The organism is Streptomyces sp. NPDC088354, from assembly GCF_044753585.1.
Taxonomy (GTDB): domain Bacteria; phylum Actinomycetota; class Actinomycetes; order Streptomycetales; family Streptomycetaceae; genus Actinacidiphila.
The window spans coordinates 1-110,851 of sequence record NZ_JBIVNJ010000027.1 but is presented as its reverse complement, the minus strand read 5'-3'; the positions used below and the strand labels follow the sequence as shown (position 1 = coordinate 110,851).

The window sequence follows — 110,851 nt, the reverse complement described above, 5'->3', positions numbered from 1 at the left end:
GCGCCCCCCCCCCCCCGCGGGCCGGCCGGGTTGGGGTGCGGGTAAACCGGGCACGGGGCCCCGCCGGGGGTTTCCCGGGGGGGGGGGGGGGGGGGGGGGGGGGGGCGCCCCCCCCCCCCCCCCGGCGGCAGCCCAGGCCAGCACCCGCGGCAGCACCGACAGGGCGGCGAAGTGCGCGGCCCCCGGCTGGACCACCATGGTCGCGCCCGGGATGTGCTCCGCCAGCCAGCGGGAGTGCGCCACAGGCGAGAACACGTCGGCCTCGCCGTGCCACAGCAGCACCGGCACCGCGATCCGGTCCAGGCCGAACCCCCAGCTCCGGTTGAACGCCAGGGTGTCGTCGATCCAGCCGTCGGCCGATGTGCGCAGCGCCTCCGCGTAGGTGCGCAGCAGCATGGTGCGCAGGCCCGCGTCCGCGATCACCCGCTGGTCCGGCTCCGGCATCTCCGGCCGGAGCAGGGCGAGCAGACTGGCCGGGTCGTCGCGGATGGTCCGCGAGCGCAGTTCCAGCCGGGCGGCGAGCCGCCGCTGCGCCGCGTCGGCGGTGGAGTGGTCACGGACGTTGGAGCGGGTCATCCCCGCGTACCAGGCCAGGCCCCGGGCGTCCCGGGGCGCGAGCCCCACCAGCACCGCCACCCGGGTCACCCGGTCCGGCAGCAGTGCGGCGCAGGCGAGCGTGTGCGGCCCGCCGCCCGAGCGGCCGACCACCGCGAACTCCTCCAGGCCCAGGGCGTCGGCGATCGCCGCGACGTCGGCGGCGGCGTCCGCGACCCGGCGGCCGGGCTGCCGCTCGGAACCGCCGTAGCCGGGCCGGTCGAACGAGATCATCCGCACCCCCAGCCGGTACAGCACCGCGCTGCGCGGCACCGGCCCGAGCCTGCTGCCGGGAGTGCCGTGCAGCAGGAACACCGGTCTGCCCCGGGGATCGCCGAGGGTCTCCACCGCCAGTGCCCGCCCGTCCCCCGCACGTACCAACAGCACTCCGAGGGGCCCCCTTTCGTGTGTTCCGCGCCCGGACGCCCGTCCTCACACGCGCATCTCGCGCCTGGCCTGCCAGGTGGTGTGCTCCCGGGACACCGCGTCCTCGGCGTCGCGGGTCAGCTGGGACCACAGGTGCTCGGCGTTCGGGTCGTTCAGGTCCAGTGCCGACAACTGGACGCGGATCAACTCCAGTTCGTCCGCGGCCACCCGGTACGCCGCGGCCAGCGGGCTGTACTGGCGCAGCTGCGACCAGGCCGCGACGGACGCCGTGATGGCCGACACGAAGCCCAGCGTGTCAAAGGGGGACCAGCCGCCCGCCCGCAGGATTAGGAAAAGGACGCCGAACAGCGGGAACGCCATCGCGAGGTGTCCGGCCCGGCGTCCGTTCACCTCGCAGCGGGCCGCCTTCACGGTGTACCACTCGTGCTGGATCCGGATGCGCTCACGCAGGTACACGTCGTGCCGCACGCCGAGCGGGGCGTCCCGCAGACGCCGCATCGCCGGGGTGATGCCGGAGTCCACGTGGGAGGGCAGGGCCCTGCTGCGGCGGAAGGTGTGCAGGACGTCGCCGAGCTGCAGCCGGTACAGGGCGTCGGGGTCCCGTTGGTTGCCGGGCGGGGTGAAGGGGTCGGCCCGTATCGAGTACTTCCAGGCGAGTGTCTTCATGGACTCGGCCAGCGCCCTGCCCTCGTACCAGAGGGCCTGCGGGTCCTGGCGGTGGATCACCCAGGTGGTCCACGCGGCGAGCGCGAACAGGACGGCCGCGAGCCACGAGGCCCAGTGCAGACGGCCCGCGGTGGGGTCGAACGAGCTGAAGACGGAGGCCGCCGTGAGCAGACCGAGCTGCTGCCGCGACAGCCGTACGGTCTGAAACTGGCCCCGTAAGGACGCCCGGTCCGCCGCCCGGAACAAGTCCGGGAGCAACTCGCGTTCGGTCACCATCGGCAGCGGCCCCCCGCACTCGCTGAATTCCCGCGTCATCCCAGTATGGGGGCACCGGAGGCGGCGGCCCAGTAGGCGTTCGGCCGAACTGCCGTCGCCCGTACGGGGCTTGGACATCCCGGGCCGCGGGTGTACGGGCGGCGGGGAGAGGGGCCGGCCCCGAAGGGCGTCCGGTCCCTCTCCCCGCGAGAGTTCCGGTCAGGCCGGCCGCAGCCAGACCGTGGCCAGCGGCGGCAGCGTGAGCTGCACGCTCTGCCGGCGGCCGTTCCAGCCGACGGGCTCGGACTTCAGCGGCTCGGGGTTGACGACGTCACCGCCGCCGTACACCGCGGCGTCGGTGTTGAGCACCTCGCGCAGCGCCTCCACGCCGTCCGGCACGCCGATCCGGTACCCCTGGCGGACCACCGGCGAGAAGTTGCTGACGGCGATCAGCGGGTCCCCGGCCGCGTCGAGGCGGACGAAGGAGAACACGTTGTCCTCGGCCGCGCCGCCGTCGATCCAGGCGAACCCCTCCGGCGAGGTGTCGCGCTGCCACAGCGAGGGCGTACCCCGGTACACCGTGTTGAGGTCGCGCACCAGGTCGCGCACGCCCCGGTGGTCGCCGGCCGCCGAGTAGGTCTCGTCGAGCAGCCACCAGTCCGGGCCGTGGTCGTGCGACCACTCGGCGCCCTGCGCGAACTCCTGCCCCATGAAAAGCAGTTGCTTGCCCGGATGGGCCCACATGAAGCCCAGGTACGCGCGGTGGGTGGCGCGCTGCTGCCACCAGTCGCCGGGCATCCGGTTCACCAGCGATCCCTTGCCGTGCACGACCTCGTCGTGCGAGATCGGCAGCACGTAGTTCTCGCTGTAGGCGTACACCATCGAGAACGTCATCTCGTTGTGGTGGTACTTGCGGTGCACGGGCTCGTGCTTGATGTACTCCAGCGAGTCGTGCATCCAGCCCATGTTCCACTTCAGGCCGAAGCCCAGTCCGCCGAAGCCGGTGGGGCCGACCTCGTGGGTGGCGCGGGTGACGCCGTCCCAGGCGGTGGACTCCTCGGCGATGGTGACCACGCCGGGGCAGCGGCGGTAGACGGTGGCGTTCATCTCCTGGAGGAAGGCGACGGCGTCCAGGTCCTCCCGGCCGCCGTACACGTTCGGCGCCCAGTCGCCGTCCTCGCGCGAGTAGTCCAGGTAGAGCATCGAGGCGACGGCGTCCACGCGCAGCCCGTCGATGTGGAACTCCTCGCACCAGTAGACCGCGTTGGCGACGAGGAAGTTGCGGACCTCGGTGCGGCCGAAGTCGAACTCCAGCGTCCCCCAGTCCGGGTGCTCGCCGCGCCAGGCGTGCTCGTAGACGTTCGCGCCGTCGAAGTGCGCCAGCGCCCACTCGTCCTTGGGGAAGTGGGCCGGCACCCAGTCCATGATCACGCCGATGCCCGCCCGGTGCAGGGCGTCCACCAGGTACTTGAAGTCGTCCGGGGTGCCCATCCGCGCGGTGGGGGCGTAGTACGAGGTGACCTGGTAGCCCCAGGAACCGCCGAAGGGGTGCTCGGCGACCGGCATCAGCTCCACGTGCGTGAAGCCGAGGTCGCGCACGTAGGCCGGCAGCTGCTCGGCGAGCTCGCGGTACGACAGCCCCGGCCGCCAGGAGCCCAGGTGCACCTCGTACACCGAGAGCGGCGCCTCGTGCACGGGCACGTCGCCGCGCCGGGCCATCCACTCGGTGTCCTGCCACTCGTGGTGGGAGGCGGTGACGACGGAGGCCGTCGCGGGGGGCGTCTCGGTGCGGCGCGCCATCGGGTCGGCCTTGAGCCGGTGCGCGCCGTCCGGGCCGCAGATGTCGAACTTGTAGCGCTGCCCCTCGCCGACCCCGGGCAGGAACAGCTCCCACACCCCGGTGGAACCCAGCGAGCGCATGGGGAAGGCCGTGCCGTCCCAGTAGTCGAAGTCGCCGACGACGCGCACGCCGCGGGCGTTCGGCGCCCACACGGTGAAGCGGGTGCCCTGCACCCCGTCGTGGGTCATCGGCTCGGCGCCGAGCGCCTTCCACAGCTGCTCGTGCCGGCCCTCGCCGATCAGGTGCAGGTCGAACTCGCCCAGCGTGGGCAGGAAGCGGTAGGGGTCGTGGACCTCCTGCTCCTGGCCGTCGTACGTCACGAGCAGCCGGTGGACCGGCAGCTCCGGCAGCGGCAGCACGCCGGCGAACAGCCCGTCGCCCTCGTCCCGCAGCGCCGCCCGCGTGCCGTCCCCGGTGAGGACCGCCACCGCCTGCGCGTACGGGCGCAGGACGCGCACCAGCACGCCGTCCGCCACCGGGTGCGCGCCCAGCAGGGCGTGCGGGTCGTGGTGGGACCCGTCGAGCAGCCGCCACCGCTCACCGGCGTCGAGTGCCGGGGCGGGACGCACGTCCGAGGGGGCGGCGGCCGGTGCCGGGCGGGTCACCTCGGGCCCGGGCGGCGGCGCCTGGTGGCCGACCGCGACGGTGCCGGGCACCGCGGCGGGGACGGTGCGGGGCGCGCTGCCGGAGGCCGGCGGCCGGTCGGAGCCGGCGGGGTCGTAACCGCGCGCGACGGCCTCGGAGGTACGGGCGTCGGAGGCGGACGCCTCGGACGGACGCTCGGCCCTGCGACGGGAGTTCGCCGCCCCGGCGGCGTCCGCGGACCGGGCCGTGCGGCCGGACGGACCGGACGGCCGGGACGGCGCGGCCTTCGGGGAGTTCGCCCCGCGGGCCTGCTTGGCTCCCGCGGGCCTCGGCGGACGCGCGGACGGGGCCGGCGTCGCCGCGGGGGGCGGTGGCACTGAACCCTCGGGCCCGCCGCCGGGTGCGGAACGCGCGGCGCGGGACGGCCCGTTCCCGCCGGGGCCGGGGGTGCCGGGGTCGGCGTCGGGGAACGGCTGACGATCGGTCACGATCAGGTCCTCCTCGGTAGGGCGCGGGGGTGCCCGGTCACGGGGTGGCGCCGCGGAGCGGCTGCGAGAGGCGCCGCACGGCCGCCATGGGGATGGGGAGCCAGGCGGGCCGGTGCCTGGCCTCGTAGAGCACTTCGTAGACGGCCTTGTCGGTCTCGTAGGCGCGTATCACGACGGGCTCGTCCCGGGGATCGGTCCCGGCGGCCTCCGCGTATCCCGCGCAGAACGCGGCCCGCTGGGTCTCGGCCCACTCGGGAGCGCCGGGGGCGGCGGGATCGTGGTGCCGGGCGGCGTAGTCGAACGACCGCAGCATTCCCGCCACGTCTTGCACCGGCGGCGCGGGGCGGCGGCGTTCGGGGAGCGGCCGGGCCGGCTCCCCCTCGAAGTCGATGAGCACCCAGCCCTGCGCCTGGGTCAACAGGGCCTGGCCCAGGTGCAGGTCGCCGTGGATGCGCTGGGCCGCCAGTTCCGTGCCCTGCTCGCCGAGCACCGCGAGGTCCTCGAAGGCGGCGTGCAGCCGGGCGCGGTACGGCCGCAGCGCGGGCACCGCGGCCGCCGCGGCGTCCAGCCGGTCGGCCATCGCGCGGGCGATCAGCTCGATCTGCGGACGGCGCAGGGTGCTGGTGGGCAGGGCACGCGCCAGCGCGAGATGCACCTCGGCGGTCGCGCGCCCCAGCGCGTGCGCGTCGCCGGAGAAGTCGGTGTCCTTCTCGACCGCTTCCAGGGCCAGTTCCCAGGCACCGGCCGAGTCGGGCAGGTAGCGCTGCAGCACACCCAGGGTGGCGGGCTCGTCGTACAGGCCCACCGCCTCGAACCAGGCGGCGGGCGCGGCGATGCGCCGCGACCCGGCGCGGGCCAGGGCGAGCGACAGTTCCAGGTCCGGGTTGGGACCGGGCGCGACCCGCCGGAAGAACTTGAGGATGTGGCTGTCGCCGTAGATGACCGAGCTGTTGGACTGCTCGGCGGTGGACAGCCGCGGTGCCGGGCCGGCCGGGATCGCCGCGTCCGGCTCCGCGCCGAACAGCAGGTGCCCGGTGCGCCCGGGGGCGCGCAGCCGCTCCAGCAACAGGGAGGTCAGCCGGGGGTCGTGCAGCGCCTCGTAGATGGTGAGGCCGTCCAGCGGGCCGCCGATCGCGTGCCCGATGAGGGCGGGCGCGAGCGCCGGCGGCAGCAGGGCCCGGGAGCCCAGCAGCAACTGGTAGGTGTCGGGCTGCCCGTGGCCGCGGCCTGGCCGCGGTACCTCGTGCGGGCCGTCCTGATGGACGTCGAGCAGCAGATGGAGCAGCCCAGGGGTGCCGAGCCGGCCGTCGGCCGGCAGCAGCTCGGTCGCCGAGACCAGGCCGAACGCGGTGATCGGCCGCCCCTTCCCGGCGAACCACCGCTGCCGGGGCAGCCATTCGCGCAGCATGGGGCCGAGAGTGGAGAGCAGTCCTGGGGCCGGGGGCACGGTGGTGCCGGCGGGGGCTGCGGAGGAGCGAAGCCACGAGGTGTCCGACATGACGTCCTTTCCTCGGGTGCCGGGCCTGCTGGTTCCCTAAGTGAAGGGGTGCGCTGCGGCGACTGTCCGACTCACGGGACGTGTCGGACGAATATCATCCGAGCTGGTGGTGCAATTGGCGTACTGGCCTACAAGGGGCCAAGCGCCCGACAAGCATCCGATGTGACGCTGGATTCGGCAGGGGGAGCCTGCCCCGGCGGTCCGGTACGAAACCGCACCGGACCACCGGGTCGCCGTCCTCCGGCGGGCCGGCTAGGCCGCGTCGCGACGCAGCCGGAACCAGTAGAAGCCGTGACCGGCGAGAGTGAGCAGGTAGGGCAGCTCCCCGATGGCCGGGAAGCGGACCCCACCGATGAGCTCGACCGGGTGACGGCCGGCGAACGACCGCAGATCGAGCTCGGTGGGCTGGGCGAAGCGCGAGAAGTTGTTCACGCACAGGACGAGGTCGTCGCCCTTGCCGTCCATCGAGGGCGCCTCGCGCAGGAAGGCCAGGACGGCCGGGTTGCTGGAGGGCAGCTCGGTGTACGAGCCCAGGCCGAAGGCCGGGTTCTGCTTGCGGATCTCGACCATCCGGCGGGTCCAGTGCAGCAGTGAGCTCGGCGAGCTCATCTGCGCCTCGACGTTGGTGACTTGGTAGCCGTAGACCGGGTCCATGATGGTCGGCAGGTACAGCCGCCCCGGATCGCACGAGGAGAAGCCCGCGTTGCGGTCCGGCGTCCACTGCATCGGGGTGCGCACCGCGTCGCGGTCACCGAGCCAGATGTTGTCGCCCATGCCGATCTCGTCGCCGTAGTAGAGGATCGGCGAGCCGGGCAGGGAGAGCAGCAGCGCGGTGAAGAGCTCGATCTGGTTGCGGTCGTTGTCCAGCAGCGGGGAGAGCCGCCGCCGGATGCCGATGTTGGCCCGCATGCGCGGGTCCTTGGCGTACTCCGCGTACATGTAGTCGCGCTCTTCGTCCGTCACCATCTCGAGCGTCAGCTCGTCGTGATTGCGCAGGAAGATGCCCCACTGGCAGTTCTTGGGGATGGCCGGGGTCTTGGCCAGGATCTCCGAGACCGGGTAGCGCGACTCCCGGCGCACCGCCATGAAGATGCGCGGCATGACCGGGAAGTGGAACGCCATGTGGCACTCGTCGCCGCCCTTGGCGTAGTCGCCGAAGTAGTCGACGACGTCCTCGGGCCACTGGTTGGCCTCGGCGAGCAGCACGGTGTCCGGGTAGTGGGCGTCGATCTCCTCGCGGACCCTGCGCAGGAAGCCGTGGGTTCGCGGCAGGTTCTCGCAGTTGGTGCCCTCCTCCTGGTAGAGGTACGGCACCGCGTCCAGCCGGAACCCGTCGATGCCGAGGTCGAGCCAGAAGCGCAGGGCGGCCAGGATCTCCTCCTGGACCTTCGGGTTCTCGTAGTTGAGATCCGGCTGGTGGGAGAAGAAGCGGTGCCAGTAGTACTGCTTGCGCACCGGGTCGAACGTCCAGTTGGAGCTCTCGGTGTCCACGAAGATGATCCGGGCTTCCGGGTACTGCTTGTCGTCGTCCGCCCAGACGTAGTAGTCGCCGTAGGGTCCGTCGGGATCGCTGCGGGACTGCTGGAACCATTCGTGCTGGTCGCTGGTGTGGTTCACGACGAAGTCGATGATCACCCGCATCCCGCGCTGGTGCGCGGCGTCCACGAACTCCACGAAGTCGGCCAGGTCGCCGAACTCCGGTAGTACCGCCGTGTAGTCGGAGACGTCGTAGCCGCCGTCACGCAGCGGTGACGCGAAGAACGGCGGCAGCCACAGGCAGTCGACGCCCAGCCACTGCAAATAGTCCAGCTTGGCGGTGAGCCCCTTGAGGTCGCCGACCCCGTCGCCGTTGCTGTCCTGGAATGACCGTACGAGTACCTCGTAGAAGACCGCCCGTTTGAACCAATCGGGATCCCGGTCTTTCGCCGGGGTGTCTTCGAACGTGTCAGGTACGGGTTCGTTGACGATCAAGTGGGTGACCCTCCTGTCGATGGAGTAGGTCGCAGGGTGAAGATGTGCGCGGGCACGCGGCCCGGCTCGAGGCGCACATAGTTGTTCCTGCCCCAGTGGTAGGTCTCGCCGGTGAGCTCGTCGCGCACCGGGGTGGACTCGTGCCATGCGAGGCCGAGTTCCGGCATGTTCAACGAGACGGTCGCCTCCTGGGTGTGGTGCGGGTCCAGGTTGACGACCACCAGTACGACGTCACCGCGATCGCCCGAGCGCTTCGAGTACGCCAGCACCGCGTCGTTGTTCACGTGGTGGAAGCGCAGGTCTCGCAGCTGCTGGAGCGCGGGGTGGCGGCGCCGCAGCCGGTTGAGCGCGGTGAGCAGCGGCGCGAGGGAACGGCCCTCGGCCTCGGCTGCCGCCCAGTCACGGGGCCTCAGCTCGTACTTCTCCGAGTGTAGGTACTCTTCACTGCCCTCGCGCACCGGCACGTTCTCGCAGAGCTCGTATCCGGCGTACACCCCCCATGTGGGCGAAAGGGTCGCCGCCAGCACCGCGCGCACCTCGAAGGCCGCGCGTCCCCCCTGTTGCAGGTACGCATGCAGGATGTCGGGGGTGTTGACGAAGAAGTTCGGGCGCATGTAGCTCGCCGCGTCCCCACTGAGCTCCGTCAGATAGTCGACCAGTTCCTGTTTCTCGTTACGCCAGGTGAAGTACGTGTACGACTGCTGGAAGCCGATCCGGGCCAGCGTGTGCATCATCGCCGGACGGGTGAACGCCTCGGCCAGGAAGATGACGTCGGGGTCGGTGCGGTTGATGTGCGCGATGACCTTCTCCCAGAAGACCACCGGCTTGGTGTGCGGGTTGTCCACCCGGAAGATCCGCACCCCGTGGTCCATCCAGTGCCGCAGCACCCGTTCGGTCTCCCGGACCAGCCCGGCCATGTCGGAGTCGAAGGCGATCGGGTAGATGTCCTGGTACTTCTTCGGCGGGTTCTCGGCGTACGCGATCGAGCCGTCCGGCCGGCGGGCGAACCACTCCGGGTACTTCTCCACCCACGGGTGCTCGGGGGAGCACTGCAGGGCGAAGTCCAGGGCGATTTCCAGCCGCAGTTCCCGGGCCCGTTCGACGAAGAAGTCGAAGTCCTCCAGGGTGCCGAGGTCCGGATGGACCGCGTCGTGGCCGCCCTCGGGGGAGCCGATCGCCCAGGGCGAGCCCACGTCGTGCGGACCCGCCGTCAGGGAGTTGTTCGGCCCCTTCCGGAAGGCCGACCCGATCGGGTGAACGGGCGGCAGATAGACCACGTCGAAGCCCATGGCGGCGATCGCCGGCAGCCGGTCGGCCGCCGTGCGGAAGGTGCCGGACCGCGGGGGGTGCTTCCCGGACGGGTCCACCACCGCGCCCTCGGAGCGGGGGAACATCTCGTACCAGGAGCCGAACAGCGCCCGCCGGCGCTCGACCTGGAGCGCCGCCGGGCGCGAGGCGCTGACCAGTTCGCGCAGCGGGTGGCGGTCCAGCACGGCCACCACGTCGGGGGCCAGCGCCGCGGCGTGCCGGGCCGCGGGGGGCCGGCTCTCGTCGCGCAGCGCGTCGGCGGCGGCGAGCACGACGGCTCTGCCGTCCTTCTTGGGGACCTTGGCCGCGGCGCGCTCGTGCAGTGCGGCGCCGTCGGCGAGGACCAGTTCGGTGTCGATGCCGGCGGGGATCTTGATGCCCGCGTGGTGCCGCCAGGTGGCCACCGGATCGCTCCAGGCCTCCACCGTGTACGTCCAGCGGCCCTCGGCGGTCGGGGTCACTTCGGCGCCCCACCGGTCGGTGCCGGGGGCGAGTTCGCGCATCGGGGTCCACGGGCCGCTGCGGCCCGAGGGGTCCTTCAGGACCACATTGGCCCCGACGGCGTCATGTCCTTCACGGAACACCGTCGCCGTCACCTGAAAGGTCTCGCCGGCCACCGCCTTCGCGGGGCGGCGGCCGCAGTCGACCAGCGGGCGGACGTCCAGGACGGGGATACGACCGATCATTGCGCCTCACCTGTTCGAGCTGGTGGCCGGGCGGGTGACGTGCACTCTTTTTATCTGCTCCTTCGGTTGGCTGCCTGGGGGCATGACCGCTCCTGTCCGCGTTCACTCGGGTGGGCGGATGTGAGTTGGGGTGTGAGGAGGAGAAGTGGCGCCGCGTCGCGCAAGGGTGAGCCTGCCCATTGGATGCCGACCGAATACCCCTCGGAAAGGGGTACTGGCGCGTAGCTTGCAAAGCCTCCGGAAAGGCGGCGGACTCCGCGGACACCGTGGAACTGGCCGATTGTCGACGGGTGCGACCGGCTGCCGGGAGGGTCCGCACGGGTGGCGCGGGAGGCCGGGGGAGCGGTCCCGGCGCCACCGCCGGCGCGCGTTCGCGCCCCCCGGTGGTGCGCCCCCGGCGTGCACCGGCGCGGAACGCATCCGGTCGTCGGTTGCCACCACCGGGCCGGGGGATGCCGCTACCGTCGAAGAGTGAAGGCTATTCGTCGATTCACCGTGCGAACTGTCCTGCCCGAACCACTACGTCCGCTCGGGGAGCTCGCGCAGAATCTGCGCTGGTCCTGGCACCCCGAGACCCGCGAGCTGTTCCAGGCGGTCGACCCGGAGGGCTGGCGGGCGGCGGCCAGCGACCCGGTGCGCCTGCTCGGCGCCGTCTCCAAGGACCGGCTGAACGCGCTCGCCAGGGACCGCCGCTTCCTGCGCCGGCTCGGTACCGCCGTCGAGGACCTCCACGACTACCTCGCCAATCCCCGCTGGTACCAGGGTGCCGGCGGCACCGGGGAACTCCCGGCCGCCATCGCCTACTTCTCTCCCGAGTTCGGCATCACCGCCGCGCTGCCCCAGTACTCCGGCGGCCTGGGCATCCTGGCCGGCGACCACCTCAAGGCCGCCAGCGACCTCGGCGTCCCCCTGATCGGCGTCGGCCTGCTCTACCGGCACGGCTACTTCCGGCAGTCCCTGTCCCGCGACGGCTGGCAGCAGGAGCACTACCCGGTGCTCGACCCGAACGAGCTGCCGCTGTCCCTGCTGCGCGACGACGGCGGCACCCCCGTCCTGATCGTGCTCGACCTGCCCGGCGGCCGCAGCCTGCGCGCCCACGTCTGGCTCGCCAGGGTCGGCCGGGTGCCGCTGCTGCTCCTGGACTCCGACGTCGAGGAGAACAACCCCAGCGAACGCGACGTCACCGACCGGCTCTACGGCGGCGGCAGCGAGCACCGGCTGCTCCAGGAGATGCTGCTCGGCATCGGCGGCGTCCGCGCGGTGCGTACGTACTGCTCGCTGACCGGCCACCCCGCGCCCGAGGTCTTCCACACCAACGAGGGGCACGCCGGCTTCCTCGGCCTGGAGCGGATCCGCGAGCTCACGGCCGAGGACGCCGGGACGGACTTCGACTCCGCGCTGGAGGCGGTCCGGGCCGGGACCGTCTTCACCACGCACACCCCGGTGCCCGCGGGCATCGACCGCTTCGACCGCGAGCTGGTCGCCCGCCACCTCGGCGACGACGGCGAACTGCACGGCGTGGACGTGCAGCGGGTGCTGGAGCTGGGCATGGAGACGTACTCCGGGGGCGACCCCAATGTCTTCAACATGGCGGTGATGGGCCTGCGGCTGGCCCAGCGCGCCAACGGCGTCTCCACCCTGCACGGCCAGGTCAGCCGGGAGATGTTCGCCGGGCTGTGGCCCGGCTTCGACCCGGAGGAGGTGCCGATCACCTCCGTCACCAACGGCGTGCACGCCCCCACCTGGGTGGCGCCCGAGGTGTTCCGGCTCGGCGCCAAGCAGGCCGGCTCGCAGATGGCCGAGGACGCGATGACAGTCGGTCTGGCCGACACCTGGGAGAGCGTCGGCGCCATCCCCGACGCGGACATCTGGGAGCTCCGCCGCGAGCTGCGCGACCAACTGGTGTGGGAGGTGCGCCGCCGGGTGCGCGCGTCCTGGCGGCAGCGCGGCGCCGGCTCGGCCGAGCTGGGCTGGGCCGACGACGTGCTCGACCCCGATGTGCTCACCATCGGCTTCGCCCGCCGGGTCCCCTCGTACAAGCGGCTCACGCTCATGCTGCGCGACCAGGACCGGCTGATGGACCTGCTGCTGCACCCGACCCGGCCGGTCCAGATCGTGGTCGCGGGCAAGGCCCACCCGGCCGACGACAGCGGCAAGCGCCTGGTGCAGGAACTCGTGCGGTTCGCCGACGACCCCCGGGTACGGCACCGGATCGTCTTCCTGCCCGACTACGACATGGCCATGGCGCAGCACCTGTACCACGGGTGCGACGTCTGGCTGAACAACCCGCTGCGCCCGCTGGAGGCCTGCGGCACCTCCGGGATGAAGGCCGCGCTGAACGGCTGCCTCAACCTCTCCGTCCTCGACGGGTGGTGGGAGGAGTGGTTCGACGGCAACAACGGCTGGGCCATCCCGACCGCCGACGGTTTCGGCGCCCAGGGCGACCCGGACCGGCGCGACGACATCGAGGCGGCCGCGCTGTACGACCTGATCGAGAACCAGGTCGCCCCGCGCTTCTACGACCACGGCACGCACGGGCTGCCCGCGCGCTGGATCGAGATGGTCCGGCACACCCTCACCACCCTGGGGCCCAAGGTGCTGGCCGGCCGCATGGTCCGTGAGTACGTCCAGCGGCTGTACGCCCCGGCCGCCGCGGCGCACCGCCTCGCCGCCGGCGGCGACGCGGCCGAACTGGCGGCGTGGAAGCGGCGGGTGCGCGAGCAGTGGCCGCGGATCGCCGTGGACCACGTGGAGACCGGCGCCGCGGTCGGCGGCTCGCCGGAACTCGGGACGACGCTCACCCTGCGGGTCCAGGTCGCCCTCGGTGATCTGGAGCCGGGCGATGTCGACGTCCAGGTGGTGTCCGGCCGGGTCGACGACTCCGACCGCATCGCCGACCCCACGGTGGTCTCCCTCAAGCCGGGCGGCCGGCCCGACCTGGAGGGCCGCTGGCTCTACGAGGGGCCGCTGGCGCTGGACCGCACGGGGCCCTTCGGCTACACCGTGCGGGTGCTGCCCACCCACCGGCTGCTGGCCTCGGCCGCCGAGCTGGGGCTGATCGCGGTGCCCGCCGAGGCCGCGGGCATGACGGCGGGCGTGCTGCGCTGACCCCGCGCACCGTACCCCGCACATGACCGGGCCCCGGCCGTCGAGGACGGCCGGGGCCCGGCGCATGTGCCACCCGGTGGGGCGGGCGGCGGTCAGTTGCTGGTGGTGACGGCCGTGTCGTCGACCACGAAGCTCGTCTGCAGCGAGGAGTCCTCGGTGCCGGTGAACTTCAGGCTGACGGTGGAGCCGGCGAAGCCGTTCAGGCTGAAGGACTTCTGGGTGTAGCCCGTGGCCTTGTTGAGGTTGGAGTAGGTGGCCAGGGTGGTCGAACCGGCCGTGACGGTCAGCTTGTCGTACTGGGTGCTGGTGGTCGTCTCGGCGGAGTCGACGTGCAGCCAGAAGGTGAAGGTCGCCTTGCAGCCGGCCGGGATGGTCACCGACTGGGACAGGGTGTCGGTGTGGGTCGAGCCGTAGCCGTCCAGCCAGGCCTTGTACGAACCGCCGTGGGCGGCCTGGCCGCTGTCATTGGTGATCACACCGCTGGTCGCCGTCCAGGAGGCGCTGCCGGACTCGAAGCCCGCGTTGCCGAGCAGCTGCCCCGAGGTGCAGGTGCCGCCGCCACCGGTGGTGACGGTCCAGGTGAAGGCGGTGGTACCGGTCTTGGACGCGGAGTCGGTGACCGTGACCGTGGTGTTGTACGTGCCCGCGGTGGTCGGGGTGCCGCTGATCAGGCCGGTGGAGGCGTTGATCGACAGCCCGGACGGCAGACCGCTCGCCGCGTAGCCGAGCGCCCCGGAGTTGGTGCTGCTCGCCGAGATCTGCAGGCTGACGGCGGTGCCGACGCTGCTGTTCTGGTTGCCCGGGTTGGTGACCGTGACGCCTGAGGCCGGGGCGTGGCTGCCGACGCCGATGCCCGCGAAGGCGTTCTGCACGCCCGCGTACTGGGCGGAGGAGGCGCCGTACAGCGCGGAGGCGGCGTTGAGGGCGGCGGTGCGGGCGGCCGCGTAGTTGGTGCTGCTGGTCATGTAGGTGGTCAGCGCCTTGTACCAGATCTGGAGCGCGGCGGCGCGGCCGATGCCGGCGACGGCGATGCCGTCGGCGGTCGGGCTGTTGTAGCTGACCCCGTTGATGACCTTGGCGCCGCTGCCCTCGGAGAGCAGGTAGAACATGTGGTTCGCCGGGCCCGAGGAGTAGTGGACGTCCAGGTTGCCGATGCCGGAGTACCAGCTGTCGGGTGACGTGCCGTCACGGGACGGCTTGTCCTGGTAGCGCAGCGGGGTGCCGTCGCCGTTGATGTTGATCTTCTCGCCGATGAGGTAGTCACCGACGTCGCTGCTGTTGTTGGCGTAGAACTCGACGCCCGTTCCGAAGATGTCGGAGGTCGCCTCGTTCAGGCCGCCTGACTCACCGGTGTAGTTGAGCCCCGCGGTGTTGGACGTGACGCCGTGGCTCATCTCGTGGCCCGCCACGTCCAGCGAGGTCAGGGCGTGGGTGTTGCCCGAGCCGTCGCCGTAGGTCATGCAGAAGCAGCTGTCGTCCCAGAACGCGTTGACGTAGCCGCTGCTGTAGTGCACCCGCGAGTACGCCGCGGCACCGTCGTTGCGGATGCCGCTGCGGCCGAAGGTGGTCTTGTAGAAGTCCCAGGTCTCCTGGGCGCCGTAGGCGGCGTCGGCGCCGGCGGTCTGGGTGTTGGAGCCCGTCCCGTCGCCCCAGACGTCGTCGGCGTCGGTGAACAGCGTCCCGGTGCCGGACGTCGCCCGGTTGAGGTTGTACGTCTTGTGGCCGCCGCGGGTGTTGTCGGTCAGCTGGTACGTCGAGCCCGACAGCGTGGTGCCGAGGGTCACCGATCCGCTGTACTGGGTGTTGCCGGTGCCGGTCTTGATGTCCTGGAACCGGTACAGCTCCTTGCCGGTCATGGCGTCGGTGACGACGTGCAGCCGGCTCGGCGTGCCGTCGTCCTGCAGACCGCCGACCACGGTCTCCCAGGCGAGCTTCGGGGTGCCCTGCCCGGCCCAGATCACCTTGCGGGCGCCGTCCGCGGCGGGCGCCTTCGCGTCGAGGGACTTGGCGGCCTGGAGGGCCGTGCCGGTGGCGGCGGACTCGGCGACCTTCGGCGTCGTCGAGGCGACCGTGATCGTCTTGTTCGTGTTGAACGTGGTGCCCAGCGTGCCGGTGCCCGTGGCGGGCGTGTGCACCACGAGGTCACCGCCGAGCACGGGGAGGCCGGCGTAGGTGCGCTCGTAGCGCGTGTGCAGGGTGCCGTCCACGTCCTTGACGACGTCCCGGACGACCAGCTTCTCCTTGCTGCCCAGGCCCAGGGACTCGGCCGTCACGGCGGTCCGGGCGCTCGCGCTCTTGATCAGCGAGCTGTGCTGGGCGGGGGTGAGCGTGGCCTCGAGCGCTCCGGCGCGGACCTGGCTCGTGTGGGGGGCGGGCTTCGCCGCGGCGGTGGTCGACGGTATGCCGACGGCGAGGAAGGCGGCGGTGGCGACCAGGCTGGTGGCCGCGACTGCCTTGCGGGGGGATCGTCTCACTCGGACTCCTACTGCGTCGGCCGCGGTTGGCGGCCGGGGACAGCCGGGCAGACAGGGTGTGCTGCCCGGGCGGAACTAGCCGTGCAAGCCGTGCGGGTGGGACGTGCGGAGCTGTGGCCGGCGCGACAGCGCGCGGAGGTGCCCCGGGCGCGGGCGCGTTCTGTGCCGACCGGGGGAAGAGTGCCACTACTCACGGGTTGATGTCATGTACGTGTCGAGAAGTTGGCCGAATACGTCCTTTCAGGAGGACAGTCGATCCGCATAACGGACGACGGGCTCCGCAGGACGTGACAGCGCGCGCCGCGGCCTCACCCCGAGCAGTGCGCGACGTCTCCCGGCGCGGGCTGTCGCTGTCGGAGACGGGGTCGGCGGGGTGCCGTCCTGCACGGTCCGGGCCGGTCCGTGGCGGGGACGCGGTTGTCCGGTGGGACGTGAACGGGACGGGCCGCGGGGTCGGGTGCGGGGCGAGCCCGGACGCGGTACCGATCGGCCGGGTCCGGCCCGCGGGCACAACGCGACGCCCCCCGGCGCGGAGCCGGGGGGCGGGGGAGGCGGGTGTCAGACGAGGCTGTCGCGCCAGGCCTGGTGGAGGTCGGCGAAGCGGCCGCTGCCGGAGATGAGGTCGGCGGGGGTGCCGTCCTCCACGATCCGGCCCTGGTCCATGACGAGGACGCGGTCGGCGATCTCGACCGTCGACAGACGGTGGGCGATGATCACCGCCGTGCGGCCGCGCAGCACCTCGCTCATCGCGCGCTGCACCGCGCGTTCGCCGGGCACGTCCAGCGAGGAGGTGGCCTCGTCGAGGATGAGCACGGCGGGGTCGGCGAGCAGCGCCCGCGCGAAGGCGACCAACTGCCGCTGGCCGGCCGAGATCCGGCCGCCGCGCTTGCGGACGTCGGTGTCGTAGCCGTCCGGGAGGGCGGCGATGAACTCGTGGGCGCCGATGGCGCGGGCGGCGTCCTCGACCTCCTCGCGGGTCGCCTCCGGGCGGCCGATCGCGATGTTCTCGGCGACCGTGCCGGAGAAGAGGAACGCCTCCTGGGTGACCATGACCACACCGCGGCGCAGGTCCGGCAGCGCCAGGTCGCGCAGGTCCACCCCGTCGAGGGTGACACGGCCCGAGGTCGGGTCGTAGAAGCGGGCCAGCAGCTTGGCGAGCGTCGACTTGCCGGCGCCGGTCGCCCCGACCACCGCCACCGTCTGGCCCGCGGGCAGCCGCAGGTCGAAGCGGGGCAGCACCTCGCCGCCGGTGCGGTAGGCGAAGCGGACGTCGTCGAAGACGACCTCGCGGCCCGGGATCTCCACCTCCGTGGGCGGCAGGGCGCGCGGTGCCTCCGGCTCGGGGACCGAGGGCCGCTGGGCGAGCAGGCCGGCGATCTTCTCCAGCGAGGCGGCGGCCGACTGGTAGGAGTTGAGGAACATGCCGAGCGGGTCGATCGGCGCGTACAGCCGGCGCAGGTAGAGCACGAAGGCCGCGAGCACGCCCAGTTCCAGCGAGCCGGAGGCCACCCGGTACGCGCCCCACAGGACCACCAGCGCCACCGAGGTGTTGGCGATCAGCCAGGAGGAGACGGTGAACCGGCCCATCTCCAGGATCGCGTCGCCGTTGGCCTTGCGGTGCGCGGCGTTCAGCTCGCCGAAGGCCTCGTCGTTGGCGTGCTCGCGGCGGAACGCCTGCACGGGCCGGATGCCGTTCATCGTCTCGGTGAAGCGCACGATGACCGCGGCGGTCGCGGCCGAGCGCCGCGTGTACACCCGGGCGGAGCGGCGGCGGAACGCGCGGATGGTGAACACCAGCGGCACCCCGCTCGCCAGCGTGAACAGGCCGAGCGGCCAGTCCAGCCAGAGCAGCACCGCGGAGATGTAGAGCACCGACAGCCCGACGTTGAGCAGTTCCTGCAGGCCCTCGGTCAGCAGTTCGCGGATCGACTCCACGTCGGAGGTCGCGCGCGCGATGATCCGGCCCGAGGTGTAGCGCTCGTGGAAGTCCAGGCCCAGCGCCTGGGCGTGCCGGAAGATCCGGCTGCGCAGCTCCACCAGGACGTCCTGGCAGATCACCCCGGCCCTGCGGATGAACGTGCGCTGCAGCAGGCCGCCCGCGACGGCGCACCCGATGTAGCCCACCGCCACCGCGATCAGCGGCCCGTGGTCGCCCCGGCGCAGCGCCGGGATCGCCCGGTCGATGGCCACCGCCACGATCAGCGGGCCCGCCTGCACGGCGGCCTGCTGCAGGAGCAGCATCACGGCCGCGAACCAGACCCGCCCGCGGTGCGGGCCGACGAGGTCGCGCAGCAGCCGGCCCGACGCCCCGGGGGGCGTCGGGAGGGTGTCCCGGTCGAAGGGATCGTCGCCGCCCGGTGAGCCGGCCGGCTTGTGCTCCTCGGCCGGCTCACCGGGCGGGGCGGGTTCGCCGGGGCGGCCCGCCTCACCGGGTTCGCCGGTGGAGGGCCCTGACTCCGCGACGGAGGTCATCGTGCGCTGCTCCCTTGGGATCGGATCCTGCTGCGGCCGGTGCGGGACGGGGTCATCCGGCCGCGCCTCCGCCGGAGGGGACGGTGGCGGGCTCGTCCTGGCCGGACATCAGACGGCGGTACTCCGCGGAGGTGGCGAGCAGTTCGTGGTGCGTGCCGACCTCGGTGACCCGGCCGTCGGCCATCAGGGCGACGCGGTCGGCCAGCATCACCGTGGAAGGACGGTGGGCCACGACCAGCGCGGTGGTGGTGGCGAGCACCTGGCGCAGGGCGGCCTCGACCAGGGCCTCGGTGTGGACGTCCAGCGCGGACAGCGGGTCGTCCAGGACGAGGAAGCGCGGCCGTCCCACCACCGCGCGGGCCAGGGCGAGTCGCTGCCGCTGGCCGCCGGACAGGCTCAGGCCCTGTTCGCCGACCTGGGTCTCCACCCCCTGCGGGAGCTTGTGGACGAAGTCGCACTGGGCGATCTCCAGGGCCCGCAGCAGATCGGCCTCGTCCGCGTCGGGGGCGCCCATGAGGACGTTCTCCCGGACGCTGGCGGAGAAGAGCGTGGGCTCCTCGAAGGCCGTGGCCACGATGCGGCGCAGCGCGGACCGGCTCAGCCCGGCGGAGTCGGCGCCGTCCAGGGTGATGCGGCCCCCGGTCGGTTCGTACAGCCGGGGGATCAGCGAGGTGAGCGTGGTCTTGCCGCTGCCCGTGGAGCCGACCAGGGCGACCGTCTCACCGCTGCGGATGTGCAGGTCGATGCCGGTGAGCAGGTCGGGGGTGCCCTCGGGGGCGTCGGGGTAGCGGAAGCGGACACCGGAGAAGCGGATGCCGTCGCCACCCCCGGCCGTCACCTCCGGCCCGGTGCCTTCGCCGGTCTCCGGGGGGATCTCGGAGTCCAGCACCTCGAAGACGCGGTCGGCGGCGGTGGCCGCCTCGTTGCTGAACGACAGCAGCCAGCCCAGCGACTCCACGGGCCAGCGCAGCGCCAGCGCGGTGGAGAGGAAGGCCACCAGCGTGCCGGCGGACAGGTCGCCGTCGGCCACCTGCGTCGCGCCCAGCACCAGCGCCGCGCCGAGCGCCACGTCCGGCAGGGCGGTGATGACCATCCACAGGTCGGCCAGCAGCCGGGCCTTGCGCAGCTCGGTGCCGCGCAGCTCGCGCGACTGGCGGCGGAAGGCCTCGGCCTGGCTGCGGTGCCGGCCGAAGGCCTTGATGATCCTGATGCCGAGCACGGACTCCTCGACCAGCGTGGTCAGGTCGCCGACCTGGTCCTGGGCGAGCCGGGAGGCCTGCTGGTAGCGCGCCTCGAAGTACGCGCAGAGGAACACCAGCGGTACGACGGGCACCAGCAGGATCAGCCCGAGCGACCAGTGCTGGAAGAACAGGATGGCGAAGCCCGCCACGATCGTCGCGCCGTTGACCGCCAGGAAGACCATCGGGAACGTCAGGAACATCCGCAGGATCTGCAGGTCGTTCGTGGCGCGCGAGAGCAGCTGTCCCGATCCCCAGCGGTCGTGGAAGGCCACCGGCAGGCGCTGCAGCCGCTGGTACAGCTCCGCCCGCATGGACGCTTCCAGCCCCGCCATCGGCCGGGCCACCAGCCAGCGCCGTATGCCGAACAGCCCTGCCTCCAGGAGCCCGAGCAGCAGTACGACGCCGCCGCCGAGCCAGACGCCGGAGGGGTCGTGGTCGGCGACCGGGCCGTCCACGATCCACTTCAGGACCAGCGGGATGAGCAGCGCGAGGCACGACGCGACCACGGCCACGCCCGCGGAGCCGAACAGCCGGTGGCTGACCGGTCTGACGTACGGCCACAGGCGCAGCAGGGAGCGGACGGCGGATCGGGGACGGTCGGGCGCGGGATGGATGGTCGACTCAGGCATCGTTTCAGAGAGTACGGCCGACCACTGACAACGCTCATCCGGATTTTCGGCCGAGGTCGCGCACGGCGGGTACCGACAGCAGCGCCGCACAGACCCCCAGGGTCACCACGCCACCGGCCAGCAGGACCGGGCGGGCCCCGAGGATTCCGGCCGCCGGCCCGGCCAGCGCCTGCCCGACGGGCAGCATGGCGACCGACCCCGCGACCTCGTACGCGTGGATCCGGTTGAGGATCTCGCCGGGCACCTGGGTCTGCACGCTGGTGGCCCACATCACACTCCAGAACGCCCAGGCCGTCCCGGCGACCAGCACCGCCGCCGCGACCACCGGCACCGGCAGCCCCGCGCCGACCGCCGCCGGGTAGAGCGCGAACCCGAACAGCGCCAGGGCCCCGCCCCGCAGCGGACGGGCCGGCCGGACCCGGATCGCCAGCAGTCCGCCGAGCGCGGTGCCCGCCCCCAGGGCGGAGGAGACCAGGCCGTACGCCTTCGGACCGTGCGCGGGCAGGATCTCACCGGCCGCCAGCGGGGTCACCGGGCCCATGACCATGATCATGAAGGCCATCCAGATCACGATCACCGACCACATCCAGGTGCGGGCCCGGAACTCCCGCCACCCCTCGGCCAGGTCGGCCCGGAAGCTGCCGCGTCGGACGGCGTCCCGCGGCTCCTCCGCGGTCCGCCCGGGCAGCCGGAGCAGCAGCAGGCAGACCGCGCTCACCGCGTACGTGCCGGCGTGCACGGCGAACACCCCGCCGGAGGAGGCGAACGCCACCAGCACACCGGCCAGCGCCGGGCCCGCCAGCGCCATCAGCGACTCGGCCGTGCGGACGACGCCGTTGGCCTCCTGGACGTCCCGCGCCACCTGCGGGACCGTACTGGCCACCCCTGGCTGGAACATCGCGCCCGCCGCGCCGTTGACCGCGCCGATCAGGCAGATCTGCCACAGCACGACGTGCCCCGAGAAGAACAGGGCCGCCGCCAGGGTCTGCGTGCCCACCCGCACCAGATCCGCGCCGATCATGAGGCCGCGGGCGCTGAAGCGGTCGGCGAGCACCCCGCCGAACACCACCAGCCCCGCGAAGCAGGCGGTGAACGAGGCCATGGCGAAGCCGATGTCGCCCGCGCCGTAGCCGTGCTGGAGGAGTCCGGCCGACAGGGCGACGGGCAGCATCGAGTCGCCGAGCATGGCGACGCTGCGGGCGGTGAAGTAGAGCGCGAACCCCCGTGACCACAGCCGGTCCCGGGGGGTGGCTCCCGCGGTGCGGTCGGAGGCGTGCGGCGGGGAGGGCGGAGATGCGGAGGTCACGGACGACCAGTGTGGACTGGACCAATTGGTCGAGTCCACACCTTCGCCGCGCTGTCTCGCGCCTCAGACCACCCGCAGCAGCAGCACCGTCCGCCCCGGTACCGTCAGGACGTCGCCGGCCCGGTGGCGGGTGCCCGGCGCCTCCGCCTGCTCCTCCAGCGAGGTGTCCAGCAGCAGTTCGTACTCCGCCGCCCACGGCGCGCCCGGCAGCGTGAAGCGGACCGGGCGGTGCGAGGCGTGCAGCACGGCGAGGAAGCTGTCGTCCCGCACCGGCAGCCCCTGCTGGTCGCGGTGCGGGATGTCCGCGCCGGACAGGTACATCCCCAGCGTCGAGTTGGCCCCGTGCCAGTCCGCCTCGGTCATCTCCCGCCCCCGCGCGGTGAACCAGGCCAGGTCCCGCAGCCCGCCGTCGGACTGCGGGCGCCCGGAGAAGAAGGCCCTGCGGCGCAGCACCGGATGGCGGCGGCGCAACCGCACCAGCCGCGTGGTCAGGTCGCGCAGCGCGGCCCAGGCCGGGTCCTGCAGCAGCGACCAGTCCATCCAGCCGATCGCGTTGTCCTGGCAGTAGGCGTTGTTGTTGCCGCCCTGGGTGCGCCCCGCCTCGTCCCCGGAGGTCAGCATCGGCACCCCGGTGGACAGCAGCAGGGTGGAGAGCATGTTGCGCAGCTGCCGCCGGCGCAGCGCCGTCACCTGCGGGTCGTCGGTCTCGCCCTCGTGCCCGCAGTTCCAGGAGCGGTTGTCGTTGGTGCCGTCCCGGTTGTCCTCGCCGTTGGCCTCGTTGTGCTTCCTCTCGTAGCTCACCAGGTCGCGCAGGGTGAAGCCGTCGTGCGCGGTGATGAAGTTGACCGAGGCGTACGGCCGGCGGCCGCCCCACGCGTACAGGTCGCTGGAGCCCGACAGCCGGTAGCCGAGGTCGCGCACGTCGTGGTGGGTGCCGCGCCAGAAGTCGCGCACGGTGTCGCGGTAGCGGTCGTTCCACTCCGTCCACAACGGCGGGAAGGCGCCCACCTGGTAGCCGCCGGAGCCGACGTCCCACGGCTCGGCGATCAGCTTGACCCGGCGCAGCACCGGGTCCTGGGCGATGACGGCGAGGAAGGGGGAGAGCATGTCGACGTCGTGCATGGAGCGGGCCAGCGCCGCCGCCAGGTCGAAGCGGAAGCCGTCGACGCCCATCTCGGTGACCCAGTAGCGCAGCGAGTCCGTGATCAGCCGCAGCACCTGGGGCTGCACCACGTGCAGGGTGTTGCCGCAGCCGGTGTAGTCGGCGTAGCGGCGGGGGTCCGCCTGCAGGCGGTAGTAGCCGCGGTTGTCGATGCCGCGCAGGGACAGGGTCGGGCCCAGCTCGCTGCCCTCGGCGGTGTGGTTGTAGACCACGTCGAGGATCACCTCGATGCCCGCGTCGTGCAGCGCGCGCACCATCCGCTTGAACTCGCCGACCTGCTGGCCGCGGCTGCCGGTGGCGGCGTAGCCGGCGTGCGGGGCGAAGTAGCCGACGGAGTTGTAGCCCCAGTAGTTGCGCAGGCCCCGGCGCAGCAGGTGGTCCTCGTGCGCGAACTGGTGCACCGGCAGCAGTTCCACCGCCGTCACGCCGAGTCCCGCCAGGTACTCCACCGCCGCGGGGTGCGCGAGCCCCGCGTAGGTGCCGCGCAGCTCGGGCGGGACGCCCGGGTGGCGCATGGTGAAACCGCGCACGTGCAGCTCGTAGATGACGGAGTCGGCCCACGGCGTCTTGGGGCGCCGGTCGTCCACCCAGGAGTCGTCGTCGTCCACCACCACGCCCTTGGGCACGTGCGGGGCCGAGTCGCGGTTGTCGCGCACGGTGTCGGCGACCGCGCGCTCCGGCCAGTCCCGGACGTGGCCGTACACCTCGGGCGGGAGCGCGAAGTCGCCGTCCACCGCCCGCGCGTACGGGTCGAGCAGCAGCTTGGCCGGATTCCAGCGGGCGCCGGTCCACGGGTCCCAGCGGCCGCCCACCCGGTAGCCGTAGCGGTGCCCCGGCAGGACGCCGGGGACGAAGCCGTGCCAGATCTCATGGGTCAGTTCGGTCAGCGGGATCCTGCTCTCGGCGCCGTCGTCGTCGAACAGGCAGAGTTCGACGGACTCCGCACCGCCCGCCCACAGCGCGAAATTGGTGCCCGGCCGCCCGTCCGGGCCGAGGTGGAAACGGGCCCCCAGCGGCTGCGGGCTGCCCGGCCAGACCTCCCGCGCCGGCTCCGGCTCGGCGGCCGCCGGATCGGAGTGCGGGCGGGGGAGGGGCACGGACAGGGGAGCGATCGGGGGGCCGACCGGGCGCAGCATGCCGGCCCGCTCGGCCGTATCGTCCTGGCGCGTCTCTGACACGTGCTCGCCTCCTGCGGCTCGGGGGACGCCGGTCCTGGCCGCGCCGGCCAGGTCCGTCGCGGCACGGTGTCCCTCCCGTGCCCGCGTCGCGCCCTCCCGCTTTACTTTCCCGTTCCCCGCGGGACGTCACACGTGTGATCGATCGCCGGCGTCGGCACGTTTCCCCGCGGCCCCCCGGTCGTTGACCCTGCGTGACGACTGCGGTGCGGCGCGCTGTGCGCGCGGGGGTGGGATCGACCGCCGCCATATGGATGGGTCTGGTGCTGACGGCGTGCGGGCTCGGCTTCGCGCCGGGGGAGGGCGGTACCGCCGCGGACCGCGCTCCGAAGCTGTCGCAGGCTCAGATCCGGATCACGCCGGGTGACGGGGCCCGCGACGTGCGACCCGACGATCCGTTCACCGTCGAGGCGGAGCACGGCCGGCTCAGCTCCGTGCGGGTGGCCGACGGCGAGGGGACCGGGATCGACGGCGTGCTCAGCGCCGACCGCACCCGCTGGCAGCCCCGCGACCGGCTGGCGCTGTCGGCGAAGTACACCGTGGACGCGGTCGCGGTGGACGGAGACGGCCGCCGCGCGGCCAAACACGCGGTCTTCACCACCCTCGTCCCGCAGAACACCCTGGTCGGCTACTTCACGCCGGAGGACGGCCAGACAGTGGGCACCGGCATGATCGTGTCCCTGGACTTCAACCGGCCGGTGGCCGACCGCGCGGCCGTCGAGCGGGCGATCTCCGTGACCTCGGAGCCGGCCGTCGACGTCGCGCCGCACTGGTTCGGCGACCAGCGCCTGGACTTCCGGCCCCGCTACCGCTGGCAGCCCGGCACCGAGGTCACCCTCGCGCTGCGGCTGCGCGACGTGGAGGCCGCGCCCGAGGTGTACGGGGTGCAGCACAAGGACGTGCGCTTCACCGTCGGCCGGGACCAGACCAGCGTCGTCGACGCGGCGACCCACACCATGACGGTGCGCCGGGCCGGGCAGGTGTTCCGCGTCCTGCCGATCTCGGCCGGCGCGCCCGACAACCCCACGTACAACGGCGCCATGGTGGTCTCCGAGAAGCTGCGGCTGACCCGGATGAACGGCGACACCGTCGGTTTCGGCGGCGAGTACGACATCCCGGACGTCCCGCACGCCCTGCGCCTGACCCGCTCCGGCACCTTCGTGCACGGCAGTTACTGGGCGGCCCCCGGCACCTTCGGCTCCGCCAACACCAGCCACGGCTGCGTCGGCCTGTACGACGTGAAGGGCGGCGGGGACGCCACTCCGGCGGGCTGGTTCTTCGACCACACGCTCGTCGGGGACATGGTCACGGTGGTCAACTCCCACGACCGCACCGTCGCCCCGGACAACGGGCTGGGCGGCTGGAACCTGTCCTGGCAGCAGTGGCGGTCCGGCGGCTGAACACCCGCTGCGGCAGGGCCCGGTGATCGGGACGGAACGGTGACATTACCGGGACCTGCCGGACCTCCTTCCTGTGGTTGGCTGATCCGAGAGTGAGGGGGACTCACACGGGCACGGCCGGGCATGGGGAGAGAAGAGTTGAAGGCGATACAGGGAGCGCCGGGCGCCAAGCGCACCACCTTGGCCCTGGCGACGGGGGCGATGCTGCTGCTGGTGACCGCCTGCGGTGGCAGCGCGAGCGGGAACAGCAAGGACGGCGGCGACCAGGCCAAGCCGGGGGCGTCGGCGTCGGCGAGCGGCGGCACCGGTGACACCACCGAGTCGCAGGCCGTCGTGACGATCGCGCCGGAGGACGGCGCGGACGACGTGGCCACCACGGGGGCGCTGAAGATCACCGCGGGCAAGGGCAAGTTGACCTCGGTGGTGGTGAAGACGGCCAAGGGCGAACCGGTCGACGGGGAGATATCCGCCGACGGCACCGGATGGGAGCCGTCCGAGACGCTGGGCGCGTCGACCAAGTACACGGTGGACGCGATAGCCAAGGACAGCGCGGGACGCGAGTCCGCCAAGCACGCGAGCTTCACCACGGTCACCCCGAAGGACACCTTCATCGGCTTCTTCACCCCGGAGGACGGTCAGACGATCGGCACGGGGATGGAGGTCTCCCTCAACTTCAACCGCCCCATCAAGGACAAGAAGGCCGTCGAGAAGGCCATCGCGGTCACCGCGAGCCCGTCCGTCCCGGTCGCCGGCCACTGGTACGGCAACCAGCGCATCGACTTCCGCCCGGAGAAGTACTGGGCGAAGGGCACCAAGATCACGCTGTCCCTGCGGCTGAACGGCGTCGAGGGCGCGGACGGCGTCTACGGCACCCAGTCCAAGGACGTCCACTACACCGTGGGCCGCAGCCAGGTCAGCATCGTCGACGCGGCGAAGCACACCATGAAGGTCTACCGCGACGGCAGGCTGCTGCGGACCATACCGATCACCTCCGGTGGTCCGGGAACGACCACGTACAACGGCAAGATGGTCATCACCGAGCGCTACCCGGTCACCCGTATGAACGGCGACACGGTGGGCTTCGGCGGCGAGTACGACATCAAGGACGTGCCGCACGCGCAGCGCCTGACCACCTCGGGCACCTTCGTCCACGGCAACTACTGGGCGAGCCCCTCCACCTTCGGCAACGCCAACGTCAGCCACGGCTGCGTCGGTCTGCAGGACGTGCGCGGCGGCAGCAGCAGCAGTCCGTCGGGCTGGTTCTACGACAACTCGATGATCGGGGACGTCGTCGAGGTGAAGAACTCCAAGGACAAGACGGTGCAGTGGTGGAACGGGCTCAACGGCTGGAACATGCCGTGGAGCGAGTGGACCGCCGCCTCCTGACAGCGGGCGCCGTGCCCGTGAGGCACGTCGCAGCGTAAACGGGCGTTCACGGATACCCTCGTCGGCCATGACAGTCAATCTTGAGGTCGACGAGGGTGTCGGCACCATTCGCCTGGACCGCCCCCCGATGAACGCGCTGGACGTCGCGACGCAGGACCGGCTCCGCGAGGTCGCGGAGGAGTCGGCCCGGCGCGACGACGTCCGGGCCGTGGTGGTCTGGGGCGGCGAGAAGGTGTTCGCGGCGGGCGCGGACATCAAGGAAATGCAGGCCATGGACTACGAGGCCATGGCCGTCCGGGCCCGCGCGCTGCAGGACTCCTTCACGGCGGTGGCCCGGATCCCCAAGCCGGTGGTCGCCGCCGTGACGGGTTACGCGCTGGGCGGCGGCTGTGAACTCGCCCTGTGCGCCGACATCCGGATCGCCGGGGAGAACGCGAAGCTCGGCCAGCCGGAGATCCTGCTCGGCCTGATCCCGGGCGCCGGCGGCACCCAGCGGCTGTCCCGGCTGGTCGGGCCGTCCAAGGCCAAGGACCTCATCTTCACCGGCCGCATGGTGCCGGCGGACGAGGCGCTGACGATCGGTCTGGTGGACAAGGTGGTCCCCGCCGAGCAGGTGTACGCCGAGGCGCGCGCCTGGGCGGAGCGCCTGGCCCGCGGCCCGGCGCTGGCGCTGCGCGCCGCGAAGGAGGCGGTCGACGCCGGCCTGGAGACCGATCTGGAGACCGGCCTGACGATCGAACGCAACCTCTTCGCGGGGCTGTTCGCCACCGAGGACCGCACGACGGGCATGCGCAGCTTCGTCGAGGAGGGGCCCGGCAAGGCGAAGTTCCTTTAGCCCCCACCCGGTTGAGTGACCTTCGGAACCGGCCCGGTCGCCTTAAGGGAACCTTAAGCAGACCTTAAGGCGACCCGCGCCGGATGGGTTGACAGGCCGCCGTCAGGACGCGGTCGTCGCAGGTGAAGGGCATGGTGGGAGATCCATTTTTGCCCTTGACATATGTCAAAACGACTACTCGGAACATCCCATTCCGCCCGGCCAATTCCCCCGATCCGCCCCGAACCGCCGCTCGGGGCGGTCATCATGAGGGCATGGCGGGGCAGCAGGGAGCATCGGAACAGCCGCAGCGGGTGACGATCCCGGCTGCGGGGCGGCCGCCCGCGGCGGCCGACGAACTGGCGGCATCCCTCGATCTGGTGGGGAACCCGTCCGAGGGCGAGGTGCCGCTCACCTCGCGCCCGGAGTCCGCGGCCACCGCACGCCGGCTGGCGCTGTCGGTGCTGCGGCTGTGGGGCCTGCCGCAGTTCAACGACGTGGTCGAGTTACTCGTCTCCGAGCTCGTCGGCAATGCCGTCCGGCACACCGGAGCCCGCACCTTCGGCCTGCGCATGCTGCGCCGCCGCGGCTGGATCCGGGTCGAGGTGCGCGACCCGTCCCGGGCGCTGCCCTGTCTGATGCCGGTGCGGGAGATGGACATCAGCGGCCGCGGGCTGTTCCTGGTGGACAAGCTCGCCGACCGCTGGGGCGTGGATCTGCTGCCGCGCGGAAAGACCACCTGGTTCGAAATGCGCGTCATGGACCGTTGAACACAAAGTGAACTTCACGCCTGCGTTTACAAGGTCAGTGGCCCACCTCACGCACACATCGTGAGGTCTGGGGTGGGGAATGACGTATAGTTGTGCGTAACGACCCCATCGACCCGGCTCGGTCGTTCCAGGACGTCATGGATCACACCCCCTGGTTCCATGACGAATGAGAGGCCCCCACTCCGCCGAACAACGGCGCGCAGGGGGCCTCTTTCGCGCGGGGGTCCCGCGTGGCCGGCCGTGCCGCGCGGACACGCCGACGAACGGGTGAGCATCCCCGGCGCCGGGCCGGACCGGGGTGATCGTGATCGTATGACCACACTGCGTATGCTGCGCCGGCTGAGCGCCGCCGCGCTTCCGCTGGGCGCCCTCGCCCTCCCGCTGTGCGCCACCGCCGACGCCGTCGCCCCCGGGCTTGCCGACGCCGCCGAGTGGTGCCCCCTCGTTCCCGACCGGCTCTACGCTGCGGCGGAGACCGATGTGGACCTCGCCAGGATGCGCCCGGACGCGCCCGCCTGGCGCGCCAACTGCCGTGCCCTGTACCGGTCCGACGACCGGTCGCCCGCGGTGGTCTTCAAGGAGGGCCTGCGCCCGGCCGACACCCACGGCCAGTACGACCTGCGGTCCTACGCCCAGCGCGACCAGCCGGCGCCCTACGTGGCCGCCACGTACGACCGGGAGGCCTACCGGCGGCAGGACGCGGCCTACCACTACTGGATCGACGCCCCCGGCGGCATCGACGTCAACGCCACCCTCGGCACCCGTACGGTGCGCGCGCCGCAGACGGGCATCGCCTTCCCCGGAGGCATCGCGCGGCAGTTCGTCGTCAAGGGCTGCCCGGTGGACCCCGCGACCCGGACCGAGATCACCGCCCGGTGCGTGACCAATCCCGACTACGCCCCCTGGCGCGGCTGGCCCGCCCCGGCCTGGACCGGCGTGCCGGAACCGGGCGTCCCGGCCGGGGCCACGACGTCGACGCCCGCCTCGACGGGCTGACGCGCGGGTGCGGTGACCGGCCGCGGCCGGCCACCGCACCCGGGAAGAACGCGGGCCCCGCGGGGGCCGGAACCACGGGTTCCGGCCCCCCGCGGGGCCCTTGTCCGGCGGACGGTCAGCCGCGCCGCAGCACCGTCGTCAGCACCCCGGCCACGGTGGCCTCGGGGTCGTCCACGGCGTCCTCGGCGCGCCACGCGACGAAGCCGTCCGGGCGGACCATGATCGCGCCGCGCGGCGACACACCGTGCAGGGCGGCCCAGTCCGTGTCGCCCTCCGGGGTCAGGTCGGCCTCGGCGGAGCCGCCGAGACGGTACGCGGCCAGCGGCACACCGAGGCGCGCGCCGGCCGTGCGGGCGGCGTCGTGCCACGCCCGGCCCTCGGCGCCGTCACCGCAGAGCAGCACCATGGAGCGCTCGTAGAGGTCCAGCGTGGAGCGGCGCTCGCCGTCCGGCGCCGTCGCCCACAGGTGCGGGGCGCGCCCGCCGGGCTCGGCGACCGGGCGGAAGTCCTCCGGGACGACCGACCGGCCGGGGTCGCCGCCGAGGAAGGCGCCCTCGGGGTAGCGGTAGCCGAGGGCGACCACGAGCACGCCCTTCTGCGGGCCGCCGCCCGCCGGCGGGGCGTACCCGGGGTGGGCGTGCTCGGCGGAACGGGCCGAGGCCCGCTCGCTGGTCGCCACCGCGACCGGGCGGCGCTCCGCCTCGTAGGTCTCCAGCAGCCCGGGCCCGGCCCAGCCGCCGACGACCGCCGCGAGCTTCCAGGCCAGGTTGTGGGCGTCCTGGATGCCGGTGTTGGAGCCGAACGCGCCGGTCGGGGACATCTCGTGGGCGGAGTCGCCGGCGAGCAGCACCCGGCCGCGGCCGTAGGAGTCGGCGACGCGCTCGGCGGCCCGCCAGGGGGCGCGGCCGGTGATCTCGATCTCCAGGTCGGGCACGCCCACCGCGGTGCGGATGTGGGCGATGAGCCGCTGGTCGGTGAAGTCCTCGATCTTCTCGCCCTGTTCGGGGTGCCACGGGGCGTGGAAGACCCAGTTCTCCTGGTTGTCGACGGGCAGCAGCACCCCGTCGGCCTCGGGGTTGGTCAGGTAGCAGGCGATGAAGTGCCGGTCGCCGACGGCCTCGGCCAGGCGCTTGGCCCGGAACGTGGCGCTGATGTTGGCGAACAGGTCGCCCCGGCCGCTGTGGCCGATCCCCAGCCGCTCGCGCACGGGACTGCGCGGGCCGTCGGCGGCGACCAGGTAGTCCGCGCGCACCGTGCGGCGCGCGCCGGTCTCCCGGTCGAGCAGTTCGGCGGTGACGCCGGCACCGTCGGCGGACTGCTCGAAGGAGAGCATCTCGGTGCTGAAGGCCAGGTCGCCGCCCAGGTCGCGGGCGTACTTCAGCAGCACCGGCTCCAGGTCGTTCTGGCTGCACAGGCACCAGCCGCTGGGGCTGATCCCGGCGAGCCGGCCGCCCGGGTCGATGTTCCGGAAGAGCCACTCGGCGTTGGCCGAGGTCAGCGACTCGGCCTGGAGGATGCCGTGGTTGTCGGCGAGTACGGAGGCGGCCTGCCGGATCAACTGCTCGGCGCCCGCCGTGCGGAACACCTCCATGGTCCGCAAGTTGTTGCCGCGGCCGCGGGGGTGGATGGACGTTCCCGGGTGCTTCTCGACGAGGAGGTGCCGGACGCCGAGCCGGCCCAGGAAGACTGAGGTGGAGAGCCCGACGAGGGAGCCCCCCACGATGAGGACCGGGACCCGGTCTTCGGCCTGTGGAGTCATAGCTCCCTTGATGCCCGATAACGGAGCGTATTTGCGCCCATCACCCAATCGGATCACATATCTCGCACCGGTTGGGCCACCACAGCACGATCAATGGACGACGGACCTCGGGGTTGCTCGCTCTCGAAAGAGGTGGAATATGACACCCCTGGCCGAAAAGGTCTCGCAGTCCGCGCTCGATGGCACTCGCCTGCGCGTCGTCCTCATGCTGGATGTCGAGGACGGTGCCGAGCAGCGGTTTCTTGACGCGTATGACCAAATGTGCCGCCATGTCGCTGCCGTGCCCGGGCACGTCAGCGACCAGCTTTGCCAGTCGATCGAGAATCCCTCGCAATGGCTGATCACCAGTGAGTGGGACAGTGCGCTGCACTTCCTGGCCTGGGTGGACAGCCCGACCCATCTGGAGATGGTGCAGCCGATGCACGGCTGCGTGAAGGACACCCGCTCGCTGCGCTTCGGCGTGCTGCGGGAGACCCGTACCTCGTACGAGCCGGGTCTCCTGCAGTCCGTGCCGAGGGTCGGCGACGGGCTGAACCGCCACGCCATCACCTTCACCGTGAAGCCCGGCAGCGAGGCGGCGGTCGCCGACATCCTGTCCGGCTACACCTCACCGCAGGCGCAGGTCGACGAGACCACGCGGCTGCACCGCACCTCGCTGTTCATGCACGGCAACCGTGTCGTGCGAGCGGTGGAGGTGGAGGGCGACCTGATCCGGGCGCTGCGCCACGTGGCGCGGCAGCCGGAGGTGCAGGAGGTCGAGGAGGCCATCAACCCCTACCTCGAGGCACACCGCGACCTCAGCGACCCCAGTTCCGCACGGGAGTTCTTCGCCCGCGCGGCACTGCCGGCCGTGCACCACGTCGCCAAGGGCGCCGACCGGCCGGAGACCCTGCGCCGGCACGCCCTGTTCTACCCCGCCAAGGACGGCTGCGGGCCCTCCGTCGCCAAGATGCTGGCGGCGCAGGACGAACAGGCGGTGGAGGACCCGAAGGGCCCGCTCGCGCGCAGCACGGTCTACCTGCGCGAGGACATCGTCGTCCGACTCATCGACCTGCGGATGCCGGTCGAGGAGGCGCCCCTGATCGCGGTCGGGGCCGCCGGCCGGCACAAGGCGAGCGTGCTCGCCCGACTGCTGGACGTCGGCCCGGACCTGGACGTCTCGAGCGACCTGGGCCTCAAGCGGTTCCTCAACGAGTGCGACATGCGGATGCTCACCGACCGGCGAGCCCCCGTGAACGCGCCCGCGTCCTGACCCACCCCCACACCCGCCATCGCAACCGGCAGGTACCGGCCGGCCCCGGGTACGCCCGGGGCCGGCCCGGCCGGAGGAGAGAAGCATGGATGACCTGCTGACGAACGACCGGAGCAACCGGGACGTTCCGTTCACCCCGACGATCGTGAATCTCGGCGACACCGCGCCCAACCGCCGCCGCGGCGGTGACCTGCGGGCGATGCTCACCCCGACCGCGGTCGGCGCCACGAGCGGTTTCATGGGCGTGGCGCTCGTGCAGCCCGGCGAGCGGATCGGTGAGCACTACCACCCGTACTCCGAGGAGTTCGTGTACGTGGAGTGCGGCTCCCTGGAGGTCGACCTCGACGGGGTGCCGTGCCCGCTCCGGCCCGAGCAGGGCCTGATGATCCCCCCGTACGTCCGGCACCGGTTCCGCAACGTCGGCAGCACCGAGGCCCGGCTCGTCTTCCACCTCGGCCCGCTCGCCCCGCGGCCCGAACTCGGCCACGTGGACACCGAGGTCACGGAGGCCACCGGGTCCACCGCGGCCACTCACGGGTCCGATACACACCAGGGCCCGGCGTCATGACCCGCCGGGTGGCGGTCACCGGGGCAGGTGTCGTCGCCCCCGGCGGTGTCGGGGTCCCCGCGTTCTGGGAGCTTCTCACCGCCGGCCGTACGGCGACCCGCGGGATCACGCTCTTCGACGCGACGGGTTTCCGGTCCCGCATAGCCGCCGAGGTCGACTTCGACCCCGCGGCCTGCGGCCTGAGCCCCAAGGACACCGAACGCGCCGACCGGTACGTCCAGTTCGCGCTCGTCGCGGCCGCCGAGGCGCTGCGCGATGCCGGACTGGACCTGGACGACGAGGACCCGTGGCGGGTCGGGGTGTCGCTCGGCACCGCCGTCGGCGGCACCACCCGGCTCGAACACGACTACATACGCGTCAGCGCGTCCGGTGCCCGCTGGGACGTCGACCACACCAAGGCCGGCGCCCATCTCCACCGGGCGTTCGCACCCAGCGCGCTCGCCTCCGAGATAGCCGAGCGGCACGGCGCCCGCGGGCCCGTGCAGACCGTCTCCACCGGCTGCACCTCGGGCCTGGACGCGGTGGGCTACGCCTTCCACACCATCGAGGAGGGACGCGCCGACATCGTCATCGCCGGCGCCTCGGACTCCCCGATATCCCCGATCACGGTGGCCTGCTTCGACGCCATCAAGGCCACCTCGCCCAACAACGACGACCCGGCCCACGCCTCCCGGCCCTTCGACGCCCGCCGCGACGGCTTCGTCATGGGCGAGGGCGGCGCCGTCCTCATCCTGGAGGACCTGGAGCACGCCCAGGCCCGCGGGGCCCGCGTCTACTGCGAGATCGGCGGCTACGCCACCTACGGCAACGCCTACCACATGACCGGTCTGACCACCGAGGGCCTGGAGATGTCCGAGGCCATCGACCGCGCCCTGGACCACGCGCGGCTCGACCCCCGGGACGTGGACTACGTCAACGCCCACGGCTCCGGCACCAAGCAGAACGACCGCCACGAGACCGCCGCGGTCAAGCGCTCCCTCGGCGAGCACGCCTACTCCACGCCCATGAGCTCCATCAAGTCCATGGTGGGCCACTCCCTCGGTGCCATCGGCGCGATCGAACTCGCCGCCTGCACCCTCGCCCTCGCCCACGGCGTGGTCCCGCCGACTGCCAACTACGAGACCCCGGACCCCGAGTGCGACCTGGACTACGTCCCGCGCACCGCCCGCGAACTCAAGCTGCGCACCGTGCTGTCCGTCGGCAGCGGGTTCGGCGGCTTCCAGTCCGCGGTGGTCCTCAACCGACCGGAGGGTAGCCAGCGATGAGAAGCCGAGCGGTGGTCACCGGCATAGGCGTGGTCGCGCCCAACGGCATCGGTGCGGACGCCTTCTGGAAGGCGACCCGGGAGGGCGTCGCCGTTCTCGACTCGGTCAGCCGCGAGGGCTGCCAGGACCTTCCGCTGCGCGTCGCCGGAGAGGTGCGCGGCTTCGACGTCTCCGCGGTCGTCGAGGAGCGCTACACCGTCCAGACCGACCGGTTCACCCACTTCGCGATGGCGGCGGCGGACCAGGCGGTGGCCGACTCCGGCCTGCGCCCGGACGAGAACGCCCCCTTCGACATCGGTGTGGTGACCGCGGCCTGCTCCGGCGGCGGCGAGTTCGGCCAGCGCGAACTGCAGCACCTGTGGGGACAGGGACCTAACTTCGTCGGCCCCTACCAGTCCATCGCGTGGTTCTACGCGGCGAGCACCGGCCAGATCTCCATCCGCGGCGGATTCAAGGGTCCCTGCGGCGTCGTCGCCAGCGACGAGGCCGGCGGCCTGGACGCCATCGCGCACGCCTGCCGCAACATCACCCGTGGCACCGGCACCCGGGCCGTCGTCGTCGGCGCCGCCGAGGCGCCGCTGGCGCCGTACTCGGGCGTGTGCCAGCTCGGCTACCGGGAACTGAGCCTGGAGACCGAACCCGACCGGGCCTACCTGCCCTTCACCGACCGGGCCCGCGGCTTCGCCCCCGCCGAGGGCGGCGCCATGCTCGTCGTCGAGGACGCCGAGCACGCCGCCCGCCGCGGAGCCGAGGCCCGGGCCGTCATCGCAGGGCACGGTGCCACCTTCACCGGGGCCTCCCAGTGGGACAGGTCCCGCGAAGGCCTGGCCAGGGCGATCCGCGACGCCCTCGCCGAAGCGCAGTGCGCGCCCGAGGACATCGACGTCGTCTTCGCCGACGCGCTCGGCACCGTCGAGGCCGACCGGGCCGAGGTGCTGGCGCTCGGCGACGCCCTGGGACCGTGGGCCGCCCGCGTCCCCGTCACCGCCCCCAAGACCGGCACCGGCCGCGCCTACTGCGGCGCCCCGGTGCTCGACGTGGCCGCCGCCGTGCTCGCCCTGCGGGACCAGGTGGTCCCCCCGACCCCCAACGTCACCGACATCTGCCACGACCTCGATCTGGTCACCGGCCGGCCCCGCCCGGCGGACCTGCGCACCGCGCTGGTCCTCAGCCGCGGCCTCATGGGCTCCAACTCGGCCCTCGTGGTCCGGGCTTGAGGCCCGTCCCGTCCATCCAAGGAGAGAGCTCCATGTCCAAGGAACTCACGTACGGCGAACTCGCCGCTCTGATGAAGTCCAGTGCGGGCATCACCGTGGAACCGACCATGCTGGCCGGTCACCCCGACACGCCCTTCGCCGAGTACGGCCTGGACTCGCTCGGCCTGCTGGGAATCGTCGGCGCCCTGGAGAACGACCGGGGCGCGTCGATCGCCGGCGACGCCGATTCGTGCAAGACCCCCGGCGCCTTCATGGACGTCGTCAACAACTCACTCAAGGCAGGAGTCTGATTCATGCCCGGGCACACCGAGAACGAGATCACCATCCCCGCCCCGCTCGACCTCGTCTGGGACATCACCAACGACGTGGAGAACTGGCCCCAGCTGTTCAGCGAGTACGCCTCCGCGGAGATCGTCGAGCGCGACGGCGACCGGGTCGTCTTCCGTCTGACGATGCACCCCGACGAGAACGGGCAGGTCTGGAGCTGGGTCTCCGAGCGCACCGCGGACCGCGCCTCGCGCACGGTCCGCGCGCACCGGGTCGAGACCGGACCGTTCCAGTACATGGACATCCACTGGTCGTACCAGGACACCCCCGGGGGCGTCCGGATGCGCTGGGTCCAGGACTTCGCCATGAAGCCCGGCGCGCCGCTGGACGACGAGGCGATGACCAACCGCATCAACGAGAACTCCAAGGTGCAGCTGGAGCTGATCCGCGAGCGCGTCGTCAAGCGCCACAAGGACGGCGAGGGGCGCGCATGAGCACCTACCGCACGCTCATCGTGGCCCGGATCAAGCCGGGCGCCGAGGACCAGGTGGCCGGGGTCTTCGCCGACTCGGACCGGGGCGAGCTGCCCGGTCTGATCGGGGTCACCGGCCGCAGCCTCTTCCAGTTCGGCGACGTCTACCTGCACCTGGTCGAGGCCGACCGGCCGCCCGGCCCGGAGGTCGCCCGGCACAAGGACCACCCCGCCTTCCGCGACATCAGCGAGCGGCTGTCGTCCTTCGTGCTGCCGTACAACCCCGAGACCTGGCGTGAGCCCAAGGACGCCATGGCCCGGGAGTTCTACCGCTGGGAGCGGAGCGGCTGACATGGCCACCACCGAGCCGGAGTGGGTGCGCTGCGAACGCTGCGAGGCGCTCGTGTACGCCAAGCGCTACGCCCGCACCCTGCGCGTCTGCCCCGAATGCGGCGCGCACGGCCGGCTCACCGCCCGGCAGCGGCTGGACCAGCTGCTGGACCCGGGCTCGCAGGCGCCGCTCGTCCCCGAGGGTGGCGAGCGGCCGCCTGCGCACGACCCCCTGGACTTCACCGACACCCGGCCCTACGCGCAGCGGCTGCGGGACGCCCGGGAGACCACCGGCCTGGACGAGGCCGTGGTGTGCGTGCGCGGCACCATCGGGGGCCGGCCCGTGGTCGCCGCCGTCATGGACTTCCGCTTCCTGGGCGGCAGTCTGGGTCTCGGCGTGGGTGCCCGGATCACCCTGGCGGCCCGTACCAGCCTGCGCCATCGCGTCCCCCTGCTGCTGGTCACCGCCTCGGGCGGGGCCCGGATGCAGGAGGGCGCGCTGTCCTTGATGCAGATGGCGGCGACCGCGCAGGTGCTCGCCGAACTCGACGAGGCCGGTGTCCTGGTGCTGTCCGTGGTCACCGATCCGACCTACGGCGGCGTCGCCGCCTCGTACGCCACGCTTGCCGACGTCATCCTCGCCGAACCCGGTGCCCGCCTGGGTTTCGCCGGACCGCGGGTCGTGCAGCAGACGACCGGCCGGGAGCTGCCCGAGGGCTTCCAGACCGCCGAGTTCCTGCTCGCGCACGGTCTCGTCGACGACGTCGTACCGCGCGCCGCACTGCGCGGTGCGCTGTCCCGGCTGCTCGGCCCGCGGCCCGGTGCCCGGCGGCCCCCCGCGGCCCCCCGGGCACCCGCCCCCGTCGTCCGCGACGTGGACGCCCTGCCCGAGCCCGACGCCTGGGAGGCCGTACGACTGGCCCGCCACCCGCGTCGGCCGACCGCCGCCGACTACGCGGCGCACCTGCTGGAGGACTTCCACGAACTGCACGGCGACCGGCTCGGCGCCGACTGCCCGGCCGTGATCGGCGGGCCCGGCCTGCTCGACGGACACCGGGTCATGCTGATCGGCCACCACAAGGGCGGGCCCACCCTCGACGGCCGCCGCCGGCGGCACTTCGGCATGGCCGGCCCGGCCGGCCACCGCAAGGCCGCCCGCCTCATGCGCACCGCCGCGAAGCTCGGACTGCCCGTGATCACCCTGATCGACACCCCGGGCGCCGACCCCGGGCCGGAGGCCGAGAGCGGCGGCCAGGCGCTCGCCATCGCCGAGAACCTGCGGCTGATGTCCCGGCTGCCGGTACCCGTGGTCGCGGTCATCACCGGCGAGGGCGGCAGCGGCGGCGCCCTCGCGCTGGCCGTCGCCGACCGGGTGCTGGTCAGCGCCAACGGCATCTACTCCGTCATCAGCCCCGAGGGCTGTGCGGCGATCCTGTGGAAGGACCCGCAGGCCGCGCCCCTCGCCGCGGCCGCGCTGCGGCTGCACGCCCGCGACCTGCTGCGGCTCGGCATCGTCGACGGCGTCGTCCCCGAGCCGCCGGACGGCGCCCATCGCGACCACGCGGCGGCGGCCGCCTATGTCGGCGGCGCGCTCTCGGCCGCCCTGGACGAACTGCGCACGCGGGAGCCCGAGCGGCTGCTGGCCGAACGCCGCGATCGTTTCCACCAGTTCCACCGGTTCCACCGTTTCGGACGACTGGAGGAGGAGGCAGCACCATGACGCTCCACGGCGACAACAAGTTGCCCGGCCACGCCGCCGGCGTGGGCAGGAATCTGAACGGATCGGCCCCCACCGCGCAACCGGCGCACCCGGTGCTCGACGCCGTGTGCCGCAGCGCGACCGAACTGGCCGGCTCGGTGCCCACCCCGCCACGGCGCATCCGGCTGCGGCACGGCCAGACCTCGGTCGAGATCGAGTGGGCGGAACCCCGGGAGCGCCAAGGGACCGAGGCGGGCGGCACGGCGCCGCGGATCACATCGCGGACCGCCGGGGCCCGACCGGGCGAGGAGCCCGGCGAGCCGCCGGCCGAGACCCCGCACTATGTCCGCGCCCCCACCGTGGGCACCTTCTACCGCGCCCAGGAACCGGGGGCCGCGCCCTACGTCCGCGTCGGCGACCTCGTCGTCCCAGGTCAGCCGGTGGGCGTCCTGGAGGTCATGAAGATGATGAGCACGATCGGGTCTGACGTCGCCGGGCGGGTCGTGGAGATCGTCGTGGGGGACGCGCAGCCCGTGGAGTTCGACCAGCGGCTGATCGCCGTGGAGCCGGCAGCCGCCGCGCCCGCACCGGACGCCGGAGGGGAGTGAACGCCGTGTTCTCCACCGTACTGGTGGCCAACCGCGGCGAGGTCGCGCTGCGCGTCGCCCGCGCCTGCCGCGAACTCGGCCTGCGCACCGTCGCGGTGTACTCCACCGCCGACCGGGACTCGGCCGTCGTCCGGTTCGCCGACGAGGCCGTGCACATCGGGCCGCCCCCCGCGCGGGCGAGCTACCTCAACATCCCCGCCGTCATCGAGGCGGCCCGCCGCACCGGCGCGCAGGCCGTCCACCCCGGCTACGGCTTCCTGTCCGAGGACCCGGACTTCGCGGAGATCTGCGAGACCAACGGGCTGACGTTCATCGGCCCCTCACCGCGGGTGCTCGCCCGGCTCGGCGACAAGGCGGCCTGCCGCGCCCTGATGGCGGAGGCGGGACTGCCCGTACTGCCCGGCAGCCCCGGGCCGCTGGACGGTCCCGCCGAGGCGAAGGAGGCCGCGCAGCAGGCCGGCTACCCCGTGATCCTCAAGGCCGTCGCGGGCGGCGGCGGCCGGGGCATGGCCGTCGTCACCGAACCGGACCGGCTGCTGGACGCCTTCCGCGAGACCCGGGCGCACGCCCGCGCGGTCTTCGGCGACGACCGGCTCTACCTGGAGCGCTACATCGCCGGGGCCCGCCATGTCGAGGTGCAGGTCGTGTGCGACCGGCACGGCGCGGTGGTGCACCTGGGCGAGCGCGACTGCTCCGTCCAGCGCCACCACCAAAAGCTCGTCGAGGAGACCCCCGCCCCCGACCTCCCGGCCCGGCTGCGCGGCGCCATGTGCGACGCCGCCGTGCGCGGCGCCGTGGCGGTCGGCTACGAGGGCGTCGGCACCTTCGAGTTCGTCCTCACCCCGGAGCGCGACTTCTACCTGATGGAGGTCAACTGCCGGCTCCAGGTGGAGCACCCGGTCACCGAGATGGTCACCGGCGTCGACCTGGTGCGCGAGCAACTGCTGATCGCCGCGGGCCACCCGCTGACGCTGCGCCAGGAGGACATCGTGGCGCGCGGGGTGGCCGTGGAGTGCCGCGTCAACGCCGAGGACCCGGCCCGCGACTTCGCCCCCACCCCCGGGCTGCTCACCGAGTTCGTGCCGCCCGGCGGCCCCTTCGTCCGGGTGGACACCCACGCCTACCCGGGCTGGCGCATCGGCCCGGACTACGACTCCCTGCTGGCCAAGGCCGTGGTCTGGGCACCGGACCGGGAGCGGGCGCTGGCCCGGATGGACCGCGTCCTGGAGGAGCTGCGAGTGCGCGGCGAGGGCGTGTGCACCACGGCGGACTTCCTGCGCACGGTGCTGGCCCGCCCGGAGTTCCGGGCGGGCCGTCACACCACGTCGCTGGTACGGGAGATGACCGGCTGACCCGGACTCACACCCGCCCGATCGTGCTGTGGATCGCGTGCAGGAAGGGGTTGACCGGGGTGACCTCGCCGACGGCGAGGCCCGCCTCGGTCATCAGCCCGGTCAGGCTGTCCCGGGTGTGCTTCTGACCGCCGACGTTCATCAGCAGCATCAGGTCCATCGCGGTGGTGAACCGCATCGACGTGGTGTCGTCCACCAGGTTCTCGATGACGACCACCCGGGCGCCGGGGTGGCCCGCCGCCACGACGTTGCGCAGCGTACGGCGGGTGCTCTCGTCGTCCCACTCCAGGATGTTCTTGATGATGTACATGTCGGCGGTGACCGGGATCTCCACCCGGCAGTCGCCCGGCAGCAGCCGTGCGCGGGGGGCCAGTTCGCCCCCCTCCCGCAGCCTCGGGTCGGCGCCGGCGACGACCTTCGGCAGGTCGAGCAGCGAACCGTGCACCTCGGGGTGCTTCTCCAGCAGCGCGGCCAGCACGTGGCCCTGGCCGCCGCCGATGTCGGCGACCGAGGAGATGCCGGTCAGGTCCAGCAGATCGGCGATGTCCTGTGCGGACTGGCGGCTGGAATGCGTCATGGCCCGGTCGAAGACCTTGGCGCTGTCCTGCGCGTCGTCGTGCAGGTAGTCGAAGAACTCCTTGCCGTAGATGTCCGGGAAGATGTTGCGGCCGTGCCGTACCGCCTCGTCCAGCCGCGGCCAGGCCTCCCACGTCCACGGCTCGGTGCACCACAGGGCGATGTAGTGCAGGCTGTTGGGGGTGTCCTTGCGCAGCATCCGCGACATGTCGGTGTGCGTGAAGCGGCCGTCCGGCTGCTCCAGGAAGACCCCGTAGGAGGACAGCGCGCGCAGCAGCCGGCGTAGCGGGCGCGGCTCCGCGCCCACGACCGCCGCGAGCTCGTCGCAGGTCGCCGGCTGGTCGCCGAGCGCGTCGGCGACACCGAGCCGGGCCGCGGCCCGGACGGCGGCGGCGCAGGCCGCGCCGAAGACGAGCTCGCGCAGGCGCATCGCGCCCTGCGCGGAGGCGGCGCCGGTGGTGTCGGAGGGGGTGGTCTCGGTCAGGCTCATCGTCAGCACAGGCCCTTCGGCTGGGAGACGCGGCAGGTGCTGCCGCTGAACACGTTGTCCTTGCTCTGGTCGTCGGCGGACAGGTCGGCGGGGCTGTTGCCCATGGCGGTGTTGTCACGGACGGAGTTGCCGGTGTTGGGGGCGCCCACCACGCTGCGGAAGAGCACGATGCCGCCGGACATCGGCGAGGTGCCGATGTTCTCCACGACCCGGTTGTCGGTCACCTGGGTCTTCTCGGCGCCGGTCAGCACGATGCCGGCGCCCTGGATGAACGGCAGGCGGGCGTTGGCCGGGCAGAACTTGTTGTTGGCCGCCACCAGGTTGCGGGAGACGGTGAGCGACCCGGCCCGCGGCACGCCCTCGTCGCCGACGACGAAGACGCCGCCGCAGTTGGCGGTGATGTCGTTGTACTCGACGTCCACCGTCCGCACCCGGCGCAGCACGAGGCCGATCCGGTTGCCGGACAGCTCGTTGTCGGCGATCAGGGTGTGCTTGGTGTCCAGCGCCCCGCCCTCGGCGTCCACCGCGTTGGCCAGGAAGATCCCCGACTCGCCGTTGTTCTCCGCGACGTTGTCGCGGAACACGGCGCGCACCGACCGCTGCTGGCTGATGCCCTGCTGGCCGTTGGCACGCGCGGTGACCCGGTTCACCTCCATGCGGTCGGTCCAGGTGGCGTCGACGCCGTTCTTCCTGAAACCGGAGACGGTCAGCGACCGCAACCGCACATAGGTGAGCGGGCTCTGCTCCGTACCGGTGACGCAGACGCCGTGACCGGCCGCGGCGCAGGCGTTCTCGGTGCCCTTCTCGCTGGGCGTGATCACGGTCTCGCGCCCGGCGCCCAGCAGGGTCAGCCGGGGCTTGGTGATGCTGACGCTCCCCGGGTAGGTCCCGGGCGCGATCTCGATGATGTCGCCCGGCTTCGCGCGGTCGACCGCCGCCTGGATCGACTCCCCGGGACGCACCAGGAGCGGGGCGTCCGCGGCCTCGACCCCGGGTGCGCCGCACAGCCCCACGACGACGGCGGCCGTGGCGACCGCGGCCGCGGCCGCGGGGGCCCGACGAAGTGTCATGACTGCCGCACCTGCCTTCCTGGCGGCCTGCGCAGCCACCCGGAAAAGTACGTTATGAGTTGTTATGACCTCCTGCCACTCCGTCAGGCCATCAGGGGACGCGGCGCGCGGTCGGACCAGGTTTCCCCGACGGCCGCGCCCTTGGACGGCGCCGCGCCAACGGTGGCCCGAGCACGGTCCGCCTCCATACCCCCCACCGGGGATCAGGCGCATGACGAAACCGAGGGGGCGGGGGAGTTGGGGGCACCCCCGGCCGGAGGCTGGGGGAGGGTGGGTGTTCTGGACTGTGGAGCATATGTGGATGCATGACCCGGGGTGATCAACAGATCGTGCCGGAGGCACCTAAATGTGCTGTCCAGAATGGCCGGCCCCGGAGGCCCCGCACCCGGCCCACCCCGCAACGCGCGCCGGGGTCACTGACTTCACAGGGCTGGGGGCACCCCCGGCCGAAGGTTGGGGGAGGGCGGGCGGGGAAAAGCAACCCGGTACAAGGGCGCGCCCCGCGCCCGATGTGGTGCGGGTCACGTGAACCCGTTCCCGCCCCGTCCCGTGTCCGCCGTGAGGGATCTGCGACACGGATCGGGAGAGGACGGAGTGAGTGGATGGCGGCATTGTGGTCGCGCACTCGTCAGAGCCAGGGCACGAGTGACGAGGCGCTCATACGGGCGCTCTACGAGGAACACGGCAAAGCCCTGCTCGCGTACGCGACCCGGCTCACCGGCGATCGCGCCGCGGCCGAGGACGTCGTCCAGGAGACCCTGATCCGCGCGTGGCGGCACCCGGACGCGCTGGTCAACGGCAAGGGCTCGGTGCGTGGTTGGCTGCTGACGGTGGCCCGCAACATCATCACGGACCGGTTCCGCGCGAAGGCCGCCCGCCCGCAGGAGGTGGCCGAGTCCCCGGCCACGCCGCCGGTCGAGCGCGACCACGCCGAGGCCGTGGTCGACTCCATGGTCGTGATGGAGGCCCTCGACCGGCTCTCGCCCGACCACCGGGACGTGCTCTACCAGATCTACTTCCGGGGGCAGACCGTCGCCGAGGCGGCGGAGATCCTCGGGATACCGCCGGGAACGGTCAAGTCCCGGTCCCACTACGCCCTCAAGGCGCTGCGGGAGTTCTACACCAAGAAGCCGGTCGCGCTGCGGGAGGTGGCGGCATGAGCACGGAACACGAGCACGACAGCGGGACGCTCACCGCTTACGTCCTCGGTGCGCTCGACGACGAGGAGGTGCGTGCCGTAGAGGAGCACATCGCCGCCTGTGACCGCTGCCAGGCCGAAGTCGACGAGCTCCGCGAGATGGAGCGGGCGCTCGGTGAAGTCCCACCGGAGGCCTTCCTCGACGGTCCGCCGGACGACGGTGACCTGCTGCTGCAGCGGACGTTGCGGCAGCTGCGCTCCGAGCGCACGGGGGTGCAGCGCCGACGATGGACGGCCGCCGGTGCGGCGGCGGCGGCCGCCGCGGCGGTCCTGATCCTCGGCGGTGTGGTGATCGGGCAGAACACCGGGACGTCGGAGGTGGCGAGCCCCCCGGTGGCCACCGGGCAGCCCGGCGTCAAGGTCGCCTCGGTCACCGACCCGGCCACCGACGCCCGGATGACCGTGAAGGTGACCCCGGCCAGTGCGTGGGTCCGGCTCAACGCGTCGGTCAGCGGCATCCCCGCGGGGGAGCGCTGCCGGCTGGTGGTGGTCGACAAGGCCGGTCACCGGGAGATCGCCGGCAGCTGGGTGGTCCCCGAGGCCGGTGAGAAGCGCGGTGTGAGCCTGGACGGTTCGGCGGCGGTGGCCCCGGACGACATCTCCGAGGTGGTCGTCGAGAACGCCGCCGGCAAGGAGTACGTGACCGCCAGGGTCTGACCCCCGGTGCGGGAGCGCGGTACCGCCGTGGCGGCCGGTGCCGCGCTCCCGAGGTGTACGCCGCGGGGGGAGGTCCCGCACCCCGATGCGCCCTGCCCGTACGCGCGCCGACGCCGACGAGCAGCCGGTCGCGCACGCCCGTACCGAGCCCGCACTCAGGGCCGCCACGTCCCGGCGTGACCGGGGCCGCGCCCCGGTCGGTCGCGGCGCGTTCCTCCGCGCCGACGCGGCCGGAAGCGCACCCCGCTCCCGCGGCGCGGAAAGCGCCGTCACTCGGGCGGCAGTGCGTGCGGGCTCAGTGTCCTCAGCATGCGGCGCAGATCGGCCTTGAGCCGCGCCTTCTCGCGGTCCTCGAAAGGGGCCAGCGCCTCCTCCTCGCACGGCAGGAGCGCCTGCTCGCCCTGCTCGGCGAGCAACGCGCCGGACGGTGTGACCCGGATCTCGATGATCCGGCCGTGCGTGGGATGCGCGTGCCGCTCGACCAGTCCGCGATCGGCCAGCCCCTGCAGTGCGCTGCCCATGGACTGGGCGGTGACCCCGCAGCGGCGTGCGAGCTCGGCGCCCGACAGAGCACCGTCCAGCGTCAGCCGCATCAGGGCGCTGTACTGCGTCTGGGTCAGCCCAAGGGGACGCAGCGCCTGCTCCAGCCGCTGGATGTACGCCTGGGAGAGCTGCCAGATGAGATAGCCCAAGCGGTCGCCCGGGTTGCCGACGGCCATGACGGTCGCCCCTCCGTATTGTCTGTTAGCTTATATAAGTCAGCTTATATTGCAGGAGGACGGCCACCGTGTCCGACACCGTATCCATACGCGATGCCCACCCCCTGGAGGGGGAGCATCCCCTGCCGGAGCGCCATCGGCACCGTCATGTGCCCGGACCGCAGACCGACGCCCCGCCGTCCCGGCCGGGGATGACCGGGGCGCAGGCGGTGGTCAAGCCCGTCTTCACGGTGCTGATCATCGGCCTCGCCTTCGTCAGCGTCTTCCTCGCCGCCTTCCACACCCCCACGGCGCACCGGCTGCCCGTCGCGGTCGCCGCCTCCGACAGTTCGGCGGCCCTGTTCGACGTGCGGCTCCAGCGTCTCGCGCCCGAAGCGTTCCAGATCGACCGGTACCCGGACGAGGCCTCCGCCCGGCAGGCCGTCGAACACCGCCAGGCCTACGCGGCCTACCTCTCCCACGGCGGCAAGCCCAGGATCGTCTACGCCGGCGCCAACGGCCCGGCGGTCTCCGCCCTGGTCGCACCGCTGGCGGCGGTGCCGCACGGCGACGGGCACAAGATCCCGGTGGTCGACATCCTCCCCCTGTCGGACGGCGACAGCAGGGGGCTGTCGGTCTTCTACGCCTCGTTCGGCCTGGTCCTGGCCGGTTTCCTGTTCGGGCAGGTGACCTACCAGGTGGCGCCGAGACTCTCGTTCGGCCAGCGCATGCTCAGCCTCACGCTCTTCGCCGTCGTCGGCGGCGTGGCGACCGCGCTGATCGCCTGCACCGCCTTCGGCGCGATTCCGGGCTCGTTCCTCGGCATCATGGGCGTGGTCACGCTCATGGCCGGCGCCGTGGCCGCGGCCACCATCATGCTGATCAGAACCTTCGGCCCGATCGGCGTCCTCCTCGGTTCGATCTTCATGCTCGTGATGGGCAACGCCACCAGCGGCGGCGTCCTTCCGCCGGACTTCCTCCCTGGCTGGCTGGAGCCCCTCGCCTCGGTCATGCCGGCGGGTGTCGGCGTCCGCGCGCTCGACGGGCTCGCCTACTTCCACCACGACGGCCTCACCCGCGGTGTCGTCATCCTCTCGGTGTGGATCGCCGTCTGCGTCGGGGCGGTGTACCTGCTCGACCGCGTGGCGGCCTCCACGGGAATCGCGCACGCGGCACACCGCTGACCTCCGCGGCACTGCCGTCCGGCTGCTCCCGGGGGCGTACGCGGCCGGCCTCCGGGCGGAGGACGACCGGCCGCGGCACCCCCGGCAGGCTGGGGCCATGGCGACCACCACCCTCAGTCCGCGGCAGGCGTCGCGCACTCCCCGCGCGGCCGAGCGCGGCGCGTACGCGACCGGCGCGCTCCTGGTCGCGTCGGGCCTGTTCCACCTGGCGGTTCTCGCCGTCGACGGGGGCCCCTGGGACGGCCCGGTGTCCTGGCGCAAGCCCGTCACCTTCGGGGTCTCCTTCGGGCTGACCCTGATCGCCGTCGCCTGGGTCACCTCGTACCTGCGCGTCGCGGAGCGCCGGCGGACCGTCCTGCTCACGGTGTTCGCGGCCGACTGCGTCGTCGAGACCGGAGGCATCACGCTGCAGGCGTGGCGGCGGGTGCCCTCGCACCTCGACATGGAGACCGGCTTCGACACCGCGGTCTCCATGACGCTGGCGGTGGGCGGCGGTGTCCTGGTCGTCGTGCTGGGCGCCTTCGCCGCGGCGGCCTTCCGCCACCGTCCCGCCGGGCCCGCGGGCATGGCCCCGGCCCTGCGTTCCGGCTTCGCGATCCTGCTGGTCGGCCTGGCCTCCGGCGCCGCCATGATCGCCCGCGGTGTGTACCTCACCCGTACCGGCCACCAGGAGGCCGCCTACCACTCCACGGCCCCGCTCAAGCCCCTGCACGCGGTGAGCCTGCACGCCGTGCTCGTCCTGCCCGTGCTGGCCCGGCTGCTGTCGGGGACGCGGTGGAGCGAGGCGACGCGGACCCGGCTGGTCCTGCTGGCGACCGCCGTCTACGTCGCGGCGGTCATCGGCGCCGGGGTGTGGGCGGTGGTCTGAGCGTTTCCCGTCACGCGGAGTCGCGCAGCAGCAACTCCGCCCGGACGACCAGCTCCTCGGCGGCCAGCGGCTCGCTTCCCGACAGCAGCCGGGCCGCCTGGTCGATGGCGAGCGAGCCCAGCCGCCGGGTGTCCAGGGCGACGCTGGACAGCGCGGGTTCGACGAGCGTGCCGAGCTGCAGGCCGTCGAAGCCGATCACGGCGAAGTCGCCCGGGACCTGGCGGCCCGAGCGGCGCGCCTCGCGCAGGGCGCCCATGGCGATGATGTCGTTGAAGGTGAGGACCGCCGTGACATCGGGATGGCGGCCGAGCAGGGTCCGCAGCGCCGCGGCGCCGCCCTCGGCGGACTGGGCGGAGCCGATGACCGCGTCCGTGCCGAGCCCGTGGGCCGCGGCGGCCGCCGCGAACCATGCCCTGCGGACACTGGGTTCGGCGCGGCCGTCGTGGTCGAGCATGCCGATGCGGCGGTGCCCCCGGCCCACCAGGTGCGCGACCGCCGCGTGGAAGCCGGCCTCGCCGTCGACCCGGATCGAGCTGAACCGCGCGGTGTGGTGCTCACGGCCGATGAGTACCACCGGCATGCCCCGGGTGAAGTGCTCGAGTTCGCTCTCCGGGCTGTTGAAGTACCCCACGACCGCGTCCACTTGCGAGCAGATCACCTGCAGCGTGCCCGCTTCCTCGGTGGCGCGGTCGCCGGTGTCGTACACGACGACGTGCCAGCCGCGGGCGCGTGCCGCCTCCAGCGCCGCGGCGGCGACCTCGGTGAAGAACGGGTTGAGCAGGTCCGGGATCACCAGGCCGATGGTCGTGGTGTCCTGCCGGACCAGCCCCCGGGCGAACCGGCTGGGCCGGTAGCCCAGTTCGCGGGCGGCGTCCAGCACCCGCTGCTTGGTCAGCCCGTCGATCTCGTCCTTGTCGTTCAGCGCCCGCGACACGGTCTGCCGCGACACCCCGGCGGACCGGGCGACGTCATGGATCGTGATCCTCCGGGGCTCCGTCCCCGACGACGACACCATCGCGTACCTCCCGCTGCCCACGGGCGCCGATGCCCGAGGGGCCGAGTATGCCCCCGCGGGGCGCGACGGCGTCAAGAAGGTCCCCGGCGCCGTCCCGCTCCGGGCTCCGTCAGGCCGCGTCCGCCACCGCCTGGGCCGTCGCGTCGCGGAACGCGCAGTAGTAGGCCGCGGAGCCCGCGCGGTAGCGCCAGGGCAGGGCGCCGATGTATCCGTCGACCAGCTTGAACTGCTCCAGGGCCGCCTCGTCGCGGTCCTGGAGGCGCAGATAGAACGCGAGCAGATGGCGCAGCTCGACCAGACGCGGGTGCGTCGGGTCGGCGGCGGCCACATCCGCGAGGGCCGCATCGACCCGGGCCCGCATCTCGGGCGTGTTGTCGGCGGCGGTGTCGTCCGACTCGTCGTGCTCGAAGTGCGCGATGAGCGGCATCGCCGTCAGCAGACTGCCCAAGGGGGCCCGGCTCGCCGCCCGTTCGGCGAACTCGGACGCCAGCCGCTGCGAACCCCGCCACTTCGCGCACCAGTACTGAAGGGCCGAGAAGTGCGCCTCGTAGTGGTGCGGGGCCCGGGCGGTGATCTCGTCCCACAGCCTGTCCATCTCGGCATGGGGGTAGCCGAGGCCCAGCGCGACCCAGATCTCCGTGATGTACGGCGTCGGGTCGTCGGGGTTGAGGGCGGCGGCCCGCTCGATGTCCGCGCGAGCCTCCTTCAGCGTCTGGTGGAAGCCGTCGAACTGCTCCCGCGTCGTGTATTGGGCCCTCTTTCCGCCCCGAAGTTCCCAGGCGAGCACGACCGTGCTGCGCGCCCGGACCACGGCCGCGTCCTGGTCGCCGGCCCGCGCGGACTCCCATGCCAGCAGCCATTCGTCGTCCTCGGCGGCCTTCTCGGCAAGCAGGTACGCGACCGCGGACCTGCGCTCCCAGTCCCGGCCGACGCTCCGGAGCAATGCCGCGGCGGGCTCCCAGTCACCGCCGCTGACGGCGGTGAGGGCGGCGGCCCAGTCCTCGGGCAGGGCGGAGGCGTGCTCGACGTCCTGCCGCTCGGCGGGCAGCAGCCCGAGCCCGTGCGCCGTCCGCGCGGCCTCCTCGGCCCGGGTGTCCTCCTCGTCCGGGGTCGACGAGAAGAACGTCTTGAGGAACACGACGGCCAGCCATCCGCCGAAGAGCAGGGTGGGGACGGCCAGCGCGGCGAGGATCCAGAACAGGACGGTCATGAAAGCTGTGGTTCCGTTCGTGGGTGGGGTGACGTGGAAAGGAGGGGAGCCCGGTGCCCGGCCGGGCGGATGCCGCTCACGCGGGCGTGGGCAGATCCTCGGCCAGCAGTGCCCGCAGGGGACCGGTGTCGGGACGGTCGGCGAGCGCTGCGGCGACGGCGGCGGCCAGCGCCGGCTCGGACCCGACCTCCGACGGGATCCCCGAGGCGTCCCAGGCAAGGGAGTCGGGCAGCCGGACGGCGGCGGGGCGGGACCAGGAGAACTCCCATCCGAGCAGCGAGCGGGCACTGAACTCGGTCAGCACCATCGCCCTCAGTCCGTCGGTCAGCATCGGCCGGGCGAACGCGCGGAACGCGCGGCCCTTCGCCGCCGCCGCCTCCTTGGACAAGGGCAGCCGTTCGGCGAGCCGCCACAGCCTGCCGTCGTCGATCACGTCGAGCAGCGCGGGCAGTGTCGCGGGCCGCCCGGTGTACTGGGCCAGCACCTGGTGCAGCGGCGTGTGCGCGGACGACAGTGCGCCGGCCATCGCGGCGTTCAGCAGTTCCGGCCACCCGGTGGCGTGTTCGAAGGCCAGGATCTCGGCCTCCAGTACCGCCTCCTCCAACGCCGCCCACGTGCGCGCGGCGTCGGTGAGCAGCGCCGATGCCGCGCCCTCAGCCGCCGCGACGCGGCCGTCCGCGGGCAGTGACTCGATCCGGAGCACCCGCTCGGCGATCGGCGGGTGCGAGTCGTACGGCGAGACGGGCGCCGGTCGGAGCCAGGCGCGCGACGGCGCCGCATCGCCCTCGCGGGCCGCGAGCAGCCGGCTGAAGCCGCCGAAGAACTCGCCGTGTGGCGGCAGCAGCCGTACGGACAGGCCCAACGTGGCGTAGGAGTCGACGTAGACGTCGTAGGCGGCGGCGAGGGCCGGGATGTCGCGCAGCGACGAGGCGGTCGCCTCGCGGCCGGCGACGCGGGCGGCGGCGAGGTCCGCCGCGAACTCCTGGGCGCGGGCGGTGGACATCGACGCCCGCAGGTAGAGCCTGCCGTACCAGGTGAAGACGGCGGCCATCGAGCGGTACAGCGCGCCGGTGCGGCGGGTGTCCACCGCCTCGGGCTTCCTGCCCTTCGCGATGCGCCCGGCCGCGGCCCTCTCCTGGCGGGCGCGTTCGGCGGCGACCTTGCCGTCGGCGCGGGCGTGGAAGCCCTCCACGACGCGGCCGATCTGCCTCCGGCCGCGCACCACGAGCGCCGACAACCGGGTGTCGCCGCCGGTGAAGTGGCCGTACTCGTGGACGAGCACGGCCCGCAACTGCGCCTCGGTCAGACCGGCCAGCAGCGGCACGCCGAGGTGGAGCCGGCGGGGACCGGGGAGCAGCCCGAGCATGCGGGGCCGCTCGCTCACCGCCGCCTCGACGTCAGCGGTGAGCAGGATCCGGTCCGGGGCACGGGTGCCCATCGTCCGTGCGAGTTCCCGTACCAGCGCCCACAGCCGGGGTTCGTCCTCTTCGGCCGCCTCGATGCCGGGCGGATCCTCGTCCCTGGGCGTGCGCAGCACGAACACGCCGCGTACCAGGGGGACGGCGAGCAGCACCGAGACCGCCACGATCTTCACGGCGAGCAGGCCGTGGACCTCGGTGAGCAGCGCGGCGTCGAGGCCGATCAGCGCCGCGAGAAGGACGACGCTCAGCAGATAGAACCCGCAGAGCAGGATGAGGGCGCGCAGCGCGCGCAGAATCACACCCATCGGCACAATCCCTACCGGGCACGGGGACAGGACACGGCGAACACCCCCGGGAGCGGCACCGCCGGGTGGGTGCAGGTGGGGGGACTCGGAGCGGCCTTCGGCAAAGCGGAGGCAAAGCCGGGCGCACGGAGTATGCCCCACGGCAGGTCAGCAGGGCAATCCCGGTACCCAGGAGGGCAATCGGGCACATGGGCGCTTATCGGGAGATCCCGTCCGCTGGTCTCTGACACCTCGTCGGCCGGGGTCGGGCCGTCGGGCCGGGACCCTCACCGCAGGGAACGGGCCCGGCGTTTGCTCGGCGGCTCCGGAGGCGGCGCCGCGTCGCCCCCGCGGCACCCGGCACGCACACGATGTACGCATTCTCTTTCCCCGCTGTACGCATTTGCCGTGTGTGATGGCGGACGGTCGTGAACGCGGCGGGTGCGATCCCCTGTGTCCACGCTCCTATGGCACTGGGTCGCACGCCCGGCGTTTCGGGCTGACAACGTTGTCTACTGAAGAGGGCCGGACCGAGCGTGCGCATCGCGACGCTGGAGAGGTACGTGCCCATCAGATCCCATCCCCCCTTGCCCCGTGCGGTCCCTCGGGGAACCGCCCGCGGGCGCCGCTCGCCTCTGCGGGCGACGGTCGCCGCGGTCCTCACCGGAGCGCTCGGCCTCGCCGCGCTGGCCGGTGGCGGCGCGGCCGTGGCAGCGCCTGGCACGGCCTCGTCCGCGAAGACGTCCGGCGGCACTGACTGGACGCAACTCGTCGACCCGTTCGTGTCGACCGCCGGCGACGACGGCAACGACATGCCCGGCGCGCAGGCGCCCCACGGTCTGGCCAAGGTCAACCCGCTGACCACGCCGAACCGCAACCACACCGGGTACGACTACAACGAGGACCACATCGCCGGTTTCACCGCGACGAACCTCGACGGCGTCGGCGGCTCGGGAGGCGGTGGCGACCTGCTCGTCGTCCCGACCTCCGTGCAGTACGACAGCCGCCCGGCCGGCGGCACGTACGCCCACCCGTACAGCCACGACGACGAGACCGCGACGCCCGGCTCCTACCAGGTGGGCCTCGGGGCCGTCTCGGGAACCGCGTCGTCGGTGAAGCAGGACTCCGGCACCGTCAAGGCCGAGATGACCGCGACCACGCGCACGGCGCTGCAGCGGTACAGCTTCCCCGCCGGGTCGAACCCCGAGCTCGTCCTCGACCTGGCGAACAACTACACCAGCCGCACCCGTTCGACGATGAAGGCGACGACGCTCCCGAACGGGACCACGTCGATCAGCGGTCTCATCGCCGGGTCGTTCAACGGCGCCTCGTACAAGCTGTACTACGACGCCACCACCAACGTCCCCGTCACCTCCCTGAAGAGCTGGGGCAACGACGGCAAGCTGAGCGGCGCGACCACGCAGGACGGGACCGACACCGGTGCCGTCCTCGGGTTCGACCAGTCCGCCGGCAACGACATCGAACTGCGCATCACGCTGTCGCCGATCAGCGCCGAACAGGCCGCGACGGACCAGCAGAACGAGGTGGGCGGCCTCACCTTCGACCAGGCGCGCGCGCGGACCAAGGCGGAGTGGAACAGCGCACTCGGCGCCGTCGCCGTGCGCTCCTCGGCGAAGTCCGACCCCGGGTCGACGCTCACCAAGGAGTTCTACACGCACCTGTACCGCATGTACGCGCTGCCGGTGAACGCCACCAGCACCAGCGGCACGTACCGCGGCGCGGACGGAGCGGTGCACCAGGCGAACGGCTTCACGTACTACGACGGATGGTCCACCTGGGACGACTTCCGCAAGTACTCCGTCGAGGCCTACATCGACCCGGCCACCTACCGGGACATGATCCAGTCGCTGATCGAGCTCTTCGCCGACACGCGCACCACCGGCAAGAGCCTCGGCAGCCTCACCCACTCGGTGCCGACCGTGCGGTGGGAGCGCTCGGCCGTGCTGGTCGCCGACGCGCTGTCGAAGGGCTTCAAGAACTTCGACCGGCTCGACGAGGCCTACCCGGCGCTGCTGTCGTACAGCGGCTACTACACGGGCGCGCAGCTGCGGCAGGGCTACGTCACCGGTGACCCCGGCACGACCGTGCAGCGCGGCTACGACCAGTGGGCGCTGTCCGTCATCGCCGACGCGCTCGGCAAGAAGGACGACGCGAAGAAGCTGCGCACCCAGTCGACGATGGCGATCGACAACCTGGTGAAGTCCGGCGCCTGGACGGCGGCCGACGGCACCAAGGTCGGCCTGCTCACCCCGCGCGCCGCGAACGGCGACTGGCAGAGCGCCGACTACGAGAGGTTCGAGGCGGCCGGTCTCTACCAGGGCACGCTCTGGCAGTACCACTGGTACGACGCCTACGACATGGGCGGCCTCATCGACGCCATGGGCGGCCCGAAGGCCGGCAAGGCCGCGGTCGAGCACATGTTCGGCGAGGACTCCACCGTCGACGACGGCTCGACCATGCTGCACTCCAACGCGAACGAGATCGACCTCCAGGCCCCGTACCTCTTCAACTACGTCGGCGAGCCGAGCCTGACGCAGAAGTGGGTGCGCTCCATCTACACCGGCAGCACCTGGAACCGATACATCGCGACGGGCTCCACGAACGAGGCCCCCAGCTCCGGCGGCCAGTTCACCCCGCCGGTCAGGACCCAGGTCTACAAGCTCTCCCCGAACGGCTTCCTGCCGACCATGGACAACGACGCGGGCACCATGTCGACCATGTTCGTCGGCGCGGCGCTCGGCCTGTTCCCGGTGACCGCCGGCTCCAGCCAGTTCCAGATCGGCAGCCCGTTCTTCGACTCCACGACGATCACCTACGCCAACGGCTCCACGTTCACGGTGAACGCCGACGGCGTCTCGCCGAGCACCTACTACGTGCAGAGCGCGAAGCTGAACGGCAAGCGGTTCGACAACACGTGGCTCGACTACTCGCAGATCATCTCCGGCGGAACGCTCGACTTCACGATGGGCTCCAAGCCCTCCCAGTGGGGTGCCAAGACCCAGCCCGCGTACTCGCTGAACACCGACTCCGGCGACACGGGTGACGGCGACACGGGAACGGACAAGGGCGACACCGTCGTCTCCGCCCGCCCGGGCACCGTCGACACCGCCGCGGACGGCCGCGTGGACGACAGCGTGCAGCTCACCCTGGACGGACCGGCGTCGTTCGACGCCCGCAAGGGGACGAGCCTCACCAAGAGCGGTGCCGCGAGCGTGACCGGCCTGCCGGACGGCGTCACGGCCGACCTGCGCGTCGGCGACAAGCGGACGGCGACGCTGTCGCTCACCGGCACCACGCGGACCGACGTGCGCTTCGGCATCACGTTCCGCGACGCGGCCTTCGCCCACGGAGTGCGGGCCTCGACGGTGACGGGCACCGGGATCTCCCCGACCGACCCGCTCCTGATCTCCGCCGCCGCGGTGCACCGCAAGGTGCTCGGTGCGCTCGTCGACCAGGCGTCCCTGGTGCGCGGCGCCAACTACTCCTACGGCTCCTGGAACCTGTTCCAGTCCGCCCTGGAGCGTGCGCGGACCGTCCTCGCGGACACCTCCTCCGTGACGGGCACGATCATGGCCACGCAGGACGCGCTGCAGACCGCCATCGACGCCCTGACCATCGACGAAGGCGGCTACGCCGTCCTGCAGGCCGAGAGCCCCGACCAGAAGGAGGGCCCCAGCCTCATCAGCGAGCGGAACAATTCCGACGGCAACCTCGGTGGCGTCACCGAGGGATCGTGGGAGCGGTTCACCAAGCTGGACTTCGGCGGGGTCGCCCCGCGGACCGTCTCGGTCCGCTACGCGAACTCGCAGGCGACGAACGCGAAGCCGAGCAGCGTGGACATCCACGCAGGCGCCGCCGACGGCCCGGTCGTGGCCACCGTCTCGCTCCCCGGCACCGGCGGCTGGCAGTACTACTCGACGGTGCAGGCGGCCGTCACCGACGCCGACGCCCTGCTGGACGCGAAGAGCGCGACGTTCGTGTTCCATGCCCCGTCGGGCCAGCAGTGGGTGTCGAACTTCGACTGGTACCAGTTCTCGCCGTACGAGGTCTCGACGTCCCCCACCACCACGCTCGCCACGCTGACCGCGGTCAACAGCGCCGCGACCGGCAACGGTTCGCTGCCGCTCAACCTCGGCAACGGCATCTTCGAGAACGTGACGAACGGCGCGTGGGCGCAGTGGAAGGACACGAACCTCCGCAACGGCGCCGACACCGTCACCGTCCGCTATGACAAGCCCCAGTCGCGGGCCGCGTCGGACTCGCACATCGAGTTGCACCTCGGCTCGAAGGACGGCGCGAAGAGCGTCGACATCCCGCTCGACTACAGCGGATCGGGCTGGGGAACCATCGCCACCACGAGTGTGCACCTCGACCCGAGCGTCTTCACCGGCGTCCAGGACGTGTACGCGGCGTTCGTCTCCAGCACGCAGACGGCCTCCCAGCCCTACGTGGGCAACGTCTACTCGCTGGCCCTGACGCAGACCGCCGACGCCCCGGTGGGCTTCGACGCCACCGCGTGGCGCTCCAACAGCGGCGGCGGCCTCAAGAGCGAGCCCGTCGGCTGGACGGGTTCGGGTTCCACGACCGACCTCGGCGGTACCTACAACGGCGCCTGGCTCGACTACGGGGACATCGACTTCGGCGCTTCCCCGAAGAGCACCGTCACGATCACCTACGTCAACAACTCCGCCCGCTGCGGCACCGGCTCCGCCGTCCAGCTCTACCTGGACTCCTTCGACACGGCCAACCCCGGCACGCCGTACGCGACCGTGCCGCTGCCGGTCACGGGATCCGCGTGGTCCTCCGGAGGGACGACGAGCGTGACGCTGCCCAAGGCGGTCACCGGCACGCACACCGTCTACCTGCGGCTGACGACGAACCCGGACTCCTCGCACCCGTACGTCGCGAACCTGGGCCGGATCACCTTCACCCACGTCGAGACGCCCGCCGTCACGGACAAGTCCGCCCTGCGGAAGGCGATCGAGCAGTACGAGGGGCTCTCCGCCGACGCGGAGCGCTACGACGCGATCGACTTCGGTGTGTACGGGCGTGAACTCGCGGCCGCACGCACCCTGGTCACCGCCGATGACGCGACCCAGCTCGAGGTCGACACCCAGACCCGCAGCCTCACCCTGGCCGCGGGCCAGCTGATCCCGCTCCCGCGGCTGAAGCTGGAGGACCTGGTCGCCACCGCGTCCGCCCTCGACAACGACCGCTACACGGACGCGTCGTGGAAGGCCTTCACCGCGGCGCTCGCCGCGGCGAAGACCGCCGTCGCGGACGGCACGGCCACGGACGGCACGCTCACCGCACGCTACGACGCCCTCCGCCACGCCATGTCCGCCCTCGCCACGAAGCCCGGGACGGTGCCGGCCGCGCCCGACGCGGTCTCCGCCACGTCGTCCGGCACCAGCGTGACGGTCGCCTGGTCCGCGCCCGCGGACGACGGCGGCTCGCCGGTCACCGGCTACCGGATCGCCCTCAGCGACGGCCACCAGATCGAGATCGGCGATCCGGCGAGCCGGAGCACCACGTTCACCTGGCTGCGGGCCGGCAGGTCGTACACCGCGCGCGTCCAGGCGGTGAACACGTTCGGCGCCTCGCGCCAGAGCGCCGCGACGGCACCCGTGGTGACCGGCGGCGGCAAGCCGCAGAAGCCCGGCGTGACGGGTGTGGTCACCGACGGCAGGCAGGTCCGCGTGACCTGGCGGCCGGCCGGCGACGGCGGGTTCCCGGTCATCGGCTACACCGTGGCCCTGAACGACGGGACCACCGCGCACGTCTCCGGCACGACGGGCACCGCGCTGCTCAGCACCGCGGGCAAGGCGGGGGCGCACACGGCCACCGTCACCGCGGTCACCCTGGCCGGTACCTCGGACGACGCGCCCGCGACCACCTCGGTGACCACCTCGGTGACCGCCGCGGCGGACGCCTCCGACCCGGCGTACGAGCCGTCCCCCTTCCCGGACGAGACGCTCAAGGCGAACTACGCCTCGGACACGTGGCCGGGGACCGGTGACGGGACCGACTACTTCTACGGCCTGCTCAACGGCTTCCGCGACCTCGGCCCCGGCATCCTCGCCGCCAACACCAAGGTGCCGTCCGGTACCGCGCTCACCGCGGAGAACGACCGGATCGCCGTGCGCATCAACAACGCGGCGACGCAGAAGGAGGTGGACCGGGCGGAGGTCGACGCGACGAACAGCTCCACCGTCACCATGGCCGACGGCCTCGGCTCCCGCCTCGGCCAGATCTACCTCGACGCCCTGAACGGCGGCCGGCTGCCCAAGACCGGCGCGCTGTTCGGCCGCGTCACGCAGGGGCTCGACAAGGGCGGGGCGGCCAAGGACCACTTCGGCTACCAGCGTCCGTACGTGCGGCTCGGGTTCGTCGGCGACGGCGGGGACATCTACGAGTCGCAGGACGGCTCGTACGGCAGCCTCACCACCAGCGGCTCGTACCCCAGCGGCCACACGTACGGCGGCTACGAGGCCGGGACGATCCTGGCCACGCTGCTGCCGGAGCTGGCGCCGTCGATCCTCGCGCGTACCTCGGAGTACGGGGACAACCGGATCGTCCTCGGGTTCCACTACCCGCTCGACGTCATGGGCGGTCGCATCGCCGGTCAGGCCACGGTCGCGCACCGGTGGGCCGACCCCGACTTCGAGAACCTGCTGATGCAGGCCCACACCGAGATGGAGAACGTGCTGCTGGCGCAGTGCGAGAAGGAGGGGTACGGCGACACGCTCGCGGCCTGTGCGGGCGACCCCTACGCGGGCCTGAGCCCGGCGCAGGACGTCGACCTGTACACGCAGCGCCTGACCTACGGGTTCTCCCAGGTGGGCAAGGCCGGGCAGGCCCTCAAGACGCCGTCCGACGCGGCGGCCCTGCTGGTGACGGCCTTCCCGGACCTCACCGAGGAGCAGCGCACGCAGATCCTGGAGCAGACCGCGACGGACTCGGGCTACCCGCTCGACCTCACCGCGGACGGCGGCGAGAGCTGGCAGCGGATCAACCTGGCGGCGGCGATGGCGGCCAAGGTGGTCGTCCACGCCGACGGCTCGGTCACGGTGACGAACCACTCGGACGCCACCCAGGCCAGCGTCGCCGACGCCAAGGCCATCACCGTCGGGGGCGTGGCGATCGACGGGTTCGACCCGCAGGTGTCCACCTACGTCGTCGACTGGCCGAAGGACAGGAAGATCCCGTCCGTCTCCGCCGTGCCGGCCCAGTCCGGCGCGCGGGTGAAGGTCACCGACGGCAGCGCGGTCCTCACGGGCGGGCACCGGTTCACCACCCGCACCATCAAGGTGACCTCGGCCAACGGCGCGGTCACCCGGACCTACACGGTCGGGTTCCAGCCCACCGACCGCGACCACCGGCCCGTCGCGGCCGGCGGCCACGGCGACGACGGCGGTGTTGGCGGTGACCACGGGCACGGAGGATCCGGGCAGTGGCCCTTCGGCGGCGCCGGCTCCTGGGCGCCGGCCACCGAGTGGGCCGAGCCGATGTGGATCCCCGGGGCGCGGGACACGATGTGACCGCCGGTCCGGCCGCGCCCCTCGGGGAACGGCCGGACCAGCTGAGCGCCGACGGCCCCTCGGGGTGAACCACCGCGGTTCGACCCCGAGGGGCCGTCGGCATCGCGGCCTGGCCGCTCACGGCGTCGGTGGTCCCCACCCCCGTTTACGGGACGACGCGCCGTCGCGGGATCGCGTGGCTGTCAGGCGTGTCGATCTCCGTATCCCACCAGAAAAGGACAGATCAAGCCGGCAGCCATACCGCTGGTGTTCCGATATGGTGCATCTGTGGATTTGGGGATGATCCAGCAGTGGTATCCGGTGGGGGCCGAGGTGATCGTTTACCTCGGCGAGGGACGTTCGACGCGCGGCCGCATACAAGCGATCGGTGAGGACAGCATCGTCCTTGCTACTGCGAAGGGCCCGGCGCTGCTCAAGGCCGCGGCTGTGGAACTGATCGAGGCGATCGACGTTTCGGCGGAGGCGGTACCACCGCGACAGCGTGCCGCGCCCGCGAAGGAGTGGAACACCGAGGCCTGGGCGACCCTGGAAGCGGAATTCGAGTTCGCGGCAAGCGAATTACGTCTCACTGAGCCGAGCTTTGCCCTCGATCGTTCTGTTCCTCTGTCGTACTCGGTCTCCAAGGACGTCCAGGCACATCTGAACCGGGCCAAGAACCGGTTGACACACGCCCATCGCGCCGCTGAACCGGTCAAGGTCATCGGAGCGATCCGTGACCTCGTCCACGCTTCCGAGGATTGCGGCTATCGGCCGGGACTGCACCTGGCCGCACTGCTTCTGTTGCGTGCCCAGAATACGGAGGCGACACGTCGGCAGGCCGAGGCGTGGATGGCACGAGCCACGGACTGCGGAAGCGTCTACGCCTGGGACCTGGCTGTCCTGCTCACCTCGTCCGGACGCTTCGCCGACTCCGCGGTGGTGCTCGGTGAGGCGCTGAGGGGCTTCCCCGCCGAGGCCACCGACGACAGACTTCTGCGCGTCCTCGTCGATCAGACACTCAGGACCGGCGATGCCGCAGCAGCCGTGGCGGCGTTCGCCTCGGCAGCCGCTGCCGCACCGTCGGTGCGCCGCGTCGCGCTCCGTGCCGCCCTCTATCTGCTCTGGCGGCTGTTCCCTGACCGGGCAGGGCCGTTGGAGCCCCTGCTGCAGGCACAATCCGCGGCCCCGGGAGAACTGAACCGGGTACTCGAGGCCCTTTCCGGTGGATCCTCGCCGCCGATCGAAACGCTGCCCTCGAGCATGGCCGTCGCACCGGCGGTGGGCGGCGCAGAGCGGCCCTTGTCCTCGGCCGCCCCTCCTCGGACCGCTGCTGAGCCGGAGACGGGAGGGAGCCTGCCGCCGTCCCCGGCCGTCTCACGTTCCAGTGACGCCCAGCGTCAGTTGGAGGTCGCGGAACGGCAGTTCCGCACGGGCCGCTTCGAATCGGCGCTGCAGATAGCGCGCAGGGCACTCACCGATCACCCATCTGACCAAGGGCTGCTGAACTTCGTCGACATGGCGGAACGCCAGATTCCCGCCGGTCCGCCGCGCCGCCAGATGCTTTCCCGGCCGACCTTGCCCCGGGAACACCAGCCGCTCGGCTCCCTGTACGCCCAGGCGCAGTACGCGGACACTCAGGAGAAGGACTGGGACAAGGCCGAGCGGCTGTACCGGGAGGTTCTGTCCAAGGACCCGGCGCACGAGCGGGCGCGACGCTCGCTGGCCTGGGGCCTGCACAGTCAGCAGCGCAGTGACGAGGCGCTGACGCTGCTGCGTGATCCGAGGGCGGTGGTCAGGGAAGCACTGCCGCACCAGAACATGATCGTCACGATCTTGAGCCACCGGCAGCAGTACGCCGAGGCTGCGGATGCCCTGGAGAAGCTGCTCAACAGCGTGCACGCCAAGGACCGGCAGACCCGGACCGGCCTGCTCAAACGGCTGATCTGGCTGTATCGCAGGCTTCGCTCCGCAGAGCAGGCCAAACGTGCGGCGAAACACCTGTTGGACCACGGGCCGCGCAACGAGGAATTCCGTTCCATCCTGGCTGAGGTCGAGAAGGCAGAACGCACCGGTATCTGGGACAAGTTCGATGAGGTCCTCGCTCTGAGCGACTGGCAGCCGGAACAGCCGAACGCTTTGAGCTCCATCCTCCAACTCCATCTTGAACGCTGCGAGTACCTGGGAGTCAGCGCACGACGGATTCAGAACGGCACCGTCGGCGAGCAGGACGTCCAAGAACTGACCAAGCTCATCGAGCAGCTCGGCACCGCCCGTCCCGCGGATCGCGCTGCCTACAACCTGTCCGCCGCACGCATCCTCCGCGACATCGGCCAGACCGCCGACAACCAGTTCCACAAGTCCTTGCGTGCTTTCGGTGCCGCGATGGGCGACCTGTGCACGGCCGAACGGCGACATGGTGATGTGACGCGGACGTACTACACCGAGGCGGTCGCACTCGGTGGCTGGGACGACATGGGCGAACTGAAAATCAAACAGTTCATCACCTCCTACCTCGACCCGGACTGGCCTCAACCGGAGTCCCGGCCGTCGGTGGAGAAATGCATGAGATGGGTCCTGGAGGACAGAAGTCGGCACCGGGCGCTGACCATGGGACTGCTCACCCTTCTGTCGGTCAGTTCCCAGCGGGTGCAGCGCGAGATCATATCCCGCACCTACCGCGACGAAGCGATTCGCAGCGCCCTGGTCAGAGAGCTGCGTACCCTCCTGGAGAAGGATCTTTCCACTCCCAATTCGCTGGACGCCTACCGGGAACTGTGGCAGGAGGCGTTGCGCCGGCACCTTCGGGGGCTCGACGCCCAGCGCAGCACCCTCCGGCAGCTGCTGGACCGCAGTGAGTCCCTGGGGACCCTGGCCGAGGACCAGCAGTTGCTGGACAGCGTGGCCGCCCAGGTCTACACGTGCCCCCTTGATCTGGACAGGATCACCAAGACCATCGCGATCATCGCTGAGCTGCGGGGATACCTGGAACAGCCGTCGTATCTGGAGCAGGAGCGCCTCGAGTCCCGGATCCGCACCATGGTGGGAGACTTGGTGGACACCATTGAGCAGGCACCGACCCGGCTCAGCCTGGAGTACCTGGCTCCACTGCTGACCAAACTGGACAGAGCCTTGGCGGTGCACTTCCGAGACGTCCAGCGGGCCGCCGAACCGACCGACCTGGACGTCGAGCTGGTGCTGTCGTCCTACGCACCCAAGACGGCCGGATCCACGATCCAGGTTCAGCTCAGCGTCACCAACCCGCCTCGCCGCTCGCCGGCCGTCGACGTCCGCCTGCTGGTGCTGGACAACCCCGACGACTACGAGTCCGTGCCCGGTTCGATCCCGGTGGCCCACAGCCTCCGGGATGAGCAGACCGAAACCTGCACGGTGCCGCTGGTAGTGACGGAACGGGCCACGCAGGAGCAGGTCGTCACGCTGCGTTATCGCCTGGAGTTCACGGTTCGCTCGGACCAGCGCCGTCAGACCGAGCCTCGGACTCTGTCCCTGCGGCTCAGCGACACCGAGGACTGGGAGCCGATCAACAACCCGTTCTCCGAGGGAGCGCCCGTCGAGGACAAGCAGATGTTCTACGGCCGTGGCCCACTCATCGAGATCCTTTTGGAGGTGCTGGGGCGAACGGACACCAAGTGCGTGGTCATCTACGGTCAGAAGCGCGTGGGCAAATCGTCGGTTCTCCACCATCTCCAACAGGACCTTGTGCCGCCGGTGGTAGCCGCCAAGTTCAGCCTGCTCGACATCGCGACGGACCTCAACCACGCCACACTGCTGTACCGGATCTCCAATGCGTTCCACCGCAGGCTGGAGGACCTCGAAGACGTGGGTTACGCTCCTCTGGAGATCGACAGGCCGATCCTCAGGGACTTCACGGAAAGCCCCTCCCCGCACATCCACTTCGACAACTACATGCGCGAGATCCAGCGGCGGATGCGACGCAGCCAGGAACACCGGGAGTGGCGCATGGTGCTCCTCCTCGACGAGTTCACGGTGCTGTATTCGGCCATCCAGCGCGGCAACCTGCCTCGGGAATTCATGAAATCCTGGAAGGCCATGCTGGAAAGTCGCATGTTCTCCAGCGTGGTGGTCGGAAATGACCTGATGCCGAGGTTCCTCAAAGCCTTCCCGAACGAGTTCCAGGTCGCACGGCAGTCGCCGGTCTCCTACTTGGACGAAGCGCCGGCCGTGGAGTTGATCACCGAGCCGATCGCGATGCCCGATGGCAAGAGCAGGTATCGAGGTGATTCCGTTCAGCGGGTGATCGAGTTGACGGCGCGGAACCCGTACTACATCCAGCTGTTCTGTAACCGTCTGGTCCAGTACATGAACGCCGAGCGGCAGTCGCTGATCGGGCCAGCGGATGTGGACGCAGTCGCAGCCACCTTGGTACGCGGAGAAAGCGCTTTGGTGCAGGAGCAATTCGACAATCTGCTGACACCCGGTGACGCGGACGTCAGTGAACTGCGCGACGATGTGGTGCTGGCCGTGCTGAGACTCGGCCTTACCGGGCATCGTCGCGATCTATATATTGACGGCCCGAAGGTGCGTGAACACCCCGAAGGAAAGAGGGTCCTGGACGACCTGCTGCGCCGTGACGTCATCGACCGGGAGTCCGAGAACAGGTACCGGATCAAGGTGGGCCTCTTCGCCGAATGGCTCTGGCACCGGAAGGAGTAGGCGATGTCCGAAGTGTCACCACAGCACACGGCTGCGCAAATGGGGCTTCCGCAGCAGGCGAACGGCGGCTTCAGGGACCGCACCGGCAATCCGTTCGCGACCGTCGGTCATCCGGTCTTCGGAGACGGGCATGTGGGCCGCGAGGAGCAGGTGCGGATCGTGGAGCAGCGGGTTCTCGAGCAACCCACTGCGGGCGCCACGGCGATCATCGGGCCACCGCGTATCGGCAAGTCGAGCATGGCCTACCACGCGTTCATGCGGCCGGAAGCCCGGCAGCGTCACCCGAACCTTCTGCCAGTGTGGATGAATGTCCGCACACAGGGGGGAATCGTGCGCCTCCTGAATCGGCTGGTCGAGGACGTCTGGGAGATGCTCGAGGGACGCTCCGCCCCCCTGAGCCCACGATTGACCCGGGCCTACGAGCGTGCCACCCAGCCGGGAATGCAATGGATCGAAACCCAGGTTGAGATCCAGGAGTTCCTGCGTCTGGTGAGACGCCAAGGGTGGCGTGTGGTGCTTGTGCTCGACGAGTTCGACGCGGCCCGTGAGGTGTTCAAGTCTCAGCCGGGTACGTTTCAGGCCTTGCGGGAAATGGCCTACAACCTGGACTGGAACATCGGACTGGTCACCACCTCGCGGCGCCAGTTGCGGGAAATCGTGGACATGGCCGACCCGGACGAGTCGACCTTCGCTGGGATCTTCCGCCCTGTGTTCCTGACCTGCTTCGACGAAGGCGACCTGGGCAAGCTGGTCGACCGGATCCCGGGCGTGGGAGCGGATGACCGGGTTTCGGCCGTCAGTCGTCTGGGCGAACTTACCGGAGGGCATCCCTACCTTGCGAGTGTGCTCCTGGACAGGGTCTGCTCGGCGGGATCCGGGCCCCTGCCACTCCCGCCTGCCATCGACGAGCAGGCCCGTCCGCTTCCGGCAGAGTTCCTGTACTACTACTCTGACCTGGAAGAACTCTTGCGGACTGACGGTCGGCTCAGGCATCTCCTGGAGGTGGTATTGGGCCCCCAGCTCGTGGTCACCCCCGCGGATGCCCAGGCTTTGCTGCAGCAGGGTCTGGTCGTCGTCCGGGACGGTGCGTACCAGGCGTTCTCCGAGAATTTTCAGGACCACTTGATTCTCGTTGGCCGTCAACTGACGCACTGGGACAACTGGATGGCCGTCGAACGCAGGATCCGCAACGTGATCGAGAAGGCTTTCGTCGAACGTTACGGAGAAGATTGGCCCACCGCCCTGCGTGGCGTACGGCCCAAACTTTCTCGTCTCCTCGGTCAGTGCGAGGAGCTACATGAACGTGAATTGCGTTCCTTCGGCGCCGGCGCTTCCGCACGCTTGATCGACTTTACCTATCCGAGAGATCTCTACGATCTCATGGCTTCGCACTGGGATATCTTCGGCGGGATTCTCGGCAAGGACAAGTCATACTGGAACGAGCGGTTCTCGCTGCTGGCCAAGGTGCGCAACCCCATGGTGCACAACCGTATGGAGGTGGTGACATCCGTGGAACAGCGTATGTTCCATCTCTACTGCGACGAATTGATGGAGTTGCTGGACCGTCGTCCGGGGGCACCGATTGTTCGGACCCAGTGATGTGCGAGCGGAGTGGCCATGAGATGGGGCTACGCCGTCGATGATCGGCTCGGTGGTTCCCTCGGGGACTACCCGCGGTGTGGTCAGAGAAGGCCCTGACAGCTGCGGAAGGTGAGAACCCGCAGTTCAGGGCCGTCCCGGTCCCGCTAGCACTCGATGACGTTCACCGCGAGGCCGCCGCGCGCGGTCTCCTTGTACTTGACCTTCATGTCGGCCCCCGTCTCCTTCATGGTCTTGATGACCTTGTCGAGGGAGACGTGGTGCCGCCCGTCCCCGCGCATCGCCATGCGCGCGGCGGTGACGGCCTTGACCGCGGCCATGCCGTTGCGCTCGATGCAGGGGATCTGGACGAGGCCGCCGACGGGGTCGCAGGTGAGGCCGAGGTTGTGCTCCATGCCGATCTCGGCGGCGTTCTCGACCTTCTCGGGGCCGCCGCCCAGGACCTCGGCGAGGCCGCCCGCGGCCATGGAGCAGGCGGAACCGACCTCGCCCTGGCAGCCGACCTCGGCGCCGGAGATGGAGGCGTTCTCCTTGAAGAGCATGCCGATCGCGCCGGCGGCGAGCAGGAAGCGGACGACGCCGTCCTCCCGTTCGGCCTCCGTCGACCCCTGGGCGACGAAGTTGACGTAGTAGTGGAGGACGGCCGGGATGATGCCCGCGGCGCCGTTCGTGGGGGCGGTGACGACGCGGCCGCCGGCGGCGTTCTCCTCGTTGACGGCCATGGCGTAGAGGGTGACCCACTCCATCGCGTGCGCGGCGGTGCTGCCCTCGGCCCGCAGCTGACGGGCGGTGGCGGAGGCCCGCCGGCGCACCTTCAGGCCGCCGGGGAGGATGCCCTCGCGGGTGAGGCCGGCGTTCACGCAGTCCTGCATGACGCCCCAGATCTCCAGCAGGCCCGCGCGGATCTCGGCCTCGGAGCGCCAGGCCTTCTCGTTCTCCAGCATCAGGCCGGAGATGGACAGGCCGGTCTCGCGGGTGAGGCGCAGCAGCTCGTCGCCGGTGCGGAAGGGGTACTTCAGCACGGTGTCGTCGAGCTTGATGCGGTCCTCGCCGACCGCATCCTCGTCGACGACGAAGCCGCCGCCCACCGAGTAGTACGTCTTCTCCAGCACGGGCGCGCCGGACTCGTCGTAGGCGAAGAGCGTCATGCCGTTGGCGTGGTAGGGCAGCGAGCGGCGCCGGTGCAGGACCAGGTCGTTGTCGGCGGAGAAGGGGATCTCGTGGGCGCCGAGCAGGTTGATGCGGCCGGTGCTGCGGATGAGGTCCACGCGGGCGTCCGCGGTGTCCACGTCGACCGTGCGGGGGGACTCGCCCTCCAGGCCCAGCAGGACCGCCTTGGGGGTGCCGTGGCCGTGGCCGGTCGCGCCGAGGGACCCGAAGAGCTCGGCGCGCACGGAGGCGACGCCGACCAGCAGTCCGTCGTTCTTCAGGCGCTGGGCGAACATCCGGGCGGCGCGCATCGGGCCCACGGTGTGCGAGCTGGACGGGCCTATGCCGATCGAGAAGAGGTCGAAGACGGAGATGGCCACGGTGAAGGACTCCTCGGGTTCACGGACCCCGTTGTCCGTGGGTGGCCGGCGGGATCGCCGCCGGGTGGTACGGATGGCGCGCACGGGTGTCGCGCGCAAGGTCCAGTGTGCGGGACCGCCCGCCCGGGGCGGTCCCGCACACTGGGTGACGATCGCTACTTCAGGCCGGGGTACAGCGGGTGCCGCTCCGCGAGCGCGGCGACCCGGGCGCCGAGCGCCTTGGCCTTCTCCGCGTCGAAGCCCGGCTTGAGCGCCTCGGCGATGACGTCGGAGACCTCGCGGAAGTCGTCGGTGCCGAAGCCGCGGGTGGCCAGCGCGGGCGTGCCGATCCGCAGGCCCGAGGTGACCATCGGAGGGCGCGGGTCGTTCGGGACGGCGTTGCGGTTGACCGTGATGCCGATCTCGTGGAGCCGGTCCTCGGCCTGCTGCCCGTCCAGGTCGCTGTCGCGCAGGTCGACCAGGACCAGGTGCACGTCCGTGCCGCCGGACAGCACCGAGACGCCCGCCGCCGTGACGTCGGCCTGCGTCAGCCGCTCGGCGAGGATCTTCGCGCCCTCCAGGGTGCGGACCTGGCGGTCCTTGAACTCCTCGCTCGCCGCGACCTTGAAGGCGACCGCCTTCGCCGCGATGACGTGCTCCAGCGGGCCGCCCTGCTGGCCGGGGAAGACCGCCGAGTTGATCTTCTTGGCGAGTTCGGCCGTGGACAGGATGACGCCGCCGCGCGGGCCGCCCAGCGTCTTGTGCGTGGTCGTGGTGACGACGTCCGCGTGCGGCACGGGGGAGGGGTGGAGCCCCGCCGCGACCAGTCCGGCGAAGTGCGCCATGTCGACCATCAGGTAGGCGCCGACCTCGTCGGCGATCCGCCGGAAGGCCGCGAAGTCCAGCTGCCGCGGGTAGGCGGACCAGCCGGCGATGATCAGCTTCGGCCGGGACTCCTTGGCGAGGCGCTCGACCTCGGCCATGTCGACCTGGCCGGTCTCGGCGTCCACGTGGTAGGCGACCACGTTGTAGAGCTTGCCGGAGAAGTTGATCTTCATACCGTGGGTCAGGTGCCCGCCGTGGGCGAGGTTCAGGCCCAGGATCGTGTCGCCGGGGTTCAGCAGCGCGAACATCGCGGCCGCGTTGGCCTGCGCGCCCGAGTGCGGCTGGACGTTGGCGTGCTCGGCGCCGAACAGCGCCTTGACCCGGTCGATGGCGAGCTGCTCGACGACGTCGACGTGCTCGCAGCCGCCGTAGTAGCGGCGGCCGGGGTAGCCCTCGGCGTACTTGTTGGTCAGCACCGAGCCCTGGGCCTGGAGGACCGCGACCGGAGCGAAGTTCTCCGAGGCGATCATCTCCAGGGTGGACTGCTGGCGGTGCAGTTCGGCGTCGACGGCGGCGGCGACGTCGGGGTCGAGCTCGTGCAGGGAGCTGTTGAGAAGCGACATCTGGGGGGTCATCCGTCCGGAGGTCGGGGTGGGCAGGTCGGGGCGGCCTGACGCCGCCGCGGCGGCGTCAGCTGCCGGTGAAGGCGGTGTACTCGTCGGCCGAGAGCAGGTCGGCGGGCTCCTCGGACACCTTCACCTTGAACAGCCAGCCGCCCTCGAAGGAGGCCGAGTTCACCAGGGAGGGGTCGTTGACGACGTCCTCGTTGACCTCGGTGACCTCACCGGAGACGGGGGAGTACAGGTCGCTGACCGACTTGGTGGACTCCAGCTCGCCGCAGGTCTCGCCCGCGGACACCGAGTCGCCGACCGTCGGGAGCTGGACGTAGACGACGTCGCCGAGGGCGTTCGCCGCGTGCTCGGTGATGCCCACCGAGGACACGCCGTCCGCGTCCGCGGCCGACAGCCACTCGTGCTCCTTGCTGTAGCGCAGCTGCTGGGGGTTGCTCATGGCGTGAATTCTCCTGGATGACGGGATGTGCTGGTGAACGGCTGTCTTGACAGGTGGGACGGCGGTGCCCGGTGTGCGGGCGCGGCCTCAGCGCTGCCGCTTGTAGAACGGCAGGGCCACCACCTCGTACGGCTCATGGGTACCGCGGATGTCCACGCCCACACCGGAGGTGCCCGGCGCGGCGTGCGCGGCGTCCACGTACGCCATGGCGATCGGCTTGCCCAGGGTCGGGGACGGGGCGCCCGAGGTGACCTCGCCGATCACGGCGCCGCCGGCCACCACCGGGTAGCCCGCCCGCGGGACCCGGCGGCCCTCGGCGACCAGACCGACCAGCTTGCGCGGCGGCTCGGCCGCGGCGCGCTCCGCGGCGGCGGCCAGCGCCTGCCGGCCCACGAAGTCACCGGGCTTGTCGAACTTCACGACGCGGCCGAGACCGGCGTCGAACGGGGTGAGGGCGGTGGTCAGTTCGTTCCCGTACAGCGGCATGCCCGCCTCCAGGCGCAGCGTGTCCCGGCAGGACAGGCCGCAGGGCACCAGGCCGGCGTCCGCACCCGCCTCGGTCAGCGCCTGCCACAGCTTCTCGGCGTCGGCGGGTGCGACGAACAGCTCGAATCCGTCCTCGCCGGTGTACCCCGTGCGGGCGATCAGCGCGGAGACGCCGGCGACCGTGCCGGGCAGTCCGGCGTAGTACTTCAGGCCGTCGAGGTCGGCGTCGGTCAGCGACGCCAGGATGCCGGGGGACTCCGGGCCCTGCACGGCGATCAGCGCGTACGCGTCCCGGTCGTCGCGCACGGCGGCCTCGAAGCCGGCCGCGCGCTCGGTCACGGCGTCCAGGACGACCTGCGCGTTGGAGGCGTTGGCGACGACCATGTACTCCTGCTCGCCCAGGCGGTAGACGATCAGGTCGTCCAGGATGCCGCCGTCGGGGGCACAGATCATCGTGTAGCGCGCGCGGCCGACGGCCAGCGCGGAGATGTGGCCGACCAGTGCGTGGTCGAGCGCCTCGCCCGCGGCGGGGCCGGTGACCGTGATCTCGCCCATGTGGGAGAGGTCGAAGAGACCGGCCCGGGTCCGGACGGCGGTGTGCTCGTCGCGCTCGCTGGCGTACCGCAGCGGCATGTCCCAGCCCGCGAAGTCGGTCATGGTGGCACCGAGGGAACGGTGCAGGGCGTCCAGCGCGGTACGGCGGGGTTCACTCATCGGGCGGGCTCCCAAGGACATGGAAAAACAGGTCGGGCGATGACAGGAAGGGGGCTTGCCCTCCCCATCTGTCATCGGAACCTGAGAGGTTCACCTGGACCCTCCGTGCGGAGGAGCCCGGGTTTGCACCTTGGGTGGGGCGGCCGCCCCGGACCGGGAGGGCTCGCCCGCTTTTCAGATGTGCCTCGGACGCGCGGTATCTGTGCCTGAGAGATTCAAGGGAGGACTTGCTCCTTCGGCGCCCCGCCCGCCACGGCGGGAGCGGGGAACTCTCCCGCGCGGCCTCGAACGGCCGATATGTGATTGAGGCCGCCATCATTGCACGGCCGCTCGGCCTTGTCGCGGCCGTGTCCCCGATGTCCCGGTCGGGTCCCGATCGTGTCGTCACCGCGTTGCTTCCCTGGGTAGACGCATACCGAGGATTTACCATTTCTTGAAAGTCTCACCGGGAGGGCGACTGTGCGGTGGCAGAGTGCGTATGCGACGGCCGGGGCACCGGCCGCTCCCCGTCCGGCGGCCGTGCGCCGGCCGCCGGTCCGTCCCCGCAGCGCGGCCCGCGACGGGCGCTCGGTGCGCCCGGGCCGGCTGGTCGACCTGCGCGCGGGCCGCACCCGGGTGCGGCGGTTGCGCTACCCGGCCGGCGACGTCCTGATCGTCTCCGGACTCCCCGGCGGCGGCAAGAGCACGCTCATGCGCCGCGTGTCGGGCGACGCCTGGCTGATCGACTCCCAGGACGTGCGTGAGCGCTGGCAGGCCCGGATGCCCCGGCTGCTGCCCTACGCCGTCTACCGTCCGCTGGTGCGGCTGGCGCACTACACGGGGCTGTGGCGGGCCCTGCGTTCCGGGGCCGGTGTCGCCCTGCACGACTGCGGCACCCTGCCGTGGGTACGGGCCTGGGTCGGCCGGGAGGCCCGGCGCCGCGGCCGGGGGATGCACCTGGTGCTGCTCGACGTGCCCGTGGCGGCCGCCCTCGACGGGCAGCGTTCGCGGGGGCGGGCGGTCTCGGCGTACGCGATGGCCCGGCACCAGCGGGCCTCGCGGCTGCTGCTGCGCGCCGCCGAGGAGGGCCGGCTGCCGGCCGCGTGCACCTCGGCGGTGCTGCTGGACCGCGAAGCGGCCCGGCGGCTCGAGGCCATCGACTTCGACGGCTGAGCGGCCGGGCCACCACGTGACGCGGTGAGGGAGCGGTGAGTTCGCCGACTACTGGACCTGTGAGGCAGGGGCCATCGGCACCGCAGGCATCTCGGGAGCCTGGGGAACCGCGGCCGGGTCCTGCGCCGACTGGTCGTCCAGCGGCAGGGGGATGGGAAGGGGAAGCGCACCGGTCAGGAGCTTCGGCACGGACAGCAGAAGCGCCTGCAGGTCGGCGACGACGGTGGTCACACCGGCGGTCACCGCCGCGAGGTCCTTGGCCAGGACCGCCTTCACCAGCGCGGCGACGTCGTCCACCAGCTTGTTGAGCTGGTTCTGGACGTCGGTCACGGGGTCCGCCGCGCGCTCGCTGCCGTCGGCGGGCACAGCGGCACCCGCGGGCTGCGGGTCGGCGGCGGGATCGGCCGGGACCTGGACGGACGGGTCGGCCTGCGAGGGGTCGGCGGCCGACGGGTCGGCCGACGCGGCCGACTGGTCGACGACCGTGGACAGCTGCTGCGTCGCCTCCTCCAGGCCCTGGCGGAGCTCCTCGAGCTTCGCCGAGTCGGGAGCCTGGGCCTGGGCCTCCTGAGTGAGCTTCGCGCCGATCGACAGCGTGTCACCCAGCTTGGCGATGAGGTCGGCACGGCCGGTCTCCGCCGCATCGGCGGCACGCGCCAGGTGAACGGCCGTGATCCGGACCGGGGCGTGGGCACTCGCGACACCGCCGGTGAGGCCCATCGTCAGCGAACCGCAGACGGCGGCCGCTATGAGGGCGGAGGTGGTCCTGGTGATGCGCATATTGAGGAATCTCCCAAGTGAGGGTTTTGTCCTTGCCTGCCCCACCTTGTGAGAAGTCGTGACCCCTCGCAACCGGACGATCGCGTGGTGTGACGGTTCCCGGTCCGGAGGGGCCCGACGGGCCCGCCTGCGGATAGGGTTTTGGGAGAGGGCACCACGACCGGATTTTGCGAGGCGAGACGCAGTGAACATCCCTGGGCAGCGGATACCCGACGGATTCGCCCCGGCGTTCGCCGGCGCACAGCCCGCCGGCACCTGGCCCGCCAACGAACTCGAGGAAGTCCTCACCGCGGCCCTCGGCGATCCCGGTGCGACCGCGCGGGTCCTGGAGGTGCTGGGGCGCTCGCAGTTGTGGATCCCGCTGCCGGCCGGCGGCAACCAGAGCAGCCCCGACCTGGACCTGCCCACCATCGAACTCGGCGGCGGCGCCTATGTGCCGGTGTTCAGTTCCGAGCAGCAGTTCCTGCACGCCGCGCGGGGCATGGACTTCGCCGTCGCCCCGGCCCGCGAGTTCGCCCGCGGACTGCCGCCGCAGGTCGGCATCGCCGTCAACCCCGGTGGCGCGGTGGGCATTCCGCTGCCGCCGCCCGCCGTCATGGAACTGTGCCGCACCGACCGCGAGCCCGGCACGCCGACCGGGGCCCGGGTCCGGCTGTGGGAGCCCTCGCCGGACGAGGAGCCGGTGGACTTCCTGGCCGCCGCCGCGGGCGAGTTCGCGGTCACCCCGGTCGTCCTCACCGCGCGTCGGGCCCTGGCCAGCGTCGAGGGGGACCCGGCCGCGCTCTTCATCGGCGTCGAACTCGACCGCTGGCAGGAGGAGGACCGGGGCGCCGCGATGACCGCGCTGGGCCGCGCGCTCGGTGCCGTCCCGGTGCCGTGGCAGGTCAATCTCGTCCTCCTCGACGTCGCGCAGGACCCCGTGGGGGACTGGATGATCGAGCGCGTGCGACCCTTCTTTGTCGGCACCGGCGCATAACCTGGGTCCGGCAGGCGAAGCAGCAGACGACGCAGCGACGGAAGGGCGGGTCACGTGGGCGCGGGCGCGGGAGGGGACGGTGGGCTGGAGCATGCGCTGCGGCAGGTGACGCCCGGCAGGTTCGACGCGTACGAGACACTGCTGCGCACCCTGGCCGACAGCGAGGTGTGGATGCTGCTGTGGCAGGGCACGCCCGGCGGCGCGGACGCGCAGTACGGCAACATCGAGGTGGGCGGCTACGGTTACGCCCCCTGCGTGACCTCCTCGCGCGAACTGGCCGCCAGCGGCTGGACCCGGGCGCACGAGGTCGTGTCCGGCCGCGAGATCGCCGCCTCCCTCTTCCCGGACCGCTGGGGCCTGTGGCTCAACCCGCACGCCCCCGGCGGCGGGGTCGGCGTCCCCTGGCTCGACCTGCGGCGGATCGGTCTCGGGCTGGACCACGCCCCCGCGGGGCCGCTGCGGATAGCCGAGCCCGCGCTCCAGATCCCGCAGTACTACGCCCTGTTGTCCCAGCAGGCCCACCGCACCCCCGCGGTGCGCTCCCTGCGCCGCGCCTGGGTCCAGCCGGCCGTCGGCGAGCCGTACCTCGCGATCGGCGTCGACCTCTACGACGCCGGCCCCCAGTCCGCCGAGACGGTGCGTCTGATGATGCAGTCCGCCCTCGCCGCGGTGCCCCAGGGACTGCCCGTCGCCGCGGTCGCCCTCGCCGACGAGTACGACCCCGTCGGCATGTGGATGCGGGCGGCCGCGCAGCCCTTCTACGACCGAGACGCCCATGCGGGCGGCGGCGGTGGCGCGAGTGCCGTCCAGGGGTGGGCGCCGCAGCGCTACTGAGCCGGGGCGGCTCGCGGGCCCTGCCCGCGGCCGCCCCGTGGACCGTCAGAGCGCCGCCGAGATCAGCCCGAGCGGAGGGCTGCCGAGCTCCAGCAGGGACGTGTGGAACCGCTGCAGCGTGAAGTCCTGCCCCCACTGCTGCCGGGCCCGTTGCCGCAACCGCATGATCTCCAACTTTCCCCAGGTGTACCGCCCGTAGGCCGCGTCGAAGGTGCCCCTGCGGGCCTCGGAGGCGGCGCCCGCGCGCGCGAGGTGGGCGTCGCGCATGAACCGCGCGGTGGCCTCCTCCGGCGTCATCGCCCCCGTGTGCAGCCCGATGGCACAGGCGAGCCGCGTGACGCGGACGAGCGCCTCCAGGGCGACGCCGATGGCGAAGCGGGGGTCGCGGGAGCGGAAGCCCTCCTCCAGGCAGACCTCCTCCACGTAGTGGGCCCAGCCCTCGCAGAAGGAGAGCGAGTGCAGCACCCGCCGGACCTGGGTCGGCGCGTGCCGCAGTGCCCGGCCGTGGGCGAAGTGGCCGGGCGCGACCTCGTGCACGGTGATCGCGGGCAGGCTGGTGCGGCTGAAGACCGACAGCCACTCCTCGCGCTCGTCCTCGGGCCAGTCCGGTTCCGGCGGGGTGACGTGGTACCAGGAGGCGGTGTCGGCCTCCTCGGGGGCGGCCCAGGTCATCATCGCCATGGACCAGCGCCGCGACGGCGGCGCGGGGCCCACGAGGCAGTCCCCGTCCAGCCACGGCACGAGCCCCCGGCGCCGGGTGAACTCGATGACCTCCTCGGTGAGCCGGGCGGCCTCGGGGATCACCCCCTCCGCGGCGGGGTGGTCCGCGAGCAGCCGCGGGATCAGCTCGTCCACGGTGTGCTCCGGGTCGAGCCGCCGGCAGGACTCCGTCAGCAGCTCGGTGAGCCGGTCGCGTTCGCGTTCCGCCTCCTCCGCGAGCGCCGACAGATCCACCGGCAGCCCTTCCTGACTGCCCATCAGTGCGGCGAGCGCGTCCCCGCCGAGCCGCGGGTCGGGGTCGCCGGTCTCGGCGGCCCGGGCGATGTGGTCCACCAGCCGGCGGTGCGCGGCGAGCGCCGGGCCGGCCTCCGGCTCCTGCTCCGGGTCGAGGTCGGCGGCCAGGCCGCGGACCGCCCCCAGGAGTGCCCCGGCGACGGGCGCGCTCACCCGGTCGAGGGACGCCACGGCCGCGTCCACGGCGTCCGGCCACTGCAGCAGATGCCGCCTGCGCGCCTCCGCGAGCTCCTCGCGGGGGGCGTACTCCCGGTCGTAGGCGGTCAGTTCGAGGTTGGACAGATGGGGATAGGGGTCCCGCCGGTGCAGTTCCAGCTCGCCGTACTGGACCCTGAGGGTGTCCTCGAAGACCGAAAGGTGCCGTTCGTCGTGTGTGTCCGTCAGCGGCGCTTCGCGGCGTCGCGCGTGGGCCAGCGCGGACAGCCCGCGGCGTACGCCGTCCGGCGACAGATCCTGGACCTGGCCGTCGTACTCGTGCAGTCCTGCCATCTCCCTGACCACGGGGACCATGAGGTCGCACACCGCGCGAAGCCGATCATTCATGGATCCGACGGTAGCGAGTACGGGCCTCTCCCGGCGATCTGTCAACGCGCGTAACACTGCGGTAATAACGGACGAAGGGTCATCGCATCACGGTTGCGCATCGCTTCCCTGCCAGGTCTGGCGCCTGATCGATGCCGCATTGAAGACTCACGCCTCAAGGCCGCCTCTCACGAGCCTTAACGATCCATCACACGACCGACACACAGCCCAGCGCCACCGCACCACCATCAAGAGCTGCGCCCGACATGGTCGGTCCGCTCCGTCGACCCGGGCGGACGGCCAGGCGAAGCCGGCCACCGCCGGCAGGGGGATGCACGAGGAGACATGACAGCACCGCTGCACGACACCGCTGAAACGGCCGTGGCCGACGTCGCCGCCGACATACCCGCGAAGGCGATCGAGGGCCGTTCGCCCGGTCGTATCGCATGGATGCGCCTCAAGCGCGACAAAGTGGCGCTGGCGGGTGGCGTCATCGTCGTCCTCCTTGTCCTTGTCGCGATCTTCGCGCCCCTGATCGTCAGCGCATTCGGCCACCCGCCGAACGACTTCCACGAGGACAAGATCGACCCGCTGTTCGGCACCCCCACCGGCAAATGGGGCGGCATCAGCGGCGATTACCTCTTCGGGGTGGAGCCGGTCAACGGCCGCGACGTCTTCAGCCGCATCGTCTACGGAACGCAGATCTCCCTGCTGGTGGCGTTCCTGTCCGCCGTCGTCGCGGTGGTCCTCGGCACCTTCTTCGGCATCGTGGCCGGCTATTTCGGCGGCTGGGTCGACGCCGCCATCGGCCGCGTGATGGACGTCCTGCTGGCTTTCCCGCAACTCCTCTTCATCATTTCCCTGGTCTCGGTCATGCCGAACTCGCTGCTCGGTTTCAGCGGCACCGGCGTTCGCATGGGCGTCCTGGTCGTGGTCATCGGCTTCTTCGGATGGCCGTACGTCGGGCGCATCGTCCGCGGTCAGACCCTGAGCCTGCGTGAACGCGAGTATGTCGACGCCGCGCGCAGCCTCGGTGCCGGCCGCGGGTACATCCTCTTCCGCGAGTTGCTGCCGAACCTGGTCGCGCCGATCACCGTCTACGCGACGTTGATGATCCCGACCAACATCCTCACCGAGGCCGCCCTGAGCTTCCTCGGGGTCGGCGTGAAGCCGCCCACCTCCTCGTGGGGCCAGATGCTCTACAAAGCACTGTCGTTCTACGAGACGGACCCGCTCTTCATGCTGATCCCGGGTCTGGCGATCTTCATCACCGTGCTCGCCTTCAACCTCTTCGGTGACGGCGTACGGGACGCGCTGGACCCGAAGGGCTCCCGCTAGCCCTTTGCACACCCGCCCCCTGCCGCTCTCGTCAGGTGGCTTTTCACCGATAGGAACGCAGGTCCGCGGATGTCGCGGACCGCGAATCACGGAGGTTGCGAAAAAGTGACATCCCCACGCTCATCGAGGCGCCTGGCCGCAGGAACGGCCGTCGTGGTCGCCGCCCTGCTGTCCACCGCTGCTTGCGGCGGCGGCGACGGCGGTGACAAGTCCGAGGGCAAGGCCAAGGCTCCGGGCTTCAACGCGGCCGTCAACAAGGTTGCCAACCCGTCCGAGAAGAAGGGCGGCACGCTCAAGTTCGTCGGCACGCAGGATGCCGACTCCTGGGACCCGCAGCGTGGTTACTACGGCTTCATGTGGGACTTCTCCCGCTACTACACCCGCCAGCTGGTGTCCTTCACGCCCCAGCCCGGCCCGGCCAGCACCACGCTGAAGCCGGACCTGGCCACCTCGCTGGCCAAGGTCGCGGACGGCGGCAAGACCTACACCTACACGCTCAAGGATGGCCTGAAGTGGGAGGACGGCTCCGCGCTGACCTCCAAGGACATCAAGTACGGCATCGAGCGCATCTGGGCCCAGGACGTCATCTCCGGTGGCCCGATCTACCTGCAGCAGGTGCTGGACCCCAAGGGTGAGTACAAGGGTCCCTACAAGGACACGTCGGCCGACAAGCTCGGTCTGAAGGCCATCGAGACCCCGGACGACAAGACGATCGTCTTCCACCTGGCCACGCCCAACAGCGACTTCGAGCAGATGCTGGCGATGCCGTCCGGCTCCCCGGTCCCGCAGTCCAAGGACACCGGCGCCAAGTACGGCCTCAAGCCGTTCTCCAGCGGCCCGTACAAGTTCCAGTCGTACACGCCGAACAAGTCGATGGTGCTGGTCCGCAACACCAACTGGAGCGCGTCCACCGACGACCTCCGCAAGGCGCTGCCGGACAAGATCACGGTCACCCTGACCACCAACGCCGACGACATGGACAAGCGCCTGATCAACGGCGACTACGACCTGGACCTGAACGCCACCGGCGTCGGCCAGGCCGCGCGCGCCGAGGTGCTCGGCAAGAACAAGGGCAACGCCGACAACCCGGACACCGGCTTCATCCGCTACGCGGTCTTCCCGACCACGGTCAAGCCGATGGACAACATCCACTGCCGCAAGGCGGTCATCCTCGCGGCCGACCACAAGTCGCTGCAGACCGCCCGCGGTGGCCCGCAGGCCGGTGGCGCGATCGCCCCGAACATGCTCCCGCTGGGCATCAAGGGCTCCGACGGCAGCTACGACCCGTACAACGTCCTCAAGGACACCACGGGCAACGTCGCTGAGGCCAAGAAGGAGCTCGCCGCCTGCGGCCAGCCCAACGGCTTCAAGACCACGATCGCGGTCCGCAACAACAAGCCGATCGAGATCGCCACGGCCGAGTCGCTGCAGGAGTCGCTGAAGAAGGTCGGCATCACCACCGAACTCGACGAGTTCGACGGCGCCCAGACCTCCGGCATCATCGGTGCCCCGAAGACCGTCAAGTCCAAGGGCTACGGCATCATCATCATGGGCTGGGGCGCCGACTTCCCGTCCGGGCAGGGCTTCCTCCAGCCGCTGGTCGACAGCCGGTTCATCCTGGAGAGCGGCAACAACAACTTCGCCGAGATCAAGGACAAGTCGATCGACGGCCTGTTCGACCAGGCGCTGCAGGCGCCCGACGCCAACGCGGCCGGCGAGCTGTACAAGCAGATCAACCAGAAGGTCTCCGAGGGCGCGTACTACCTGCCCTTCACCTTCGAGAAGAACATCATCTGGCGCAGCTCGCGCCTGACCAACGTCTACACGGCCGACACGTACAACGGCCGCTACGACTACGCCTCGCTGGGCGTGCAGTAAAACACCCTCGAATCGATCGAGTGCCACACCCGCTAGGCACGAAGGGCAGGTGATGGCCGCGTGCGGCGGCCCGGGGAACCCCCCGGGCCGCCGCCGGGCCGAGCACAGTGCTTGCATACCTCATTCGACGACTGTTCGCTGTCGTCGTCATGCTGTTGGTCATCATCCTGGTGACCTTCGGGATCTTCTTCCTGATCCCCAAATGGGTCGGTGTCGACCCCGCGACCTACTTCATCGGGAAGCAGGCGGACCCGGCCTCTCTTGAGGGCATCCGGAAGAAGATGGGCCTCGACGATCCCGTCCTCATCCAGTTCGGCAAGTTCCTGTGGGGGCTTGTGGCGGGGCGCGACTACGCCAACGGCGTCGACGTGACCCACTGCGCGGCGCCGTGCTTCGGCTACTCGTTCCGCAGCGAGCAGGCGGTCTGGCCGATTCTGACGGACCGGCTGCCGGTCACCCTGGGCCTCGCCGCCGGCGCGGTCGTCATCTGGGTGCTGGTCGGCGTCGGCACCGGCGTGGTCTCCGCCCTCAAGCGGGGCTCCGCGCTCGACCGCGGCCTCATGACCGTCGCCCTCGCGGGCGTCTCGCTACCGATCTACTTCACCGGCATGCTCGCCGCGGCGCTCGTCGTCTTCAAATTCCATTGGATCGACGGGCAGTACGTGGAACTGAGCGAAAGTCCATCGGGGTGGTTCGGCGGCATGCTGCTGCCCTGGATCACCCTGGCCTTCCTCTACGCGGCCATGTACGCCCGGATGACCCGCGCGACCATGCTGGAAATCCTCGGTGAGGACTACATACGCACCGCGCGGGCCAAGGGCCTGCGCGAACCGGTGGTCATCGGCAAGCACGCCATGCGGTCCACGATGACCCCGATCCTCACCATCCTCGGCATGGACCTCGGCGCCCTGGTCGGCGGCGCGATCCTCACCGAGACCACGTTCAGCCTGCCCGGCCTCGGCCAGGCCGCGGTGAAGGCCATCTCCGACAAGGACTTCCCGGTGATCCTCGGCATCACCCTGATCGCCGCGATGGCGGTCGTCCTTGCCAACCTGGTGGTGGACCTGCTGTACGCCGTGATCGACCCGCGAGTGAGGCTCTCATGACGGACCTCCCCATCCAGAAGACCGGCGCCGAGGCGCAGTCCGCGCCGAACGAGCCGGTTTCCGGGACGGCGTCCAGGCCCACGGCGTTCCTGGAGGTGCGCGACCTCAAGGTGCACTTCCCGACCGACGACGGCCTGGTCAAGTCCGTCGACGGCCTCTCCTTCCAACTGGAGAAGGGCAAGACCCTCGGCATCGTGGGTGAGTCCGGCTCCGGCAAGTCCGTCACGTCGCTGGCCATCATGGGCCTGCACCGGGCCGGGCAGTACGGGCGCAGCAAGGCCCGGATGTCCGGCGAGATCTGGCTGGACGGCAAGGAACTGATCACGGCCGACCCGGACGAGGTCCGGCGGTTGCGCGGCAAGGACGTCGCGATGATCTTCCAGGACCCGCTGTCCGCGATGCACCCCTACTTCACCGTCGGCGCCCAGATCGTCGAGGCGTACCGGGTGCACCACGGTGTGTCCAAGGCCGTGGCCCGCAGGCGCGCGGTCGAGATGCTGGACCGGGTCGGCATCCCGCAGCCCGACAAGCGTGTGGACGACTACCCGCACCAGTTCTCCGGCGGTATGCGGCAGCGCGCGATGATCGCGATGGCGCTGTCGAACAACCCCGAGCTGCTGATCGCGGACGAGCCGACCACGGCGCTCGACGTCACCGTGCAGGCGCAGATCCTCGACCTGATCCGGGACCTGCAGAAGGAGTTCGGCTCGGCCGTCATCATCATCACCCACGACCTCGGCGTGGTCGCCGAGCTCGCGGACGACATCCTGGTGATGTACGGCGGCCGCTGCGTGGAGCGCGGGCCGGCCGACAAGGTGTTCTACGAGCCGCAGCACCCCTACACCTGGGGCCTGCTGGGCTCGATGCCCCGTCTGGACCGTGAGCGCACCGACCGGCTCAATCCGGTCAAGGGCTCTCCGCCGAGCCTCATCAACGTGCCGTCGGGCTGCGCCTTCCACCCGCGCTGCCCGTACGCGGAGCTCACCGGCGGGGCCAGCACCACCGTCGTACCGGAGCTGCGCGAGGTGGGCAGCCGGCACCACGCCGCCTGCCACCTGGCCGCGGCGGACCGGGAGCGCATCTGGACCGAAGAGATTGCGCCGAAGCTGTGAAAGGCCAGGAGATGACGATCCCCCAGCAGTCGACCGCCGACGGGTCGGATGCCCTGCTCAAGGTGAGCGGCCTGGTCAAGCACTTCCCGATCACCAAGGGTCTGCTGCGGCGCCAGGTCGGCGCGGTCAAGGCCGTCGACGGCATCGACTTCCACGTCAACGCGGGGGAGACCCTGGGCGTGGTGGGCGAGTCCGGCTGCGGCAAGTCCACCATGGGCCGGCTGATCACCCGGCTGCTCGAACCGACCGGCGGGAAGATCGAGTTCGAGGGTCAGGACATCACGCACCTGGGCACCGCGGGTATGCGCCCGCTCCGCCGCGACGTGCAGATGATCTTCCAGGACCCGTACTCCTCCCTCAACCCGCGGCACACCGTCGGCACGATCGTCGGCGCGCCGTTCCGGCTGCAGAAGGTGCAGACGGAGAACGGGGTGAAGAAGGAGGTGCAGAACCTCCTGGAGCTGGTCGGCCTCAACCCCGAGCACTACAACCGCTACCCGCACGAGTTCTCCGGCGGCCAGCGGCAGCGCATCGGCATCGCCCGGGCGCTGGCGCTCAAGCCGAAGCTCGTGGTGGCGGACGAGCCGGTCTCCGCGCTGGACGTCTCCATCCAGGCCCAGGTGGTCAACCTCCTGGACGACCTCCAGTCCGAGCTCGGCCTGACGTACGTGATCATCGCGCACGACCTGTCGGTCATCCGGCACGTGTCGGACCGTATCGCGGTCATGTACCTGGGCAAGGTCGTCGAGGTCGCCGACCGCGAGGACCTCTACACCAAGCCGATGCACCCGTACACCAACGCGCTGCTGTCCGCGGTGCCGGTGCCGGACCCCAGGCGGCGCACTGCGCGCGAGCGCATCCTGCTCACCGGTGACGTCCCGTCGCCGATCGCGCCGCCGCCGGGCTGCCGTTTCCACACCCGGTGCTGGAAGGCGACCGAGGTGTGCAAGACCACCGAGCCGCCGCTGGTCGCACTGGCCACCGGCCACCAGGTGGCCTGCCACCACCCCGAGAACACCGGCGGGGACTCGGACGGGGCCGGCCCGGCGGAGAAGGCGGCCGAAAAGGCCTGACCGGCCCCCCCGGCACAATGGGACCGGTGCACACCGAACTGTTCAGCCACTCCGTCCAGCACCTGCTCGACCTCGCCGGAATCTTCGTCTTCGCGATCTCCGGCGCACTGCTCGCCGTGCGCAAGAACTACGACGTCTTCGGCATGGCGGTGCTCGCCGAGGTCACGGCGCTGGGCGGAGGGCTGATCAGGGACCTGATCATCGGGGCGGTCCCGCCGGCCGCCTTCACCGACCTCGGGTACTTCCTGACCCCGCTCATCGCGACCGCGGTGGTCTTCTTCCTCCATCCGCACGTGGAGCGGATCAACACCACCATCAGCGTCTTCGACGCCGCCGGGCTCGGCCTGTTCTGCGTCACCGGCACCACCAAGGCCTACGACCACGGGCTGAACCTGACCGCCTCCGCCACGCTGGGCCTGGCCACCGCGGTCGGCGGTGGTGTCCTGCGCGACCTGCTCGGCAACGAGGTGCCGTCCCTGCTGCGCTGGGACCGCGACCTGTACGCCGTGCCGGCCATCGTGGGGGCCACCGTCGTGGCGCTGCTCATCCACTTCCGGGCGCTGACCCCGGGCACCGGCGTGGTCGCCGTCGTGAGCGCCTTCGGGCTGCGGCTGCTGGCCATGCGCTTCCACTGGCGGGCCCCGCGCGCCTGGCACCGGCGCAGCCGGGCCGAGGAGGACGCCGCCACCGTGTGAGACGTGCCACGGCGCGCGCCGGGCGGCGCCTGTGCGGCCCGGGGCCGGGGCCCTGACGGGTCGCCGGGGCGGGTTCGCGGGGCCGGTGGACCCGTAGAATCGAGGTCACCATGGCCTACTTCGACCACGCCGCCACGACACCGATGCTGCCGGAAGCCGTGGCGGCGCTGACCGCTCAGCTCGCCGTCACGGGCAACGCCTCGTCCCTCCACGCGGCCGGCCGAAAGGCCCGGCGCACGGTGGAGGAGTCCCGCGAAGCACTGGCCGCCGCGCTCGGCGCCCGGCCCAGTGAGATCGTCTTCACCGGGGGCGGCACCGAGGCCGACAACCTCGCCGTCAAGGGCCTGTACTGGGCCCGCCGGGCGGCCGACCCGCGGCGCACGCGCGTGCTGGCCAGCCCCGTCGAGCACCACGCGGTGCTGGACGCCGTCGACTGGCTGGCCGAGCACGAGGGCGCGCGCGTGGAGTGGCTGCCCGTCGACGGTCACGGGCGCGTGCACGCCGAGGCACTGCGCGAGGCCATCGCCCGCGACCCGCACGACGTCGCCCTGGCCACCGTGATGTGGGCCAACAACGAGGTCGGCACGATCATGCCGATCAAGGAACTCAGCGCGGTCGCGCGGGAGTTCGACGTACCCCTGCACTCGGACGCGGTCCAGGCGCTGGGCCAGGCCGAGGTGGACTTCGCGGCCTCGGGACTCGACGCGATGACCGTCACCGGCCACAAGGTCGGCGGGCCCTACGGCGTCGGCGCCCTGGTGCTGCGCCGCGAGGTCGGCCCCGTCCCCCTGCTGCACGGCGGCGGCCAGGAGCGCGGCGTGCGCTCGGGCACCCTCGACGTTCCCGCGGTCGCCTCCTTCGCCGTCGCGGGCACCCTCGCGGCCGAGCGCCGCCAGGAGTTCGCCCGGGACGTCGGAGCCCTGCGCGACGACCTGGTCACCCGGGTCCGCGCCGCCGTCCCGGACGCCATCCTCAACGGCGACCCCGCCCCGGAGGGCCGCCTGCCGTCCAGCGCCCACTTCTCCTTCCCCGGCTGCGAGGGCGACTCCCTGCTGCTCCTCCTGGACGCCCAGGGCATCGAGTGCTCCACGGGCTCCGCCTGCACCGCCGGCGTCCCCCAGCCCAGCCACGTCCTGCTCGCCACCGGCGCCGACCCCGACCTCGCGCGCGGCTCCCTGCGCTTCTCCCTCGGCCACACCTCCACCGCGGCCGACGTCGACGCCCTCGTGACCGCCATCACCCCCGTCGTCGCCCGCGCCCGCAGCGCCGGACTGTCCTGACGCGCGCGTATTCTTGGCAGCGCTATGACTGACTTCCCCGGTGCACCCACAGGTCCTGGCGACGGCCGTCGCCTCCGCGTGCTCGCCGCGATGAGCGGTGGCGTCGACTCGGCCGTCGCGGCCGCCCGTGCCGCCGAAGCGGGGCACGACGTGACCGGCGTGCACCTGGCGCTGTCCGCGAACCCCCAGTCGTTCCGCACCGGCGCGCGCGGCTGCTGCACCATCGAGGACAGCAACGACGCGCGCCGCGCGGCGGATGTGATCGGCATCCCCTTCTACATCTGGGACCTCGCCGAGCGTTTCCGCGCCGACGTGGTCGACGACTTCGTCGCCGAGTACGCCGCGGGCCGCACCCCCAACCCGTGCCTGCGCTGCAACGAGAAGATCAAGTTCGCGGCGCTGCTGGACAAGGCGATCGCGCTGGGCTTCGACGCCGTGTGCACCGGCCACTACGCCACCGTCGTGGTCAACCCCGACGGCGGCCGCGAACTGCACCGCGCGTCCGACGCCGCCAAGGACCAGTCGTACGTCCTCGGCGTACTGGACGAGCGGCAGCTGGCGCACGCCATGTTCCCGCTCGGCGACACCCTCACCACCAAGGACGAGATCCGGGCGGAGGCGGCCCGCCGGGGTCTGTCGGTGGCGAAGAAGCCGGACAGCCACGACATCTGCTTCATCGCCGACGGCGACACGCAGGGCTTCCTCGCCCGCCGGCTCGGCACCGCCGAGGGCGACATCCTCGACGAGGACGGCAACCGCCTCGGCACCCACGACGGCGCCTACGGCTTCACCGTCGGCCAGCGCAAGGGCCTGCGGCTCGGCGTCCCGGCTGACGACGGCAAGCCCCGCTACGTCCTGGACATCTCGCCGGTGGACAACACCGTCACGGTCGGCCCCGCCGACGCGCTGGACGTCGTCGCGCTCACCGCCATCCGGCCGCGCTGGTGCGGTACCGCGCCCGCCGCGGACGGCCCGCGGGCGTACACCGCGCAGCTGCGCGCGCACGGCGAGGACGTGCCGGTCGTGGCGGAACTGGCCGGGGAGGAACTGCGCGTGCGCTTCACCGGCGACCCCGTCCGCGGTGTCGCGCCGGGCCAGGCGGTCGTGCTGTACGAGGGCACCCGCGTCGTCGGCTCGGGCACCATCGCCGGCACCGAGCGCCGCGCCCGCGCCGCCGCAACGGCCTGACGGTCCGTACCAGCCGCGTCGCCCGCCTCGCCCCCGCCGGCCGCTCGCGGTGCGGCGGCACCGGGATGCTGTGAGACGGCGAAACGGCGATACGGAAGACTGGACCGCATGAACATCTGCGTCTTCCTCTCCGCCGCCGACCTGGACGCCCGCTACACCGAACCGGCGCGCCGGTTCGCCGAGTTGATCGGCAAGGGCGGCCACACGCTGGTATGGGGCGGCTCGGACGTGGGCCTGATGAAGGTGCTGGCCGACGGGGTCCAGGAGCACGGCGGCCGGCTGGTCGGGGTCTCCGTGGGGTTCCTGGCGGCCAAGGCCCGCAAGAACGCCGACGAGATGGTGATCGCCGCGGACCTCGCCGAGCGCAAGGCGGAGCTGCTGGCCCGCGCCGACGCCGTGGTGATCATGGTGGGCGGCACCGGCACGCTGGACGAGGCCACCGAGATCCTGGAGCTGAAGAAGCACGGCCTGCACACCAAGCCGGTCGTGCTGCTCAACACCGCGGGCTTCTACGACGGGCTGAAGGAGCAGTTCCAGCGCATGGACGCGGAGGGCTTCCTGCCGATGCCCCTGACCGACCTGGTGCTCTTCGCGGAGGACGAGGTCTCGGCGCTCGCCTGTCTGGAGGAGACCGCGGGCATCGTGTGAGCCCGGGTGATGCGAGCATGGGGCCATGTCGATTCACCTGATCACCGGAGCCGGTTCCGGCATCGGCGCCGCCGTGGCGCGGCGCCTGCTCGACCGCGGCGACGAGCTGTGGCTGCTGGCCCGCGACGCCGGACGCGCCAAGGAACTCACCGGCCGCTTCCCCGGGGCCCGTACGCTCGTCGGCGACCTGGCCGAGCCCGAGCGGCTGTCGTGGGCGCTGGGCCACCAGGAGCCACCGGACCGGCTGGACTCCCTCCTGCACGTGGCGGGCGTCGTGGACCTGGCTCCGATCGGCGACCTGACCCCGAAGATCTGGAACCAGACGCTGGCGGCCAACCTCGTCGGCCCCGCCGAGCTGACCCGGCTCCTCCTGCCCCAACTGCGGCTGTCCCGAGGCCACGTGGTCTTCGTCAACTCCGGCGCCGGCCTCAACGCGCACGCCGGGTGGGGCGCCTACGCGGCCAGCAAGCACGGCCTCAAGGCGCTCGCCGACTCGCTCCGCGAGGAGGAGCACGCCGCCGGGGTGCGGGTCACCTCCGTCTACCCGGGTCGCACCGCGACGCCCATGCAGGCCAAGGTGCACCAGCAGGAGGGCAAGCCGTACGACCCCTCGCGCTGGATCGACCCGGAGTCGGTGGCGACGACGATCCTGACGGCCGTCGACCTGCCGAGGGACGCCGAGATCAACGACCTCACGGTCCGGCCGGGGGCCTGACCGGTGGCGACGGGCGAGGAAGAGCGGTTCGTACTGGCCGAGGGCACCGCCACCGGCGTCGGCTCCCTGCCGGGCGGCGACGCGCGCGAGGCGGCGCGCACGGCGACGGGGGCGGTGGAGGCGCTGCCGTTCCTGCCGGAGCTGCCCGCGCGCGGCCCCGGCGCCGACATGATCGGGCGCAGTCTCGGCCTGCTGGTCGAGCTGTACGCACGGGTGGAGCCCAGCGGCTGGCGGTTCGGGGACCGTCCGGGCCGGGACACCCGGCGCGCCAGGGCGTGGCTGGGGGAGGACCTGGACGCGCTGGAGGAGTTCACCCAGGGCTACCAGGGTCCGCTGAAGATCCAGGCGGTCGGTCCGTGGACGCTGGCGGCGGCGGTCGAGCTGCGGAACGGCGAGGCCGCCCTGTCCGACCCGGGGGCCTGCCGCGACCTGGCGGAGTCGCTCGGCGAGGGGCTGCGGCTGCACCTGGAGGACGTGCGCCGCCGGATCCCGGGTGCCCGTCCCGTGCTGCAGCTGGACGAGCCGTCGTTGACCGCCGTGCTGCGCGGGCAGGTCAGGACGGCCAGCGGGTACCGGACGCACCGCGCGGTCGACCGCGCGGTGGTCGAGGGCGGGCTGCGGGACGTCATGGCCGCGGCGGGCGGTGTCGGAGGTGTATCGGTGATCGTGCACTCGTGCGCGCCGGACGTGCCGTTCGCGCTGCTGCGGCGCGCCGGGGTGGCCGGGGTGTCGTTCGATTTCTCGCTGCTCACAGAGCGTGACTGGGACGCGTTCGGTGAGGCGGCCGAGGCGGGGACCGCCCTCTTCACCGGTGTCGTGCCCGGCACCGACGCCCCATTGTCGGACCCTGCCGGTAGCGTCAGTGGTGTTCGGGCGCTGTGGCGCAGGCTGGGGCTGTCCCCGGAGGCTCTGGGCACCTCCGTGGCAGTGACCCCGTCCTGCGGTCTGGCAGGGGCCTCCCCGGCCTATGCCCGTGCCGCGCTCGCGCACTGCGCGAAGGCGGCACGCTCGCTCGTCGACAACCCTGAGTGAGCCCTGAGTGAGGAAGGACGTGTACGTGGAGAACTCCGAGATCCCCGAGGGCGCCAGGAACGAGGACGTGCCGGCGGGCGCGCGCGAGCTGCACGCCTCACTGGCCGAGCAGGTCGAGGAGCACCGCTTCCGCTACTACGTCAAGGACCAGCCGGTCGTCAGCGACGCCGACTTCGACAAGCTGCTGCGGCAGTTGGAGGCGCTGGAGGACGAGCACCCCTCGCTGCGCACCCCGGACTCGCCCACCCAGAAGGTCGCCGGCGCCTATGAGACCGAGTTCACCTCGGTCGAGCACCGCGAGCGGATGCTCTCCCTCGACAACGCCTTCACCGAGGAGGAGCTCGACGCCTGGGCGGACCGGCTCGCCGGCGAGCTCGGCCCCCCGGCCGGCGACGGCGGCACCTACCACTTCCTGTGCGAGCTCAAGGTCGACGGCCTCGCCGTCAACATCACGTACGAGAACGGGCGTCTGGTGCGCGCCGCCACCCGCGGTGACGGCCGCTCCGGCGAGGACATCACGCCCAATGTGCGCACGATCGCCGAGATCCCCGACCGGCTGGCGGGGGAGCGGGTGCCCGCCCTGGTCGAGATCCGCGGCGAGGTCTTCTTCCCCATGGAGAAGTTCCAGGAGCTCAACGCCCGTCTGGTCGAGGGGGGCGACAAGCCCTTCGCCAACCCGCGCAACGCCGCCGCCGGTTCCCTGCGCCAGAAGGACCCGCGGGTCACCGCGAGCCGGCCGCTGCACATGGTGGTGCACGGCATCGGCGCCCGCGAGGGGTTCACGATCGACTGCCAGTCGCACGCCTACGAACTGCTGCACGAGTGGGGCCTGCCCACCACCAAGTACGCCCGCGTCGTCGGCACGATGGCCGGGGTCAAGGAGGCCATCGCCTACTACGGCGAGCACCGCCACGACGTCGAGCACGAGATCGACGGCATCGTCGTCAAGGTGGACGAGATCCCCCTGCAGGGGCGGCTCGGCTCCACCGCCCGTGCGCCGCGCTGGGCCATCGCCTGGAAGTACGCCCCGGAGGAGGTCAACACCAAGCTGGTCGACATCCGGGTCGGTGTCGGCCGCACCGGCCGGGTGACGCCGTACGCCGTGGTCGAGCCGGTCACGGTGGCCGGCTCCGAGGTCGAGTTCGCCACCCTGCACAACCAGGACGTGGTCAAGGCCAAAGGTGTGCTCATCGGCGACACCGTCGTGCTGCGGAAGGCAGGCGACGTCATCCCGGAGATCCTCGGCCCGGTCGTCGACCTGCGCGACGGCAGCGAGCGCGCGTTCGTCATGCCCGCGCAGTGCCCCGAGTGCGGCACCCCGCTGCGGCCGATGAAGGAGGGCGACATCGACCTCCGCTGCCCCAACGCGCGCGGCTGCCCGGCGCAGATCCGGGAACGGGTCTTCTACCTGGCCGGACGCAAGTGCCTGGACATCGAGAACTTCGGCTATGTCGCCGCGGCCGCGCTCACCGGCCCGCTGGAGCCCTCCGACCCGCCGCTGCGGGACGAGGGTGACCTGTTCGACCTCACCCCCGAACAACTGCTGCCCATCCGCGCCCATGTGCTGGACCAGAACAGCGGTCTGCCCAAGCGCGACCCGGAGACCGGCGAGGAGAAGGTCGTAGCGGTCTTCGCCAACCAGCAGGGCGAGCTGAAGAAGAACGCCGTGGCCATGCTGGAGAACATCCAGAAGGCCAAGGAGCAGCCGCTCGCCAGGATCATCACCGGGTTGTCGATCCGTCACGTCGGCCCTGTCGCCGCCGAGGCGCTCGCCCGCGAGTTCCGCGACCTGGACGCCGTCTTCGCCGCGGACGAGGAGCGGCTGGCCGGTGTGGACGGGGTCGGCGGGATCATCGCGGCCTCCCTCAAGCAGTGGTACGAGGAGGAGTGGCACCGCGAGATCCTGCGCAAGTGGAAGGCGGCCGGTGTCCGCTTCACCGAGGAGGGCTCGGAGGAAGGGCCGCGTCCCCTGGAGGGTCTGACCGTGGTCGTCACCGGCACCCTCGCCACGCACACCCGCGACGGCGCGAAGGACCAACTGACCGGCCGCGGCGCCAAGGTCACCGGGTCGGTGTCCAAGAAGACCGACTTCGTGGTGGTGGGCGACAACCCCGGCTCCAAGTACGACAAGGCGGTGCAGCTCAAGGTGCCGATCCTGGACGAGGCCGGGTTCGCCGTGCTGCTGGAGCAGGGCGCGGACGCCGCCCGGGAGGCCACCGTCAACCCCGCCGAGTGACGGCCCATCACCACCCGTTCGGCCCATACCAGAACGATCCGGGTGGCTGGGATCCATTCGGGCAACCCCCGCCGATCGGTGCCCGTGACAGCCTTCAGCGGCCTACTGTTGAGAGGCGCGCCTTCCGGGCATCAGCCCTGCAGCGGTTCCGCGGCTCCACGCCGCGGGCAGGCGTGTGGTTCGACGGCACACGCGGCTGCGAGAGGGACGGGCATGGAACCGACGGACAGCGCCGGACCGGCGCCACGGCTGCGCCGGCAGACCGTGCCGGTGCTGCCTGCCGCGGCACTGCGCTACGCGGTCCTGGGCGCGGCCACGGCGGCCCTTGCCGTGGGTGTCGTCCGGATGGTGCTGGACGGTGCCGCGTTCTTCCCCGGCGGTGACGTGGGCTGGGCGTTCGCCGTGCTCACCGGCATCATCGTCGGTCACCTCGTCGCGATGGGCCGCGACCGCTGGTGGGGCGGGACCGGCTCCGGCGCCGCCCTGACCCTGGCGATGCTGCTGCTGTACGGCTGGGTGCCCGCGGTCCTGGTGAGCCTGTCCGTCGTGGTGCTGGTCGGCACGGCCCGCCGGCACCGCTGGCGGCAGGCCATGATGCACGGCGCCGTGGACATCCTCGGCATCGGCGCGGCCTCGCTCGCGCTGTCCGGGTTCGGCATCCACCCGACCGTCGAACAGCCCTGGCAACCCGCCACTTGGGGGATGGGAGCGATCCCGTCGGTGTTCGGCGCCGCGCTGGCCTACCTGGCTGCGACCCGGACCCTCCTGTGGTATGCGATCGTGCCGCGCGCCGGCGCCCTGCCGACGGTGGCCAGGACCGCCCTGATACGCCAGGGCTTCGTCGGTGTGGCGCTGCTCGGGATCTCCCCGCTGATCATCATCGTGGCGGCCGACCTGCCGCTGCTGCTCCCGCTGTTCGCCGTGCCGCTCATCGCACTGGACTCCACCTTGTGGATCGCCCACGCGCGTGCCGAGGAGCAGTTGCGCGATCCGCTGACCGGCCTGCCGAATCGTCAGTGGCTGCTGGAACGCACCTGGGCCGCGCTCGAGGAAGCCGACCGCGAGGGCGCACGGACCGCGCTCGTCCTGATCGACCTCGACAAGTTCCGCTCCGTCAACGACACCCTCGGCCACATGGCCGGCGACCGCCTGCTGCTGCAGATAGCCGACCGGCTGCGGCTGGCCCTGCCGCGCGGCGCCGAGGCCGCCCGGCTCGGCGGCGACGAGTTCGCCGTGCTCCTCCCCACCTGCGACTCGCCCACCCGGGCCCAGCGCATCGCCCGGGCCCTGGTCGCGGCGCTCGGCTCACCGCTCAGTCTCGACGGCCTGACCCTGGTGCTGGAAGCCAGCGCCGGGGTCGCCGTCTTCCCCGACCACGCCTCCGACGCCGAGGGTCTGCTGCGCCGCGCCGACGTCGCGATGTACCAGGCGAAACGTGACCGCAGCGGGGTCGAGGTCTACGAGTCCTCCCGCGACGGCAACACGCCCGACCGGCTCGGCCTCCTCGGCGACCTGCGCCGCGCCCTGGACCGGGGCGAGGTCGAGCTCCACTACCAGCCCAAGGTGCGCTTCGACGGCCATGTCGCCGGCCTGGAGGCGCTGGTGCGCTGGGTCCATCCGGAGCGGGGGCGGGTGAGCCCCGAGGAGTTCATCGCCATCGCCGAGACCTCCGGGCTGATGCCGCAGCTGACCGAGTACGTCCTGGAGACCGCGCTCGGCCAGGTGGCCCGCTGGCGGGCGATGGGCCTCGACGTGCCCGTCGCGGTCAACGTCTCCCCGCGCGACGTCCACTCGCCGGGCTTCGCCGGGGCCGTCGCGGCGCGGCTGGCCCGGCACGGTGTCCCGCCGGGGGCGCTGCAGCTGGAGATCACCGAGCACGTGCTGCTGGACGACCCGCAGCGCGCCGCGGACACGATGGCCGGGCTCACCGGTCACGGCGTGAAGATGTCCCTGGACGACTTCGGCACCGGCTACTCCTCCCTGGTCCACCTCCGGCGCCTGCCGGTGAGCGAACTCAAGATCGACCGCTCGTTCGTCGCCCGCCTCGTGGTCGACGCCGAGGACGCGGAGATCGTGCGCTGCACGATCGATCTCGCGCACTCCCTCGGCCTCCTCGTCGTGGCGGAGGGCGTCGAGGACGACCTGACCTGGGAGCGCCTGCGCGACCTCGGCTGCGACGCCATCCAGGGGTGGCTGGTCGCCGCCGCCATGCCCCCGGACGAGGCCACCGCCTGGCTCCGGCTGCGCAGCCACGTCGGCTGGCACCGGCCCGCCGAGCTGGAAGCCGCCAAGGAGCGCGCCGCCGTCCCCGACGCCCAGTGACCGGGCCGCGGGCGCCCGGGCGGCCTACCGCCGCGCCCCGGGAATCCGGCGCCGCGGCCCCGTCCGCCACAGGGGTACCACGGGTCCCAGGAGCGGCCTGACGGCCCCGCGGACGGCGGGAAGCGCAAACCGTTTCGCCCCCGGGGTGCCCGCGCCCATAGGATTGGGCGCGAAAAGACCGAACTCACCCCCAGAGGATCGCTGCATGCCAGGCATCACGCGCGAGGAGGTCGCCCACCTCGGACGGCTGTCGCGTCTTGAGCTGAAGGACGAAGAGCTCGACCACTTCGCCGGACAGCTCGACGCCATCATCGGCGCGGTCGCCCGCGTCGCCGAGGTGGCCGGCGAGGACGTACCGCCGACCTCCCACCCGCTGCCGCTGACGAATGTCATGCGCCCTGACGAGGTCCGGCCCAGCCTGACCCCGGCGGAGGCGCTGTCCGGCGCCCCCGCACAGGAGCAGCAGCGCTTCAAGGTGCCGCAGATCCTGGGGGAGGACTGATCACGATGAGCGAACTGACCAGGCTCACCGCCGCGCAGACCGCGGCCGCCGTCGCCTCCGGCGAGACCTCCGCCGTCGAGGTCGCCAAGGCCCACCTGGACCGCATCGCCGCGGTCGACGAGAAGGTGCACGCCTTCCTGCACGTGGACACCGAGGGCGCCCTGAAGGCGGCCAAGGCCGTCGACGACAAGCGTGCCGCAGGCGAGAAGCTGGGCCCCCTCGCGGGCGTCCCGCTGGCCCTGAAGGACATCTTCACCACCAAGGGCATCCCGACGACCGTCGGCTCCAAGATCCTCGAGGGCTGGATCCCGCCGTACGACGCGACGCTGACCGCCCGCCTCAGGCAGGCCGGCATCGTCATCCTCGGCAAGACCAACATGGACGAGTTCGCCATGGGGTCGTCCACCGAGAACAGCGCCTACGGCCCGACCGGCAACCCGTGGGACCTCACCCGGATCCCCGGCGGCTCCGGCGGCGGCTCCTCCGCCGCCCTCGCCTCCTTCCAGGCCCCGCTGGCCATCGGCACCGACACCGGCGGCTCCATCCGCCAGCCGGCCGCCGTCACCGGCACGGTCGGCGTCAAGCCGACCTACGGCGGTGTCTCCCGCTACGGCATGGTGGCGTTCAGCTCCTCCCTGGACCAGGGCGGACCCTGCGCCCGCACGGTCCTGGACGCCGCGCTGCTGCACGAGGTCATCGCGGGCTACGACCCGATGGACTCGACCTCCATCGACGCGCCGGTCCCGCCGGTCGTGGAGGCCGCGCGCAACGGCGACGTCAGGGGCCTGCGGGTCGGCGTCGTCAAGGAGTTCGCGGGCGAGGGCTACCAGGCCGGCGTCATGGAGCGGTTCAACGACTCCGTGGAGCTGCTGCGCGAGCTCGGCGCCGAGGTCGTGGAGCTGTCCTGCCCGTCGTTCCAGTACGCGCTCGCCGCGTACTACCTGATCGCGCCGTCCGAGGCCTCGTCCAACCTGGCCCGCTTCGACGGCCTGCGCTACGGCCTGCGGGTCGGCGACGACGGCACCCGCAGCGCCGAGGACGTCACCGCCCTCACCCGCGAGGCCGGCTTCGGCCCCGAGGTCAAGCGCCGCATCATGCTCGGCACGTACGCGCTCAGCTCCGGCTACTACGACGCGTACTACGGCAGCGCCCAGAAGGTCCGCACCCTGATCTCGCGGGACTTCGAGCGTGCCTTCGGGCAGGTCGACGTGGTGATCTCGCCGACCACCCCGACCACCGCCTTCCCGATCGGGGAGCGCGTGGACGACCCCATGGCGATGTACCTCGCCGACCTGTGCACCATCCCGGCCAACCTGGCGGGCAACTCCGCCATGTCGGTGCCCTGCGGCCTCGCGTCCGAGGACGGTCTCCCGGTCGGGCTGCAGATCATCGCCCCGGCCATGGCCGACGACCGGCTCTACCGTGTCGGTGCGGCCGTCGAGGCGGCCTTCACCGCACGCTGGGGGCACCCGCTGCTGGAGGAGGCACCGATCCTGTGAGCGTCGCACGCACGGCCGCCGGCCCGCAGACGACCACGAAAGCCGCACCTCTTCGCCGTGCGGGCGGAGAAGCGAGCGAGGAGGCGCAGTGAGCAAGCTCGAGAAGGCCAAGGGCTTCAAGAAGAGCAAGTCCGGCACGTACCTGTCGATCGGTACCACGCTCTTCGGCGCGGTGAGCGTGGCGCGGCAGGTGAAGAAGGGCCGGGCCGAGAGCGACACGCTGCTGCTGATCGACGCGGTCGTCAGCGCCGCGGCGATCGCGACCGGCGTCGCCCTGCTGGTCCGCCAGCTGCGGCGGCTCGGCGACGACGACGTCTTGTCATCCTGACGGGGAACTGAGAGGTATCGAACTGTGACCGTCACGGACCTGGTGTCCTACGAGGACGCGCTCGCGTCCTACGACCCGGTGATGGGCCTTGAGGTCCACGTCGAGCTCGGCACCAAGACGAAGATGTTCTGCGGCTGCTCCACCACCCTGGGCGCCGAGCCGAACAGCCAGGTGTGCCCGGTGTGCCTGGGCATGCCCGGCGCGCTCCCGGCCGTCAACGCGACGGGCGTCGAGTCCGCCATCAAGATCGGCCTCGCGCTCAACTGCGAGATCGCCGAGTGGTGCCGCTTCGCCCGGAAGAACTACTTCTACCCGGACATGCCCAAGAACTTCCAGACCTCCCAGTACGACGAGCCGATCGCCTTCAACGGCTACCTCGACGTGCAGCTGGAGGACGGCGAGGTCTTCCGCGTGGAGATCGAGCGCGCCCACATGGAGGAGGACACTGGCAAGTCCACCCACGTGGGCGGCGCCACCGGCCGGATCCACGGCGCCTCGCACTCGCTGCTGGACTACAACCGCGCCGGCATCCCGCTGATCGAGATCGTCACCAAGCCGATCGAGGGCGCCGGTGAGCGCGCGCCCGAGGTCGCGAAGGCGTACGTCACCGAGCTGCGCGAGCTGATCAAGGCGCTGGGCGTGTCCGAGGCACGCATGGAGATGGGCCAGATGCGCTGCGACGTGAACCTGTCGCTGCGCCCCATCGGCCGGGAGAAGTTCGGCACCCGCAGCGAGACCAAGAACGTGAACTCGCTGCGCAGCGTCGAGCGGGCCGTCCGCTTCGAGGTCCAGCGCCACGCCGCGGTGCTCTCCTCGGGCGGCACGATCGTGCAGGAGACCCGGCACTTCCACGAGGACACCGGCTCCACCACCTCCGGCCGCATCAAGGAGGAGGCGGAGGACTACCGGTACTTCCCGGAGCCCGACCTCGTCCCGGTGGCCCCGGCCCGGGAGTGGGTCGAGGAACTACGGGCGGGCCTCCCCGAGCTGCCGCGCGTGCGCCGCAAGCGCCTCCAGGAGGACTGGGGCATCTCGGACCACGAGATGCAGTCGGTGCTCAACGCGGGCGCGATCGACCCGATCGTCGCCACCATCGAGGCGGGCGCCGACGCGGCCTCCGCCCGCAAGTGGTGGATGGGCGAGCTGGCCCGCCGCTCCAACGAGGACGGCGTGGAGCTGACCGCGCTGCCGATCACGCCGGCCCAGGTGGCCCGGGTGTCGGCGCTGGTGGCCGAGGGCTCGCTCAACGACAAGCTGGCCCGCCAGGTCATCGAGGGCGTGCTGGACGGCGAGGGCGGCCCGGACGAGGTCGTCGACAAGCGGGGCCTGAAGGTCGTCTCGGACGAGGGCGCGCTCGGCGCGGCCGTCGACGAGGCCATCGCGGCCAACGCGGCGGTCGCCGACAAGATCCGCGGCGGCAACCTGGCCGCGGCCGGCGCCCTCATCGGCGCCGTCATGAAGATCACCCGCGGCCAGGCGGACGCCAAGCGTGTCCGCGAACTGGTGCTGGAGAAGCTCGGCGTGCAGGGCTGATCCCGGCGCGGCCGAAATGGCCGGCACGGCATCGCAGGAAGGGGCGGGCTCCCGTGGGCGGGGGTCCGCCCCTTCGGCGTCGTCGCAGGTCCGCGGCGTGTAGGGCCGAGTTAAATTCCCATCAAGAGGTGTGATTAGGCGCACGAAAGCGGCAAACGATCACTTCTTCCTGGTTCAGTCGAGGGCGAACGTGGTGTTCTTCGTGGGGCCTTCTGCTCCCGGAAAGATCCGCGCAACCTCCAGGGAAGAGCAGATATGGCTGCACTGGCCCGATGGTGCCTCGACCGCCGTCTCCTCGTCGTCGTCCTGTGGCTGGCCGCCCTCGTCGGCCTGTCCGGGGCGGCACTCGTTGCCGGCTCCGCGTACTCCAACGACTACGACATCAAGGGCACGGACTCCAGCAGGGCGACCGCCCTGCTCAAGGAGGCGTTCCCCGGTTCCTCGGGCGACAGCGACACCATCGTCTGGCACACCGTCCGGGGCACCGTCAGCGCGGCGCCCGTCAAGGAACGGCTGACCGGAGCCCTGGAGGAGGTCGCGGCGCTCCCCGGGGTCGCCTCGGTCACCGGCCCGTACGGCGCCCAGGGCGCCGAGCAGATCAGCCGGGACGGCCGTACCGCGTACGCCACGGTGATGTTCGACCAGCCGTCGGAGGAACTGCACGCGGACGAGGTGCGGAAGGTCGTCGACACCGCGAAGGCGGCCGCCGACGCGGACACCACGGTCGCGCTGGGCGGCAGCGCCATCGCGCTCACCGAGGGCGGCGGCGGACACATCAGCGAGGTCGTGGGCGTCGCCGTCGCGGCCGTGGTGCTGCTGCTGGCGTTCGGTTCGCTCTTCGCGATGTTCCTGCCGATCATCACCGCGCTGGTCAGCGTGGGCACCGCGTACATGGCCATCGAACTGCTCGGCCACCTGATGCGGGTGGCCGATTTCGCGCCGATGCTCGGCATGCTGGTGGGACTGGGTGTCGGCATCGACTACGCCCTGTTCATCGTCACCCGGCACCGCCGGGGGCTGAAACAGGGCCTGTCGGTGCGCGAGGCCGCGGAGAAGGCGGTCGCCACGACCGGGCGGGCGGTGGTCTTCGCGGGCGGCACGGTGTGCGTGGCGCTGCTCGGCATGCTGATCCTGCGGCTGTCCTTCCTCAACGGCGTCGCCGTCGCCGCCTCGCTGACCGTGATCCTCACCGTGGCCGCCTCGGTGACGCTGCTTCCCTCCCTGCTCGGCGTGATCGGCACGAGGGCGCTCAGCCGCCGGGAACGGCGCCGGCTCGCCGAACACGGCGCCTCGCCGGAGCTGCCCACCGGCTTCGCCGCCCGCTGGTCCGCCTTCGTCGAGCGGCACCCCCGGATCCTCGGGGCGGTCGCCGCCGCCGTGATGCTGCTCCTGGCCGTGCCCACCATGTCCCTGCACCTGGGCGCCTCGGACCAGGGCAACAACGCCGCGGGGACCTCCACCCGGCAGGCGTACGACATGCTGTCGGACGGCTTCGGGCCCGGCTTCAACGGGCCGCTGCAACTGGTCGCCACGTCCGGCGACGCGGCCGACCGGGCGGCCCTGGAACGGCTCACCGACGTGCTGCGGCGCACCGAGGGCGTCGCCGCGGTCCACCCGGAGTCCGCGCAGCACGGCAACGGGCTCAACGTCGTGGACGTCGTCCCGACCACCGCCCCGCAGGACCAGGCCACCGACCGGCTCGTCGCCCACCTGCGCCAGGACGTCATCCCCGAGGCCACCGAGGGCAGCTCGCTGCAGGTCTACGTCGGCGGTGTCACCGCGGGCTACGCGGACTTCGCCTCGGTGATCGTCGGCAAACTCCCGCTGTTCGTCGGCTCGGTCGTCGGACTCGGCTGCGTGCTCCTGCTGCTGGCGTTCCGCAGCATCGGCATCCCTCTGAAGGCGGCGGTCATGAACATCGCCGCGGTCGCCTCCTCCTTCGGCATCGTGGTGGCGGTCTTCCAGTGGGGCTGGGGCAGCGAGTTGCTGGGGCTCGGGGCCGCGGGGCCGATCGAGCCCTTCCTGCCGGTGATCATGATCTCGGTGCTCTTCGGGCTCTCGATGGACTATCAGGTCTTCCTGGTGAGCCGCATGTACGAGGAGTGGCGGGAGACGCACGACAACCGCCGTGCCGTCCGGGTCGGACTGGCCGAGACCAGCCGCGTGATCAACTCCGCCGCGGTCATCATGGTCTCCGTCTTCCTGGCCTTCGTCCTCAGCGGTGACCGGGTCATCGCGATGTTCGGCATCGGCCTGGCCGCCGCCGTCGCCCTGGACGCCTTCGTCCTGCGGACGCTGCTGGTCCCGGCGCTGATGCACATGACGGGGCGGTGGAACTGGTGGCTGCCGGAATGGCTGGACCGGCGCCTGCCGCGGATCTGCATCGAGGGCCCGCAAGGCACTTGCTCCGGTGCCGATGGGCCCGAAAGCGCTGATTCTCAGGAAGTTCTCAGAATTTGACCCTACGGTTGCCGCTCATGGAGACCATCAAGACCGCGGACGCGGCAACAGACACGACCACCGACGCCGTGGAGACCGTGTCAGACGACGCCGCCGAGAAGAACGCGCGCATCGAGAACAGCACGAGCACCGAGAGCACCAAGGCCACCGGGAACGCGGCGCCCGTCGAGGATGCCGAGGATGCCGAGGACGCCGCCGACGCCGACGACGAGGACACCGACGAGGACGACGGGCTCGCCGCGGACGAGGGGAACGGGGACGCCCCCGCCGCCCGTTCCTCCGCCGTCCTGCCGGGCGCCGCGGCCGTCGTGGGCGCCGCCCTCGGCCTGGTCTCCCTGACCGGCACCTGGATGGGCACCGTCCTGTCCGCCCGCCGTGAGCTCGTCGGGCAGATCGGCGCCTCCTCCGCGAGCCCCGCCGAGCAGATCAACCAGATATACGCCGCGCCGTGGCACACCGTGGCCGCGGTCAACGGCGGCTTCGCGCTGGTGGCCCTCATCGTCGCCGGGGTCGTGCTGCTCGCCGTGCGCGACTCCGCGCCGTGGACGCGCGCCCTCGCCTGGGGCGGGCTGGTGCTGGGCGTCCTGGGCCTGCTCATAGCGGTCGGCATGTACTTCGACCTGTTCGCCTCACTGCCCACCGTGCCCGCCGCGACCGCCCCCGCCGGCAGCGGCGGCTGAACCTGGGCACCTGCCGGAGCCGCCTAAGGCATCCCGGCCGCCGAAGCCTGGGAGGTTGCCCGATGCGGCGCCCCCGCCTTGGGGACGAGGCTGAAGTCACCGGAGAAGGAAGCCGGTTGACCATCCGCCCCGTCCCCAAGGAGTCGGCGATGTACCTGCACGAGATGCTCGGCCGGGCCCGCAGCGAGGAACTGCTGCGCGAGGCCGAGGAGTTCCGCCTGGCACGCGCGGCGCGCCGGGCCACGCGCGAGGCCCGCCGGACCGCGCGCCGCGGCGGCACCGAGGCCGCCCCCCACGAAGCGGGGCCCCGGCCCGACGGGCCGGCCCGGCGCGGGAGGCGGCTGCGCGGACTGGGGGCGGCCGGATGACCGTCGTGGTGCCGGCGCAATCCGGTACCGCTCTGTCGGACCCCCGTGCGATGCTCGGGACCGTGCAGAACCAGTCCGTCAGCCCGGTGTTCGTGGGTCGTGACCGCGAACTGACCCGGCTCGCCTCCGCGCTCGCCCGCGCTCACGCGGGCGAGCCGCAGGCGCTGGTCATCGGCGGCGAGGCGGGGGTCGGCAAGACCCGGCTGGTGGAGGAGTTCCTCGCGGCGGCCTGTGGTCCCGGCACGGTCACCGCCGTCGGCGGCTGCGTGGAGATCGGCGCGGACGGACTGCCGTTCGCCCCCGTCGCCACGATCCTGCGGGCCCTGCACCGGCAGCTGGGCGCCGAGCTGATCGCCGCCGCGGCGGGCCGCGAGGGCGAACTGGCGCGCCTGCTCCCCGGGATCGGACGGGCCGACGGCCCCGACGCACCGCGGGAGCGGCACGACGAGGACGGCCGCGCCCGGCTGTTCGACCTCACCGCGCGCCTGCTGGAGCGGCTGTCCGAGGACCGCACCCTCGTCATCGCCCTGGAGGACCTGCACTGGGCGGACCGCTCCACCCGCGAACTCCTCGCCTACCTCCTGCGATCGGCGTCCCGCGGACGGCTGGTCGTCCTGGCCACGTACCGCTCCGACGACATCCACCGCCGCCACCCGCTGCGGCCCTTCCTCGCCGAACTCGACCGCATGCGCACCGTCGAGCGCATCGAGCTGTCCCGCTTCAGCCGGGCCGAGGTGCGGGCCCAGGTCGCCGGCATCCTCGCCGCCGAGCCCACGCCGTCGCTGGTCGAGCGGGTCTTCGCACGCTCCGACGGCAACCCCTTCTTCGTCGAGGAACTGGCCTGCAGCATCACCCAGGGCTGCCGCACCGGACTCAGCGACAGCCTGCGCGACCTGCTGCTGGTGCGCGTGGAGACGCTGCCCGAGACCGCGCAGCGGGTCGCCCGCGTCGTCGCCGAGGGCGGCTCCACCGTCGAGCACTCACTGCTCGCCGCCGTGGCCGGGCTCGGCGAGGACGAACTCCTGGAGGCGCTGCGGTCCGCCGTCGGCGCCAAGATCCTCATACCGACCGAGGACGGCGACGGCTACCGCTTCCGGCACTCGCTGGTCCGCGAGGCGGTCGGCGACGACCTGCTGCCCGGCGAGCGCAGCCGCCTCAACCGCCGGTACGCCGAGGCGCTGGAGGCCGAGCCGGCCCTCGTACCGGCCGACGAGCTGCCCGCCCGGCTCGCGAGCTACTGGTACCACGCCCACGACCCGACCCGCGCGCTGCCCGCCGTGCTGCGCGCCTCGGTCGAGGCGCGGCGCCGGCACGCCTACGCCGAGCAGCACGGCCTGCTCGAACGCGCCCTGGAACTGTGGGACGACGCCCCGCGGGAGGTCCGCGCGGCACTGCGGCCGATGGACTACGTCGAGGTCTACCCCCCGTGCGGCTGCGACCCCGCCGGCACGCCCCTGCGCTACCTCGACCTGCTCGCCGAGACCGCCGTCGCCGCCCGTCTCAGCGCCGACCGCGAAGGCGCGTACGACGTCACCAAGCGCGCCCTGCGCCTGCTGGAGCGGGACGACGACCCGCTGCGCGCCGCCTGGTTCTGGATCCAGCGGTCGCGGCTGATGGCGGCGATGGGGCGCGGTGACGGATGGGCGGAGATCTCCCGCGCCGAGGAACTGGTCGAGGGGCTGCCGCCGTCACCCGTCCACGCAGAGGTGCTGGAGACCGCCGCGGGCTGGGGCATGCTGCACGACCCGGGGCCGGAGAGCATCAGCACCGCGGAGCGCGCCGCCGAACTGGCCCGGCTCGTCGGGGCGGAGGAGACCGAGCTGCGCGCCCGCATCACCCTGGGCGTCCTGCGCGGCGCCTGCGGCGACGCGGACGGCGGCCTGGCCGAGCTCACCGCGGCACGTGAGCAGGCGGCGGCCTCAGGACGCCACGCCGGCCTCGTGGTCAACGCGGACGCCAATCTGGCGGCCGCGCTGGAGACGGTGGGCCGCTCCGAGGAGGCCGTGGCCGTCGCACGCCGGGGCGTCGAGAACGCCAGGTGCCACGGACTGCGCGACGGTGCCGCCTTCGCCGCGGCCAACGAGGCCGAGTCCCTGCTCGCCCTCGGCCGCTGGGACGAGGCGGCAGCCCTGGCCACCCACGGCCGCGACACCTCCGAGCACGCCCTCTATCTCGGCTGGGCGGCGATGCTCCTGGCCCACGTCGCCGTCCTGCGCGGCGACCACGCGGCGGCCGAGGCCCGGATCGCCGCTGCCCGGGAGCACCTGGGCGCCCAGGACCACCAGCCGCAGAACACCGTGCCGCTGCGCCACTTGACGGTGGCCGTGGCGGCCGGACGCGGGCGCTTCCTCGAAGCCCGTGCCGAGGTGCGCGCCGCGCTGGCCGCCGGTTTCCCGGCCGCCGTCCACCGGTACGCCTGGCCCCTGCTGCACACCGCCGCCGCCGTGGAGGCCGACGCGCTGGGCCTGCCGGGCGCCGACGCCGACCGGGCCGCGACGCTCGCGCTCATCCGCGGAGCCGCGTCCCGGCTGCCCCGCCTCGCCCCGGTGTGGGCGGCGTACGCCCAGCTGGTCGACGCCGAACTGACGCGCGCCGAGGGCGGCACCGACCCCGCGCCCTGGGCGGCCGCCGAGGAGGCGTTCGGCGCGCTGGACCGTCCCCATCCGCTCGCCCAGGTACGGCTGCGGCACGCCGAGGCGCTGCTCGCCGAGGGCGGTCCCGAGGCCCGCGACCACGCGGCCGTACTGCTCCGTCAGGCCCGTGAGGCGGCCGCGGCCCTGGGTGCGGCGCCGCTGACCGAGGCCGTGGAACTCCTCGCCCGGCGCGGACGCCTCGCGCTGGACGATCCGGGGACCCACTCCGCCGAGCCGCCCGGGGAGGAGCCGGAGCCCTTCGGCCTCACGACGCGGGAGCGCGAGGTGCTGCGCAGGGTCGCCGCGGGCTGGACCAACCGCCGTATCGCCGAGGAGCTGTTCATCTCGCCGAAGACGGCGAGCGTGCACGTCTCCAACATCCTGGCCAAGCTCGGCGTCTCCGGCCGCGGTGAGGCCGCCGCCCTCGCCCACCGCCTGCGCCTCTTCCCCGACGTACGGGCCTGACCCGCCCCGGCTTCCGCCCCCGCTTCCGCGGCCCGGATCGGCGTCGCCGGCCTCGTCCCGTGCCGGCTCCAGCCGCTGCGCCCGTCCTCGGTGTGCCGTCGTCACGGCACGAACAGCTCCTGCGGCGCGCCGAACATGGCACCGCCGGGGTGGCGCCGTCAGCCGACCTTCAGCCGCAGTATGCGATCGTCGCCCTTGCGGGGCTCACCCCTGCCGTCGGTGTTGCTCGTCGTCAGCAGCAGATCGCCGTCGGGGTCGGCCACGACCGTGCGCAGCCGCCCGTACGTGCCGACGAGGAAGGCCTGCGGCTTCGCCGCCGCCTTGGTGCCCGCCAGCGGGATGCGCCACAGCCGGGCGCCGCGCAGCGAGGCCATCCACAAGGAACCCTTGGCCCAGACGATGCCGCTGGGCGAGGCCTCGTCGGTGTGCCACGTGGCGATCGGGTCGGCGTAGCCCGCGCGGTGGGCGAGGCCCTCGACGACGGGCCAGCCGTAGTTCTTCCCCGGCTCGATGAGGTTGACCTCGTCCCAGGTGTCCTGGCCGAACTCCGAGGCCCACAACCTCCCCTGGGCGTCCCAGGTCAGGCCCTGCACATTGCGGTGGCCGTAGGAGTAGACGAGCGAGTCCGCCTGGGGATTGCCGTGCACCGGCTCGCCGTCCGGGGTCATGCGCAGGATCTTGCCGCCGAGGGACTTCCTGTCCTGGGCCAGGCCCCGGTCGCCGCTCTCGCCGGTGCCCGCGTACAGCATGCCGTCCGGGCCGAAGGCGATCCGGCCGCCGTTGTGGATGGCGCCGTGCGGAATGCCGCGCACGATGGTGTCGGGGGCGCCGAGCTGCTCACCGGCGGGCTTCGCCGGGTCGTACAGCATGCGGGCGATGCGGTTGTCGGAGTCGGTGGTGAAGTACGCGTACACCAGGTGGTCGGTCGCGAAGCCGGGGGAGACCGCCAGCCCGAGGAGGCCGCCCTCGCCGCCCGAGGACACCCCGGGCACGGTGCCCGCCAGGGTCGTGCGGCCGGTGTCCGGGTCCACCCGGGCGATCCTGCCGGTGTCGCGCGAGGCGACCAGCAGCCCGCCGTCCCGCAGGACGGCCACGCCCCACGGGGTGTTCAGCCCGGTCGCGACGGTGCCGACGACCTCTGCCGAGCCCTTGGCGGGCGCGGCGGGCGCCTCCGTGCCGCCGGGCGGCGGGGCCGGGGCGGCCGAGGAGGAGGCAGGGGCGGAGGTCGCCGGGGGCGTCAACGGGTCCCCGGCGGACGAGCATCCCGTCGTCAGCAGCGCGGCACTGGCCAGCGCGGCGGTGACGACGGCGGCACGGCGTCCCACGCTTCCCTCCCGGTGGTCCTGCGGCACGGACTTCCAGCACATCACATCTGTCACTACACCGCCCGGCCGTTGCGGGTTCCCGCCGTGGCGGGAAAGCGGGAGGGCCGCGCGTTCAGTCCCAGGAGCCGCGCGCCGGCGGCAGGCCGGCTATCTCGTTGAAGTCCTCCGTGGTCAGGGTGAGTTCGGCCGCCCCGGCGTTCTCTGCCGCCCACCGTTCCCGCTTGGCCCCCGGCACCGGCACCACCTGCGGCCCCTGCGCGAGCACCCAGGCCAGCGCCACCTGCGCCGGCGTCGCGCCGTGCGCCTCGGCGACCCGGCGCAGCCCCGCCACGATCGGCTGGTTCGCGGCCATCATCTCGGCGGTGAACCGCGGATGCCGGGCCCGTGAGTCGTCGCGCTCGAAGCCCTGGCCCGGGGTGAGGGTGCCGGTCAGGAAGCCGTTGCCCAGCGGCATCGCCGCCATGAAGCCGATCCCGCGCTGCGTGCACCAGGGCAGCAGCTCGGCCAGCGCCTCGGGCGACCAGACCGACAGCTCGGCCTGCACACAGCTGACCGGGAACACCTGCTGCACCCGGCGCAGATGGGCGAGCGTCTCGTCGTACGTCCGGGACCCGGCGCGGCGAGCCGCCCGCGCGCCCACCGCGCACCAGCCCAGCGCGCGCACCTTGCCGGCCGCGACCAGCTCCGCCATCGCGCCCCAGGTCTCCTCGACCGGCACCTCCGGATCGGCCCGGTGCAGTTGGTAGAGGTCGATCACGTCCGTCTGCAGCCGCCGCAGCGACGCGTCGCAGGCCCGCCGCACATAGGAGGGCCGCCCATTGGCCACCAGGTGCTGTTCGCCCACCAGCAGCCCGCCCTTGGTGGAGACGAACACCTCGTCCCGGCGCTGCTTCAGCACCCGCCCCAGCAGCAGCTCATTGGTGAACGGACCGTAGATGTCCGCGGTGTCCAGCAGGGTCGTCCCCCGGTCGAGCGCCGCGTGCACGGTCCGCAAGGACGCTTCCCCGTCCTGCTGCGAGGTGGTGTACGCCCAGCTCATCGGCATGCACCCCAGTCCCACGGCGCCCACCTCGAGAGCCGCCGCCCCGACCGTCCTGCGCTCCACTTGGATGACCTCCGCTGACCTCTCGCGCCGCCCCACTGTGTCATAGCCTCCTGACCATGGCTGACATCACCCGGAACCACCGACCCACCGCATGGCTGCCGATCCCCGCCGAGGGCATCGAGGGGCTCCCCGACACCGTGGACTACCTCTTCTGGGACGGCGCCGAGGACTACCCCGGCGACCCGGCGGAGGCGGACTTCTACGTCGTGCCGTACATGAAGGGCGCGGAGGTCGTCGGCCGCCCGCTCCCGCGGATGACGGGTCTTCAGGTGGTGCAGACGCTCAGCGCGGGCGTGGACCACGTGCTGCCGCACCTGCCCGCGCTCCCGTCCGGCGTGCGCCTGTGCAACGCCCGCGGTGTGCACGAGGCGAGCACCGCGGAGCTGGCCCTGACGCTCACCCTGGCGTCCTTGCGGGGTGTCCCGCGCTTCGTGCGCGGGCAGGACGCCGAGGAGTGGCACGACGGCTTCTACCCGGCCCTGGCCGACAGGACCGTCCTGATCGTCGGCTACGGCTCCATCGGCGCCGCCATCGAGGACCGGCTCACCCCCTTCGAGTGCGACGTGGTCCGCGTCGCCCGTCTGGCCCGCCGCTCCCCGCGCGGCCCGGTGCACGCCCTGGGGGACCTGCCCGCGCTGCTGCCCGCGGCCGACGTGGTCGTCCTGTCCACCCCGCTGACCGAGGCCACCCGGGGGCTGGTGGACGCCGCGTTCCTGGCCCGGATGAAGGACGGCGCCCTCCTGGTGAACGTCGCCCGCGGGCCCGTGGTGGACACAGCCGCCCTGGTCGCCGAGCTGACGACCGGCAGGCTGCGGGCGGCACTCGATGTCACCGACCCCGAGCCGCTGCCCGCCGGGCATCCGCTCTGGCACGCCCCCGGCGTCCTCATCAGCCCGCACGTCGGCGGCAGTACGTCCGCCTTCCTTCCCCGGGCCAAGCTGCTGCTGCGCGAGCAGCTGCGCCGGTTCGCGGCGGGCGAGAACCTGGCCAACATCGTGACCACGACCTGACGGGCCCTTAACTCCCTTGTGGCACCCGGTGACTGAAAGCCCCTCCGGATCCTCTTGCCGGTCACGCTGTGTAGAGGAACTATGTCCCTGAGTGACCACTCTGGTGTATCGTCCCGGATTGGGGGAACGCGACCGGCGTGGCATGGAATGCCGCGAACGGGCGCGGGACGGCTCAGGACTTGATGGGGGGCGACGGGCGATGTGCGGCCAATGGAGAGAGCACCGGAAGCGGGACCACGGCACACCACGCCGGGAGCGCTCACGGCATTCCCGGACGACGCCGTGAGTGCCCAAGGGGCGGTTCTCGCGGGGGCGGCGGTCCCGGACGGCCGGGCGGCGCTCCTGCCGCAGCTCGTCGTGGCCGTGCTCTGCGGCGGCTACGCGACCGGTGCCGCCCTCGGATGGGGCTCCGCGGAGCTGGCCGTGGTGATGGGGGACTTCGGGCTCTCCGGCGCCGCCCTGGCGGCCACCGTCTCGTGCCTGGCGTACGTCCGCACCGTGGCCCGCCGGCAGCGGCCCGCCTGGGTGCTGTTCGCCGTCTCCTCCGCCATGGTCGCGCTCGGCAACGGCATCTGGGGCTGGTACGAGGTCGTGCTGCGCGAGGACGTGCCGCGCACCTCGCTCGCCGACTTCTGCTTCCTGCTCTTCGCCCCGCCCGCGATCATCGGCCTGCTCGTGCTCGCCAAGCGCCCGGTCACCCGGGCCGGCTGGGTCTGCCTGGGGCTGGACGCCTGGCTCATCGCCGGGTCGCTGCTCACCTTGTCCTGGACTCTGGCCCTGGCCCAGGCCGCGCTGTGGGAAGGGCGCAGCACCGCGCGCATCGCCCTGTCGCTGGCGTACCCGCTGCTCGACATCCTGCTGGTCAGCATGGTGCTGGCGCTCCACTTCCGGCGCTCCTCGGCCAACCGCGCGGCGGTCAACACGGCCATCGCCTCGCTCGCCCTGACCGTGCTGTGCGACGCCCTGTTCACCTCGCCCCTGCTGCGCGAGCACTACCGCTCCGGCCAGATCCTCGACGCGGGCTGGTTCGCGGGCAGCATGCTGCTGGCGTACGCGCCCTGGGTGGGCAGCCGGGAGAAGACCGTCGAGCGGCGCCCCGCGCCCCAGCCGCGCCGCGCGAGCGGCTCCCTGGCCGCGCTGACGCCGTACCTCGCCGCCGCGGTCTGCGTGCTCGGGATCCTCTACAACGCCATCGACGGCCGGAAGATCGACCGCGTGGTGCTCTTCGCCGGCTGCACCGTGGTCCTCGCCCTGGTGGTGCGCCAGGGCATCATGCTGCTCGACAACATCTCCCTCGCCCAGGAGCTCGCCCAGAAGGAGAACCACTTCCGGTCCCTGGTGCAGGGCTCCAGCGACGTCATCATGATCGCCTCGCCCACCGGCGTGCTGCGCTACGTCAGCCCCGCCGCCACGGGTGTGTACGGGCGGGAGGCGGAGGAGATGGTCGGCACGGAGTTCGCCTCCCACATCCATCCCGACGACCTCGGGCGCGTACTGCACGAGGTGCGCCGCTTCCTGGCCGCGCATCCCGCGCAGGAGCCCGCCACCCGCATCGAGTGCCGCATCCACCACGGCGACGGCAGCTGGCTCAACGTCGAGTCCAGCGTCAACCGCTACCAGGGCGGCCTGATCTTCAACAGCCGCGATGTCACCGAGCGCGTCCGGCTGCAGGCGCAACTGCAGCACAACGCCTCGCACGACCCGCTCACCGACCTGCCCAACCGCGCCCTGTTCACCGAGCGCATCCGGCAGGCGCTCGGCGGCCGCCGCTCGGGCGACGGCGAGCCCGGCACCACCGCGGTGCTCTTCATCGACCTCGACGGCTTCAAGGCGGTCAACGACACCGTGGGCCACCAGGCCGGCGACGAGCTGCTCGTCCAGGCCGCCCGCCGGCTCCAGGAATCGGTGCGCGCCGGGGACACCGCGGCCCGCCTCGGCGGCGACGAGTTCGCGGCCCTCATCTGCGGCACCAGCGCCGACCGCCATCTGCGCGAGTACCAGGTGCACGAGGTGGCCGACCGGCTGCGGGCCGCGCTGTCCGAGCCGTACCGCGTGGACGGCACGGAGGTGCGGGTGGCCGCCAGCATCGGGGTCGCCTTCGCCGACGCCGGCGTCAGCCCGGGCGAGCTGCTGCGCAACGCCGACCTGGCGATGTACCGGGCCAAGCAGGCCGGCAAGGGCCGGGTGGAGATGTACGCACCGGCCATGCAGGCCGAGGTCGTGCGCCGCGCCGAGCTGGCCGGACGCCTGCGCTCGGCGCTGCGCGACGGCGAGTTCGCGCTGCTCCACCAGCCGGTGGTCGACCTGTGCAGCGGCGAGGTCACCGCAGTCGAGGCACAGGCCCGCTGGCGCTCCGCCCAGGGCATCCTCTTCACCCCCGCGGAGTTCCTCCGGGTCGCCGAGGACACCGACCGCACCTCCCAGCTGGCCCGCTGGCTGCTGGAGGAGGCCGTGCGCCAGGCCGCCCAGCGGCACACGGCGGGCCTCCCGGTCCCCGTCGCCGTCCGGCTCTCCACCCGCCGGCTGATGCACCGCGAGCTGCCCACCAAGGACATCGAGGCGCTGCTCCACCAGCACGAGCTGCCGCCGGGCGCCCTGGTGCTGCAGCTCGCCGACCAGGACCCGCGCATCTCCTTCGACGAGCTGGAGCGCCGGCTGACCGCGCTGCGCCGTCTCGGCGTACGTATCGCCCTGGAGGGCTTCGGCACCGGCTACGCGCCGATGAACGCCCTGCGGCGGCTGCCGCTGGACGTCCTCAAGCTGGACCGGAGCCTCACCGAGGGAGTCGCGGAGTCCGCCCGGCTGCGCAAGATCACCGCAGGTCTGCTGGGCATCGCGGAGGATCTCGGCATCCGGTCGGTGGCCGAGGGGGTGGACCGCCCCGAGCAAGTGCTCGCGTTGCGCGAGATGCGCTGCACGCACGGGCAGGGCATGGCATTCTCGGGGCCCCTGGACGAGCACCGGCTGCGCTCCTCGCTGACCCGCGGCGGCTACCCCGTCCCCGGCGAGACGGCGCTCCTGGCCGGCGGCAGGACCCCCGCACAGGGCACACGCGTCCCGGACGAGGTTCTCTCGAATGCTGAGACGCCCGTCCCACCCGCTTGACACCCCGCAGGCCCGAGGAGGAAGGTCAGTGCCATGCGCACCCGAATTCTCGTACTTGGAAAGCGCGTCGGCTGACCCGGGGCCTCATCCCGCCTCGTGGAATGCACCGACGCGCTCCCCTCGCTTGCCCCTGGGCACGAGGGGTTTTTTGTTGCCTGGGATCCAGACATACCACCCTCTCCACCCTCAAACTTCTGAGAGATGAGAAGCAGATGACCGAGCAGGCCACCGGGGCCCACCACCCGCAGCCGCGGGCCCGCGGCGCCGCGCCGCAGCCCGTCACCGCCGAGCGCGTCACGGGCGCCCAGTCCCTCATCCGCTCGCTGGAGGCGGTCGGCGCCGACACGGTGTTCGGCATCCCGGGTGGCGCGATCCTTCCGGCGTACGACCCGCTGATGGACTCGACCAAGGTGCGCCACGTCCTGGTCCGTCACGAGCAGGGCGCCGGACACGCCGCCACCGGGTACGCGCAGGCCACCGGCAGGGTCGGTGTCTGCATGGCCACCTCCGGTCCCGGTGCCACCAACCTCGTCACCCCGATCGCCGACGCCCACATGGACTCCGTCGCCATGGTCGCGATCACCGGCCAGGTGGCGTCCAAGGCGATCGGCACCGACGCCTTCCAGGAGGCGGACATCTGCGGCATCACCATGCCGATCACGAAGCACAACTTCCTGGTCACCGATGCCGCCGACATCCCGCGGACCATCGCCGAGGCCTTCCACATCGCCTCCACCGGCCGCCCCGGACCGGTCCTGGTCGACATCGCCAAGGACGCCCTGCAGGCGCAGACGACGTTCTCCTGGCCGCCGGTCACCGACCTGCCCGGCTACCGCCCGGTGACCAAGCCGCACGCCAAGCAGATCCGTGAGGCCGCCCGGCTGATCAACGAGGCCAAGCGCCCGGTGCTGTACGTCGGCGGCGGCGTCCTGAAGGCCCGCGCCACGGCCGAGCTGCGCATCCTCGCCGAACTGACCGGCGCCCCGGTGACCACCACGCTGATGGCGCTGGGCGCCTTCCCCGACAGCCACACCCAGCACGTCGGCATGCCCGGCATGCACGGCTCGGTCTCCGCCGTCGCGGCGCTGCAGAAGGCCGACCTGATCATCGCCCTCGGCGCCCGCTTCGACGACCGGGTCACCGGCAAGCTGGACTCCTTCGCCCCGTACGCCAAGATCGTCCACGCCGACATCGACCCGGCGGAGATCTCCAAGAACCGGGTCGCCGACGTGCCGATCGTGGGTGACGCCCGCGAGGTCCTCGCCGACCTGATCGTCGCCGTCCAGGCCGACCACGACGCCGGCCACCGCGGCGACTACACCGAGTGGTGGAAGCTGCTCAACGGCCTGCGCGACACCTACCCGCTCGGCTACGACCTGCCCGCCGACGGCAGCCTGTCCCCGCAGCAGGTCATCCAGCGCATCGGCGAGCTGGCCCCGGAGGGCACCCTCTTCGCCGCCGGCGTCGGCCAGCACCAGATGTGGTCCTCGCAGTTCATCTCCTTCGAGCGCCCCAACACCTGGTTCAACTCCGGCGGCGCCGGGACCATGGGCTACGCCGTGCCCGCCGCGATGGGCGCCAAGGCCGGTATGCCCGGCTCCACCGTGTGGGCGATCGACGGCGACGGCTGCTTCCAGATGACCAATCAGGAACTGGTCACCTGCGCGCTGAACAACATCCCCATCAAGGTCGCCATCATCAACAACGGCGCCCTCGGCATGGTCCGCCAGTGGCAGTCGCTGTTCTACAGCGAGCGCTACTCCAACACCGTCCTGCACGGCGGCGAGACCAACGCGGGCAGCGGCTCCCACACGGGGGCGAGCGAGAGCCCGCGGGGCGGCACCCGTGTCCCGGACTTCGTGAAGCTCGCCGAGGCCATGGGCTGCGTGGGCCTGCGCTGCGAGGACCCCGCCGACCTCGACGAGGTCATCGAGAAGGCCAACGCGATCAACGACCGCCCCGTGGTCGTCGACTTCATCGTGCACGAGGACGCCATGGTGTGGCCGATGGTCGCCGCCGGCACCTCCAACGACGAGATCATGGCCGCCCGCGACGTCCGTCCGGACTTCGGCGACGCGGCGGACGACTGAGGACCGAGAGAGAAGCAGAGGAACGACGCGACATGTCCAAGCACACGCTCTCCGTCCTGGTGGAGAACAAGCCCGGTGTCCTCGCCCGGATCACCGCCCTGTTCTCCCGCCGCGGCTTCAACATCGACTCCCTCGCCGTCGGCACCACCGAGCACCCCGACATCTCCCGTATCACCATCGTGGTGAACGTGATCGAGGACCTCCCGCTGGAGCAGGTCACCAAGCAGCTCAACAAGCTCGTCAACGTGCTGAAGATCGTCGAGCTGGAGCCCGGTTCCGCCGTCCAGCGCGAGCTCGTCCTGGTGAAGGTGCGCGCCGACAACGAGTCGCGCTCCCAGATCGTCGAGATCGTGCAGCTGTTCCGGGCCAAGACCGTCGACGTCTCCCCGGAGGCGGTCACCATCGAGGCCACCGGCGGCGCCGACAAGCTGGAGGCCATGCTGAAGATGCTGGAGCCCTTCGGCATCAAGGAGCTCGTCCAGTCCGGCACGATCGCGATCGGCCGCGGCGCCCGCTCGATCACCGACCGCTCCCTGCGTGCCCTCGACCGGACCGCATAGCGAGACCGCAAGACTAGTTCCGCGCCCACGGACGTACTGTGTGGGCAACCCGCGAGATCCCAAGGAGAGACCCCAAGTGGCCGAGCTGTTCTACGACGACGACGCCGACCTGTCCATCATCCAGGGCCGCAAGGTCGCGGTCATCGGCTACGGGAGCCAGGGCCACGCCCACGCGCTGTC

At 71.9% G+C, this 110,851-nt stretch carries 76 protein-coding genes, 2 pseudogenes and 1 riboswitch; of the genes and pseudogenes, 52 read left to right on the top strand and 26 right to left on the bottom strand.

The genetic code is table 11. From position 1 onward, the window contains the following. Positions 1-126 precede the first annotated feature (126 nt). The 6 genes and pseudogenes from ACIP98_RS30160 to ACIP98_RS30135 form a co-directional block, all read right to left on the bottom strand. A pseudogene (locus ACIP98_RS30160) lies at positions 127-981 on the bottom strand (alpha/beta fold hydrolase); the annotation flags it as partial. Positions 982-1,026: 45 nt separating this feature from the next. Next, positions 1,027-1,962, bottom strand: coding sequence for a DUF4231 domain-containing protein (locus ACIP98_RS30155; RefSeq protein ID WP_401978962.1), 936 nt, complete (start codon positions 1,960-1,962; stop codon positions 1,027-1,029). Positions 1,963-2,121: 159 nt separating this feature from the next. Further along, positions 2,122-4,815: a 1,4-alpha-glucan branching enzyme gene (gene glgB / locus ACIP98_RS30150; RefSeq protein ID WP_401978959.1), complete on the bottom strand. Its 2,694-nt coding sequence runs from the start codon at positions 4,813-4,815 to the stop codon at positions 2,122-2,124. 37 nt (positions 4,816-4,852) lie between these two features. After that, positions 4,853-6,313, bottom strand: coding sequence for a maltokinase (locus ACIP98_RS30145; RefSeq protein WP_401978958.1), 1,461 nt, complete (start codon positions 6,311-6,313; stop codon positions 4,853-4,855). Positions 6,314-6,565: 252 nt separating this feature from the next. Beyond that, positions 6,566-8,284, bottom strand: coding sequence for a maltose alpha-D-glucosyltransferase (gene treS / locus ACIP98_RS30140; protein ID WP_319659899.1), 1,719 nt, complete (start codon positions 8,282-8,284; stop codon positions 6,566-6,568). Then, a complete protein-coding gene (locus ACIP98_RS30135; protein ID WP_401978957.1) occupies positions 8,281-10,278 on the bottom strand; it encodes an alpha-1,4-glucan--maltose-1-phosphate maltosyltransferase in 1,998 nt (665 codons plus the stop codon). Before ACIP98_RS30135 ends, treS begins: the two co-directional genes overlap by 4 nt. A 471-nt stretch (positions 10,279-10,749) precedes the next feature. Between ACIP98_RS30135 and glgP the strand changes: the two genes are divergently transcribed. Continuing rightward, on the top strand, positions 10,750-13,386 hold the full coding sequence (glgP, locus tag ACIP98_RS30130) for an alpha-glucan family phosphorylase (protein ID WP_401978955.1): 2,637 nt from the start codon (positions 10,750-10,752) through the stop codon (positions 13,384-13,386). Between the two features lie 92 nt (positions 13,387-13,478). Here the strand turns inward: glgP and ACIP98_RS30125 are convergent, their stop codons facing one another. From ACIP98_RS30125 to glgX, 5 genes are all read right to left on the bottom strand, one after another. Continuing rightward, on the bottom strand, positions 13,479-15,860 hold the full coding sequence (locus ACIP98_RS30125) for a M4 family metallopeptidase (protein ID WP_401978953.1): 2,382 nt from the start codon (positions 15,858-15,860) through the stop codon (positions 13,479-13,481). 558 nt (positions 15,861-16,418) lie between these two features. Then, complete coding sequence (locus ACIP98_RS30120; RefSeq protein WP_319659895.1) at positions 16,419-18,332, bottom strand: ABC transporter ATP-binding protein; 1,914 nt, start codon at positions 18,330-18,332, stop codon at positions 16,419-16,421. Between the two features lie 52 nt (positions 18,333-18,384). Further along, complete coding sequence (locus ACIP98_RS30115) at positions 18,385-20,202, bottom strand: ABC transporter ATP-binding protein (RefSeq protein ID WP_401978951.1); 1,818 nt, start codon at positions 20,200-20,202, stop codon at positions 18,385-18,387. Positions 20,203-20,236: 34 nt separating this feature from the next. Then, the gene (locus ACIP98_RS30110; protein WP_401978949.1) at positions 20,237-21,508 is read right to left on the bottom strand and encodes an MFS transporter; all 1,272 of its coding nucleotides are present in this window, start codon (positions 21,506-21,508) and stop codon (positions 20,237-20,239) included. A 63-nt stretch (positions 21,509-21,571) separates the two neighbouring features. Next, positions 21,572-23,848 carry a glycogen debranching protein GlgX gene (gene glgX / locus ACIP98_RS30105; protein ID WP_319659893.1) on the bottom strand — a complete coding sequence of 759 codons (2,277 nt, stop codon included), beginning with the start codon at positions 23,846-23,848 and terminating at the stop codon, positions 21,572-21,574. 251 nt (positions 23,849-24,099) lie between these two features. Here glgX and ACIP98_RS30100 point away from each other — a divergent pair, with 251 nt between their 5' ends. The 5 genes from ACIP98_RS30100 to ACIP98_RS30080 all read left to right on the top strand — a co-directional run bounded on the left by ACIP98_RS30100 (position 24,100) and on the right by ACIP98_RS30080 (position 29,211). Beyond that, positions 24,100-25,245, top strand: a complete 1,146-nt coding sequence (locus ACIP98_RS30100) for an Ig-like domain-containing protein (RefSeq protein WP_401978968.1) — start codon at positions 24,100-24,102, stop codon at positions 25,243-25,245. A gap of 201 nt (positions 25,246-25,446) precedes the next feature. Beyond that, positions 25,447-26,631 (top strand): Ig-like domain-containing protein, encoded by a 1,185-nt coding sequence (locus tag ACIP98_RS30095; protein ID WP_401978966.1) that lies wholly within the window; start codon positions 25,447-25,449, stop codon positions 26,629-26,631. Between the two features lie 67 nt (positions 26,632-26,698). After that, positions 26,699-27,466, top strand: coding sequence for an enoyl-CoA hydratase/isomerase family protein (locus tag ACIP98_RS30090; RefSeq protein WP_401978947.1), 768 nt, complete (start codon positions 26,699-26,701; stop codon positions 27,464-27,466). 254 nt (positions 27,467-27,720) lie between these two features. After that, positions 27,721-28,215: an ATP-binding protein gene (locus ACIP98_RS30085; RefSeq protein ID WP_401978946.1), complete on the top strand. Its 495-nt coding sequence runs from the start codon at positions 27,721-27,723 to the stop codon at positions 28,213-28,215. Between the two features lie 312 nt (positions 28,216-28,527). Further along, positions 28,528-29,211: a hypothetical protein gene (locus ACIP98_RS30080; protein ID WP_401978944.1), complete on the top strand. Its 684-nt coding sequence runs from the start codon at positions 28,528-28,530 to the stop codon at positions 29,209-29,211. 115 nt (positions 29,212-29,326) lie between these two features. On the opposite strand, the gene ACIP98_RS30075 is transcribed toward ACIP98_RS30080, so the two are convergent. Further along, a complete protein-coding gene (locus ACIP98_RS30075; protein ID WP_319659888.1) occupies positions 29,327-30,970 on the bottom strand; it encodes an FAD-dependent monooxygenase in 1,644 nt (547 codons plus the stop codon). Between the two features lie 139 nt (positions 30,971-31,109). Here ACIP98_RS30075 and ACIP98_RS30070 point away from each other — a divergent pair, with 139 nt between their 5' ends. The 10 genes from ACIP98_RS30070 (at position 31,110) to ACIP98_RS30025 (ending at position 40,000) form a co-directional block, all read left to right on the top strand. Next, positions 31,110-32,222 (top strand): SchA/CurD-like domain-containing protein, encoded by a 1,113-nt coding sequence (locus ACIP98_RS30070; RefSeq protein WP_319659887.1) that lies wholly within the window; start codon positions 31,110-31,112, stop codon positions 32,220-32,222. An 85-nt stretch (positions 32,223-32,307) separates the two neighbouring features. Beyond that, complete coding sequence (locus ACIP98_RS30065) at positions 32,308-32,790, top strand: cupin domain-containing protein (RefSeq protein ID WP_319659886.1); 483 nt, start codon at positions 32,308-32,310, stop codon at positions 32,788-32,790. Further along, positions 32,787-34,055 (top strand): beta-ketoacyl-[acyl-carrier-protein] synthase family protein, encoded by a 1,269-nt coding sequence (locus tag ACIP98_RS30060; protein WP_401978942.1) that lies wholly within the window; start codon positions 32,787-32,789, stop codon positions 34,053-34,055. Before ACIP98_RS30065 ends, ACIP98_RS30060 begins: the two co-directional genes overlap by 4 nt. After that, positions 34,052-35,272, top strand: a complete 1,221-nt coding sequence (locus tag ACIP98_RS30055) for a ketosynthase chain-length factor (protein ID WP_319659884.1) — start codon at positions 34,052-34,054, stop codon at positions 35,270-35,272. The genes ACIP98_RS30060 and ACIP98_RS30055 overlap by 4 nt, the downstream gene beginning before the upstream one ends. A 32-nt stretch (positions 35,273-35,304) precedes the next feature. Then, positions 35,305-35,562: an acyl carrier protein gene (locus ACIP98_RS30050; protein ID WP_319659883.1), complete on the top strand. Its 258-nt coding sequence runs from the start codon at positions 35,305-35,307 to the stop codon at positions 35,560-35,562. 3 nt (positions 35,563-35,565) lie between these two features. Then, the gene (locus ACIP98_RS30045) at positions 35,566-36,033 is read left to right on the top strand and encodes an SRPBCC family protein (RefSeq protein ID WP_319659882.1); all 468 of its coding nucleotides are present in this window, start codon (positions 35,566-35,568) and stop codon (positions 36,031-36,033) included. Beyond that, positions 36,030-36,362 (top strand): TcmI family type II polyketide cyclase, encoded by a 333-nt coding sequence (locus tag ACIP98_RS30040; RefSeq protein ID WP_319659881.1) that lies wholly within the window; start codon positions 36,030-36,032, stop codon positions 36,360-36,362. Before ACIP98_RS30045 ends, ACIP98_RS30040 begins: the two co-directional genes overlap by 4 nt. A gap of 1 nt (position 36,363) precedes the next feature. After that, positions 36,364-38,061: a carboxyltransferase subunit alpha gene (gene accA / locus ACIP98_RS30035; protein ID WP_401978940.1), complete on the top strand. Its 1,698-nt coding sequence runs from the start codon at positions 36,364-36,366 to the stop codon at positions 38,059-38,061. Next, positions 38,058-38,648: an acetyl-CoA carboxylase biotin carboxyl carrier protein gene (locus ACIP98_RS30030; RefSeq protein ID WP_401978938.1), complete on the top strand. Its 591-nt coding sequence runs from the start codon at positions 38,058-38,060 to the stop codon at positions 38,646-38,648. Before accA ends, ACIP98_RS30030 begins: the two co-directional genes overlap by 4 nt. A gap of 5 nt (positions 38,649-38,653) precedes the next feature. After that, on the top strand, positions 38,654-40,000 hold the full coding sequence (locus ACIP98_RS30025; RefSeq protein ID WP_319659877.1) for an acetyl-CoA carboxylase biotin carboxylase subunit: 1,347 nt from the start codon (positions 38,654-38,656) through the stop codon (positions 39,998-40,000). Between the two features lie 7 nt (positions 40,001-40,007). On the opposite strand, the gene ACIP98_RS30020 is transcribed toward ACIP98_RS30025, so the two are convergent. Together ACIP98_RS30020 and ACIP98_RS30015 are read right to left on the bottom strand one after the other, a co-directional pair. After that, entirely contained in the window at positions 40,008-41,066 is a 1,059-nt protein-coding gene (locus tag ACIP98_RS30020) for a methyltransferase (protein ID WP_401978936.1), read from the bottom strand. A gap of 2 nt (positions 41,067-41,068) precedes the next feature. After that, positions 41,069-42,136, bottom strand: coding sequence for a right-handed parallel beta-helix repeat-containing protein (locus tag ACIP98_RS30015; RefSeq protein ID WP_319659875.1), 1,068 nt, complete (start codon positions 42,134-42,136; stop codon positions 41,069-41,071). Between the two features lie 602 nt (positions 42,137-42,738). Here ACIP98_RS30015 and ACIP98_RS30010 point away from each other — a divergent pair. Both ACIP98_RS30010 and ACIP98_RS30005 read left to right on the top strand, forming a co-directional pair. After that, positions 42,739-43,296, top strand: a complete 558-nt coding sequence (locus tag ACIP98_RS30010; RefSeq protein WP_319659874.1) for a sigma-70 family RNA polymerase sigma factor — start codon at positions 42,739-42,741, stop codon at positions 43,294-43,296. Beyond that, a complete protein-coding gene (locus ACIP98_RS30005) occupies positions 43,293-43,991 on the top strand; it encodes a zf-HC2 domain-containing protein (RefSeq protein ID WP_319659873.1) in 699 nt (232 codons plus the stop codon). The genes ACIP98_RS30010 and ACIP98_RS30005 overlap by 4 nt, the downstream gene beginning before the upstream one ends. 269 nt (positions 43,992-44,260) lie before the next feature. On the opposite strand, the gene ACIP98_RS30000 is transcribed toward ACIP98_RS30005, so the two are convergent. Continuing rightward, a complete protein-coding gene (locus ACIP98_RS30000) occupies positions 44,261-44,710 on the bottom strand; it encodes a MarR family transcriptional regulator (protein WP_319659872.1) in 450 nt (149 codons plus the stop codon). A gap of 68 nt (positions 44,711-44,778) precedes the next feature. Between ACIP98_RS30000 and ACIP98_RS29995 the strand changes: the two genes are divergently transcribed. Together ACIP98_RS29995 and ACIP98_RS29990 are read left to right on the top strand one after the other, a co-directional pair. Next, positions 44,779-45,873 (top strand): ABC transporter permease, encoded by a 1,095-nt coding sequence (locus ACIP98_RS29995; RefSeq protein WP_319659871.1) that lies wholly within the window; start codon positions 44,779-44,781, stop codon positions 45,871-45,873. Between the two features lie 97 nt (positions 45,874-45,970). After that, positions 45,971-46,741, top strand: coding sequence for a hypothetical protein (locus ACIP98_RS29990; RefSeq protein WP_401978934.1), 771 nt, complete (start codon positions 45,971-45,973; stop codon positions 46,739-46,741). 10 nt (positions 46,742-46,751) lie between these two features. On the opposite strand, the gene ACIP98_RS29985 is transcribed toward ACIP98_RS29990, so the two are convergent. The 3 genes from ACIP98_RS29985 to ACIP98_RS29975 form a co-directional block, all read right to left on the bottom strand. Then, entirely contained in the window at positions 46,752-47,756 is a 1,005-nt protein-coding gene (locus tag ACIP98_RS29985; protein ID WP_401978933.1) for a LacI family DNA-binding transcriptional regulator, read from the bottom strand. A gap of 109 nt (positions 47,757-47,865) precedes the next feature. Then, on the bottom strand, positions 47,866-48,966 hold the full coding sequence (locus tag ACIP98_RS29980) for a hypothetical protein (protein WP_319659868.1): 1,101 nt from the start codon (positions 48,964-48,966) through the stop codon (positions 47,866-47,868). A gap of 76 nt (positions 48,967-49,042) precedes the next feature. Next, complete coding sequence (locus ACIP98_RS29975; RefSeq protein WP_401978932.1) at positions 49,043-50,692, bottom strand: M48 family metalloprotease; 1,650 nt, start codon at positions 50,690-50,692, stop codon at positions 49,043-49,045. A 566-nt stretch (positions 50,693-51,258) separates the two neighbouring features. Here ACIP98_RS29975 and ACIP98_RS29970 point away from each other — a divergent pair. The 3 genes from ACIP98_RS29970 to ACIP98_RS29960 all read left to right on the top strand — a co-directional run bounded on the left by ACIP98_RS29970 (position 51,259) and on the right by ACIP98_RS29960 (position 64,503). Beyond that, positions 51,259-58,233 (top strand): glycoside hydrolase domain-containing protein, encoded by a 6,975-nt coding sequence (locus ACIP98_RS29970; RefSeq protein WP_401978930.1) that lies wholly within the window; start codon positions 51,259-51,261, stop codon positions 58,231-58,233. Positions 58,234-58,512: 279 nt separating this feature from the next. Next, positions 58,513-62,904, top strand: a complete 4,392-nt coding sequence (locus ACIP98_RS29965; RefSeq protein WP_401978928.1) for an AAA family ATPase — start codon at positions 58,513-58,515, stop codon at positions 62,902-62,904. 3 nt (positions 62,905-62,907) lie between these two features. Then, positions 62,908-64,503, top strand: coding sequence for an ATP-binding protein (locus ACIP98_RS29960; RefSeq protein ID WP_401978926.1), 1,596 nt, complete (start codon positions 62,908-62,910; stop codon positions 64,501-64,503). A gap of 146 nt (positions 64,504-64,649) precedes the next feature. Here ACIP98_RS29960 and ACIP98_RS29955 read toward each other — a convergent pair whose 3' ends face one another. The 4 genes from ACIP98_RS29955 to gcvT all read right to left on the bottom strand — a co-directional run bounded on the left by ACIP98_RS29955 (position 64,650) and on the right by gcvT (position 69,107). Next, positions 64,650-66,032: an L-serine ammonia-lyase gene (locus ACIP98_RS29955; protein WP_401978924.1), complete on the bottom strand. Its 1,383-nt coding sequence runs from the start codon at positions 66,030-66,032 to the stop codon at positions 64,650-64,652. 155 nt (positions 66,033-66,187) lie between these two features. Next, on the bottom strand, positions 66,188-67,459 hold the full coding sequence (gene glyA / locus ACIP98_RS29950; protein WP_401978922.1) for a serine hydroxymethyltransferase: 1,272 nt from the start codon (positions 67,457-67,459) through the stop codon (positions 66,188-66,190). A gap of 67 nt (positions 67,460-67,526) precedes the next feature. Then, complete coding sequence (gene gcvH, locus ACIP98_RS29945; RefSeq protein WP_319659863.1) at positions 67,527-67,907, bottom strand: glycine cleavage system protein GcvH; 381 nt, start codon at positions 67,905-67,907, stop codon at positions 67,527-67,529. An 87-nt stretch (positions 67,908-67,994) separates the two neighbouring features. Beyond that, positions 67,995-69,107: a glycine cleavage system aminomethyltransferase GcvT gene (gene gcvT / locus ACIP98_RS29940; RefSeq protein ID WP_401978920.1), complete on the bottom strand. Its 1,113-nt coding sequence runs from the start codon at positions 69,105-69,107 to the stop codon at positions 67,995-67,997. Positions 69,108-69,291: 184 nt separating this feature from the next. After that, positions 69,292-69,394: riboswitch (glycine riboswitch) on the bottom strand. 172 nt (positions 69,395-69,566) lie between these two features. Between gcvT and ACIP98_RS29935 the strand changes: the two genes are divergently transcribed. After that, positions 69,567-70,259, top strand: coding sequence for an AAA family ATPase (locus tag ACIP98_RS29935; protein ID WP_319659859.1), 693 nt, complete (start codon positions 69,567-69,569; stop codon positions 70,257-70,259). Positions 70,260-70,307: 48 nt separating this feature from the next. Here ACIP98_RS29935 and ACIP98_RS29930 read toward each other — a convergent pair whose 3' ends face one another. After that, a complete protein-coding gene (locus ACIP98_RS29930; protein ID WP_319659857.1) occupies positions 70,308-71,039 on the bottom strand; it encodes a hypothetical protein in 732 nt (243 codons plus the stop codon). 184 nt (positions 71,040-71,223) lie between these two features. Between ACIP98_RS29930 and ACIP98_RS29925 the strand changes: the two genes are divergently transcribed. Further along, the gene (locus ACIP98_RS29925; RefSeq protein WP_401978919.1) at positions 71,224-72,015 is read left to right on the top strand and encodes an enhanced serine sensitivity protein SseB; all 792 of its coding nucleotides are present in this window, start codon (positions 71,224-71,226) and stop codon (positions 72,013-72,015) included. Between the two features lie 54 nt (positions 72,016-72,069). Then, entirely contained in the window at positions 72,070-72,849 is a 780-nt protein-coding gene (locus tag ACIP98_RS29920; protein WP_401978917.1) for an enhanced serine sensitivity protein SseB C-terminal domain-containing protein, read from the top strand. A 45-nt stretch (positions 72,850-72,894) separates the two neighbouring features. Here the strand turns inward: ACIP98_RS29920 and ACIP98_RS29915 are convergent, their stop codons facing one another. Beyond that, positions 72,895-74,406: a DUF885 family protein gene (locus tag ACIP98_RS29915; RefSeq protein WP_401978916.1), complete on the bottom strand. Its 1,512-nt coding sequence runs from the start codon at positions 74,404-74,406 to the stop codon at positions 72,895-72,897. A 324-nt stretch (positions 74,407-74,730) separates the two neighbouring features. Between ACIP98_RS29915 and ACIP98_RS29910 the strand changes: the two genes are divergently transcribed. The 21 genes from ACIP98_RS29910 (at position 74,731) to ACIP98_RS29810 (ending at position 101,476) form a co-directional block, all read left to right on the top strand. Then, positions 74,731-75,723 (top strand): ABC transporter permease, encoded by a 993-nt coding sequence (locus ACIP98_RS29910; RefSeq protein ID WP_319659851.1) that lies wholly within the window; start codon positions 74,731-74,733, stop codon positions 75,721-75,723. A 105-nt stretch (positions 75,724-75,828) separates the two neighbouring features. Further along, positions 75,829-77,601, top strand: coding sequence for an ABC transporter substrate-binding protein (locus ACIP98_RS29905; RefSeq protein WP_319659849.1), 1,773 nt, complete (start codon positions 75,829-75,831; stop codon positions 77,599-77,601). Positions 77,602-77,708: 107 nt separating this feature from the next. Next, positions 77,709-78,707, top strand: coding sequence for an ABC transporter permease (locus ACIP98_RS29900; protein WP_319659847.1), 999 nt, complete (start codon positions 77,709-77,711; stop codon positions 78,705-78,707). After that, positions 78,704-79,819 carry an ABC transporter ATP-binding protein gene (locus tag ACIP98_RS29895; RefSeq protein WP_319659845.1) on the top strand — a complete coding sequence of 372 codons (1,116 nt, stop codon included), beginning with the start codon at positions 78,704-78,706 and terminating at the stop codon, positions 79,817-79,819. The genes ACIP98_RS29900 and ACIP98_RS29895 overlap by 4 nt, the downstream gene beginning before the upstream one ends. An 11-nt stretch (positions 79,820-79,830) precedes the next feature. After that, positions 79,831-80,892, top strand: coding sequence for a dipeptide ABC transporter ATP-binding protein (locus tag ACIP98_RS29890; protein ID WP_319659843.1), 1,062 nt, complete (start codon positions 79,831-79,833; stop codon positions 80,890-80,892). 26 nt (positions 80,893-80,918) lie between these two features. Continuing rightward, a complete protein-coding gene (locus tag ACIP98_RS29885; protein ID WP_319659841.1) occupies positions 80,919-81,587 on the top strand; it encodes a trimeric intracellular cation channel family protein in 669 nt (222 codons plus the stop codon). Between the two features lie 110 nt (positions 81,588-81,697). Continuing rightward, positions 81,698-82,867 (top strand): cysteine desulfurase family protein, encoded by a 1,170-nt coding sequence (locus ACIP98_RS29880; RefSeq protein WP_319659839.1) that lies wholly within the window; start codon positions 81,698-81,700, stop codon positions 82,865-82,867. Between the two features lie 24 nt (positions 82,868-82,891). Next, positions 82,892-84,055 carry a tRNA 2-thiouridine(34) synthase MnmA gene (gene mnmA / locus ACIP98_RS29875; RefSeq protein WP_401978915.1) on the top strand — a complete coding sequence of 388 codons (1,164 nt, stop codon included), beginning with the start codon at positions 82,892-82,894 and terminating at the stop codon, positions 84,053-84,055. A gap of 108 nt (positions 84,056-84,163) precedes the next feature. Further along, positions 84,164-84,703: a TIGR00730 family Rossman fold protein gene (locus ACIP98_RS29870; RefSeq protein WP_319659835.1), complete on the top strand. Its 540-nt coding sequence runs from the start codon at positions 84,164-84,166 to the stop codon at positions 84,701-84,703. A gap of 25 nt (positions 84,704-84,728) precedes the next feature. Further along, a complete protein-coding gene (locus ACIP98_RS29865) occupies positions 84,729-85,418 on the top strand; it encodes an SDR family oxidoreductase (protein ID WP_401978914.1) in 690 nt (229 codons plus the stop codon). A gap of 3 nt (positions 85,419-85,421) precedes the next feature. Next, on the top strand, positions 85,422-86,450 hold the full coding sequence (locus ACIP98_RS29860) for a methionine synthase (protein ID WP_319659831.1): 1,029 nt from the start codon (positions 85,422-85,424) through the stop codon (positions 86,448-86,450). Positions 86,451-86,457: 7 nt separating this feature from the next. After that, a complete protein-coding gene (ligA, locus tag ACIP98_RS29855; RefSeq protein WP_319659829.1) occupies positions 86,458-88,686 on the top strand; it encodes an NAD-dependent DNA ligase LigA in 2,229 nt (742 codons plus the stop codon). Between the two features lie 213 nt (positions 88,687-88,899). Continuing rightward, the gene (locus ACIP98_RS29850; protein ID WP_319659827.1) at positions 88,900-91,008 is read left to right on the top strand and encodes a bifunctional diguanylate cyclase/phosphodiesterase; all 2,109 of its coding nucleotides are present in this window, start codon (positions 88,900-88,902) and stop codon (positions 91,006-91,008) included. A 205-nt stretch (positions 91,009-91,213) separates the two neighbouring features. After that, on the top strand, positions 91,214-91,510 hold the full coding sequence (gene gatC, locus ACIP98_RS29845; RefSeq protein WP_319659825.1) for an Asp-tRNA(Asn)/Glu-tRNA(Gln) amidotransferase subunit GatC: 297 nt from the start codon (positions 91,214-91,216) through the stop codon (positions 91,508-91,510). A 5-nt stretch (positions 91,511-91,515) separates the two neighbouring features. Further along, on the top strand, positions 91,516-93,009 hold the full coding sequence (gatA, locus tag ACIP98_RS29840) for an Asp-tRNA(Asn)/Glu-tRNA(Gln) amidotransferase subunit GatA (RefSeq protein ID WP_319659823.1): 1,494 nt from the start codon (positions 91,516-91,518) through the stop codon (positions 93,007-93,009). Positions 93,010-93,097: 88 nt separating this feature from the next. Further along, positions 93,098-93,337 (top strand): hypothetical protein, encoded by a 240-nt coding sequence (locus ACIP98_RS29835; protein ID WP_319659821.1) that lies wholly within the window; start codon positions 93,098-93,100, stop codon positions 93,335-93,337. Between the two features lie 24 nt (positions 93,338-93,361). After that, positions 93,362-94,870, top strand: coding sequence for an Asp-tRNA(Asn)/Glu-tRNA(Gln) amidotransferase subunit GatB (gene gatB, locus ACIP98_RS29830; RefSeq protein WP_319659819.1), 1,509 nt, complete (start codon positions 93,362-93,364; stop codon positions 94,868-94,870). A gap of 255 nt (positions 94,871-95,125) precedes the next feature. Continuing rightward, positions 95,126-97,330: an MMPL family transporter gene (locus ACIP98_RS29825; RefSeq protein ID WP_401978913.1), complete on the top strand. Its 2,205-nt coding sequence runs from the start codon at positions 95,126-95,128 to the stop codon at positions 97,328-97,330. A 17-nt stretch (positions 97,331-97,347) separates the two neighbouring features. Next, complete coding sequence (locus ACIP98_RS29820) at positions 97,348-98,010, top strand: hypothetical protein (RefSeq protein WP_319659814.1); 663 nt, start codon at positions 97,348-97,350, stop codon at positions 98,008-98,010. 116 nt (positions 98,011-98,126) lie between these two features. Continuing rightward, positions 98,127-98,378, top strand: coding sequence for a hypothetical protein (locus ACIP98_RS29815; protein ID WP_319659813.1), 252 nt, complete (start codon positions 98,127-98,129; stop codon positions 98,376-98,378). Between the two features lie 50 nt (positions 98,379-98,428). Then, positions 98,429-101,476 carry an AAA family ATPase gene (locus tag ACIP98_RS29810; protein ID WP_401978965.1) on the top strand — a complete coding sequence of 1,016 codons (3,048 nt, stop codon included), beginning with the start codon at positions 98,429-98,431 and terminating at the stop codon, positions 101,474-101,476. Between the two features lie 158 nt (positions 101,477-101,634). Here ACIP98_RS29810 and ACIP98_RS29805 read toward each other — a convergent pair whose 3' ends face one another. Together ACIP98_RS29805 and ACIP98_RS29800 are read right to left on the bottom strand one after the other, a co-directional pair. Continuing rightward, positions 101,635-102,843, bottom strand: a complete 1,209-nt coding sequence (locus ACIP98_RS29805) for a PQQ-dependent sugar dehydrogenase (protein WP_401978964.1) — start codon at positions 102,841-102,843, stop codon at positions 101,635-101,637. A gap of 70 nt (positions 102,844-102,913) precedes the next feature. Further along, positions 102,914-103,906, bottom strand: a complete 993-nt coding sequence (locus ACIP98_RS29800) for an aldo/keto reductase (RefSeq protein WP_319659810.1) — start codon at positions 103,904-103,906, stop codon at positions 102,914-102,916. A gap of 56 nt (positions 103,907-103,962) precedes the next feature. Between ACIP98_RS29800 and ACIP98_RS29795 the strand changes: the two genes are divergently transcribed. From ACIP98_RS29795 to ACIP98_RS29775, 5 genes and pseudogenes are all read left to right on the top strand, one after another. Next, the gene (locus tag ACIP98_RS29795) at positions 103,963-104,916 is read left to right on the top strand and encodes a 2-hydroxyacid dehydrogenase (RefSeq protein ID WP_319659809.1); all 954 of its coding nucleotides are present in this window, start codon (positions 103,963-103,965) and stop codon (positions 104,914-104,916) included. Positions 104,917-105,198: 282 nt separating this feature from the next. Next, entirely contained in the window at positions 105,199-108,021 is a 2,823-nt protein-coding gene (locus tag ACIP98_RS29790) for an EAL domain-containing protein (protein ID WP_401978912.1), read from the top strand. A 212-nt stretch (positions 108,022-108,233) separates the two neighbouring features. Further along, on the top strand, positions 108,234-110,111 hold the full coding sequence (locus ACIP98_RS29785) for an acetolactate synthase large subunit (protein ID WP_319659807.1): 1,878 nt from the start codon (positions 108,234-108,236) through the stop codon (positions 110,109-110,111). A gap of 32 nt (positions 110,112-110,143) precedes the next feature. Next, the gene (ilvN, locus tag ACIP98_RS29780; RefSeq protein WP_319659806.1) at positions 110,144-110,671 is read left to right on the top strand and encodes an acetolactate synthase small subunit; all 528 of its coding nucleotides are present in this window, start codon (positions 110,144-110,146) and stop codon (positions 110,669-110,671) included. A gap of 76 nt (positions 110,672-110,747) precedes the next feature. Continuing rightward, positions 110,748-110,851, top strand: a pseudogene (locus tag ACIP98_RS29775) (ketol-acid reductoisomerase); the annotation flags it as partial.

Bases quoted from the DNA above. Each gene is read 5' to 3' on its own strand.
- ACIP98_RS30155 (WP_401978962.1), bottom strand. From the start codon at position 1,962: ATGACGCGGGAATTCAGCGAGTGCGGGGGGCCGCTGCCGATGGTGACC.
- ACIP98_RS30145 (WP_401978958.1), bottom strand. From the start codon at position 6,313: ATGTCGGACACCTCGTGGCTTCGCTCCTCCGCAGCCCCCGCCGGCACC.
- ACIP98_RS30135 (WP_401978957.1), bottom strand. From the start codon at position 10,278: ATGATCGGTCGTATCCCCGTCCTGGACGTCCGCCCGCTGGTCGACTGC.
- ACIP98_RS30120 (WP_319659895.1), bottom strand. From the start codon at position 18,332: ATGACCTCCGTCGCGGAGTCAGGGCCCTCCACCGGCGAACCCGGTGAG.
- ACIP98_RS30115 (WP_401978951.1), bottom strand. From the start codon at position 20,202: ATGCCTGAGTCGACCATCCATCCCGCGCCCGACCGTCCCCGATCCGCC.
- ACIP98_RS30100 (WP_401978968.1), top strand. From the start codon at position 24,100: ATGGGTCTGGTGCTGACGGCGTGCGGGCTCGGCTTCGCGCCGGGGGAG.
- ACIP98_RS30095 (WP_401978966.1), top strand. From the start codon at position 25,447: ATGCTGCTGCTGGTGACCGCCTGCGGTGGCAGCGCGAGCGGGAACAGC.
- ACIP98_RS30090 (WP_401978947.1), top strand. From the start codon at position 26,699: ATGACAGTCAATCTTGAGGTCGACGAGGGTGTCGGCACCATTCGCCTG.
- ACIP98_RS30085 (WP_401978946.1), top strand. From the start codon at position 27,721: ATGGCGGGGCAGCAGGGAGCATCGGAACAGCCGCAGCGGGTGACGATC.
- ACIP98_RS30080 (WP_401978944.1), top strand. From the start codon at position 28,528: ATGACCACACTGCGTATGCTGCGCCGGCTGAGCGCCGCCGCGCTTCCG.
- ACIP98_RS30075 (WP_319659888.1), bottom strand. From the start codon at position 30,970: ATGACTCCACAGGCCGAAGACCGGGTCCCGGTCCTCATCGTGGGGGGC.
- ACIP98_RS30070 (WP_319659887.1), top strand. From the start codon at position 31,110: ATGACACCCCTGGCCGAAAAGGTCTCGCAGTCCGCGCTCGATGGCACT.
- ACIP98_RS30065 (WP_319659886.1), top strand. From the start codon at position 32,308: ATGGATGACCTGCTGACGAACGACCGGAGCAACCGGGACGTTCCGTTC.
- ACIP98_RS30060 (WP_401978942.1), top strand. From the start codon at position 32,787: ATGACCCGCCGGGTGGCGGTCACCGGGGCAGGTGTCGTCGCCCCCGGC.
- ACIP98_RS30055 (WP_319659884.1), top strand. From the start codon at position 34,052: ATGAGAAGCCGAGCGGTGGTCACCGGCATAGGCGTGGTCGCGCCCAAC.
- ACIP98_RS30050 (WP_319659883.1), top strand. From the start codon at position 35,305: ATGTCCAAGGAACTCACGTACGGCGAACTCGCCGCTCTGATGAAGTCC.
- ACIP98_RS30045 (WP_319659882.1), top strand. From the start codon at position 35,566: ATGCCCGGGCACACCGAGAACGAGATCACCATCCCCGCCCCGCTCGAC.
- ACIP98_RS30040 (WP_319659881.1), top strand. From the start codon at position 36,030: ATGAGCACCTACCGCACGCTCATCGTGGCCCGGATCAAGCCGGGCGCC.
- accA (WP_401978940.1), top strand. From the start codon at position 36,364: ATGGCCACCACCGAGCCGGAGTGGGTGCGCTGCGAACGCTGCGAGGCG.
- ACIP98_RS30030 (WP_401978938.1), top strand. From the start codon at position 38,058: ATGACGCTCCACGGCGACAACAAGTTGCCCGGCCACGCCGCCGGCGTG.
- ACIP98_RS30020 (WP_401978936.1), bottom strand. From the start codon at position 41,066: ATGAGCCTGACCGAGACCACCCCCTCCGACACCACCGGCGCCGCCTCC.
- ACIP98_RS30015 (WP_319659875.1), bottom strand. From the start codon at position 42,136: ATGACACTTCGTCGGGCCCCCGCGGCCGCGGCCGCGGTCGCCACGGCC.
- ACIP98_RS30010 (WP_319659874.1), top strand. From the start codon at position 42,739: ATGGCGGCATTGTGGTCGCGCACTCGTCAGAGCCAGGGCACGAGTGAC.
- ACIP98_RS30005 (WP_319659873.1), top strand. From the start codon at position 43,293: ATGAGCACGGAACACGAGCACGACAGCGGGACGCTCACCGCTTACGTC.
- ACIP98_RS30000 (WP_319659872.1), bottom strand. From the start codon at position 44,710: ATGGCCGTCGGCAACCCGGGCGACCGCTTGGGCTATCTCATCTGGCAG.
- ACIP98_RS29990 (WP_401978934.1), top strand. From the start codon at position 45,971: ATGGCGACCACCACCCTCAGTCCGCGGCAGGCGTCGCGCACTCCCCGC.
- ACIP98_RS29985 (WP_401978933.1), bottom strand. From the start codon at position 47,756: ATGGTGTCGTCGTCGGGGACGGAGCCCCGGAGGATCACGATCCATGAC.
- ACIP98_RS29980 (WP_319659868.1), bottom strand. From the start codon at position 48,966: ATGACCGTCCTGTTCTGGATCCTCGCCGCGCTGGCCGTCCCCACCCTG.
- ACIP98_RS29975 (WP_401978932.1), bottom strand. From the start codon at position 50,692: ATGGGTGTGATTCTGCGCGCGCTGCGCGCCCTCATCCTGCTCTGCGGG.
- ACIP98_RS29965 (WP_401978928.1), top strand. From the start codon at position 58,513: ATGATCCAGCAGTGGTATCCGGTGGGGGCCGAGGTGATCGTTTACCTC.
- ACIP98_RS29960 (WP_401978926.1), top strand. From the start codon at position 62,908: ATGTCCGAAGTGTCACCACAGCACACGGCTGCGCAAATGGGGCTTCCG.
- glyA (WP_401978922.1), bottom strand. From the start codon at position 67,459: ATGTCGCTTCTCAACAGCTCCCTGCACGAGCTCGACCCCGACGTCGCC.
- gcvH (WP_319659863.1), bottom strand. From the start codon at position 67,907: ATGAGCAACCCCCAGCAGCTGCGCTACAGCAAGGAGCACGAGTGGCTG.
- gcvT (WP_401978920.1), bottom strand. From the start codon at position 69,107: ATGAGTGAACCCCGCCGTACCGCGCTGGACGCCCTGCACCGTTCCCTC.
- ACIP98_RS29930 (WP_319659857.1), bottom strand. From the start codon at position 71,039: ATGCGCATCACCAGGACCACCTCCGCCCTCATAGCGGCCGCCGTCTGC.
- ACIP98_RS29915 (WP_401978916.1), bottom strand. From the start codon at position 74,406: ATGAATGATCGGCTTCGCGCGGTGTGCGACCTCATGGTCCCCGTGGTC.
- ACIP98_RS29910 (WP_319659851.1), top strand. From the start codon at position 74,731: ATGACAGCACCGCTGCACGACACCGCTGAAACGGCCGTGGCCGACGTC.
- ACIP98_RS29895 (WP_319659845.1), top strand. From the start codon at position 78,704: ATGACGGACCTCCCCATCCAGAAGACCGGCGCCGAGGCGCAGTCCGCG.
- ACIP98_RS29890 (WP_319659843.1), top strand. From the start codon at position 79,831: ATGACGATCCCCCAGCAGTCGACCGCCGACGGGTCGGATGCCCTGCTC.
- ACIP98_RS29880 (WP_319659839.1), top strand. From the start codon at position 81,698: ATGGCCTACTTCGACCACGCCGCCACGACACCGATGCTGCCGGAAGCC.
- mnmA (WP_401978915.1), top strand. From the start codon at position 82,892: ATGACTGACTTCCCCGGTGCACCCACAGGTCCTGGCGACGGCCGTCGC.
- ACIP98_RS29870 (WP_319659835.1), top strand. From the start codon at position 84,164: ATGAACATCTGCGTCTTCCTCTCCGCCGCCGACCTGGACGCCCGCTAC.
- ACIP98_RS29865 (WP_401978914.1), top strand. From the start codon at position 84,729: ATGTCGATTCACCTGATCACCGGAGCCGGTTCCGGCATCGGCGCCGCC.
- ACIP98_RS29850 (WP_319659827.1), top strand. From the start codon at position 88,900: ATGGAACCGACGGACAGCGCCGGACCGGCGCCACGGCTGCGCCGGCAG.
- gatC (WP_319659825.1), top strand. From the start codon at position 91,214: ATGCCAGGCATCACGCGCGAGGAGGTCGCCCACCTCGGACGGCTGTCG.
- gatA (WP_319659823.1), top strand. From the start codon at position 91,516: ATGAGCGAACTGACCAGGCTCACCGCCGCGCAGACCGCGGCCGCCGTC.
- ACIP98_RS29825 (WP_401978913.1), top strand. From the start codon at position 95,126: ATGGCTGCACTGGCCCGATGGTGCCTCGACCGCCGTCTCCTCGTCGTC.
- ACIP98_RS29820 (WP_319659814.1), top strand. From the start codon at position 97,348: ATGGAGACCATCAAGACCGCGGACGCGGCAACAGACACGACCACCGAC.
- ACIP98_RS29810 (WP_401978965.1), top strand. From the start codon at position 98,429: ATGCTCGGGACCGTGCAGAACCAGTCCGTCAGCCCGGTGTTCGTGGGT.
- ACIP98_RS29805 (WP_401978964.1), bottom strand. From the start codon at position 102,843: ATGTGCTGGAAGTCCGTGCCGCAGGACCACCGGGAGGGAAGCGTGGGA.
- ACIP98_RS29795 (WP_319659809.1), top strand. From the start codon at position 103,963: ATGGCTGACATCACCCGGAACCACCGACCCACCGCATGGCTGCCGATC.
- ACIP98_RS29785 (WP_319659807.1), top strand. From the start codon at position 108,234: ATGACCGAGCAGGCCACCGGGGCCCACCACCCGCAGCCGCGGGCCCGC.
- ilvN (WP_319659806.1), top strand. From the start codon at position 110,144: ATGTCCAAGCACACGCTCTCCGTCCTGGTGGAGAACAAGCCCGGTGTC.